At 59.8% G+C, this 115,343-nt stretch carries 100 protein-coding genes and 1 tRNA gene (2 of these 101 only partly in view); 47 read left to right on the top strand and 54 right to left on the bottom strand.

Annotated elements, in window-relative coordinates; translation table 11 throughout:
* The 6 genes from HGP31_RS28830 to HGP31_RS28805 form a co-directional block, all read left to right on the top strand.
* Positions 1-1,481: the 3' portion of a sarcosine oxidase subunit alpha gene (locus HGP31_RS28830; protein WP_168759054.1), read on the top strand. 1,537 nt of this gene lie to the left of the window's left edge; the window shows 1,481 of its 3,018 coding nt (coding positions 1,538-3,018); its start codon lies beyond the left edge, outside the window; it ends in the stop codon at positions 1,479-1,481.
* A 148-nt stretch (positions 1,482-1,629) separates the two neighbouring features.
* The gene (locus tag HGP31_RS28825; RefSeq protein WP_020796059.1) at positions 1,630-2,262 is read left to right on the top strand and encodes a sarcosine oxidase subunit gamma; all 633 of its coding nucleotides are present in this window, start codon (positions 1,630-1,632) and stop codon (positions 2,260-2,262) included.
* A gap of 12 nt (positions 2,263-2,274) precedes the next feature.
* Entirely contained in the window at positions 2,275-2,436 is a 162-nt protein-coding gene (locus tag HGP31_RS28820) for a hypothetical protein (RefSeq protein ID WP_020796058.1), read from the top strand.
* Complete coding sequence (gene purU / locus HGP31_RS28815; protein ID WP_020796057.1) at positions 2,433-3,290, top strand: formyltetrahydrofolate deformylase; 858 nt, start codon at positions 2,433-2,435, stop codon at positions 3,288-3,290. Before HGP31_RS28820 ends, purU begins: the two co-directional genes overlap by 4 nt.
* A gap of 201 nt (positions 3,291-3,491) precedes the next feature.
* Entirely contained in the window at positions 3,492-4,691 is a 1,200-nt protein-coding gene (gene fdhA, locus HGP31_RS28810) for a formaldehyde dehydrogenase, glutathione-independent (protein ID WP_020796056.1), read from the top strand.
* Between the two features lie 262 nt (positions 4,692-4,953).
* Positions 4,954-5,535, top strand: coding sequence for a DUF2780 domain-containing protein (locus HGP31_RS28805; protein WP_168759053.1), 582 nt, complete (start codon positions 4,954-4,956; stop codon positions 5,533-5,535).
* Between the two features lies 1 nt (position 5,536).
* Here HGP31_RS28805 and HGP31_RS28800 read toward each other — a convergent pair whose 3' ends face one another.
* On the bottom strand, positions 5,537-6,424 hold the full coding sequence (locus HGP31_RS28800) for an acyltransferase (protein WP_020796054.1): 888 nt from the start codon (positions 6,422-6,424) through the stop codon (positions 5,537-5,539).
* A gap of 274 nt (positions 6,425-6,698) precedes the next feature.
* Between HGP31_RS28800 and rloA2 the strand changes: the two genes are divergently transcribed.
* A complete protein-coding gene (gene rloA2 / locus HGP31_RS28795) occupies positions 6,699-7,205 on the top strand; it encodes a retropepsin-like aspartic peptidase RloA2 (RefSeq protein ID WP_020796053.1) in 507 nt (168 codons plus the stop codon).
* 29 nt (positions 7,206-7,234) lie between these two features.
* Here rloA2 and HGP31_RS28790 read toward each other — a convergent pair whose 3' ends face one another.
* The 8 genes from HGP31_RS28790 to HGP31_RS28755 all read right to left on the bottom strand — a co-directional run bounded on the left by HGP31_RS28790 (position 7,235) and on the right by HGP31_RS28755 (position 16,450).
* The gene (locus tag HGP31_RS28790; protein ID WP_033045382.1) at positions 7,235-7,864 is read right to left on the bottom strand and encodes a glutathione S-transferase; all 630 of its coding nucleotides are present in this window, start codon (positions 7,862-7,864) and stop codon (positions 7,235-7,237) included.
* A gap of 174 nt (positions 7,865-8,038) precedes the next feature.
* Positions 8,039-8,218, bottom strand: coding sequence for a hypothetical protein (locus tag HGP31_RS28785; protein WP_020796051.1), 180 nt, complete (start codon positions 8,216-8,218; stop codon positions 8,039-8,041).
* Entirely contained in the window at positions 8,215-9,345 is a 1,131-nt protein-coding gene (locus tag HGP31_RS28780; protein WP_168759052.1) for a PepSY-associated TM helix domain-containing protein, read from the bottom strand. Before HGP31_RS28780 ends, HGP31_RS28785 begins: the two co-directional genes overlap by 4 nt.
* Before the next feature lie 72 nt (positions 9,346-9,417).
* Positions 9,418-11,853 (bottom strand): TonB-dependent siderophore receptor, encoded by a 2,436-nt coding sequence (locus HGP31_RS28775; protein ID WP_168759051.1) that lies wholly within the window; start codon positions 11,851-11,853, stop codon positions 9,418-9,420.
* A gap of 247 nt (positions 11,854-12,100) precedes the next feature.
* Positions 12,101-13,075, bottom strand: a complete 975-nt coding sequence (locus tag HGP31_RS28770; RefSeq protein WP_168759050.1) for a FecR domain-containing protein — start codon at positions 13,073-13,075, stop codon at positions 12,101-12,103.
* A complete protein-coding gene (locus tag HGP31_RS28765; RefSeq protein ID WP_033045381.1) occupies positions 13,072-13,590 on the bottom strand; it encodes an RNA polymerase sigma factor in 519 nt (172 codons plus the stop codon). The genes HGP31_RS28770 and HGP31_RS28765 overlap by 4 nt, the downstream gene beginning before the upstream one ends.
* Positions 13,591-13,797: 207 nt before the next feature.
* Positions 13,798-14,505: a 3'-5' exonuclease gene (locus tag HGP31_RS28760; RefSeq protein ID WP_033042590.1), complete on the bottom strand. Its 708-nt coding sequence runs from the start codon at positions 14,503-14,505 to the stop codon at positions 13,798-13,800.
* 10 nt (positions 14,506-14,515) lie between these two features.
* Positions 14,516-16,450 (bottom strand): putative nucleotidyltransferase substrate binding domain-containing protein, encoded by a 1,935-nt coding sequence (locus HGP31_RS28755; protein WP_318646591.1) that lies wholly within the window; start codon positions 16,448-16,450, stop codon positions 14,516-14,518.
* A 259-nt stretch (positions 16,451-16,709) separates the two neighbouring features.
* Between HGP31_RS28755 and HGP31_RS28750 the strand changes: the two genes are divergently transcribed.
* Together HGP31_RS28750 and HGP31_RS28745 are read left to right on the top strand one after the other, a co-directional pair.
* A complete protein-coding gene (locus HGP31_RS28750) occupies positions 16,710-17,168 on the top strand; it encodes a response regulator (protein WP_020796044.1) in 459 nt (152 codons plus the stop codon).
* A 381-nt stretch (positions 17,169-17,549) separates the two neighbouring features.
* Positions 17,550-18,458: an EamA family transporter gene (locus HGP31_RS28745; protein ID WP_083349833.1), complete on the top strand. Its 909-nt coding sequence runs from the start codon at positions 17,550-17,552 to the stop codon at positions 18,456-18,458.
* Positions 18,459-18,521: 63 nt separating this feature from the next.
* On the opposite strand, the gene HGP31_RS28740 is transcribed toward HGP31_RS28745, so the two are convergent.
* Positions 18,522-20,699 (bottom strand): malate synthase G, encoded by a 2,178-nt coding sequence (locus HGP31_RS28740; RefSeq protein ID WP_168759049.1) that lies wholly within the window; start codon positions 20,697-20,699, stop codon positions 18,522-18,524.
* A gap of 535 nt (positions 20,700-21,234) precedes the next feature.
* Between HGP31_RS28740 and HGP31_RS28735 the strand changes: the two genes are divergently transcribed.
* A complete protein-coding gene (locus HGP31_RS28735; RefSeq protein ID WP_020796041.1) occupies positions 21,235-21,753 on the top strand; it encodes a glycine cleavage system transcriptional repressor in 519 nt (172 codons plus the stop codon).
* Between the two features lie 215 nt (positions 21,754-21,968).
* On the opposite strand, the gene rarD is transcribed toward HGP31_RS28735, so the two are convergent.
* From rarD to HGP31_RS28710, 5 genes are all read right to left on the bottom strand, one after another.
* Positions 21,969-22,856 carry an EamA family transporter RarD gene (gene rarD / locus HGP31_RS28730; protein WP_083349832.1) on the bottom strand — a complete coding sequence of 296 codons (888 nt, stop codon included), beginning with the start codon at positions 22,854-22,856 and terminating at the stop codon, positions 21,969-21,971.
* A 159-nt stretch (positions 22,857-23,015) separates the two neighbouring features.
* Positions 23,016-23,990 carry a serine/threonine protein kinase gene (locus tag HGP31_RS28725; RefSeq protein WP_020796039.1) on the bottom strand — a complete coding sequence of 325 codons (975 nt, stop codon included), beginning with the start codon at positions 23,988-23,990 and terminating at the stop codon, positions 23,016-23,018.
* A 186-nt stretch (positions 23,991-24,176) separates the two neighbouring features.
* Positions 24,177-26,078: a PhoX family protein gene (locus HGP31_RS28720; RefSeq protein ID WP_168759048.1), complete on the bottom strand. Its 1,902-nt coding sequence runs from the start codon at positions 26,076-26,078 to the stop codon at positions 24,177-24,179.
* Positions 26,079-26,217: 139 nt separating this feature from the next.
* Entirely contained in the window at positions 26,218-26,982 is a 765-nt protein-coding gene (locus HGP31_RS28715; protein WP_020796037.1) for a TOBE domain-containing protein, read from the bottom strand.
* 62 nt (positions 26,983-27,044) lie between these two features.
* Positions 27,045-27,785: a ComF family protein gene (locus tag HGP31_RS28710; RefSeq protein WP_168759047.1), complete on the bottom strand. Its 741-nt coding sequence runs from the start codon at positions 27,783-27,785 to the stop codon at positions 27,045-27,047.
* 94 nt (positions 27,786-27,879) lie between these two features.
* Here HGP31_RS28710 and bioB point away from each other — a divergent pair, with 94 nt between their 5' ends.
* The 10 genes from bioB to HGP31_RS28660 all read left to right on the top strand — a co-directional run bounded on the left by bioB (position 27,880) and on the right by HGP31_RS28660 (position 40,390).
* The gene (bioB, locus tag HGP31_RS28705) at positions 27,880-28,935 is read left to right on the top strand and encodes a biotin synthase BioB (RefSeq protein WP_020796035.1); all 1,056 of its coding nucleotides are present in this window, start codon (positions 27,880-27,882) and stop codon (positions 28,933-28,935) included.
* Between the two features lie 147 nt (positions 28,936-29,082).
* Positions 29,083-30,261, top strand: coding sequence for an 8-amino-7-oxononanoate synthase (gene bioF, locus HGP31_RS28700; protein WP_168759046.1), 1,179 nt, complete (start codon positions 29,083-29,085; stop codon positions 30,259-30,261).
* Positions 30,254-30,985: an alpha/beta fold hydrolase gene (locus HGP31_RS28695; protein WP_020796032.1), complete on the top strand. Its 732-nt coding sequence runs from the start codon at positions 30,254-30,256 to the stop codon at positions 30,983-30,985. Before bioF ends, HGP31_RS28695 begins: the two co-directional genes overlap by 8 nt.
* Complete coding sequence (gene bioC, locus HGP31_RS28690; protein WP_168759045.1) at positions 30,978-31,790, top strand: malonyl-ACP O-methyltransferase BioC; 813 nt, start codon at positions 30,978-30,980, stop codon at positions 31,788-31,790. Before HGP31_RS28695 ends, bioC begins: the two co-directional genes overlap by 8 nt.
* Complete coding sequence (gene bioD, locus HGP31_RS28685) at positions 31,787-32,467, top strand: dethiobiotin synthase (protein ID WP_020796030.1); 681 nt, start codon at positions 31,787-31,789, stop codon at positions 32,465-32,467. Before bioC ends, bioD begins: the two co-directional genes overlap by 4 nt.
* 107 nt (positions 32,468-32,574) lie before the next feature.
* Positions 32,575-32,871 carry a hypothetical protein gene (locus tag HGP31_RS28680; RefSeq protein ID WP_020796029.1) on the top strand — a complete coding sequence of 99 codons (297 nt, stop codon included), beginning with the start codon at positions 32,575-32,577 and terminating at the stop codon, positions 32,869-32,871.
* 252 nt (positions 32,872-33,123) lie between these two features.
* Positions 33,124-34,929 (top strand): phenylacyl-CoA dehydrogenase, encoded by a 1,806-nt coding sequence (locus tag HGP31_RS28675; protein WP_020796028.1) that lies wholly within the window; start codon positions 33,124-33,126, stop codon positions 34,927-34,929.
* Between the two features lie 240 nt (positions 34,930-35,169).
* The gene (locus HGP31_RS28670; protein WP_168759044.1) at positions 35,170-36,462 is read left to right on the top strand and encodes a GGDEF domain-containing protein; all 1,293 of its coding nucleotides are present in this window, start codon (positions 35,170-35,172) and stop codon (positions 36,460-36,462) included.
* An 87-nt stretch (positions 36,463-36,549) separates the two neighbouring features.
* Positions 36,550-38,346, top strand: coding sequence for an acyl-CoA dehydrogenase C-terminal domain-containing protein (locus HGP31_RS28665; protein ID WP_168759043.1), 1,797 nt, complete (start codon positions 36,550-36,552; stop codon positions 38,344-38,346).
* Positions 38,347-38,611: 265 nt separating this feature from the next.
* The gene (locus tag HGP31_RS28660; RefSeq protein WP_033044806.1) at positions 38,612-40,390 is read left to right on the top strand and encodes an acyl-CoA dehydrogenase C-terminal domain-containing protein; all 1,779 of its coding nucleotides are present in this window, start codon (positions 38,612-38,614) and stop codon (positions 40,388-40,390) included.
* Between the two features lie 227 nt (positions 40,391-40,617).
* Here HGP31_RS28660 and HGP31_RS28655 read toward each other — a convergent pair whose 3' ends face one another.
* A complete protein-coding gene (locus tag HGP31_RS28655) occupies positions 40,618-41,547 on the bottom strand; it encodes a LysR family transcriptional regulator (protein WP_020796023.1) in 930 nt (309 codons plus the stop codon).
* A 169-nt stretch (positions 41,548-41,716) separates the two neighbouring features.
* Between HGP31_RS28655 and HGP31_RS28650 the strand changes: the two genes are divergently transcribed.
* Together HGP31_RS28650 and HGP31_RS28645 are read left to right on the top strand one after the other, a co-directional pair.
* Positions 41,717-43,000, top strand: a complete 1,284-nt coding sequence (locus tag HGP31_RS28650; protein WP_168759042.1) for an aspartate aminotransferase family protein — start codon at positions 41,717-41,719, stop codon at positions 42,998-43,000.
* Between the two features lie 217 nt (positions 43,001-43,217).
* Positions 43,218-43,376, top strand: a complete 159-nt coding sequence (locus tag HGP31_RS28645) for a YqaE/Pmp3 family membrane protein (protein WP_003228885.1) — start codon at positions 43,218-43,220, stop codon at positions 43,374-43,376.
* A gap of 24 nt (positions 43,377-43,400) precedes the next feature.
* Here HGP31_RS28645 and HGP31_RS28640 read toward each other — a convergent pair whose 3' ends face one another.
* The 10 genes from HGP31_RS28640 to HGP31_RS28595 all read right to left on the bottom strand — a co-directional run bounded on the left by HGP31_RS28640 (position 43,401) and on the right by HGP31_RS28595 (position 54,328).
* Positions 43,401-45,227, bottom strand: a complete 1,827-nt coding sequence (locus tag HGP31_RS28640) for a S9 family peptidase (RefSeq protein WP_168759041.1) — start codon at positions 45,225-45,227, stop codon at positions 43,401-43,403.
* A complete protein-coding gene (pqqE, locus tag HGP31_RS28635; protein WP_168759040.1) occupies positions 45,193-46,365 on the bottom strand; it encodes a pyrroloquinoline quinone biosynthesis protein PqqE in 1,173 nt (390 codons plus the stop codon). Before pqqE ends, HGP31_RS28640 begins: the two co-directional genes overlap by 35 nt.
* Positions 46,337-46,612 (bottom strand): pyrroloquinoline quinone biosynthesis peptide chaperone PqqD, encoded by a 276-nt coding sequence (gene pqqD / locus HGP31_RS28630; protein WP_083348688.1) that lies wholly within the window; start codon positions 46,610-46,612, stop codon positions 46,337-46,339. Before pqqD ends, pqqE begins: the two co-directional genes overlap by 29 nt.
* Positions 46,609-47,361: a pyrroloquinoline-quinone synthase PqqC gene (pqqC, locus tag HGP31_RS28625; protein WP_033043061.1), complete on the bottom strand. Its 753-nt coding sequence runs from the start codon at positions 47,359-47,361 to the stop codon at positions 46,609-46,611. The genes pqqD and pqqC overlap by 4 nt, the downstream gene beginning before the upstream one ends.
* 126 nt (positions 47,362-47,487) lie before the next feature.
* Positions 47,488-48,399, bottom strand: coding sequence for a pyrroloquinoline quinone biosynthesis protein PqqB (gene pqqB, locus HGP31_RS28620; RefSeq protein WP_020798846.1), 912 nt, complete (start codon positions 48,397-48,399; stop codon positions 47,488-47,490).
* 83 nt (positions 48,400-48,482) lie between these two features.
* Positions 48,483-48,557: a pyrroloquinoline quinone precursor peptide PqqA gene (pqqA, locus tag HGP31_RS28615; protein WP_003444522.1), complete on the bottom strand. Its 75-nt coding sequence runs from the start codon at positions 48,555-48,557 to the stop codon at positions 48,483-48,485.
* Positions 48,558-48,715: 158 nt separating this feature from the next.
* Positions 48,716-51,145, bottom strand: coding sequence for a pyrroloquinoline quinone biosynthesis protein PqqF (pqqF, locus tag HGP31_RS28610; protein ID WP_168759039.1), 2,430 nt, complete (start codon positions 51,143-51,145; stop codon positions 48,716-48,718).
* Between the two features lie 48 nt (positions 51,146-51,193).
* Positions 51,194-51,988, bottom strand: a complete 795-nt coding sequence (locus tag HGP31_RS28605) for a carbon-nitrogen hydrolase family protein (protein WP_168759038.1) — start codon at positions 51,986-51,988, stop codon at positions 51,194-51,196.
* A 12-nt stretch (positions 51,989-52,000) separates the two neighbouring features.
* Positions 52,001-53,683: a flavin monoamine oxidase family protein gene (locus tag HGP31_RS28600; RefSeq protein ID WP_020798843.1), complete on the bottom strand. Its 1,683-nt coding sequence runs from the start codon at positions 53,681-53,683 to the stop codon at positions 52,001-52,003.
* A 183-nt stretch (positions 53,684-53,866) separates the two neighbouring features.
* The gene (locus tag HGP31_RS28595; RefSeq protein ID WP_008061529.1) at positions 53,867-54,328 is read right to left on the bottom strand and encodes an Lrp/AsnC family transcriptional regulator; all 462 of its coding nucleotides are present in this window, start codon (positions 54,326-54,328) and stop codon (positions 53,867-53,869) included.
* Positions 54,329-54,513: 185 nt separating this feature from the next.
* Between HGP31_RS28595 and HGP31_RS28590 the strand changes: the two genes are divergently transcribed.
* Positions 54,514-56,868, top strand: coding sequence for a glucose/quinate/shikimate family membrane-bound PQQ-dependent dehydrogenase (locus tag HGP31_RS28590; protein WP_168759037.1), 2,355 nt, complete (start codon positions 54,514-54,516; stop codon positions 56,866-56,868).
* Between the two features lie 391 nt (positions 56,869-57,259).
* Positions 57,260-57,937, top strand: a complete 678-nt coding sequence (locus HGP31_RS28585) for a zinc metalloprotease (protein ID WP_042955514.1) — start codon at positions 57,260-57,262, stop codon at positions 57,935-57,937.
* 84 nt (positions 57,938-58,021) lie between these two features.
* On the opposite strand, the gene HGP31_RS28580 is transcribed toward HGP31_RS28585, so the two are convergent.
* The 5 genes from HGP31_RS28580 to rpsU form a co-directional block, all read right to left on the bottom strand.
* Positions 58,022-58,098, bottom strand: a tRNA-Ile gene (locus tag HGP31_RS28580).
* Between the two features lie 13 nt (positions 58,099-58,111).
* Positions 58,112-61,858: a bifunctional diguanylate cyclase/phosphodiesterase gene (locus HGP31_RS28575; protein WP_168759036.1), complete on the bottom strand. Its 3,747-nt coding sequence runs from the start codon at positions 61,856-61,858 to the stop codon at positions 58,112-58,114.
* Between the two features lie 120 nt (positions 61,859-61,978).
* Complete coding sequence (rpoD, locus tag HGP31_RS28570; protein WP_020798824.1) at positions 61,979-63,826, bottom strand: RNA polymerase sigma factor RpoD; 1,848 nt, start codon at positions 63,824-63,826, stop codon at positions 61,979-61,981.
* A 67-nt stretch (positions 63,827-63,893) separates the two neighbouring features.
* Positions 63,894-65,864, bottom strand: coding sequence for a DNA primase (gene dnaG, locus HGP31_RS28565; protein ID WP_168759035.1), 1,971 nt, complete (start codon positions 65,862-65,864; stop codon positions 63,894-63,896).
* A gap of 482 nt (positions 65,865-66,346) precedes the next feature.
* Entirely contained in the window at positions 66,347-66,562 is a 216-nt protein-coding gene (gene rpsU / locus HGP31_RS28560) for a 30S ribosomal protein S21 (RefSeq protein WP_002551877.1), read from the bottom strand.
* Between the two features lie 199 nt (positions 66,563-66,761).
* Between rpsU and tsaD the strand changes: the two genes are divergently transcribed.
* Complete coding sequence (gene tsaD / locus HGP31_RS28555) at positions 66,762-67,787, top strand: tRNA (adenosine(37)-N6)-threonylcarbamoyltransferase complex transferase subunit TsaD (RefSeq protein ID WP_020798822.1); 1,026 nt, start codon at positions 66,762-66,764, stop codon at positions 67,785-67,787.
* 23 nt (positions 67,788-67,810) lie between these two features.
* Here tsaD and plsY read toward each other — a convergent pair whose 3' ends face one another.
* Positions 67,811-68,380, bottom strand: coding sequence for a glycerol-3-phosphate 1-O-acyltransferase PlsY (plsY, locus tag HGP31_RS28550; RefSeq protein ID WP_033043881.1), 570 nt, complete (start codon positions 68,378-68,380; stop codon positions 67,811-67,813).
* 74 nt (positions 68,381-68,454) lie between these two features.
* Here plsY and folB point away from each other — a divergent pair, with 74 nt between their 5' ends.
* Both folB and folK read left to right on the top strand, forming a co-directional pair.
* Entirely contained in the window at positions 68,455-68,811 is a 357-nt protein-coding gene (gene folB, locus HGP31_RS28545; RefSeq protein ID WP_110754828.1) for a dihydroneopterin aldolase, read from the top strand.
* Positions 68,802-69,320, top strand: coding sequence for a 2-amino-4-hydroxy-6-hydroxymethyldihydropteridine diphosphokinase (folK, locus tag HGP31_RS28540; RefSeq protein ID WP_168759034.1), 519 nt, complete (start codon positions 68,802-68,804; stop codon positions 69,318-69,320). The genes folB and folK overlap by 10 nt, the downstream gene beginning before the upstream one ends.
* An 83-nt stretch (positions 69,321-69,403) precedes the next feature.
* Here folK and HGP31_RS28535 read toward each other — a convergent pair whose 3' ends face one another.
* From HGP31_RS28535 to HGP31_RS28485, 11 genes are all read right to left on the bottom strand, one after another.
* Complete coding sequence (locus HGP31_RS28535; protein WP_168759033.1) at positions 69,404-70,630, bottom strand: multifunctional CCA addition/repair protein; 1,227 nt, start codon at positions 70,628-70,630, stop codon at positions 69,404-69,406.
* Positions 70,631-70,693: 63 nt separating this feature from the next.
* Positions 70,694-72,256, bottom strand: coding sequence for a SpoVR family protein (locus tag HGP31_RS28530; protein WP_020798817.1), 1,563 nt, complete (start codon positions 72,254-72,256; stop codon positions 70,694-70,696).
* Positions 72,253-73,524 carry a YeaH/YhbH family protein gene (locus tag HGP31_RS28525; protein WP_020798816.1) on the bottom strand — a complete coding sequence of 424 codons (1,272 nt, stop codon included), beginning with the start codon at positions 73,522-73,524 and terminating at the stop codon, positions 72,253-72,255. The genes HGP31_RS28530 and HGP31_RS28525 overlap by 4 nt, the downstream gene beginning before the upstream one ends.
* A gap of 204 nt (positions 73,525-73,728) precedes the next feature.
* The gene (locus tag HGP31_RS28520) at positions 73,729-75,651 is read right to left on the bottom strand and encodes a PrkA family serine protein kinase (protein ID WP_020798814.1); all 1,923 of its coding nucleotides are present in this window, start codon (positions 75,649-75,651) and stop codon (positions 73,729-73,731) included.
* Between the two features lie 297 nt (positions 75,652-75,948).
* Complete coding sequence (glpE, locus tag HGP31_RS28515) at positions 75,949-76,278, bottom strand: thiosulfate sulfurtransferase GlpE (protein WP_110754832.1); 330 nt, start codon at positions 76,276-76,278, stop codon at positions 75,949-75,951.
* 33 nt (positions 76,279-76,311) lie between these two features.
* A complete protein-coding gene (locus HGP31_RS28510; RefSeq protein WP_168759032.1) occupies positions 76,312-77,196 on the bottom strand; it encodes a symmetrical bis(5'-nucleosyl)-tetraphosphatase in 885 nt (294 codons plus the stop codon).
* Positions 77,196-77,576: a Co2+/Mg2+ efflux protein ApaG gene (gene apaG, locus HGP31_RS28505; RefSeq protein WP_168759031.1), complete on the bottom strand. Its 381-nt coding sequence runs from the start codon at positions 77,574-77,576 to the stop codon at positions 77,196-77,198. The genes HGP31_RS28510 and apaG overlap by 1 nt, the downstream gene beginning before the upstream one ends.
* 121 nt (positions 77,577-77,697) lie before the next feature.
* Entirely contained in the window at positions 77,698-78,516 is an 819-nt protein-coding gene (rsmA, locus tag HGP31_RS28500) for a 16S rRNA (adenine(1518)-N(6)/adenine(1519)-N(6))-dimethyltransferase RsmA (protein ID WP_008061562.1), read from the bottom strand.
* The gene (gene pdxA / locus HGP31_RS28495) at positions 78,513-79,502 is read right to left on the bottom strand and encodes a 4-hydroxythreonine-4-phosphate dehydrogenase PdxA (protein WP_020798809.1); all 990 of its coding nucleotides are present in this window, start codon (positions 79,500-79,502) and stop codon (positions 78,513-78,515) included. Before pdxA ends, rsmA begins: the two co-directional genes overlap by 4 nt.
* The gene (gene surA, locus HGP31_RS28490) at positions 79,499-80,815 is read right to left on the bottom strand and encodes a peptidylprolyl isomerase SurA (RefSeq protein ID WP_020798808.1); all 1,317 of its coding nucleotides are present in this window, start codon (positions 80,813-80,815) and stop codon (positions 79,499-79,501) included. Before surA ends, pdxA begins: the two co-directional genes overlap by 4 nt.
* Positions 80,796-83,594, bottom strand: coding sequence for an LPS-assembly protein LptD (locus HGP31_RS28485; protein ID WP_020798807.1), 2,799 nt, complete (start codon positions 83,592-83,594; stop codon positions 80,796-80,798). Before HGP31_RS28485 ends, surA begins: the two co-directional genes overlap by 20 nt.
* 130 nt (positions 83,595-83,724) lie before the next feature.
* Here HGP31_RS28485 and HGP31_RS28480 point away from each other — a divergent pair, with 130 nt between their 5' ends.
* The 3 genes from HGP31_RS28480 to HGP31_RS28470 are packed head-to-tail and all read left to right on the top strand — an operon-like array spanning position 83,725 to position 86,181.
* Positions 83,725-84,744 (top strand): aminoglycoside phosphotransferase family protein, encoded by a 1,020-nt coding sequence (locus tag HGP31_RS28480; RefSeq protein WP_033045299.1) that lies wholly within the window; start codon positions 83,725-83,727, stop codon positions 84,742-84,744.
* Positions 84,741-85,412 carry an N-acetylmuramate alpha-1-phosphate uridylyltransferase MurU gene (murU, locus tag HGP31_RS28475; protein WP_020798805.1) on the top strand — a complete coding sequence of 224 codons (672 nt, stop codon included), beginning with the start codon at positions 84,741-84,743 and terminating at the stop codon, positions 85,410-85,412. Before HGP31_RS28480 ends, murU begins: the two co-directional genes overlap by 4 nt.
* A gap of 1 nt (position 85,413) precedes the next feature.
* A complete protein-coding gene (locus HGP31_RS28470) occupies positions 85,414-86,181 on the top strand; it encodes a TerB family tellurite resistance protein (protein WP_020798804.1) in 768 nt (255 codons plus the stop codon).
* Positions 86,182-86,225: 44 nt separating this feature from the next.
* Here the strand turns inward: HGP31_RS28470 and HGP31_RS28465 are convergent, their stop codons facing one another.
* Positions 86,226-87,218 (bottom strand): alpha/beta hydrolase family protein, encoded by a 993-nt coding sequence (locus tag HGP31_RS28465; RefSeq protein ID WP_168759030.1) that lies wholly within the window; start codon positions 87,216-87,218, stop codon positions 86,226-86,228.
* Between the two features lie 73 nt (positions 87,219-87,291).
* Between HGP31_RS28465 and HGP31_RS28460 the strand changes: the two genes are divergently transcribed.
* The 10 genes from HGP31_RS28460 (at position 87,292) to trpE (ending at position 99,559) form a co-directional block, all read left to right on the top strand.
* Positions 87,292-89,691 carry a PAS domain-containing sensor histidine kinase gene (locus HGP31_RS28460; RefSeq protein ID WP_168759029.1) on the top strand — a complete coding sequence of 800 codons (2,400 nt, stop codon included), beginning with the start codon at positions 87,292-87,294 and terminating at the stop codon, positions 89,689-89,691.
* The gene (locus HGP31_RS28455) at positions 89,692-90,321 is read left to right on the top strand and encodes a response regulator (protein ID WP_020798801.1); all 630 of its coding nucleotides are present in this window, start codon (positions 89,692-89,694) and stop codon (positions 90,319-90,321) included.
* A gap of 253 nt (positions 90,322-90,574) precedes the next feature.
* Positions 90,575-91,699, top strand: a complete 1,125-nt coding sequence (locus tag HGP31_RS28450) for an ABC transporter ATP-binding protein (protein ID WP_008061578.1) — start codon at positions 90,575-90,577, stop codon at positions 91,697-91,699.
* A 48-nt stretch (positions 91,700-91,747) separates the two neighbouring features.
* A complete protein-coding gene (locus HGP31_RS28445) occupies positions 91,748-92,791 on the top strand; it encodes an ABC transporter substrate-binding protein (RefSeq protein ID WP_020798800.1) in 1,044 nt (347 codons plus the stop codon).
* A gap of 192 nt (positions 92,792-92,983) precedes the next feature.
* Positions 92,984-94,231, top strand: coding sequence for an ABC transporter permease (locus tag HGP31_RS28440; RefSeq protein ID WP_033045294.1), 1,248 nt, complete (start codon positions 92,984-92,986; stop codon positions 94,229-94,231).
* Between the two features lie 12 nt (positions 94,232-94,243).
* Entirely contained in the window at positions 94,244-95,068 is an 825-nt protein-coding gene (locus HGP31_RS28435; protein ID WP_008061581.1) for an ABC transporter permease, read from the top strand.
* Between the two features lie 221 nt (positions 95,069-95,289).
* A complete protein-coding gene (locus tag HGP31_RS28430; RefSeq protein WP_151143548.1) occupies positions 95,290-96,438 on the top strand; it encodes an iron-containing alcohol dehydrogenase in 1,149 nt (382 codons plus the stop codon).
* An 80-nt stretch (positions 96,439-96,518) separates the two neighbouring features.
* A complete protein-coding gene (gene rpe, locus HGP31_RS28425; protein WP_033044299.1) occupies positions 96,519-97,193 on the top strand; it encodes a ribulose-phosphate 3-epimerase in 675 nt (224 codons plus the stop codon).
* Positions 97,190-98,008 (top strand): phosphoglycolate phosphatase, encoded by an 819-nt coding sequence (locus HGP31_RS28420; RefSeq protein WP_033044298.1) that lies wholly within the window; start codon positions 97,190-97,192, stop codon positions 98,006-98,008. Before rpe ends, HGP31_RS28420 begins: the two co-directional genes overlap by 4 nt.
* Before the next feature lie 69 nt (positions 98,009-98,077).
* Positions 98,078-99,559: an anthranilate synthase component I gene (gene trpE, locus HGP31_RS28415; RefSeq protein WP_020798795.1), complete on the top strand. Its 1,482-nt coding sequence runs from the start codon at positions 98,078-98,080 to the stop codon at positions 99,557-99,559.
* A gap of 178 nt (positions 99,560-99,737) precedes the next feature.
* On the opposite strand, the gene estP is transcribed toward trpE, so the two are convergent.
* Positions 99,738-101,645 (bottom strand): esterase EstP, encoded by a 1,908-nt coding sequence (gene estP, locus HGP31_RS28410; protein ID WP_083349808.1) that lies wholly within the window; start codon positions 101,643-101,645, stop codon positions 99,738-99,740.
* A gap of 406 nt (positions 101,646-102,051) precedes the next feature.
* On the opposite strand from estP, the gene HGP31_RS28405 reads away from it, so the two are divergent.
* From HGP31_RS28405 to HGP31_RS28390, 4 genes are all read left to right on the top strand, one after another.
* Positions 102,052-102,645 (top strand): aminodeoxychorismate/anthranilate synthase component II, encoded by a 594-nt coding sequence (locus HGP31_RS28405; protein ID WP_168759028.1) that lies wholly within the window; start codon positions 102,052-102,054, stop codon positions 102,643-102,645.
* A gap of 9 nt (positions 102,646-102,654) precedes the next feature.
* Positions 102,655-103,704 (top strand): anthranilate phosphoribosyltransferase, encoded by a 1,050-nt coding sequence (gene trpD / locus HGP31_RS28400; protein WP_020798792.1) that lies wholly within the window; start codon positions 102,655-102,657, stop codon positions 103,702-103,704.
* Positions 103,701-104,537, top strand: coding sequence for an indole-3-glycerol phosphate synthase TrpC (gene trpC, locus HGP31_RS28395; RefSeq protein ID WP_020798791.1), 837 nt, complete (start codon positions 103,701-103,703; stop codon positions 104,535-104,537). The genes trpD and trpC overlap by 4 nt, the downstream gene beginning before the upstream one ends.
* Positions 104,538-104,661: 124 nt before the next feature.
* On the top strand, positions 104,662-105,363 hold the full coding sequence (locus HGP31_RS28390; protein WP_020798790.1) for a lipoate--protein ligase family protein: 702 nt from the start codon (positions 104,662-104,664) through the stop codon (positions 105,361-105,363).
* A gap of 10 nt (positions 105,364-105,373) precedes the next feature.
* Here HGP31_RS28390 and crp read toward each other — a convergent pair whose 3' ends face one another.
* The gene (gene crp / locus HGP31_RS28385) at positions 105,374-106,018 is read right to left on the bottom strand and encodes a cAMP-activated global transcriptional regulator CRP (RefSeq protein ID WP_020798789.1); all 645 of its coding nucleotides are present in this window, start codon (positions 106,016-106,018) and stop codon (positions 105,374-105,376) included.
* 228 nt (positions 106,019-106,246) lie between these two features.
* On the opposite strand from crp, the gene HGP31_RS28380 reads away from it, so the two are divergent.
* Positions 106,247-106,669 (top strand): OsmC family protein, encoded by a 423-nt coding sequence (locus HGP31_RS28380; RefSeq protein ID WP_008061600.1) that lies wholly within the window; start codon positions 106,247-106,249, stop codon positions 106,667-106,669.
* Positions 106,670-106,731: 62 nt separating this feature from the next.
* On the opposite strand, the gene coq7 is transcribed toward HGP31_RS28380, so the two are convergent.
* The 6 genes from coq7 to hemJ form a co-directional block, all read right to left on the bottom strand.
* Entirely contained in the window at positions 106,732-107,379 is a 648-nt protein-coding gene (coq7, locus tag HGP31_RS28375) for a 2-polyprenyl-3-methyl-6-methoxy-1,4-benzoquinone monooxygenase (RefSeq protein WP_008061601.1), read from the bottom strand.
* Positions 107,380-107,549: 170 nt separating this feature from the next.
* The gene (locus HGP31_RS28370) at positions 107,550-107,888 is read right to left on the bottom strand and encodes a histidine triad nucleotide-binding protein (RefSeq protein WP_007986008.1); all 339 of its coding nucleotides are present in this window, start codon (positions 107,886-107,888) and stop codon (positions 107,550-107,552) included.
* Positions 107,889-107,959: 71 nt separating this feature from the next.
* Positions 107,960-108,748, bottom strand: a complete 789-nt coding sequence (locus HGP31_RS28365; RefSeq protein WP_168759027.1) for an SDR family NAD(P)-dependent oxidoreductase — start codon at positions 108,746-108,748, stop codon at positions 107,960-107,962.
* 61 nt (positions 108,749-108,809) lie between these two features.
* Positions 108,810-109,757 carry a DUF805 domain-containing protein gene (locus HGP31_RS28360; RefSeq protein WP_168759026.1) on the bottom strand — a complete coding sequence of 316 codons (948 nt, stop codon included), beginning with the start codon at positions 109,755-109,757 and terminating at the stop codon, positions 108,810-108,812.
* Positions 109,758-109,819: 62 nt separating this feature from the next.
* The gene (locus tag HGP31_RS28355; RefSeq protein WP_168759025.1) at positions 109,820-110,788 is read right to left on the bottom strand and encodes an NAD(P)H-dependent flavin oxidoreductase; all 969 of its coding nucleotides are present in this window, start codon (positions 110,786-110,788) and stop codon (positions 109,820-109,822) included.
* Between the two features lie 33 nt (positions 110,789-110,821).
* Positions 110,822-111,250: a protoporphyrinogen oxidase HemJ gene (hemJ, locus tag HGP31_RS28350; RefSeq protein WP_033038776.1), complete on the bottom strand. Its 429-nt coding sequence runs from the start codon at positions 111,248-111,250 to the stop codon at positions 110,822-110,824.
* Positions 111,251-111,385: 135 nt separating this feature from the next.
* On the opposite strand from hemJ, the gene argC reads away from it, so the two are divergent.
* On the top strand, positions 111,386-112,420 hold the full coding sequence (argC, locus tag HGP31_RS28345) for an N-acetyl-gamma-glutamyl-phosphate reductase (RefSeq protein WP_020798783.1): 1,035 nt from the start codon (positions 111,386-111,388) through the stop codon (positions 112,418-112,420).
* Between the two features lie 168 nt (positions 112,421-112,588).
* On the top strand, positions 112,589-112,939 hold the full coding sequence (gene erpA / locus HGP31_RS28340) for an iron-sulfur cluster insertion protein ErpA (protein WP_007906865.1): 351 nt from the start codon (positions 112,589-112,591) through the stop codon (positions 112,937-112,939).
* A gap of 71 nt (positions 112,940-113,010) precedes the next feature.
* Here erpA and HGP31_RS28335 read toward each other — a convergent pair whose 3' ends face one another.
* Positions 113,011-114,102, bottom strand: a complete 1,092-nt coding sequence (locus HGP31_RS28335) for an anhydro-N-acetylmuramic acid kinase (RefSeq protein WP_033038772.1) — start codon at positions 114,100-114,102, stop codon at positions 113,011-113,013.
* Between the two features lie 3 nt (positions 114,103-114,105).
* Positions 114,106-115,343, bottom strand: the 3' portion of a protein-coding gene (locus HGP31_RS28330; protein WP_033038769.1) for a peptidoglycan DD-metalloendopeptidase family protein. Its footprint extends 199 nt past the window's final position; the window shows 1,238 of its 1,437 coding nt (coding positions 200-1,437); the start codon falls outside the window, past its right edge; it ends in the stop codon at positions 114,106-114,108.

Below are 115,343 nucleotides of genomic sequence, written 5' to 3'. Positions count from 1 at the left end.
CGCACGAAAAGAACACCGCACGGGCGCCGAAGCAATTCGTCGACCTGCAGAATGACGTCACCGCCGCCGCCATCGAACTGGCGACCCGCGAGGGCTTCGAGTCGGTCGAGCACGTCAAGCGCTATACCGCGCTGGGCTTCGGCACCGATCAGGGCAAGCTCGGCAACGTCAACGGCTTGGCCATTGCTGCCCGTTCGCTGAACGTGACCATCCCGCAGATGGGCACCACCATGTTCCGTCCGAACTACACGCCGGTGACCTTCGGCGCGGTGGCTGGTCGTCACTGTGGGCACATTTTCGAGCCTGTGCGCTACACCGCGCTGCATCAGTGGCACCTGAAAAATGGTGCCGAGTTTGAAGATGTTGGCCAGTGGAAACGTCCATGGTACTTCCCGAAATCCGGTGAAGACATGCACGCGGCAGTCAAGCGCGAATGCAAAGCCGTGCGCGACAGCGTCGGCCTGCTGGATGCTTCGACCCTGGGCAAGATCGACATCCAGGGCCCGGATTCACGCGAGTTCCTCAACCGCATCTACACCAACGCCTGGACCAAGCTCGACGTGGGCAAGGCCCGCTACGGCCTGATGTGCAAAGAAGACGGCATGGTCTTCGACGACGGCGTAACCGCCTGCCTCGCCGACAACCATTTCGTGATGACCACCACCACTGGCGGCGCTGCACGCGTGCTGCAATGGCTGGAGATCTACCACCAGACCGAATGGCCGGACCTGAAGGTGTACTTCACTTCCGTGACCGATCACTGGGCGACCATGACCCTGTCCGGGCCGAACAGCCGCAAGCTGCTCAGCGAAGTCACCGACGCCGACCTGAGCAACGAAGCCTTCCCGTTCATGACCTGGAAAGAAGCCCAGGTCGGTGGCGTGCCGGCGCGGATTTTCCGGATTTCGTTTACCGGTGAGCTGTCGTACGAGGTCAACGTGCAAGCCGACTACGCCATGGGCGTGCTGGAAAAAATCGTCGACGCGGGCAAGAAGTACAACCTGACGCCGTACGGCACCGAAACCATGCACGTGCTGCGGGCCGAGAAGGGCTTCATCATAGTCGGCCAGGACACTGACAGCTCGATGACCCCAGATGACCTGAACATGGGCTGGTGTGTCGGTCGCAACAAACCGTTCTCGTGGATCGGCTGGCGCGGGATGAACCGTGAAGACTGCGTGCGTGATCAGCGCAAGCAGCTGGTCGGCCTCAAGCCGATCGATCCGAACAAGTGGCTGCCGGAAGGTGCGCAGCTGGTGTTCAACACCAAGCAGGCCATCCCGATGACCATGGTCGGTCACGTGACCTCCAGCTACCTGCACAACTCCCTGGGCTATTCGTTTGCCATGGGCGTGGTCAAGGGCGGCCTGAACCGCATGGGCGAACGTGTGTTCGCGCCACTGGCGGATGGCAGCGTGATCGAGGCGGAAATCGTTTCTTCGGTGTTCTTCGATCCGAAAGGCGAACGCCAGAACGTGTAATTGCCCAGGCCCTGTGGTGAGCCTGCCGACGCTTTCGCGAGCAGGCTCGCTCCCACAGAGATTGCGTAACCCTTGTGGGAGCGAGCCTGCTCGCGAAGGCGGCGGAACAGCCTCCACAGGGCCAACAGAATTCAGGAACAGGTGCTTTATGACCGCAGCCAATGTTTACCAACAGCGCCCAACCAACGGGGCCAAGGCCGAGTCGTCGCTGCATCACGCCGACCTCGCCAGCCTCGTGGGCAAGGGTCGCAAGAACGCCGGCGTTACCGTGCGTGAGAAAAAACTCCTTGGTCACCTGACCATCCGTGGTGATGGCCACGACGCTGCATTTGCCGCGGGCGTGCACAAGGCCCTGGGCATCGAATTGCCGGGCGCTCTGACCGTCATCGTCAAAGGCGAGACCAGCCTGCAATGGATGGGGCCGGATGAGTGGCTGCTGATCGTCCCGACCGGCGAAGAATTCGCCGCCGAGCAAAAACTGCGCAAAGCGCTGGGCGACCTGCACATCCAGATCGTCAACGTCAGCGGTGGCCAGCAGATCCTCGAACTGAGCGGCCCGAACGTGCGCCAGGTATTGATGAAGTCCACCAGCTACGACGTGCACCCCAACAACTTCCCGGTGGGCAAGGCTGTTGGCACGGTGTTCGCCAAATCGCAACTGGTGATCCGTCACACCGCTGAAGACACCTGGGAGCTGCTGATCCGTCGCAGCTTCTCGGATTACTGGTGGTTGTGGTTGCAGGATGCGTCTGCCGAATACGGGCTTAGCGTCCAGGCTTGATTAGAGCCAGTCATGGAGGCGATCAACTGTGGGAGCGAGCCTGCTCGCGATGAACTTGAGGGCAACGCGTTGATTCAGGAAATACGCGTTATCGTTAACGTCCATCGCGAGCAGGCTCGCTCCCACAAGATGCAGCTTTCGTTTATCGATGCCTCAGGAGTCACCGCACTATGAGCCGCGCCCCAGACACATGGATCTTGACCGCCGACTGCCCCAGCGTGCTCGGCACCGTGGACGCGGTGACGCGCTTTCTGTTCGAGCAGGGCTGTTACGTCACCGAGCACCACTCCTTCGATGACCGGCTCTCGGGCCGTTTCTTCATTCGGGTGGAGTTCCGCCAGCCGGAGGGTTTCGACGAACAGTCGTTTCGCGCAGGCCTCGCTGAACGCGGTGCATCTTTCGGCATGGTCTTCGAGCTGACGCCGCCGCATTACCGGCCTAAAGTGGTGATCATGGTCTCCAAGGCCGATCACTGCCTCAACGACCTGCTCTACCGCCAACGCATCGGCCAATTGTCGATGGACGTAGTCGCCGTGGTCTCCAACCACCCGGACCTCAAGCCGCTGGCCGACTGGCACCAGATCCCGTACTACCATTTCCCGCTGGACCCGAACGACAAACCATCCCAAGAGCGTCAGGTCTTGCAGGTGATCGAGGAGTCCGGTGCCGAGTTGGTGATCCTTGCCCGCTACATGCAGGTGCTGTCGCCGGAGCTGTGCCGCAAGCTCGACGGCAGGGCGATCAACATCCACCACTCCCTGCTGCCGGGTTTCAAGGGTGCCAAACCCTATCACCAGGCCTACAACAAAGGCGTGAAACTGGTCGGTGCCACGGCGCACTACATCAACAACGACCTGGACGAAGGACCGATCATCGCCCAAGGCGTCGAGGTGGTGGATCACAGTCATTACCCGGAAGACCTGATCGCCAAGGGGCGCGATATCGAAGGGCTGACCCTGGCGCGGGCGGTCGGTTATCACATTGAGAGAAGAGTGTTTTTGAACGCCAATAGAACCGTCGTTCTTTAGACCGCTATCGCGGGCAAGCCCGCTCCCACAGGGTTTTGTGTCGTTCACACATCCGATATTTATCCCGGATCACTGTGGGAGCTGGCTTGCCAGCGAAGAGGCCATAACAGGCAACACAAGAAACAGCATCTGTACCCGAGCAATTAACGCGCTGCCTGCCTGGGCAACGCGGTTCCATAAAAACAACAGCGAGGTGAAAGCATGTCTGGCAATCGTGGTGTGGTGTATCTCGGCGCTGGCAAGGTCGAAGTACAGAAAATCGACTATCCGAAAATGCAGGACCCGCGCGGCAGGAAAATCAACCACGCCGTCATCCTGCGCGTGGTTTCCACCAATATCTGTGGTTCCGACCAGCACATGGTGCGCGGCCGTACCACTGCGCAAACCGGCCTGGTCCTGGGTCACGAGATCACCGGTGAAGTGATCGAGAAGGGCAGCGACGTCGAGAACCTGCAGATCGGCGACCTGGTGTCTGTTCCGTTCAACGTGGCTTGCGGGCGCTGCCGTTCCTGCAAGGAAATGCATACCGGCGTGTGCCTGAGCGTTAACCCGGCGCGTCCCGGTGGTGCTTATGGTTACGTCGACATGGGTGACTGGACCGGTGGCCAGGCTGAATACGCGATGGTGCCTTACGCCGACTTCAACCTGCTGAAACTGCCGGACCGCGATCGCGCGATGGAAAAAATCCGCGACCTGACCTGCCTCTCCGACATCCTGCCGACCGGCTACCACGGCGCAGTGACCGCCGGCGTTGGCCCAGGCAGCACCGTATACATCGCCGGTGCTGGCCCGGTCGGCTTGGCGGCGGCCGCTTCCGCTCGCCTGCTGGGTGCGGCGGTGGTAATCGTCGGTGACGTCAATACCGTGCGCCTGGCCCACGCCAAGGCCCAGGGTTTCGAAATCGCCGACCTGTCCCTTGACACTCCACTGCACGAGCAAATCGCCGCACTGCTGGGCGAGCCAGAAGTGGATTGCGCCATCGACGCCGTAGGCTTCGAAGCCCGCGGTCACGGCCATGACGGCGTGAAACACGAAGCTCCGGCCACCGTGCTCAATTCGCTGATGGGCGTAGTACGCGTAGCCGGCAAGATCGGTATCCCAGGTCTCTACGTCACCGAAGACCCCGGCGCCGTGGACGCCGCCGCGAAAATGGGCAGCCTGAGCATTCGCTTTGGTCTGGGCTGGGCCAAATCCCACAGCTTCCACACCGGCCAGACCCCGGTCATGAAGTACAACCGCCAGCTGATGCAGGCGATCATGTGGGACCGTATCAACATTGCTGAAGTGGTGGGTGTGCAGGTGATTAGCCTGGATCAGGCGCCGGAAGGGTATGGCGAGTTTGATGCGGGCGTGCCGAAGAAATTTGTGATTGATCCGCATAAGTTGTTCAGCGCGGCGTAAACGCTGTATAGGTAAAAAAGGGCGATCTTGGATCGCCCTTTTTTTGTAAGTTGCATTTGCTCAATGCGCGTTTTTAGAGCTGCGTGTGCACATCACTTTTTCGTTTGAAAATCTGATATTGCCGCAGGCTTCAGGGCTCCTTTGTGACGAACGGATGAGAAATGGATGCAGGCCTGAGGAACATGCCCGCGGCTACCCGGTCAAACCGGCAGCTTTGCGCCCGAAAGCCGGGTGTTTTTTCTCGACGCAAGAGGATGTCTGAATGAAGATTTCACGCGGTTTTGTCCTGGCATCGCTCATGACCCTGGTGGTCAGCCCGGCTTTTGCACAATTCAGCCTGAGCGATGCGGCCAGTGCCATTTCCGGCATGAAGGGCAACGCGGCCACGGAGGCTGCGCCGACCTCTGAGACAGCAGACCTGCTGGGCGCGCTCACCCAATTGAACATCACGCCAGAGCAAGCCGTCGGCGGCGCCGGGGCGATGCTTGGGTTGGCGAAGAATCAGCTGAGTTCGACCGATTATTCGGAGCTGGCCAAAAGCGTGCCGGGCATCGACATTCTCTCGGGTGGGGGAGAGTTGGGGGCGCTCGCCGGTTTGCTCGGTTCGAGCGGCAAGGCCGCAGGGCTGGATAACGCCCTGGGCAACGTCAAGGACACCAATGACCTGAACAACGCCTTCAGCGCCCTGGGCATGGACACCGGCATGATCGGGATGTTTACCCCGGTGATCCTGCAGTACCTAGGTCAACAAGGCGTCGGCGGTTCCCTGCTGAGTAGCTTGGGCAGCATCTGGGGCACAGGCACAGGCACAGACACAGGATTCGGCACCAGCACCGGTAGCTGATTCAGCGACTCTCGGCGCGCAAATCGTCGATACGCCGGTCCTTCTCGTTCCAGAGCTGGTTGACCCAGTTCTGGACTTTCTCGCGAAACAGTGGATCGTTTTCGTAGTCGCCCTGCCAAAGCGCCGGGTCGAGTTCGCGGGTCTTGATGTCAATGATGACCCTCGGAACGTTGCCGCTGATCAAGTCCCAGAACCCCGGAATCGCTTGCTGTGGATAGACCACGGTGACGTCGAGAATGGCATCCAGTTGTTCGCCCATCGCTGCCAGCACAAAGGCTACCCCACCGGCCTTGGGCCTGAGCAGGTGAGTGAAGGGTGATTGTTGCTGGGTGCTTTTGGCGCTGGTGTAGCGAGTGCCTTCCAGATAGTTGACCACGGTCACGGGCTGGCGCTTGAACAGTTCGCAGGCCTGTTTGGTGATCTCCAGATCCTTGCCGGCCAGTTCCGGGTTCTTCGCCAGAAAAGCCTTGGTGTAGCGCTTCATGAATGGGTAATCCAGCGCCCACCATGCCAGGCCGAGGAACGGCACCCAGATCAGTTCTTTCTTGAGGAAGAATTTGAAAAACGGTGTGCGTCGGTTCAGCGTCTGGATCAGCGCCGGGATATCGACCCAGGACTGATGATTGCTGATCACCAGATACGAAGTGTCACGACGCAGATCGTCACCGCCGCGGATATCCCATCGGGTGGGAATGCACAGGCGAAAGATCAGCTTGTCGATTTCCGACCAGGTCTCGGCAATCCACATCACCACCCAGGACGCATAATCGCGAAAGCGGCCGGGCAGGACCAGCTTGAGCAGGGCAAACACCATCAAGGGTCCGATCAGGACCAGGGTGTTAAGTAACAGCAGCAATGTGACAAAACAGCCGGTGAGCAGGCGGCGCATAAAGAACTCTTGGAAGCGTTTGGGCGCGCCATGATAAGCAGCTTCGGGCGACAGGCCAAATCACCGGTGACGAATGTTTCACCTTTGACGCGCTAACCTCCTGACACCGATCGTTCCCATGCTCCGCGTGGGAATGCAGCCCGGGACGCGCTGCGTCCCAAATCAGGGGCCGAACGCAGAGCGTACGTTGAGGCAATCCTTTGCGCTGCGTGGGAACGATCTATTCGACAACGGTCTAAAATTGCGCTGCCCATCTCTCAAGGACTCCCCGTACGTGAAATCCCTTCTTGCACTGTTTTCACTCATCGCCCTGCCGGTCATGGCCGCCGAGCCGACCCTGTACGGTCGCTACGAATACATCGCGCTACCGGAAATCGGCGGCGAAGTGCTCAAGGCCAAGATGGACACCGGCGCCCTGACCGCGTCGCTGTCGGCCAAGGACATCGAAACCTTCACCCGCGACGGCGAAGACTGGGTGCGCTTCCGTCTCGCCACCAAGGGCGCGAGCAATAAGGTTTACGAACACAAGGTCGCGCGGATCAGCAAGATCAAGACCCGTTCCGAAGAGGACGAAGATGACAGCGAAGTGATCGCGCCCACCAAGCGACCGGTGGTGGATCTGGAGTTGTGCCTGGGCAATGTCAAACGCACGGTCGAGGTTAACCTCACCGATCGCAGTAGCTTCAATTACCCATTGTTGATCGGCGCCAAGGCCTTGCGCGAGTTTGGCGCGGCGGTGAATCCGGCTCGCAGGTTTACGGCGGACAAGCCGGATTGTTGATCGGTTCACAGGGTGTTGGTGTAGCTTCATCAAACCTTCGGCATCGTCGCCAACATCGAAGGCCTTTGACTCACCTCGAAATACCACGCCGCCAACTGCGGATTGGCCGATCGCCAGTCCAGGTCCGGATGGCGCAAATCCAGATACCCTAACGCACAGGCCACTCCGATCGCGGCGATGTCGAAATGGCTGGCCAGCTCGGCCATCGCATCTTTTTCCAGCAACGCCAGGGCACGGCGGATTTTGTCGCGCTGGCCGTCGAGCCATTGGTCCCAGTGTTTTTCCGGGGCGCGCAGGGCGACTTCGTAGCGCACCAGTACCGCGGCGTCCATGATGCCGTCGGCCAGGGAGGCGAGTGTCAGGCGCCGCCAGCGGGCCGAGCCTTCGCGGGGGATCAGCGGGTTGCCGACGTGCTGGTGATCCAGATAGTCGAGGATCACCCGGCTGTCGTGGATGATGCTGCCATCGGCCAGTCGCAGGGCGGGGATCTTGCTCAAGGGGTTGTCGTCGATCAGGGTCTGGTCCGGATCAACCGGTGTGAGCACGCAATTCTGTAGGGCAACGCGGTCCTGTTGACCGGTTTCGTGCAAGAGCACCATGACTTTGCGGACGAAGGGGGAGAGGGGGTTGTGGTACAGGGTCATGCTCGGGGTGGACATGGCAGTGACTCGGTTGGTGGCGGTGTCACGCAGCATAACGTGTGGAGGCGAGAGCTCAAGATCACATTCAATTGTGGGAGCGAGCCTGCTCGCGAAGAGGCCGTGTCAGTTGACATCAATGCTCTCTGACACACCGCTTTCGCGAGCAGGCTCGCTCCTACAGGGGGATGTCCGTTACCGGCATTGCAGGAGGCCGCGCAGGGCGAGGACGGCAGGGATGCCTAATCCAAGCCAGCTCAGGGCATCCCAAACGCCATCGCCGAGCAACGCGGCAAATAACCCGCCCGCGCTGAACAAGGCGATAACAGTTGGGGTGGCGAACACCTTCCAGAAACTCGACTGGCGGGGCCTCATGCCACGCTCTCCGCTTTCTCCAGTACGGGTTTCACCGCCTTGCGCCGCACCACCCACAGGTAAACGCCACTGCCGAGCACAATGATCGTCAGCACATCCAGGGTGGCCCAGAGGATTTGCATCGGCATGCCGCCGTAGTCACCGAAATGCAAAGGCTGCGACATGCCCATGGCGTCCATGTACCAGGGACGCTCGGCCACGGCGGTGACTTTCAGGGTGCTGGCGTCGATCAGCACCGGTGTCAGCAAGTGCGAGGTCAGGTGCGTGCTGCCTTTCATGAACACAGCGTAATGGTGTTCGCTGGAGAACCGCGTGCCGGGAAAGGCAATGAAGTCCGGTTGCATGCCGGGTGCGACTTCCTTGGCGATATCGAGCAAACGTGTAGCCGACGCCAGTTGCGACAGCGGGGGCGCATCGCGATACGGCGCAACCATCGCGCTCAGGCTGTCGTTGCGCCACGCGGCGATCAACAGGTCGGCGCAGGCACTGATCACGCCGGTTACGCCGACCACCAGGGCCCAGGTCAGGGTCACCACGCCGATCAGGTTGTGCAGGTCGAGCCAGCGCAGGCGGGTGGATTTGTCCTGGCGCACGGTGGCGAATTTCAGGCGACGCATGAACGGCAGGTACAGCACCGTGCCGGAAACGATCGCGACGACGAACAGCAAACCCATGAACGCCAGCAACAACTTGCCCGGCAGCCCGGCGAACATGTCTACATGCAAGCGCAGCATGACCATCATGAAGCCGCCATTGGCCGATGGCATCTCCAGCGCTTCGCCGGTGCGGGCGTCGAGCATGAAGGTGTGGGAAGAGTTCGGCTCGGTGCCGGCGGTGGCCGCCATGATCGCGATTGCGCCGTTGGGCTCATCATCGTCGAAACCGAAATACTGCATGACGTCACCGGGACGATGCTTTTCAGCCGCCTGCACAAGCTGTTGCAGATTCAGTTGCGGTGTGTCTGCCGGCATTTGCTTCAATTCGGCGGCATCGCCCAGCAAATGGTCGATCTCATGGTGAAAGATCAACGGCAGGCCGGTGAGTGCCAGCATCAGCAGGAACACCGTGCAGATCAGGCTGGTCCAGGTGTGGACAAAGGACCAGCGGCGAATTGTTTTACTTTTCATTTCGTAGCCTCCAGAAATACCCAGGCCGTCCTCGAAGGACGGCCTGGGTACCGGGCGTGTCAGATCAAGTCGTTACCACTTGTAGTCAAGGCTGGCCATGACGTTGCGACGGTCGCCGTAGTAGCAGTAGAAACCGTCACAGGTCGAGATGTATTCCTTGTCGAATACGTTGTTGGCGTTGACGCTGACACTGACGCCCTTGAGTGCATTGTCCAGGCGGCCCAGGTCGTAATGAACGGCCGCGTCATAGACGGTATAGGAATCGCTGTGGCCGTCTGACGGATCGCGTACAAAGGCCATGCTGCCGATGGCGATGTTGTCGGTTTCGCCGATATAGCGCACACCAAAGCCGATTCCAAAGCCATCCAGAACACCGGTATGCCAGGTGTAGTCAGCCCATGCCGCGGCCTGGTTTTCCGGGGTCAGTGGCAGCGGGCGATTTTTGTCCAGCGGATCGGTGACTTTGGTCATCTTGCTGTTGGCGTAGGTGTACGAAGCCGTCAGATTCAGGTTTTCGTTGACGTTGCCGGTTGCCTCCAGCTCGAAGCCTCGGACTTTCGCTTCACCCAGCGGGCGAGAAACGCCCAGGGTGTCGCTGAGGACGATGTCCTTGCGGGTCAGGTCATAGGCGGCAGCCGTGAACAGCATGTCGGTGCCCGGTGGTTGGTACTTGAGTCCGATTTCATATTGCTTGCCAGTGCCAGGGCGGAATGCCTCGCCGTTGGCGCCACCTGCTTCTGCCTGGAAGGATTCGGCGTAGGAGATGTAGGGAGTGAAGCCGGAGTCGAACACATAGCTGATGGCCGCGTTGCCGCTGAAGTTGGTGTCGTCGCGGGTGTCCTTGGCATTGTTCATGTTGTAGAACGTCGATTCCGTGTGCAGCCAGTCCTGACGACCGCCCAGGGTCAGGCGCCAGTTGTCGAGGGCCATCTGGTCCTGGACATAGAGGCCTGTGTCATGGGTCTTCTGGTTGTAGTCATTGAACGCGGTGTATTGGACGTTACTGAAGTCCTGCCCGTAGATCGGGTGGGTGATGTTGCTGGTTGGCGCGTTGCCGAACAGCCATTTGTAGTTGGTGTTGACGCGTTGGTGATCCAGCCCCAGCAACAGTGTGTGCCTGATGGCAGCGGTGTCGAAATCGGCCTGGAAATTGTTATCCACGGCAAACTGGCTGAGGTCTTCGTCAACTACGTTGGCACCCCGGGACAGGGTGCCGTCGTCTTCGACCGAACCATAGAAACCGCCCGCGGTAATGCTCTGGAAGGACAGATCGCTCTTGGTATAGCGAAGGTTCTGACGGAACTGCCAAACGTCGTTCATCCGGTGCTCAAAGGCATATCCCAACGCGTAATAGGTCTTGTCGTAGAACTCCCATTCCGGATCACCGAGATTCTTGTGGAACTTCACTTCTCCAGCGGGCGAGGACAGTTTGGTGCCCTGTAGCGGAAGGAACTGGCTGGTGGTGCCGGTATCGTCACGGTTGTACTGGCTGAGGAAAGTCAGCGTGGTATCGGGATCGATGTTCCAGGTCAGGCTGGGAGCGATGTTGTAACGCTTGTCGTCGATGTGCTCGATGGTGGTGTTGCTATCACGCACCACACCGCTGACGCGGTACAAAAAACGCCCTTCGTCATCGACCGGACCGGTACTGTCGAAACTGATCTGCTTACGCTCGTAGCTGCCAACTTGCAATTGCACTTCGTTGCTGGCCAACGCATCAGGGCGTCGGCTGACCATGTCGAGCAAGCCGCCAGGCGGTGTCTGGCCGTAAAGCGAGGAGGCAGGGCCACGCAGCAGTGCTACTCGCTCAAGGTCCCAGGTCTCTATTTTCGGCATGGTGTAAGTGCCCTTTGGCAGCGGCAATCCATCGAGGAACTGAGTGGGCTCAAATCCACGAACTTTCAGCCACTCGGCACGGCTATCGCTGCCGTAGCTGCTGGCAATGACCCCGGGCATGTAGCGTACAGCGTCATCGAGATTCTGTACGGCACGGTCTTGCATCTGCTCGCGGGTGGCAACAGAAATCGAGCGTGGTACTTCTGCCAGTGCCGTGTCGGTCTTGGTGCCGGCAGCGGTGCGCTTGGCCAGGTAACCTTGCACCGGACCCCAGGCGTTTTCAGTCTCTGCTTCTACACCGATGACGCTGGTTGCCGGCAAAGCCATCACACCCTCAGGCACGGCCACCAGGGTGTAGGTGCCGCCGCTTTGCTCCAGTTGCAGCCCGGTGCCACGCAGGGCTTCGCGCAGGGCGCCGGCAGCGTCGAACTGGCCCTGGACCGGGGCCGAACTCTTGCCGGCTGCCAGCGACGGGTTCAACGACAACGCCAGGCCGGCCTGGCTGGCAATCTGGTTCAGGGTGCTGGCCAGTGGTGCGGCCGGCAGGTTGTAGGCACGAACGCTGGACGCCTGTTCAGCGGCGATCAATTGGCTGCTGGCCAAAGGCGTGCAAAGAGCAATGGCAAGCGCCAGCAAACCGGGGCGCAACAAGGCGTCTAACGAACGGGACATACAGCGGCTCCTGAAAGTGAATACTTCTCAATTGCCTAAGTACCGAACGAAAATCAAAAAGTGATAGGGCTGGATGGAAATAATTTCGATTCAGTAAACAAAGTTGGGTTTTGTGGCGGATCTGATGGCCTCACCGCGGGCAAGCCCGCTCCCACAGGTTCTGCACTGACCGGTAATTTTGTGACCGACACGAAACCTGTGGGAGCGTGGCTTGCCCGCGAAGGCGGCTTCACTGACACAGCACCTTTTAGGGCTTGGCCTCGGTCTTCGCCACCACCGTCACCCACCATTGCGTACGATGCTCAATCTGCACCGGCAGCGTTGGCAACAGCGCGCTCAGGGCCAGGTCGGTGTTTTGCAACGGGAAGCTACCGGTGATCCGCAGGTCGGCCACTTCCGGTGCCACACTCAGTAGACCAGGGCGATAGCGACCGATTTCACGCACCAGATCTTCCAGTCGCGCGTTGTCCACTACCAGCATGCCGCGGGTCCAGGCATCGGCGCCGAGGTTGAGCGCGACAATCGGGCCCAGGCCGTCGCTGCGGATCAGCATTTGCTGGCCTTCGCGCAGGACCTGCTCTTCAGGACTCGATTGCGGATGGGCAGCCACCGCCGATTGCAACACGCTCAGGCGCGTACCTTGCTCTTCACGCTTGACCAGGAACCTTGTGCCCAAGGCACGCATGCGGCCTTCGCGGGTTTCAACGATGAACGGCCGTGCGTCGCCGTGGCCGGTCTCGATCAGTATTTCGCCTTCCTGGAGGATGACCCGCCGCTGCTTGTCATCGAAGCGCACGTCCACGGCACTGTGGGTGTTGAGGTTGATCAGGGTGCCGTCGTCCAGGCGAATCGTGCGTTGTTCGCCGGTGGCAGTGCGCTGGTCGGCCAGCCAATAATCGATCGGCAAATAGCGCTCACCGGCAAACAGTGCCAGCCCGAACACCGCAACGATGCTGGCCAGGCCGCTGCCGAGCTTGCGCACCCGGCGGCGAATGCCTTCGCGCGATTGCAGCAGGGCGGCGCGGGCGGGGCCGCTGGCGACGCTGAAACGCTGGTCGAGCATGCCCAATTGACGCCAGGCGCGGGCATGTTCTTCGTGGGCGGCGTGCCATTTGGCGAACTCTTCGCGTTCCACAGGGCTGCCGGAGTCCAGGGACAGTTGCCAGGCGATGGCAGCGTCGAGCACCTGTGCCGACACCGGTTTGGAACTAACCGGGTTCATGTCGGCTCCCCGTACAAGGCGATGTAGCACTGACGGATGCCTTGGGCCAGGTACTGGCGCACTCGCGGCACCGATACACCAAGGCGCTCGGCGATTTGCGCGTGGCCGAGGCCATCGAGTCGATTGTAGAGGAACGCCGCACGGGCCTTGCTCGACAGCTTGCCGAGCAGGCGATCGATGTTTTTCAGGTCTTCGAGGATCATTTGCTGTTCTTCCACCGACGGTTGTTCGGCTTCTGGAATCAGCATCAGTTCGGTGAGATAAGCCTGCTCCAGCGCGGCGCGGCGGAAGTAGTCGAACAGCAGGCCCTTGGCAATCGCCACCAGCAATGCCCGCGGCTCGCGCGGCTCTTTCAGTTCTTCGCGCCCGAGTAAGCGCACGAAAGTGTCCTGGCTCAAGTCCTCGGCCCGTTGCGGGCAGGTGACATTGCGACGTAGCCAAGCCAATAGCCAACCACGGTGGTCGCGATACAACGCACCGACGAGCTCACTTTGGGGGCTTGGAACTGACGACACGCAGCATCACCGATTGGGAAATGTTAACTAACGAGAATTGTTCGCGATTGTGTCAGAGGCGGGGGAGTGAAAGCAATCGGCGTTGGTCGGGCAGGAGATTGTCGTATGACCCTGTAGGAGCTGCCGCAGGCTGCGATCTTTTGATTTTGATTTCCAAGATCAAAAGATCGCAGCCTGCGGCAGCTCCTACACGGGACGGCGTGACCGTTAGAAAGAATGTGTTTGCTGCCGCCGCTTCCACTGGTTCAACCGCTGCTGCAGGTTCAGCGGGCTGTGAATCTGCTGCTGACGTGCACGGCTGAACAGGATCAGCGCCAGTTCGGCGGTTGCCAGGGCGTCGGCGCTGGCGTTATGCCGCTCGAAGACTTCCAGTTTGAACCAATCGATCCACTCGTCCAGGCCGGCCTCGCGGATATTGGCCTGCGGACACAGCAGCGGGGCGATGTCCGCCACATCCATAAAGGGATGTTGCAACTTGTAGCCCAGGTGCTCTTTCAATGCGCGTCCGAGCATGTGCTGGTCGAAAGGCGCATGAAAGGCCAGCACCGGGCTATCGCCGACAAACTCCATGAACTCGAGCAACGCCTCAGCCGGGTCACTGCCGGCGGCGATTGCACTGGGCCCCAAGCCGTGAATCAGCACACTGGGGCCGAGTTTGAGTTCGTCGCACTGCAAGGTGCGCTCGAACTGCCGGCTGAAATCGATCGCGCCATCCTCGATCACCACGGCGCCGATGGACAGTACCCGGTCCTTGTTCATATTCAGCCCGGTGGTTTCCAGGTCGAGCACTACCCAGCGCTGTTCGCGCAGGCTGCATTCACTTAATCCCTGGACCACAGGCAGGCGTTGAAGGCGTTGTTGCAGGTCCGCGGACAAGCTCGGGCCGGCGGGGCGCAACCATGAAAAAAGACTCATAGTTGGTAGCTCATAATTGGTATCGCAGGGACAGGCTGCTTTGCAGGCGTTGGGCCTGGCGCAGGGATTCGCGCAGGATGCGTCGATCCAGATGATTGAGGCTGTCGGGGTCGACCCGGTTGGAGTAGGGCAAATTCTCCCGGGTCTGTAGCTGATGTTGCTGCATGCGGGTTTGCTGGATGAAGTGATAGGCCTCTTCATACGCCGCACCGTCCAGTGGCTCGATGACCTCTTTGGCCACCAGTTGGCGAAAGCGCTCCAGGGTATTGTTCGCTTCGATGCCGTGGGCGAGGGCGAGTAACCGCGCCCCGTCGACAAAGGGGGTCAGGCCCTGGATCTTCAGGTCCAGCGTGGCTTTTTCGCCATTTTTACGCGCCAGCACGAACTCACGGAAACGTCCTACAGGCGGACGATTTCGCAACGCGTTTTCAGCCATCATGCGCTGGAACAGTCGGTTGTCGGCCACCTGGTCGAGAATCGCACGGCGCAGTTGTTCGCAGCCTAGCTCGCTGCCCCAGACCACGCGCAAATCGAAATAGATGCTCGACCCTAACAGGTTCTCCGGCGTGGCTTCGCGAATGAACGCGCTGAAGCGTCGGGCCCATTCGACCCGCGACAGGCACAGTTCTGGATTGCTGGCCATGATGTTGCCTTTGCACAGCGTGAAACCGCAAAGCGCCAGGCTTTGGTTGATCTGATGGGCAATGGGCAGCAATTTCCCACGAATCTCGGCGGCGTGGGCCGCGTCCCGCGCTTCGAACAGAATGCCGTTGTCTTGATCGGTGTGCAGTGTCTGTTCGCGGCGACCTTCGCTGCCGAAACACAGCCAACTGAACGGGATGCCCGGATCGCCTTTCTCAGCCAGGGTCAGCTCGATCACCCGGCACACGGTGTGGTCGTTGAGCAGGGTAATGATGTGGGTGATCTGGGTCGAAGACGCACCGTGGGCCAGCATGCGCTCCACCAGTTGACCAATTTCGCCACGCAGCAGCACCAGGTTTTCCACACGCTGGGCGCTGCGGATGGTGCGCGCCAGGTGAACCAGGTCGACCCGTTGCAGGGAAAACAGATCGCGTTCCGAAACCACACCGCACAGGCGCTGATCCTTGACCAGGCAGACGTGGGCGATATGCCGCTCTGTCATCGCAATCGCGGCATCGAAGGCACTATGGTCTGGAGACAGGTAAAACGGCGACGGGGTCATGTGCCGCTCGATCGCCTCGCTGAAATCGCCGATACCGTTGGCCACGACATGGCGCAAATCGCGCAGGGTGAAAATGCCCAGCGGCGCTTTATGTTCATTGACGATCACGATGCTGCCGACCTGCTGCTCGTGCATTTGGGTCACGGCTTCACGCAAGGGTGTGGTTGGGGCGCATGTCACCGGATGGCGCATGGCCAATTCGCCCAGGCGGGTATTAAGCGAGTATTGGGTGCCGAGGGTTTCCACGGCTTTTTGCTGGACCTGCTGGTTGACCTGGTCCAACAGGCTGCTCACTCCGCGTAGGGCAAAGTCGCGGAAGGTGCCGGAAATGGCGAACAACTTGATGAATGCAAGTTTGTTCAGCTGTAGGCAAAAGGTGTCTTCGGCGGCCAGGTGTTCGGTGCGAGTTGCACGTTCCCCCAGCAGCGCAGCGAGGGGGAAGCACTCGCCCGTGGTGATTTCGAAGGTGGTTTCGGTCCCGCCCTTGGCCGAGTGCGGGCGTTCACCGACAACGCGACCCTGTTTGACGATGTAAAAATGCTCAACCGGGCCGTCGGCGGGTTTGATGATGCTCTCGCCGGGGGCATAAAAACGCAGCTGACATTGCTCGACCAGATACGCCAAGTGGGCATGTTCCATCTGGTTGAAGGGCGGGAAGCGCTGAAGGAATTGCAAAGTGCCCTGGATGTTCTGCAACACCGCGGTTTTCCCTGCCTGGGTGAAGGCGTCCGCTTTACTCATAACCATTACCGCAGTCTTTTTTTGAATTGTTGTTGTCGGATGACTCACCCATGGTCGACCCCTACGGTCGGGGTGCCCATTGGACGTAAGTCTAGGTAGGCGGGAAAAGTGATGCATTGTCGGAAAGAACCTACCTAAATGTGAGAAAAACCTCACCTTTCCCCATTGGAAAATTATCCGACGGAGTGCACATTGATGGTGTGCTTAGCGATGTCTTACCACTGTGCTAGGGAATTGAATTGAACATGTAGAGAATGCCATGTCCGACCACGATATTTTGAGTGATGCCGAGCGCCAGGCGCTCAGTGACGTCATGCTGGAACCCGACCTGCCGCCGCAGCGGGTGCTGATCGTTGACGACGACAAGGATGCCCGGGAACTGTTGTCGGAGATTCTGGCACTGGACGGCATTCGTTGCATGACGGCAGCCAGTGGCGAGACCGCACTCAAGATGCTGGTGGCAGAAGCGGAGATCAAGAAACCTTCAATTGGCCTGCTGATTACCGATTTGCGCATGGGCAATGTGGATGGTCTGGAACTGGTTCGGCAGATTCGTGAAACCGTACGAGCCGCGCTGCCGATTATCATCGTTTCCGGCGATGCCGACGTTAAAGACGCCATTGCCGCGATGCATTTGAGCGTGGTCGACTTTTTGCTCAAACCGATTGATACCGGAAAGTTGTTAGCACTGGTCAAACATGAGTTGGGGATTGAGTAACCAAAGATTTGTAAGTGATAGTTGCCTGAAAGCCAGCGCGCAGAGGTATTCGAGTTAAGTCTGCGTCTATTCGGTGTAATGAAGTTTTTCTGCCGCGGTTGAGAAATATCCATTCATAAATGTCTGTCAGCTGCGGCTGTAGTTTCAGATATCGTCGTGATGATTGAAGTGCGGGTGGCTGTTTATAGTTAGCCTTTGTTTTAATCAAATTCGAAAATATTAATTTATTATTCCACGCTGAAGTTTACGCCCGTGCTTGTGACCTCCTTGAGGAGGACCATTGAACGAACGTTTGTTTCCATGCGCCTGAAAAACTATGGCTTGATCGGGAAAGGCGATTTTCCTGGTTTGCATGCGTGTGAATGATAATCAGGACACAACATGATAAAAATGGATTTGCGCGACCTGCTCCTGATTCTTGTTGTAACGGTTATGTGGGGAAGTAACTACTCGGTCATTGATATCAGTCTCGACGGTATAGACCCGTATATGCTGACGGCCTTGCGTTTAACTTTCTGCGCCTTTCCGTTGGTGTTCTTCGTTCCCAAGCCGAAAAACATCAGTTCCTCAACTATCGCTTTATATGGTTTTTTGTTCGGAGTCGGGATGTGTTGGCTGATGAACTACGGCATGTTTCTCGGGGTCAGTGCCGGTGTGACTTCTCTGCTCCTGCAATTCAGTGCCTTTTTTACAGTCATCTGGGGGGTGATGTTGTTCGGCGAAAAAATGTCGGGGATCCAGGTGGCAGGAATTCTCCTGGCATTGGTGGGGCTTATGTTCATCATCAATGTGACCGAGACGCAAGGCCAGAGCCATGGTCTGTTTCTGATACTGCTGGCAGCTTTGTGCTGGAGTCTTTGCAATGTCGTGATCAAGAAAAGCAAGGTAATCGACATTTTTTCCTTCGTTGTCTGGTCGAGTCTGTATGCAATTGCGCCGTTGTACTTGATGACCTACTGGGCCAGGGGGGCTGCGCCTTTCCAGGCGTTATTGACGGACTTCAAGGCTCCGGTGCTGCTGTCCATTCTGTTCCAGGCCTATGTGGCGACGATTTTCGGTTATTGGGCATGGAACCGCTTGATCAGGAAATATCCGGCGAGCCAGGTTGCCCCATTGTCGATCATCATTCCGATATCCGGTATCGTGACTTCCTGGTATGTGCTCGACGAACCCATTGGGGGCGAGAAACTGTTCGCCCTTGTGCTTACGGTCCTGGGTATTGCCTTGTTCATGTGTGCACCGAAAATCGCTAACTGCATCGCTGAAAGCGCCTTGCGCCACAGGAAATGACCGGTCAGAAACTACAATCCCCCGGTCGTGAGGCCGGGGGATTGTTGTCTGGCAGACTATTTTTTACAGCGCGTTCCTGGCCTTGAACTCGCGACGACGACGGTGCAGGACCGGCTCGGTGTAGCCGTTGGGCTGCTTGGTACCTTCCACCACCAGCTCGACAGCCGCCTGGAAGGCGATGTTGCTGTCGAAGTTCGGTGCCAGCGGACGGTACAGCGCATCACCGGCATTCTGACGGTCCACCACCGGCGCCATGCGCTTAAGGCTGGCCATCACCTGCTCTTCGGTAACGATGCCATGACGCAGCCAGTTGGCGATGTGCTGGCTGGAAATACGTAGCGTCGCACGGTCTTCCATCAGGCCGACGTCATTGATGTCCGGCACCTTCGAGCAACCAACGCCCTGGTCGATCCAGCGCACCACATAACCCAGAATGCCTTGGCTGTTGTTGTCCAGTTCGTTCTGGATCTGTTCTGCGGTCCACTGTGGGTTCACTGCCAGCGGGATGGTCAGGATATCGTCCACCGACGCAGGAGCACGCTTGGCCAGTTCGGCCTGACGGGCGAACACGTCAACCTTGTGGTAGTGCAGCGCGTGCAGCGCGGCAGCGGTCGGCGAAGGCACCCATGCGGTGTTGGCACCCGTCAGTGGGTGAGCGATTTTCTGTTCCAGCATCGCCGCCATCAGGTCGGGCATGGCCCACATGCCTTTACCGATCTGCGCACGGCCTTGCAGGCCGGTGCTCAAGCCGATATCAACGTTGGAGTTCTCGTAGGCGCCAATCCATTTTTCGGCCTTCATGTCGGCCTTGCGCACCATCGGGCCGGCTTCCATGGAGGTGTGGATTTCATCGCCCGTGCGATCGAGGAAGCCGGTGTTGATGAACACCACGCGCTCGCTGGCAGCCTTGATACAGGCCTTGAGGTTGACCGTGGTACGGCGCTCCTCGTCCATGATCCCGACCTTCAGGGTGTTGCGAGGCAGGCCCAGCACGTCTTCGATGCGCCCGAACAGCTCGTTGGTGAACGCAGCTTCTTCAGGACCGTGCATCTTTGGCTTCACGATGTAGACGGAACCGGTGCGGGTATTTTTGCGCGAGGTATTGCCGTTCAGGTTGTGCATCGCCGCCAGAACAGTCACCAGACCGTCGAGGATGCCTTCCGGTACTTCGTTGCCATCTTTATCGAGGATCGCATCGATGGTCATCAGGTGACCGACGTTACGCACGAACAACAACGAACGACCATGCAGGCTCAATTCGCTGCCGTCGACGGCGGTGTAGGTGCGGTCGGCGTTCATGGTGCGAGTAAACGTCTTGCCGCCCTTGGCGACTTCTTCCGCCAGGTCGCCCTTCATCAGGCCGAGCCAGTTGCGGTAGATCACTACCTTGTCATCGGCGTCGACGGCGGCGACGGAGTCTTCGCAGTCCATGATGGTGGTGAGTGCGGCTTCCATCAGGATGTCTTTGACACCGGCAGCGTCGGTCTGGCCGACCGGGGTGCTGGCATCGACCTGGATTTCGAAATGCAGGCCATTGTTTTTCAGCAGGATCGCGGTGGGTGCCGCCGCATCGCCCTGGAAACCGATCAGTTGGGCGTCGTTGCGCAGGCCGCTGTTGCTACCGCCTTTAAGGGCGACGACCAGTTTGCCGTCAACGATTTTGTAGTGTGTCGAATCGACGTGGGAGCCGGCCGCCAATGGCGCCGCTTCGTCGAGGAAGGCCCGGGCGAAGGCGATGACCTTGTCGCCGCGAACCTTGTTGTAGCCTTTGCCTTTTTCCGCGCCGTCAGCCTCGCTGATGGCGTCGGTGCCGTAGAGCGCGTCGTACAGCGAACCCCAGCGGGCGTTCGAAGCGTTAAGCGCGAAGCGGGCATTCATCACCGGCACCACAAGCTGTGGGCCGGCCATGTGGGCGATTTCTTCATCGACGTTTTGCGTCGTTGCCTGGAAATCGGCCGCTTCTGGCAGCAGATAACCGATGTCTTGCAGAAAGGCTTTGTAGGCCACGGCGTCGTGCGCTTGACCTGCGCGTTCCTGGTGCCAGGAATCGATACGAGCCTGGAAATCATCGCGTTTGGCGAGTAGGGCTTTGTTCTTCGGCGCCAGGTCATGGATGACCTTGTCGGCACCGGCCCAGAATTGGTCGGCGGTGAGGCCGGTTCCGGGAATGGCTTCGTTGTTCACGAAGTCGAACAGGACTTTGGCGACCTGCAGGCCACCGACTTGAACGTGTTCAGTCATTGCTTGCCTCACTCTGCTCAGCTATTTCGCTTTTCAGCTCTTCAATTTAACAATGAAGCCTCTGGCCATTTAAACCACAAACCCTGCGAACAGTACATGCCATTTCTGACGGCTGGGTGGGGACCAATCAACGGCTTTAGGGCCTTGCTGACAGGGCTTTCAGGGATGCGTCTGCGCCTGTGGCGGACATCGATCCAACGTTATGTAGTGCGCGCAGCGGCATACTACATGATGAGTTGCGGTTGTGAAAATTAGACTAATTACGTCGTTCTGCGACCCCATGACGCATTGCAGTCACGCTGGGGATGAGGATGTTCTCAAAAAAGCATGAGATTGTTCCAGTTAAATATAAAAAGTTGTACACGATTTATGTTACGCAGGTTCTTGGGCGGGACTCATTCGCGAGCAGGCTCGCTCCCACAAAGCCCTGCGCCGACCTTGTGGGAGCGAGCCTGCTCGCGAAGAGGTAGGACCTGCCAGCGCCGAATCAACCCTTGCCTATACTTCTCTTTCAATAACAAAAGAGGGCTGCGCCATGGACCACCTCGTACTCACTGTTTTTGCACCGGACAAGCCTGGGCAGGTCGAGCGCATAGCCCAATGCATCGCCGAGCATGGTGGCAACTGGCTGGAAAGCCGCATGTCGCGCATGGCCGGGCAATTCGCCGGGATTCTTCGGGTGGGGGTCCCGGCGGAAGCCTACGACTCACTGGTCGACGCCCTGCAAGGATTATCGTCCCACGGCATTCGCGTCTTGATCGCCGAAAGCGGTATCGAACAGTCGTGCACCTGGAAGCCGATCGCCATGGAGCTGGTGGGCAATGACCGGCCGGGGATCGTGCGCGACATCACGCGCTTGCTCAGTGAGCAGGGGGTGAACCTGGAGCGGCTGGTGACGGAGGTGCGTCCGGCCCCCATGAGCAGCGAGCCGCTGTTCCACGCCGAAGCGATACTGGCGGTGCCCCTGACGCTGTCTCTGGACGTGCTGCAATCGCGCCTGGAAACCCTGGCGGACGACCTGATGGTGGAATTGGTGCTGCGCAGTGAACCTTGATCAGGTTATCCAGTTTAAACGTGCACCTGCCTGTGGATAACCTGTAGAGACAGCCCGCCAGGCCACGCCGGCCGTGGCTCTTCAAAGATTGATCAAAAAACCAGCAGTTTCAGTAACTTGCGCACAAACGGCGGGGATCACGCTGTGGATAACCTTGGGAAGGATCTATGCAGGCCACGGATAACGTGGCCTGTAGAGAGTTGTGTATTTTTTGATCAGCTGCGGCGGCGCAGGCTGAACCAGGCATCGACGCTGTAAACCGCCAGGCCTGCCCAGATGAAGATGAACGCAACCAGCGTACTCGACGATAGGTGCTCATCAAACAGCAGGACGGCCTGCAGCAGCACCAGGGTCGGTGCCAGGTATTGCAGGAATCCCAGGGTCGTGTAGGGCAAATGCCGCGCGGCAGCGTTGAAGCAGACCAGCGGCACCAGCGTTACCGGACCGGCAGCCACCAGCCACCAGGCTTCGGAGGTGGTCCAGAATTCAGCCTGGGCGCTGCTGGCGGTTGGATTGAGCAGTAACCAGGCCAGCGCTATCGGCACCAACATCCAGGTTTCGACCACCAATCCCGGGAGCGCCTTGACCGGCGCCTGCTTGCGAATCAACCCGTAGAAACCGAAGGTCAATGCCAGCACCAGCGACACCCAAGGCAGGCTGCCCACTTGCCATACTTGTTGCGCCACGCCAACCGCCGCCAGCCCCACGGCAATCCATTGCATGCGTCGCAGCCGCTCACCGAGGATCAGCATCCCCAGCAGCACGTTCACCAAGGGGTTGATGTAGTAACCGAGGCTGGCCTCCAACATGCGCCCGTTGTTCACCGACCACACATACGTCAGCCAGTTGGCGGCGATCAGCGTACCGCTCAGGGCCAGGATCGCCAGCCGACGTGGGTTCTCCCGTAGCTCGCGCCACCAGCCCGGATGTTTCCAGACCATCAGCAACAAGGCGCCGAACAACGCCGACCACAGCACGCGGTGAATGATGATCTCCACGGCGGGCACGTTGGCAATGGCCTTGAAGTAGAGCGGGAAAAGTCCCCAGATGATGTAGGCACTCAGGCCCAGAATGTACCCGCGACGCAGGTTGGCGGCTTGCATGCAGAATCCTTGCTTAGGCAGCTAACAAAGGAGGGATTGTAGGGCGGTTGTATAGATGTGTCGCTTCTGAAAGCAAAAGATCGCAGCCTGCGGCAGCTCCTACAGGGAATGGTGTACACCCGTAGGAGCTGCCGCAGGCTGCGATCTTTTGATCCCGGATTAAAAAAGCTTCAGTGGTTCTTCATTGAGCGCCGCGAGCTGCTCGCGCAACGCCAACACCTGGTCGCCCCAATAGCGTTCGGTGCCGAACCACGGAAAGCTGCGCGGGAATGCCGGGTCGTCCCAGCGACGGGCGAGCCAGGCGCTGTAGTGCATCAGGCGCAGCGCGCGAAGGGGTTCGATCAGCGCCAGTTCCCGGGGATTGAAATCGTGGAATTCGTTGTAGCCATCCATCAATTCCGACAACTGGCCCAGGCATTCCTGGCGATCGCCGGCCAGCATCATCCAGATGTCCTGTACCGCCGGGCCCATGCGGCAGTCGTCAAGGTCGACGATGTGGAACATCTCATCACGGCACATCATGTTGCCGGGGTGGCAATCGCCGTGCATGCGGATGTTCTGGTGCGGCGTATTGCTGTAGACATCTTCCACACGCTTGAGCAGATCGCGGGCCACGGACTCGTAGGCCGGCAGCAGGCTGCGGGGAATGAAGTTGCCTTCGAGCAAAGTCGTCAGCGAATCATGGCCAAAGTTTTTCACCGCCAGCGCTTCACGGTGCTCAAACGGTTTGGTCGAGCCCACTGCATGCAGTCGGCCGAGCAGTTGACCCAGGCGATACAGCTGATCGAGATTGCCAGGTTCCGGCGCGCGTCCGCCGCGGCGGGGGAACAGGGTGAAACGGAAGCCGTTGTGCTCGTGCAGGGTTTCACCGTTGTGGATCAGCGGCGCGACGACCGGTACCTCGACCTCGGCGAGCTCGAAGGTGAACTGGTGTTCTTCCAGAATCGCTTCGTTGGTCCAGCGCTGCGGGCGATAGAACTTGGCGATCAACGGTTCGGCGTCTTCGATACCAACCTGGTAGACACGGTTTTCGTAGCTGTTGAGCGCCAGAATGCGGGCATCGCTGAGAAAACCGATGCTTTCGACGGCATCGAGCACGAGGTCTGGGGTGAGCGTTTCAAACGGGTGGGCCATGCTGACTCCTGCGCGCAGCAGGCTGCTGCGTCCGGCCAGGCATGGTAGCGCAGACGGACACATAGGTGGTGTCTGTACTGACGCCTTCGCGAGCAGGCTCGCTCCCACAGTTGATCTCCTGTGTGGCACATGTTGCAGGCTCACTGCTTACCCTGTGGGAGCGGGCTTGCTCGCGAAGAGGCACTATCAGGCACCGACGACCCCTCCGTCTTCACGCGAAATGGCAATCACCGAAGACCGCGGCTTTCCATTCGGCAAGTGCTCAGGGAAGGTCGAACCGCCGTTCTCCCCCGGGTGCTGAATGCCGACGAACAAGGTCTTCTGGTCCGGCGAAAAGCTGATCCCCGTTACCTCACAACCAATCGGCCCGACCATGAACCGACGGATCTCGCCGGTCGTCGGGTCGGCGCAGAGCATCTGATTGTTGCCCATGCCGGCGAAGTCACCGGCATTACTCGAATCGCCGTCGGTTTGAATCCACAGCCGCCCAGCGTTATCGAACGCCAAGCCATCCGGACTGTTGAACATGTTCTGCGGGGTGATGTTCGACGAACCGCCCTTCGGCGTACCGGCGTGCACTTGCGGGTTGCCGGCGACCACGAACAGGTCCCAGGCAAAGGTGTTCGAGGCGTGGTCGTCGCGGTCGGTGCGCCAGCGCAGGATCTGCCCGTAGACGTTCTTCTCGCGCGGGTTTGGCCCGCCTACCGGTTGCCCTTCTTCGCCACGCTTGGCGTTGTTGGTCAGGGTGCAGTAAACCTGACTGTCCTTGGGGCTGACGACAATCCATTCCGGGCGGTCCATGCGCGTGGCCTTCACCACGCTGGCTGCCAGGCGCGCGTGAATCAGCACTTGGCCCTGGTCGGCAAAACCGCTGCTGGCGTCGATGCCGTTTTTACCATGGGTCAATTCGATCCATTGCCCTTGGCCCTTGGGGTGATCGGCATTGCCGTCGCCCGCGTCGAAACGTGCCACGTACAAGGTGCCGTGGTCCAGCAGGTCGCGGTTGGCCTTGGGATTCTGGTGATTGATCTTGTCGCGGCTGACGAACTTATAGATGAATTCGCCGCGCTCATCGTCGCCCATGTAAACCACGGCGCGGCCGTCTGTGGTTTCAGCCAGGGCGGCGTTTTCATGTTTGAAGCGGCCCAGTGCAGTGCGCTTGACCGGGGTCGACTGCGGGTCGAACGGGTCGATCTCGACGACCCAGCCATGACGGTTGAGCTCGTTGGGATTGTGCGCCATGTCGAAGCGCGAGTCGTGTTGATGCCAGTTGATGTCTTTGCTGGTTGCCACCACGCCGTAGCGTTTCTGTGCGGCATCGAATTTCTGTTCGGCATCGCTGCTGCCAAAGCAGTCGGTAAAGTTCTCTTCGCAGGTCAGGTAGGTGCCCCATGGCGTCTTGCCGTTGGCGCAGTTCTGGAACGTGCCGAGGACCGTTTTACCTTGTGCATCTGCACGGGTTTTCAACAGTTCGTGACCGGCGGCCGGGCCGCTCAGATGGATCGGCGAGTTACCGTGAATGCGCCGGTTATAGCGCGAGCCCAGCACAAACTGCCAATGACCATTCTCACGCTGTACTTCGATTACCGACACGCCTTCGCAAGCCAGGGCCTTATGCACTTCCTGCGCCGATTGCGGCATGCCCGCGTGGGGGTAGAGGTAGCGGTAATTGGTGTATTCGTTGTTGATCGCCATCAGCGCCCGATTGTTGTCATCCGGGAAGGCAAACAGGCTCATGCCATCGTTGTTGTCGCCGAACTGGACTTCCTGATGCTCGGCGGTGCCGTTGCCACTCATGTCGAACGCCGGGCCGTTTTTCTGCAGGGGCTGACCCCAACTGATCAGTACCGAAGATTTGTAGCCGGGGGGCAAGCTGATCGCGTCGGCAGTCGCGGCGGGAATGCTTTCGAAACCCAGCAACTGGCTGGTGCCGGCGCTGACGCTGGCGGCCAGTACACTGCGGCTCAGCAGGTTGCCGCCGAGGAACATGGCGGCACCGCACAAGGCGCCTGCGCTGATAAAGCCACGACGGCTGAGGCCGACCATCTGTTCGAGGTCGGTGGACTGGTTTTCTTCTAATAGGCTCACATCAGGCTCCCTGCGAATTTTGCAGTCACCTTAATGGTGGGTGATGAAGCTTTTGTTGCAGTAGGAGCTGCCGCAGGCTGCGATCTTTTGATCTTGATCTTGAAAAGCAAAGTCAAAAGATCGCAGCCTGCGGCAGCTCCTACAACGGAGTGCCGAGCAATACATTGGAGGGAGAGAACTGCGCGCGTACCGATGTTCCGCGGGTCAGCTTGCGTGATTGCAAATGCCGGGGTTCGACCAGAGCACAGAGCGTCTGGCCATTAGGCAAACTGATTCGCACTTCGCAGGGGCCGTCTTCGGCGTCGAGGATTTCCTCGATGACACCTTCGAGGCAATTGTGACCGGGTGTTGCCTCGTCGCGGCCGCCCAGCAGATCGAGCCAACCGGCCTTGATCAGGGCGACAACTTCAGTGCCGGTTTGCAGGTCCAGGCGCACGGTACTGTCGTGGGTGATCTGCGCCGCGATACTCAGGCCTTCGGGCAGCTCAAGGCGAACCCGATCGTTATGGCCCTGGGTTTCAATGGCCGCGACTTTTCCATGCAACTGGTTGCGTGCGCTGGTCCTGAGCATCAGGCGACCGAGCAGGTCAAGGTCGCTTGCGTCTTCAGCGGCTTCCAGTACCTGGGCTTGCAGCGCCTGCAGCTTTTGATAGAGGCGCAGCACACGCTCGCCTTCAGCTGACAGTTTGGCGCCACCCCCTCCTTTGCCGCCGACACTGCGTTCCACCAGCGGTTTCTGCGCCAGGTTGTTCAGCTCATCGATAGCATCCCAAGCGGCCTTGTAGCTCAGGCCCGCGCTTTTCGCCGCGCGGGTGATCGATCCCTGCTCGGCGATGTGTTGCAGCAAGGCAATGCGTTGCGGGCGACGGACAATGTGCTGGGACAACAACGTAGGCAAGGACATGGCAAGACGCTTTGGCTATGACGGTGGTGAGGACGTTGGCGGCTCGGGACCCGGGAGTCAAGTCACGGCGACTCGCCAGGTTTGGGGGTGCGCGCCAGGCAATAGACGTCGACCCGTATGGCGCCTGCGTCCAGCAGCAGCAGGGCCAGTGCCTGCGCCGTGGCACCGGTGGTCAGAACGTCGTCCACCAGCGCCAGGTGGCGACCCTTCACTGATGCGTCGCTTGCCATGGCGAAGGCGTGGTGCAGGTTGCGTTTGCGTGCCTCGGCGTTCAGGTCTTGCTGGGCGTTGGTGTCTTGAGGCCTCAATAGCAATCGTTCATCAATAGGCACGTCGAGGCGTTCGCTGAGCCAGCGCGCCAGCATGGCAGCCTGATTGAAGCCGCGTTGGCGCAGGCGCCGGGTAGACATCGGCACGGGTACCAGCACATCGGGACGCGGCAGGTCATCGTTGAAGCGATGTTGCAGTGATTGAGCGAGAAGGTCGCCGAGCAGATGGCCATACGGCCATTTCGCGCTGTGCTTGAAGCGAGTAATCAGGCTGTCGATCGGGAAGTTGTAAGTCCAGGGCGCGACCACTCGCTCGAAGGCCGGTGGCTGCATGAGGCATTGGCCGCACGTCATGCCCGCAGCGGGCAAGGGCACTGCGCAGCGCTGGCAATGATCGCCGAGCCATGGCAACTCGGTTTCGCAAGCCATGCAAACGGGCGTGGTGCCATCGGCTACTTCATCACACAGTAAACAGTAGTGGTTATTTTTTAACCAGATGTAAACCGGCCTATCGTATCGTGGTTGACAGCGCATGACTCTTCCTTAAATATGCCGAAACACCTGTGATGCGCCGGTGGAAATTCCATTTCCCGGTCGCCTGCCAAAGCATAAAACAAAGGAAACGCCCATGAGCGCCAGCACCTCTGCAACTTTGCGTCATGACTGGTCTTTGGCCGAAGTCAAAGCACTCTTCGTTCAGCCATTCAATGACCTGTTGTTCCAGGCGCAGACGGTGCACCGCGCGCATTTCGACGCTAACCGCGTCCAGGTATCGACCTTGCTGTCGATCAAGACCGGTGCTTGCCCGGAAGATTGCAAATATTGTCCGCAGTCGGGTCACTACAACACCGGCCTGGAAAAAGAAAAGCTGATGGAAGTGCAGAAGGTCCTCGAAGAGGCCGCGCGGGCCAAGGCCATCGGGTCGACCCGTTTCTGCATGGGCGCGGCGTGGAAGCACCCGTCGGCCAAAGACATGCCGTATGTGCTGAAGATGGTCGAAGGCGTCAAGGCCCTTGGCCTGGAAACCTGCATGACCCTCGGTCGCCTCGATCAAGACCAGACCGAAGCGCTGGCCAAGGCTGGCCTTGACTACTACAACCACAACCTCGACACCTCGCCTGAGTTCTACGGCAGCATCATCACCACCCGCACTTACAGCGAGCGCCTGCAAACCCTGGCCTACGTCCGTGAATCGGGGATGAAGATCTGCTCCGGTGGCATCCTTGGCATGGGCGAGTCCCTCGATGACCGTGCCAACCTGCTGATCCAGCTGGCCAACCTGCCGGAGCACCCGGAGTCGGTGCCGATCAACATGTTGGTGAAAGTCGCCGGCACGCCCTTGGAGAATGCCGACGACGTCGACCCGTTCGACTTCATCCGCATGCTCGCCGTCGCGCGGATCCTCATGCCCAAATCCCACGTGCGCCTGTCCGCTGGCCGCGAAGCCATGAACGAGCAGATGCAGGCACTGGCGTTCTTTGCCGGTGCCAACTCGATTTTCTACGGCGAAAAACTGCTGACCACCGCCAACCCGCAGGCCGACAAGGACATGCAACTGTTCGGGCGCTTGGGGATTTTGCCGGAAGCCCGCGAAGAACACGCCGACGAAGTGCACCAGGCCGCCATTGAACAGGCGCTGGTGGAGCAAAAGAGCAGCGAGCAGTTCTATAACGCGGCTGTTTGATCCTTCTGAAGGAAGGCAAAACCCTGTGGGAGCGAGCCTGCTCGCGAAAGCTATGTAACAGTCGACACTTATGTTGAATGTGAAGGCCTCTTCGCGAGCAGGCTCGCTCCCACAGTGGAGATGTGTCATTTGATAGTCGAGGCCTGCATGTCTTTCGATCTCGCCGCACGCCTGGCTGCCCGTCGTGCCGAAAACCTCTACCGCCAACGTCCGTTGCTCGAAAGCCCGCAAGGGCCGCAAGTGGTGGTCGACGGTCAGCCATTGCTGGCGTTCTGCAACAACGACTACCTGGGCCTGGCCAGTCACCCCCAAGTGATCGAAGCCTGGCGCGCAGGGGCTGCCAAGTGGGGCGTGGGGGGTGGGGCGTCGCATCTGGTCATCGGCCACAGCGGTCCGCATCATGCCTTGGAAGAAGCCTTGGCCGACCTCACCGGTCGTCCGCGCGCCCTGCTGTTCACCACGGGCTACATGGCCAATCTCGGGGCGGTCACGGCGTTGGTGGGGCAGGGCGATACGGTGCTCGAAGACCGGCTCAATCATGCTTCGTTGCTCGATGCGGGCCTCTTGTCAGGGGCACGTTTCAATCGCTACTTGCACAACGATGCGGCGAGTCTGGCCAATCGTCTTGAGAAAGCCACCGGCAATACGCTGGTCGTGACTGACGGCGTCTTCAGCATGGACGGTGACATCGCCGATCTGCCAGCGCTGGCGCGAGAAGCCAAGGCCAAAGGTGCATGGCTGATGGTCGATGATGCGCACGGTTTCGGCCCGCTGGGCGCCAATGGCGGCGGGAGCGTCGAACATTTCGGCCTGAGCCAGGACGACGTGCCGGTACTGGTCGGCACGCTCGGCAAGGCGTTCGGAACGGCGGGGGCTTTCGTAGCCGGCAGCGAAGAGTTGATCGAGAGCCTGATCCAGTTCGCTCGCCCCTACATTTACACCACCAGCCAACCACCGGCCCTGGCCTGTGCGACCCTCAAAAGCCTGGAACTGCTGCGCAGCGAGCATTGGCGCCGCGAGCATTTGCAGACGCTGATCCGCCAGTTCCGGCAGGGCGCCGAGCAAATCGGCCTGGAGCTGATGGACAGTTTCACGCCGATCCAGCCGATCATGATTGGTGACGCCGGGCGCGCGGTGCGCTTGTCGCAGATGCTGCGCGAACGCGGCTTGATGGTGAGTGCGATCCGTCCGCCAACCGTGCCGACCGGCAGTGCCCGACTGCGCGTAACCCTGACTGCCGCCCATAGCGAGGCGCAAGTGCAGCTATTGTTGGAGGGACTGGCCGATTGTTATCAACGACTGGGAGCGGAGCCTGGCCATGCGTGATCGATTGATTCTGTTGCCCGGTTGGGGCCTCGGAATTTCGCCGCTGCAACCATTGGGCGCTGCCCTGCAGGGCCTGGACGAACACATGCGGGTCGAAATCGAGCCGCTGCCCGAGCTGGATTCGAGCAATCTTGAACATTGGCTCGATGAACTCGACGCCAGCGTGCCGCAGGACGCCTGGCTCGGCGGCTGGTCACTGGGTGGCATGCTCGCGTCCGAGTTGGCGGCGCGCCGTGGCGACCGTTGCTGTGGTCTGCTGACCTTGGCGAGCAATCCTTCTTTTGTCAGCCACGACCAATGGCCAAACGCAATGCCTGGCGAAACGTTCGATGCCTTTCTGGCAGGCTGCGCTGCCGATCCGCGCATGACCTTGAAGCGTTTTTCATTGCTCTGCGCCCAAGGTGCCGAAGACCCGCGCGGCTTGTCTCGCCTGTTGCTCGCAGGGGCGCCGCACTCAACGGCGGCAGTGCTATTGAGTGGCCTGGAATTGCTCGCGCAGATGGACACTCGCCAAGCCCTGCAGACATTCCGCGGTCCGCAATTGCATCTGTTTGCCGGCCTCGACGGGCTGGTGCCGGCCGAAGCCGCCGAGGCCTTGCTGGCGTTGCTACCCGATGTCGAAATCGGTCTGATCGAACAGGCCGGCCACGCGTTTCTCCTGGAAAATCCCCACGGTGTCGCGGGGGCGATCCAGGCCTTTTTGCATGAGTGCGGCGATGACTGATTTATCCTTTCCCAAGTTGCCCGGTGGTTTGCCCGACAAGCGCCAGGTAGCCGCGTCGTTTTCCCGTGCCGCGGCAAGCTACGACAGCGTGGCCGAGTTGCAACGTGATGTCGGTGGCCAGTTGTTGCACCGTTTGCCGCAGGCGTTCGTACCCCGGCGCTGGCTCGATCTCGGGTGCGGCACCGGCTATTTCAGTCGTGCGCTGGGCGAGCGGTTTCCCGACGGCCAGGGCGTGGCGCTGGACATCGCCGAAGGCATGCTCAATCACGCCCGACCGTTGGGCGGCGCCGCGCACTTCATCGCCGGCGACGCCGAGCGGATGCCATTGCGCGATGCGACGTGCGACCTGATTTTCTCCAGCCTGGCCGTGCAGTGGTGCGCGGACTTCGCGTCGGTGCTCAGCGAAGCGCATCGGGTGCTCAAGCCGGGCGGTGTCTTTGCATTTGCTAGTCTCTGTTTAGGCACGTTGTTCGAGTTGCGTGACAGCTGGCGTCAGGTGGATGGCATGGTGCACGTCAACCGCTTCCGCGAGTTCAACGTTTATCAACAGCTGTGTGCGGCCAGCGGCTTGCGCGCAATCAGCCTGGAAAACCAGGCACATGTGCTGCATTACCCGGACGTGCGCAGCCTGACCCATGAGCTCAAGGCCTTGGGGGCGCACAACCTCAACCCTGGGCGTCCGGGCGGCTTGACCGGTCGGGCGCGGATTCTCGGCCTGGTCGAGGCTTACGAGCAGTTTCGTCAGGCCCAAGGCCTGCCGGCGACTTATCAAGTGGTGTACGCCGTTTTGGAGAAACCCTTATGAGCTCCGCGTATTTCATCACCGGTACGGACACCGATGTCGGGAAAACCACGATCGCCGCCGGTCTGTTGTATGCCGCGCGATCAGCCGGGTTAAGCACGGCAGCAGGCAAGCCGGTGGCCTCTGGTTGTTCGGTGACGCCCAAGGGGCTGCGCAATGCTGACGCGCTGGCGTTACTGGCGGAGTGTTCGCTGCCCTTGACCTACACCCAGGTCAATCCGGTGGCGCTGGAGCCGGCGATTGCGCCGCACCTGGCCGCGCGTGAGGCCGGCATCGCGTTAACCGTGCAATCGCTGCTGACTCCGATGCAGCACATACTCGACATGCAGGCCGACTTCACCCTGGTCGAGGGGGCTGGAGGCTGGCGCGTGCCATTGGCCGACCAGGACAACCTGTCGGACCTGGCGATGGCGCTGGGTCTGCCGGTCATCCTGGTGGTCGGCGTACGCTTGGGCTGCATCAACCACGCGTTGCTGACGGCCGAAGCGATTGCCCGGGACGGTTTGCAGCTGGCGGGATGGGTGGCGAACATCATCGATCCGAAGACTTCGCGCCTTGAAGAAAATCTAGCGACCCTCGCTGAACGCTTGCCAGCGCCCTGCCTGGGGCGGGTGCCGAAGCTCAAGGTGGTCACGGCCGAAGCAGTCGCGGAGCACCTGCAACTCGACCTCCTGGACTAGATGTTGGCTATGGTGCGGCACTGTGCCATTAGTGTTTTTGACGGGCGATTTCTCGGTATGTCTGCTTCAATGAACACTGATGACTCTTTGCAAGGACGAGCACTTCCATGGAAATCTCGGGAAATACCGCTTTCTATGCCGGCCTGAGCACTGTTCAGGCGGGGCAAGACCGTATTGATCAAGCCGCCGGAAAAATCGCCAACGCGACGATCGAGCGTTCGGTGAGCAGCCAGTCCTCCGAGGCTCAGGTCGATCGCCTGCGTTCGGTCGACCGTAGTCGGCAGTCGGACCTCGTGAGCCATGAAATCGAAATGGCCGAAGGCCGGTTTCAGGTGGAGTTGGGCGCCAAAGTCGCCAAGGCTTCCGATGAAATGCTCGGCACCTTGATCGACACCTACGCCTGAACTCACGCTGAAAGCGCACCGTCTGGCGGTACGCTTTCAGCGTGAGTTCCTGTACCCATCTTCTTTTCTCGCGCTGCGCGCTGCTCGTGCAATAGCGTCAGGCTCGCGTGCGCGCTGTTTATTGGTTGGATGACGAATGGCAAAAGATCGGTGCTTGACAAGATTTGGGCGTAAACGTATGTTTCAAACAACTGTTTGATCGTTTCGACAACGGTCGCTCATTCCCGGTTACATCAGCAGAGGTTTATCGCTATGCCTGACTACAAGGCCCCCTTGCGTGATATTCGCTTCGTTCGTGACGAACTGCTCGGCTACGAAGCGCACTATCAGAGCCTTCCGGCTTGTGCAGACGCAACTCCGGACATGGTTGACGCCATTCTCGAAGAAGGCGCCAAGTTTTGTGAGCAGGTACTGGCTCCGCTGAACCGCGTGGGCGACACCGAAGGCTGCACCTGGAGCGAGTCCGGCGTTAAAACCCCGACTGGCTTCAAAGAGGCCTACAAGCAATTCGTCGAAGGCGGCTGGCCAAGCCTGGCCCACGACGTTGAGCACGGTGGCCAAGGCCTGCCGGAGTCTCTGGGCCTGGCAGTCAGCGAAATGGTTGGCGAAGCCAACTGGTCGTGGGGCATGTACCCGGGCCTGTCCCACGGCGCGATGAACACCATTTCCGAGCACGGCACGCCTGAGCAACAAGAGGCATACCTGACCAAGCTGGTTTCCGGTGAATGGACCGGCACCATGTGCCTGACCGAACCGCACTGCGGCACCGACCTGGGCATGTTGCGCACCAAGGCTGAACCTCAGGCCGACGGTTCCTACAAAGTCTCCGGCACCAAGATCTTCATCTCGGCCGGTGAACACGACATGGCCGACAACATCGTTCATATCGTGCTGGCCCGCCTGCCCGATGCGCCGGCTGGCACCAAAGGCATTTCGCTGTTCATCGTGCCAAAGTTCCTGCCAAACGCCGATGGTTCGATCGGTGCGCGTAACGCCGTGTCCTGTGGCTCCCTGGAACACAAGATGGGCATCCACGGTAACGCCACCTGCGTGATGAACTTCGACGCGGCCACCGGTTTCCTGATCGGCCCGGCGAACAAAGGCCTGAACTGCATGTTCACCTTCATGAACACCGCACGTCTGGGTACCGCGCTGCAAGGCCTGGCCCACGCCGAAATCGGTTTCCAGGGTGGCCTGAAATACGCTCGTGATCGTCTGCAAATGCGCTCGCTGACTGGCCCGAAAGCGCCGGAAAAAGCCGCTGACCCGATCATCGTGCACCCGGATGTACGTCGCATGCTGTTGACCATGAAGGCATTCGCCGAAGGCAACCGTGCGATGGTCTACTTCACCGCCAAGCAAGTCGACATCGTCAAGTACGGCGTGGACGAGGAAGAGAAGAAGAAGGCCGATGCGCTGCTGGCGTTCATGACTCCGATCGCCAAGGCCTTCATGACCGAAGTCGGTTTCGAATCGGCTAACCACGGCGTGCAAATCTACGGTGGCCATGGCTTCATCGCCGAGTGGGGCATGGAGCAGAACGTTCGCGACAGCCGTATTTCGATGCTGTACGAAGGCACCACCGGCATCCAGGCACTCGACCTGCTGGGCCGTAAAGTGCTGATGACTCAAGGCGAGGCCCTCAAGGGCTTCACCAAGATCGTGCACAAGTTCTGCCAGACCAACGAAGGCAACGAAGCTGTCAAAGAGTTCGTCACACCGCTGGCTGCATTGAACAAGGAGTGGGGCGAGCTGACCATGAAGGTCGGTATGGCTGCCATGAAAGACCGCGAAGAAGTCGGCGCGGCCTCGGTGGACTACCTGATGTACTCGGGTTACGCCTGCCTGGCCTACTTCTGGGCTGACATGGCACGCCTGGCCGCCGAGAAACTGGCTGCCGGCACTTCTGACGAGGCGTTCTACACCGCCAAGCTGCAGACGGCGCGCTTCTACTTCCAGCGTATCCTGCCGCGCACCCGCACTCACGTTGCAACCATGCTGTCGGGCGCCAACAACCTGATGGACATGAAGGAAGAGGACTTCGCGCTGGGCTACTAAGCCTTAACGCGGTACTTCAAGAAAACCGCTGCTCCTTCGGGGGCAGCGGTTTTTTTTTTGCCTGTTGGTTGATGCTCTTTGTAGGAGCGAGCCTGCTCGCGATGCAACGCTGCACCACCCGGCAAGCCGCAGACGCTGTCTTAAAAATTTCTTGGTAATTGACTCAGCAAGTCGAGATCGGTGCCGTTACAGTTGTTGGCACATTGCCATCAATCGAAATGACGGGTCGGAGCTTTACCTTTGCCGCGTTCATCCGCTGTCCGTGTGGGTCATTTTTTGCCGTCGTCAGTGCTGTTACTGGCGGGACTCGCGGCTGCCTACATCAAGGACCTGAACGTGTTCTTCACGTCGTTGTTCCAGGTGCTTCCAACCTTGGTGTTGTTGCTCGGCGGTGCCTACTGTGCGGTTTACCGACGCCAGCGCGAGCTGTTTCTGATGGCCACGGTGTACATCGCCTACTTCCTGCTCGACACCCAGACCGATTACTACCGTGACAATGGCAAGGTGCGGGACGACGCCGCAGTGGTCTTTCATTTGTGTTGCCTGCTGTTGCCATTGCTGTTCGGCGTATTCGCCGCGTGGCAGGAGCGTACGCATCTGTTCCAGGACATGGTCGCCCGTTTCGCCGTTTTACTGGCCGTCGGTAGCGTCGCATTGGCACTGGAACAAAGTTACCCACAGGCCTTGCTGGGGTGGCTGTCGCAGATTCGCTGGCCTGCCTTGCACGGCGCCTGGATGAGCCTGATCCAGCTGTCCTATCCCGTGTTCATCGCATCGTTCGCGCTGCTGGCCTACCAGTACTGGCGTCACCCAAGACCGCTGCATGCGGCACAGCTGGTGGGGTTGCTCGGGCTGTTCTGGATGTTGCCGAAAACCTTCATCCTGCCCTTCACCCTGAACATCATGTGCAGCCAGGTGATGCTGATGATCGCGGCCGCCGTTGCTCATGAGGCCTATCAAATGGCCTTCCGTGACGAACTCACCGGCCTGCCCGGGCGCCGCGCGTTGAATGAGCGCATGCAGCGCCTGGGGCGCAACTATGTGTTGGCCATGAGTGACGTCGACCACTTCAAGAAATTCAATGACACCCACGGCCATGACGTCGGTGACCAGGTGCTGCGACTGGTCGCCAGCAAACTGTCGAAAATCGGCGGAGGCGGTAAGGCCTATCGTTATGGTGGAGAGGAGTTCGCCCTGGTGTTTGCCGGCAAGACCCTCGAGGAGTGCATGCCGCACCTGGAGGTCATTCGCGAATCCATTGCCACCTACAACATTCATCTGCGCAATCAGGACAGCCGTCCACAGGATGACAATCAGGGCCGCCAGCGTCGCGCCGGCGCCAGTGCCTCGAGTGTGTCGGTGACTGTCAGCATCGGCGTTGCCGAACGGGTGGAACAACGCACGCCCGAGAAAGTGCTCAAGTCCGCCGACCAGGCGCTTTACAGCGCCAAGGGCGCCGGACGCAACTGCGTGATGGCGTTCGGTCAGAACCGCCGTGGCGCCGTGCGCATGGACGCTGCTGCGGTTGAGTGATGACGGCGCATTCAGCGTCTGGACTGTCATTGTGAAGGGCGGGGCGGCGGCAGTAGGTTTGAGTCATCTACTGCCGGAGAAACGACCATGCCCGCCTACAAGGCTCCCCTGCGCGACATGCGCTTCCTGATTGACCACGTCTTCGATTTCCACAGCAACTACGCAGCGCTCGGCGCCACCGAGGCCAGTCCGGACATGGTCAGTGCGATCCTCGAAGAGGGTGCCAGGTTTTGTGAAAACGTGCTGTCGCCTCTCAACCGTAGCGGCGACGAAGAGGGCTGCCATTTCGACAACGGTGTGGTCACGACGCCTGCAGGTTTCAAGCAGGCTTTCGCCCAATACGTCGAAGGTGGCTGGCATGGCCTGGCGGCTGATCCGGCGTATGGCGGTCAGGGGCTGCCCGGCTCGCTGGGGCTGGTCATCAGCGAGATGGTGGGTTCGAGCAACACGTCGTGGGGCATGTACCCAGGCCTGACCCACGGCGCCATGTCGGCGATCCACGCCCATGGCACTGAAGAACAGAAACAAACCTACCTGAGCAAACTCACCGCCGGCCAATGGACCGGCACCATGTGCCTGACCGAAGCCCATTGCGGCACCGACCTGGGCATCATCAAGACCCGCGCCGTGCCTGCAGCCGACGGCAGTTATACGATCACCGGCAGCAAGATTTTCATCTCCGCCGGCGAGCACGACATGAGCGCCAACATCATTCATCTGGTACTGGCGAAACTGCCGGATGCGCCGGCCGGGACCAAGGGTATTTCGCTGTTTATCGTGCCCAAGTTCCTGCCCGATACCGAGGGCGAAGCGGGCGAGCGCAATGGGGTTTCCTGCGGCGCCATCGAGCACAAGATGGGGATCAAGGCCTCGGCCACCTGCGTGCTGAATTTCGACGGGGCCAAGGGCTTTTTGATCGGGGAAGCGAACAAGGGCCTCAACTGCATGTTCACCATGATGAACCACGCGCGACTGGGCACGGGCATGCAGGGTTTGTGCCTGGGCGAAGCGAGTTTCCAGGGCGCGATCAAGTACGCCAACGACCGTTTGCAGATGCGCGCATTGACAGGCCCGAAAGCCCCGGATAAAGCTGCCGACCCTATCATCGTGCATCCGGATGTACGTCGGATGTTGCTGACCATGAAAGCCTTCAACGAAGGCAATCGGGCACTGACTTATTTCACTGCACAGTTGCTCGACGTAGCGCACCTGAGCGCGGATGCAACGGCGCGCCAGGATGCCGAAGACCTGCTGGCCTTCCTGACGCCGATCTGCAAAGCCTTCATGACTGAAACCGGGCTGGAAGTGACCAACCATGGCATGCAGGTATTCGGCGGCCACGGATTCATTCGTGAATGGGGTATGGAACAGCTGGTTCGCGACTGCCGGATCGCGCCGATCTATGAGGGCACCAATGGCATCCAGGCGCTGGACCTGCTCGGGCGCAAAGTGCTCGGCAGCCAGGGCAAGCTGTTGCGCGGCTTCACTAAAATCGTCCACAAGTTTTGCGCGGCCAACGTCGCGCATCCACAGTTGGGCAACTATGTGGCGCAGCTCGATGCGCTGAATCAGCAATGGGGCGAGTTGACGACCAAGGTCGGCATGGCGGCGATGAAAAACCCGGATGAAGTCGGCGCCGCATCGGTGGATTACCTGATGTACAGCGGTTACATCATCCTCGGCTACTTGTGGTTGCGCATGGCGTTGGTGGCGCAGGCGCAGCTTGATGCTGGCAGCGGCGACGCGGATTTCTGCCGGGCCAAACTGGCGACCAGTGAGTTTTACTTCAAGCGCCTGTTGCCGCGTACCGACGCTCATCGGGCGGCGATCGAAGCGGGGAGTGATTGCCTGATGCAGTTACCGGCGGAGTTGTTTGCGCTCTGATGGGCTTTTCTGTAGGAGCGAGCATGCTCGCGATGGTCGTTAACGATAACGTTGGAAGCCAGGTGCCCCGAGGCGTCCTCAGGTTTATCGCGAGCAGGCTCGCTTCTACAATTCTTGCGTTTCCCCTCTACATTTCACCGGTGACTAAAAATTACAAAACAGTCATGTGCTGACCCTATGTGTCGCAAAAGTTGTTGGGTTACACTCGGACCCAAAGAAAAGCATCTTTCCTACGAGCCATCTGTTTAGATTTGCGAGGTTTGCCATGGCTGACTACAAAGCGCCCCTGCGCGATATGCGCTTCGTCCTCAATGAGGTGTTCGAGGTCGCCAAACTCTGGGCCGAGCTGCCAGCATTGGCCGATTCCATTGATGCTGAAACGGTCGAAGCCATTCTCGAAGAAGCCGGCAAGGTCACCAGTAAAAGCGTTGCGCCCCTGAGCCGTGCGGCTGACGAGGAAGGTTGTCACTGGGCGGACGGTGCTGTCACCACGCCGGCGGGTTTCCCACAGGCTTACCAAACCTACGCTGAAGGTGGTTGGGTCGGTGTAGGTGGAGATCCGGCCTACGGCGGCATGGGCATGCCCAAGGCCGTTTCGGCCCAGGTCGAGGAAATGGTCAACTCGGCCAGCCTGTCGTTCGGTCTGTACCCGATGCTGACCGCCGGCGCTTGCCTGTCGATCAACGCCCACGCCAGTGAAGAACTGAAGGCCGCCTACCTGCCGAACATGTACGCCGGCGTCTGGGCCGGTTCCATGTGTCTGACCGAACCGCACGCCGGCACCGACCTGGGGATCATCCGCACCAAGGCCGAGCCTCAGGCCGACGGTTCCTACAAGGTCAGCGGCACCAAGATCTTCATCACCGGCGGCGAACACGACCTGACCGAAAACATCATCCACCTGGTGCTGGCCAAATTGCCCGATGCGCCGGCTGGACCTAAAGGGATTTCGCTGTTCCTGGTGCCCAAGTTCATGGTCAATGCCGATGGCAGCCTGGGCGCGCGCAACCCGGCCAACTGCGGCTCGATCGAACACAAGATGGGCATCCAGGCCTCTGCGACCTGCGTGATGAACTTCGATGAAGCCGTGGGTTACCTGGTCGGCGAGCCGAACAAGGGCTTGGCGGCAATGTTCACCATGATGAACTACGAGCGCCTGGGCGTCGGCATCCAGGGCCTGGCCACCGGCGAGCGCTCCTACCAGAACGCTGTCGAGTACGCTCGTGATCGTCTGCAGAGCCGTTCGCCAACCGGCGCGCAGAACAAAGACAAAGTCGCTGACCCGATCATCGTCCACCCGGACGTGCGTCGCATGTTGCTGACCATGAAAGCCGCGAACGAAGGTGGCCGCGCTTTCTCGACCTACGTGGCGATGCAACTGGACACCGCCAAGTTCAGCGAAGACGCCACCACGCGCAAGCGCGCGGAAGACCTGGTGGCCTTGCTGACCCCGGTGGCCAAGGCGTTCCTCACCGATCTGGGCCTGGAAACCACGGTTCACGGCCAGCAGGTATTCGGCGGCCATGGTTACATCCGTGAGTGGGGCCAGGAGCAATTGGTGCGCGACGTGCGCATCACCCAGATCTACGAAGGCACCAACGGTATCCAGGCGCTGGACCTGGTGGGACGCAAGATCGTCGGCAGCGGCGGGGCGTTCTACAATCTGTTTGCCGACGAGATTCGTCACTTCACCGCAACGGCCAGTGCTGACCTGGCGGAGTTCACCAAGCCGCTCAACGATGCGGTGACGACGCTCGACGAGCTGACGGCATGGCTGCTGGACCGGGCGAAAAACAACCCGAATGAAATCGGCGCGGCGTCGGTCGAGTACCTGCAAGTATTTGGCTACGTAGCCTATGCCTACATGTGGGCCTTGATGGCCAAGGCGGCTCTCGGCAAGGAAACGCAGGACGATTTCTACGCCAGCAAGCTGGGCACCGCGCGCTTCTATTTCGCCCGTTTGCTACCGCGTATTCACTCGCTGAACGCGTCGGTGAAGGCCGGTAGCGAATCGCTGTTCCTGTTGGAGGCCGGGCAATTCTGAGTTTGTAACCTGATGTAAGCATTCTCTTACATGACGTGCTGCTGTTCTCCCATAGTCGTAAATTGGATCCACAGCTAATCTACTGCTTATGGACGTAGCGCAGGAAGCGCAAAGCAACAACACGGACACGTAGGATTCTGCCAGGACGGCGGAGTGAAATGGATGTCAGGGAAACAGTCTGCAAAGCCCCGCTTCGGCGGGGTTTTCTTTTGCCTCGAGAAAAGTGTTCAGCTCAGGCCATCCAGTGCCGGCGGGCTGTTCAAGCGTTCATCCGGCCGATTGATCACCTCTTCCAGCAATGTGCGCAGCAAGGCCAGCGATGCCTGTTGCCGTTGCACATCGCGACAGACCAACCCGACTTTCAGCGGCACCCGCGGTTCGCTCAGGGGTTTCCACAACAATTGCTGGTTGCCATGGGTCTTCTGCGAGCGTCCGGGCAGCACCGTCGCCAGTCGCGTGTGCGGCAGGCTGTCGAGTATGCCGGCCATGTTGTTCAGCTCGGCCTGCACTTGCGGACGCCGTCCCAGGCTGGCCATTTGCGCCTGCCAAATCTGCCGTATCTGAAACTCTTCGCCCAGCAGCAACATCGGCAGTTCGGCAGCCTGGCTCATGGAGACTTTCTTGAATTCGCGCAATGGATGGTCTGCCGGGATGACCAGCGTCAGTTCGTCTTCGTACAACAGCACTCCGTGCAGACCCGGCTGACGAGGCGGCAAGTAGCCGATGCCGATGTCCAGCGAACCATTGAGCAGGCGTCGCTCGATTTCCAGTCCCGTCAGTTCATAGATCTGCACCACCAGATGAGGTTGCGCCTTGCGCACCCGCTCGAGCATTTGTGGCACCAGGCTGGTGTGCACGGTTTGCAGTACGCCAATGGCCAGGGTGCGCAGCGCATGCCCCTTGAAGTTGCCCAGTGCTTCACGTGCCCGTTGCAGGCCATCGAGCAAGGGCAGGGCATGGTTGTAGAGCGTATGGGCCGCAAGGGTCGGCAATAGGCGTTTGCTGCTGCGTTCGAACAGGCTCACATCCAGGGTTTGTTCAAGGTGGCGGATCTGTTGAGACAGTGCCGGCTGTGAAATGGACAGGCGCTCGGCAGCCCGGCCCACATGGCCCTCTTCGTAGACCGCGACGAAATAACGCAGTTGCTTGAAATCCATAAGTAATTCTTATCGAAAATGCTGGGAAATCGAAATAGCTCATCGCCTTGGGTGAGCCTAGTCTAACCGTATTCACACGGCTTACAGGGCCCCGGAACGCGATGAACTCCCTTCGCTTCGATGACGTTTGCATAGGTAACGCAAAAAACCTTCTGCGAGGGTTGCACCTATGAATCTGTTCAGCCTGCGCCGACATGCGCCCAGTCTCGACGATTTGCTGGAGGACAGTTCCTCTGCCCCCAACGCAGACAATCTTTGCAGCGAGTACCTGATGCCCAGTGTCGATCGACCCCAACAGGTTTTTGCCCGCGGCCAGGGTTCCTGGTTGTGGGACAGCGATGACCGTGCGTATCTGGATTTCTCCCAGGGCAGCGGTGCCAATAGCCTTGGTCACAGCCCCAAGGCACTGGTCAGCGCCATTACTGCGCAGGCGCAAGCGTTGATCAATCCCGGTTTCGCCCTGCATAACCGCGGCATGCTCAAGCTCGCCGAGCGCCTGTGTGCCATCACCGGCAGCGACCAGGCGTACCTGCTCAACAGCGGCAGCGAGGCCTGTGAGGCGGCGATCAAGCTGGCGCGTAAATGGGGTCAACGGCATCGCGGCGGGGCTTCGCGGATTATCGTGGCCAATCAGGCTTGCCATGGTCGTAGCCTGGGGACGATTTCGGCGTCGGACAGTTCGACCCTGGTCAACCGCTTCGAGCCGCAGCTTCCGGGGTTCAGTCGCGTCCCCTTCAATGATCTTGCGGCGCTGAATGCGGCGGTGGATGAACGGACCGTGGCGATCATGCTCGAGCCGATCCAAAGTGAAGCTGGGGTGATTGCGGCTACCGCACATTACCTCAAGGGGGTCGAGCGCCTGTGTCGCGAGTTGGGCATCCTGCTGATCTTCGACGAGGTGCAAACCGGTGTCGGTCGCTGTGGCAGCCTGCTGGCTGAACAGTCCTTCGATGTGCGGGCCGATATCGTCGTGCTCGGCAAAGGGCTTGGCGGTGGCGTACCGGTGGCGGCGCTGCTGGCGCGGGGCAAGGCCTGCTGCCTGGAAACCGGCGAAATGAGCGGTACCCATCATGGCAACGCACTGCTGACCGCAGCCGGCCTGGCGGTGCTCGATAGCGTGCAGGACAAAGGCTTTCTCGAGCATGTCGGGGAAATGGCGCAGCACCTGCGCGAAGGCCTGCAGCGTTTGTCCCATCGTTACGGACACGGCGAATTACGCGGGCAAGGGTTGCTCTGGGGGTTGACGCTTTCCGACGACTCGGCAGACGCCGTGGTCAAGGCCGCGTTGTACGAAGGGCTGTTGCTGGACGCGCCGCGAGCCGATTGCCTGCGATTTACCCCGGCGCTGACGGTCAGCAAGTCCAATATCGATGAAATGCTGCTGCGCCTGGCCCGTGCCTTCTCCCGCGTACGCACCGCACAGCTGCAATGCCTTAAAGGGATTGCCGTCTGAGCGGACACTTGCTGCACGAATTCCCGAACCGTCTCGCGGTATAACGCACGCCCCACGCCTGATTCTTTTGGCGTGGGGCGTTTTTTTATGGCGGTTGCATCGTTCAGAAACATGGCCTGGGTACATTGGCCTGAACAGTCGGGCTGAACCCTGACCAACGGTACAGGTCGATAGGGTATGGGCTCGCGTGAGCCCACTTCAATCAGGAGCTATGTCCATGGACTTTATCCGCATCATCATCGCCATTCTGTTGCCACCACTGGGTGTATTTCTGCAAGTGGGGTTCGGTGGAGCGTTCTGGCTGAATATTCTGCTGACGCTGTGCGGTTACATTCCCGGGATCGTGCATGCGGTGTACATCATCGCCAAGCGGTGAGGCGTTTCTCCCTGTGTGGCGCTCTCAATTTGTGAGCGCCATCACCCGCCGATAGAACAACCATTCCTGCTCCAGCGCATGCGCCTGGTTGCCGGCTTTGCGGAAGCCGTGACGTTCGTCCGCGTAGTAATGGGCTTCGACCAGGATACCGTTGTTCTGCAGGGCCTCGACCATGTCGCGGGTTTGCTGAGGTACTACCACGGCATCCAGCTCACCTTGAAAGAAGATCACCGGCACGCGAATGTTGCTGGCATGCAATAACGGCGTGCGTGCGGCGTAGCGTTCGGCATCCTGTTGTGGGTCACCGATCAGCCAGTCCAGGTAGTCACCCTCGAATTTGTGCGTCGCCCGGCCCAGCGCCACAGGGTCGCTGACCCCATAAAGACTGGCACCGGCACGAAACATCTGGTGGAACGCCAACGCGCACAGCGCCGTATATCCACCGGCGCTGCCACCGCGAATGAAAGCTCGCTGGCCATCGATCAAGCCACGTTCGGCGAGATGGCTGACCACCGCGCAAGCGTCTTCGACATCGACTTCGCCCCAGCGCAAATGCAGGGCCTGGCGATAGTCCCGGCCGTATCCGCTGCTGCCGCGATAGTTGAGATCGGCCACGGCAAAACCTCGTTGCGCCCAGTACTGGATGCGCGGATCGAGCATCGGGTAGCACGCCGAGGTTGGGCCGCCATGGATGAACACCACCAATGGCGGCTTGGCGTCGCCGTTCATCGCCGGGTAGAAGAACCCGTAGGCTTCACCCGAACCGCTTGGGTAGTGCAGCGTTTGCGGGCGACTGATTTGCTCGGCGGGCAGCGGTGCAATACCGCCGGCGAGGACTTTCACTTGGTGGGTCTGGCGATCGATGGCGATCACCGCCGCTGAGCTGACGGGGGACGCAGCGATGCAGTAGATGAATTGATCATCCACGGCAAGATGGCGAAAGCGGCTGTAATCGCCGGTAAAGTCTTTGCACGAAGTACCGCAAAGCCCCAATCGGCCAAAACCGCCTTCCGTCCAGCTGGCCAGATAAGTACCTTCGCTTAGCGGTAACCAGGTACAACCACCCAGTTGCCAGGGTGCCGGGCCGTGGTCGGCGGCGGTGCTGGGCAATGGTGTCAGGCCATCGGCCGACTCCATCCAGGGCTGCCAGAAACCACCGCGATCGGTCAGGCAGAACAAGCGATTGTCAGCATCGAAACGAGGTTGTTGCAGCGATTCCTGCGCCTGGTCGCCGGCCACGCAGCAAGGGGTAGCGAAGCCGCCATCGGCCTGGCGTCGGGCGACCATCAAACGGGTCGCGGTCCAGGGTTGATCCGGGCGACTCCACTCAATCCAGGCCAGTCGTTGCGCATCGGGACTCAAGGTCGGTGCGGCGTAAAAGTCCGCGCCTTCGGCCAACAAATGCCGCGCGCCATCCACCAGGTCGATCGCCACCAGGCGGTGTACATTGCGGTTTTCCTCTACCGCCAGTACCTGGCCATTGGCGAACTGCAGATCACCATATCGACACACACCTGAGGTCAGCACCTCTGGCGTCTCGCCTTGCAGTGATTGGCGATAAAGCTGCTGATCCGCCTCATTGACGAACACCACGCCGTCGTCGGTCAGGCAAAACGCGCCACCGCCATATTCATACACTCGACTGCGCACACTGAACGGGGGTGGCGTCAGGCAGCTGGCCACACCATCACGCCAGTGCCAGATCCGACACGCGGCATCCTCCGGGCGGTATTCGTTCCAGAACAAACCATGGGCGCCGACCTGCAGCTCGGCAAAATCGATGCCGGCCGCGACGGCGTTGGCGGCGCTGAAGGGTTCAGCTTTTGGCGATGAGGCGTGAGTTTCGTTCATTGCGAAAGGCCAGTTGTTCAATGGTCTGGGTCGCGTGCTCGGCCTCTTCGCGGGCCTTGAGGATCACGCCGTGATGAGGCGACTTGCTGCACACCGGGTCCGCGTTGCGCGCATCCCCCGTGAGCATGAAGGCCTGGCAGCGACAGCCGCCGAAGTCCTTTTCTTTCTCGTCGCAGGAGCGGCATGGCTCCGGCATCCAGTCGTAACCGCGAAAGCGGTTGAAGCCGAACGAGTCGTACCAGATGTGCTGCATGCTGTGCTCGCGCACGTTGGGAAACTGCACCGGCAGCTGTCGGGCGCCATGACAGGGCAGGGCGGTGCCGTCCGGTGTGACCGTCAGGAAGATACTGCCCCAGCCGTTCATGCAGGCTTTCGGGCGTTCTTCGTAGTAGTCCGGGGTGACGAAAATCAACTTGCAGGGATGCCCTTCGGCTTCCAGTTTGGCGCGGTATTCGTTGGTGATGCGCTCCGCACGAACAAGCTGTTCCCGGGTCGGCAGCAGCCCCGCCCGGTTGAGTTGCGCCCAGCCGTAGAACTGGCAGGTGGCGAGTTCGACGAAGTCGGCCTCCAGGGCAATGCACAGCTCGATGATGCGGTCGATCTTGTCGATGTTGTGCCGATGGGTCACGAAGTTCAGCACCATCGGGTAGCCATGGGCTTTCACGGCGCGGGCCATTTCCAGCTTTTGCGCGAAGGCCTTTTTCGAGCCCGCCAGCAGGTTGTTCACCTGCTCGTCGCTGGCCTGGAAACTGATCTGGATGTGATCGAGACCAGCCTTCTTGAAATCGCTGATTTTCTGCTCGGTCAGGCCGATGCCGGAGGTGATCAGGTTGGTGTAGAACCCCAGCTGGCGAGCTTCGCCAATCAGCTCGGCGAGGTCCTGGCGCACCAACGGCTCACCACCGGAAAAGCCCAACTGCGCCGCGCCCATCTCGCGGGCCTCGCGGAACACCTTGATCCACTGCTCGGTACTCAACTCCTGGCCTTGTTCGGCAAAATCCAGCGGATTGGAGCAGTACGGGCATTGCAGCGGGCAGCGATAAGTCAGTTCGGCCAGCAACCAAAGGGGCAGGCCGATCTCGGGCTTGGGCGGCACTTGCCTGGATGAATCAGGCAAGTTCGATCCAGTGCTGCGCACGGGCAACCTCCATGAATTGCTCGATGTCGTCACCGAGCTCAGGCACATCGGGGAACTGCTGGTTGAGTTCCTTGATAATCGCGGCGACATTGCGCTCGCCATCGATCAAGCCGCCAATCAGCGCGGCGCTTTCATTGAGTTTAATCATGCCTTCCGGGTACAGCAGCACGTGGCCTTTCTGTGCCGGTTCGTACTGGAAACGGTAGCCAGGACGCCATGACGGGGTCTTGCTGCGATCGAAACTCATAGGGGGATTCCTTTGTGCCAGACCCGTTCACTCGTCACCGTATGGTAGGGCGGGCGGTTCAACTCATAGGCCATGCTCATGGCATCGAGCATGCTCCAAAGTATGTCCAGTTTGAACTGGAGAATTTCCAGCATGCGCTCCTGGCCTTCCCGGGTCGTGTAGTGCTCGAGGGTGATGGCCAGGCCGTGCTCGACATCGCGCCGCGCCTGGCCCAGGCGGGTGCGGAAATACGCGTAGCCGGTGGGGTCGATCCACGGGTAGTGCTGCGGCCAGCTGTCCAGGCGCGATTGGTGGATCTGCGGGGCGAACAGCTCGGTCAGCGAGCTGCTGGCCGCTTCCTGCCAACGGGCGCGACGGGCGAAGTTGACGTAGGCGTCGACAGCAAAACGCACGCCGGGCAGTACCAGTTCCTGGGAGCGCAATTGGTCCGGGTCGAGACCGACGGCCTGGCCCAGGCGCAGCCAGGCTTCGATACCGCCGTCTTCGCCGGGGGCGCCGTCATGGTCGAGCAGGCGTTGAATCCATTCGCGACGGACCTCGCGGTCCGGGCAATTGGCCAGGATGGCCGCGTCCTTCAGGGGGATGTTCACCTGATAGTAAAAGCGGTTGGCGACCCAGCCCTGGATCTGCTCGCGGGTGGCCCTGCCTTCGTACATCGCCACGTGGTAGGGGTGGTGGATGTGGTAGTAGGCGCCCTTGGCGCGCAGGGCGGCTTCGAATTCGGCGGGGGACATGGGGGTGTCGGTCATTGCGGTTCTCCAACGAACAGCCGTAGAAATGAGGCGTTATTACCGGCCTCTTCGCGAGCAGGCTCGCTCCCACAGTAGATCGCCTTCCCCCTGTGGGAGCGAGCCTGCTCGCGAAGGGGCCCTCCGTTACAGCACAATACTCATGCCGTCATACGCCACTTCAACCTGGCGCCGTTCCAGCTCCGCCCGCTGCGGCGAATCTTCGTCGAGAATCGGGTTTGTGTTGTTGATGTGGATAAGCACCTTGCGCTGTTTGGGCAGTTGCTCCAGCACTTCAAGCATGCCGCCAGGCCCATTCTGCGCCAGGTGGCCCATCTCCCGGCCGGTGCGGGTGCCGACACCACGGCGCTGCATTTCGTCGTCGTCCCACAGCGTGCCGTCCACCAACAGGCAGTCGCTGGCAGCCATGATTTCCAGCAGTGGCGCATCGACCTTGCCCAGCCCCGGCGCATAGAACAGCTTGCCACCGGTATTGAGGTCTTCGACGATGAGGCCGATATTGTCGCCTGGATGCGGGTCGAAGCGATGCGGCGAGTAGGGCGGCGCGGCGCTGCGCAGTGGCAGCGGGGTGAAGCGCAGATTCGGGCAGGCCGGGATGCTGAAGCTCTGGTCGAGTTCGATGCGGTTCCAGCTCAGGCCGCCGTTCCAGTGGGTCAGCATGTTGAATAGCGGGAATCCGGTACTCAAATCCTCATGGACCATGTCGGTGCACCAGACCTGGTGCGGGCAACCTTCGCGCAACATGAGCAGGCCGGTGGTGTGGTCGATCTGGCTGTCCATCAGGATGATCGCGCTGATCCCGGTATCGCGCAGTGCGCGCCCCGGTTGCATGGGCGCGAAGCTCTGGAGCTGGGCACGGATGTCCGGGGAGGTGTTGCACAGCACCCAATTCACGCCGTTATCGGAAATCGCGATGGACGATTGGGTGCGTGCCTTGGCCCGCAGGCTGCCATTGCGAAAACCTGCGCAGTTTTCGCAGTTGCAGTTCCACTGAGGAAAACCGCCGCCGGCGGCGGAACCTAGGATCTGGACGAACATGGATGCTCCATCATTTCAACGCTGAAAATAAAACGCCTCGGGATAAACCGAGGCGTTGAACTACATTTCTGCCAGGGCAGAGATCAGCGGCTGGCGAAGTACATGGTGACTTCAAAGCCGATACGCAGGTCGGTGTAAGCTGGTTTGGTCCAGGCCATCAGTTGAACTCCTTCAGGTAAGGTTGGACAGCGCTATCTATATGTATAGTCCACCTCCGGTTAGAGATGTTCCAAATAGTTAGGCTGCTATGTTACTCAAAATTTCACAGGGATTGCCCATGAAACTTTGAAAAAGCTCCTTACAGTCTAGGCAATGATCATTTTATCGCTTGCCAAGGTGCGCCGGGTGCAGGGGTGTTCGCCAGGCAGCGCCAGCCACCGTCGGCCTGGATCAATCGCTCAACTGCGGCCAGTAGTGCGGCGCGATCGGTCAGGAGAATGGCCTGGGGCAACTGCATCAGATAATCCGACGGGCGGCCCGCCAGTTTGCCCTGCCAGAGCATTTCCGCGGCCTGGATTGTCGTCAGGGCGGCGCTGGAAAACTGATCTGCCAGGGCTTGGCGTTGGGCGATGAAGGCATTCTCGTCGAGTGCCTGCACCAACGCCGGCAATGCGCTGAGGAATTGTTCGATGTGCTGCACGAGCTCTGCAGCGACAACGTTCGGCGATTGCACTCCTAACAGCATCCCGGTCTGCCCGTGGATCTGGCGCAGGGCACTGAACACTGCGTAGCCCAACTGCAACTCTACCCGCAGGCGCTGATAGAAGGGCGTCTGACAGAGATGGGCGAGCAGACGCCAGGCGGCTTCGTCGGCCAGTTCCTGGGTGGCGGTCGGACAGAACAGCAACAGTGCGTGTTCGCTGGAGTCGGTCTCTATAGTGCTCCACAGGTGCTGCGCATGAATTGACGGTGTGGGTGCCTGTTGCGTATCCGCAGTACCCGGCACGCGGCTCAACACCAGCCCCATGGCCGATTGAGTCTGGGTAGAAAAACCGCTCGCCAGGCCTGTCCAGCGAGCACTCGCCCACAGTTGCGCCAGGTTGTCCGATTCGGGCGTAGGCTCAAGGCAGTGATCGGGCAGCACCTTGAGTAGCTGTCGAATCGGCATCAACGCGGGGCGGGCTGGTGATAGCTGTGATAATGCTGCCTCAGGTTGGGTCAGCAGGCCTAACGCGTGTTCGAGGATGCTGGGCATCGGTGCTTGCAGGCCGGTCATTTTCAACAGCCATTGATTGCCCGATGCACCGAAGGAAAAGTCCACGCCGGCCTGACCTGCGTCTTCGCGCAACGCTTGCAGGTTGTCTTCCAGACGCGATTGAAGGCTGGCGCCGGGGGCCGCCTCGAGGCACCAGCGCAGATACACCGCGCCTTGCGCGGTGTTATCCGGCAGCGCTTGGCTGAATTGCATTGGCGAACGTTCGCGGCGGCTGCGTGAGCGGTCTTGGGCAAAGGTACGCAGGCCCCGGTGGGCGCTGGTTTGTCCGCGAATCAAGCCGGCATTGGGTGCTGCTGCTTCGCTTTGCAGGAACGGATTGGGCGCGGGCAGTTGCCACGGGCCGGTGAAGTTATCCACAGCACCGATTATTTCCAGGATCGCCTTGAGGGCGGTCAATCCGACTTCGGATAACCCTGTCTCGCGCTCTTCGCTGTCCTGTCGGGCCAGTTGCAAGGCACTGCTGACACCTTGCTGGCGCTTGCGCAACGCCGCATATTCCTCGCGTAACCCGCGCCAATCCTGTCGGGCGAAAAAGCCCAGCCAGTCCTGCAATTGCTCGCCAATCCCGGTCGCCGGTGCATTGGCAGGCAGCGTGAACTCAATGTGCAACAGGGCTTGTCCAGCGAACTGATACAAGGAGCGTGCCTTGAGATGTTCAGCCCGGCCCTGTTTGCGCAGTTCGGCCAACAGCCCACCAGGTTTCGCGCAATTCAGCCAATGGCACAGAAAGTCCAGTGCTTCGGGCGATGAGTCGGGTAATGCTTCAAGGGCAAACAGCAGGTCCAGCCGGTGCTCGCCGGTCTGTTGATAACGGTTGTCTGCCCCAGCCATCAGCGGTGTAGGCGCTTGTTGCGCAACCTTCTCGCCCTTGGCAATGACGTTGCCGAATGCTTCGGCCAGCAGCCTCAACTCATCAAGGCTCTGGGGGCCGACAAGGCTCAAGGTCATTTGTCCGGTCTGGTAATAACGCTGGTAATAATCCTGCAGGGCCTGCTGGAATTCAGGTTGCGGCACCGCCAGGCTGTCGCGGTTGCCGGCATGAAAACCGCGCAACGGATGCGCGTCGCTAAGCCCGTCCAGCAGGGCCAGTTGCTGTTGCGCCGCGGCATCTTGCGACCAGGCGATGAATTCCGCGTGGAGCACTTCCCGTTCCCGGTGCTGGTCGTCCAGGTCCATCCGGGGATGGGCGAGCATGTCTGCCAGCCGCTCAAGACCCTCGGCAAACGCCTGGGTAGGCAGCTCGAAAAAGTAATCGGTGGTGCGCTCGCAGGTTTGCGCATTCACTTGGCCGCCATGGCGCTGGACGAAAGCCATCAGCCCTCGATCGGCGGCAAAGCGCTCGGTGCCGAGAAACATCAGGTGTTCAAGAAAGTGCGCCAGTCCAGGCCAGGCCAACGGCACATCATGGCTGCCGGCGGCAACTCGCAACGCCCCCGCGCAGCGCTTCAAATCCGGGGCATGACGCAGCGTCACCCGCAAGCCGTTGGCCAGGGTTTCAGTGTGGGGGCGAGGGTGATTCAGCGCAGGCATGAGCACTTCCAGAACAGAGAAGTGCCAATGCTAGCGGATAACGGTGGCTCAGCGCTTGTTCAGCGCGCCGTAAAGCTCGGGGCGGCGATCGATCAGGTAGCGATTGGCGGCGCGCGAGTCGACCATCAACTGACGATCCAGCTCACCGACAATCAGTGCTTCATCGAGACCGGCCTGGGCGATGCGGCTGCCGTCCGGTGCGGCGATGCTGCTTTGGCCGCAGTACTGGATATCGCCTTCGTGCCCGCAATAGTTGGCATAAGCCACGTAGCACTGATTTTCGTAGGCCCGGGCACGTACGGTGACATCAGCGATGAAGTCGAACGGGGTCATGTTGGCGGTCGGTACCAGGATCAGCTCGGCGCCAGCCAGGGCCAGGCGCCGGGTATTTTCCGGAAACTCGAGGTCGTAGCAGATCAGGAACCCGAGCTTCCAGCCGTTGAGTTCCACGATCGGGAAGTCGTCCGTGCCGGCGCTGAACATCGAACGGTCGAGGTCACCGAACAGGTGCGTCTTGCGGTAATTGCACAGACGCTCGCCATTGGCGTCGATCAATTGCACGGCGTTGTAGATCTGTCCGTCCCCGGTGCGTTCGGGATAGCCATACAAGATGGCGATCCCGGTGGCCTTGGCAATGCGCGCAATCTGTTGCGCCGATTCACCGTTGTACACTTCCGCCAACACACTGACGGCATCGACGCCGATGTTGTAGCCGGTCAGGAACATCTCCGGCAATACCAGCAAGTCGGCGCCCTTTGCTTCCAGTGCCAGCTGATGCAGGCGCTGAAGGTTGCCGGCGACATCCAGGGGCAACGGTGGACATTGGTAAAGGGCTACGCGCATTTCGGACTCCTCTTACTCGGGCAGGGCGATCGGACCGATCTCGTTGAACACATCTCCTGGACCCGGATTCTCGGCGTGAGTTGCACCGCCGAAGTGTTTCATGATGCCCCACACTGCATTGAGCGAGGTCTGCACTGCACCTTCAACCCAGGCCGGCGTCCATGAAACGTCGTCGCCGGCGATGAAAATTCCGCGCTGTTCGGCCGGCATGTCGTCCTGCATGAAGTGCGCGTACATGCGCTGGTTGTAGCGATAGTGGCCGGGCAGGGCGCCCTTGAAGGCACCGAGGAAGTGCGGGTCGGCTTCCCAGGACACGGTGATCGGATCGCCGATGATTCGCGCGGCGATGTCCACTTTCGGGTAGATCTTCTTCAGAGCATCCAACGCCAGTTTCACGCGTTTTTCAACCGGGTGCGGGAGCATTTTCAAGGCGTCGCTCATCCACGAATACGACAGGCATATCACCCCGGGCTTGTCGTCGCCGTTATCGAACAGGTAGGTGCCGCGGGTCAGGCGATCGGTGAGGGTCATGCTCATCAGGTCGCGTCCGGTTTCCGGGTCTTTATCCTTCCAGAACGGGCGGTCGACCATCACGAAGGTTTTCGACGACTGCATGTAGCGGGTGCGGTCCAGGGCCATCCACATCTTTTGCGAGAACAGGGTTTCATCGCATTCGATCTGGGTGGTCAAAAGCCAGCTCTGGCAGGTGGTCAGCACCGCCGCGTATTCGCGGGTATCGCCGTTGTTGTCGGTGACCGCAAAGCGGCCGTCCGGCGCGTGGGCGATTTTCTTCACGCCGGAACGTGGCGCACCGCTGTGCAATGACTTGAGGCTGGTACCTTGCGGCCAGTGCACGCAGCGCTCCGGGACATGGCGCCAGATGCCCTGTGGCACTTGTTCCACGCCACCGACCACCAGATGCTGGTGATCGTCGCAGTTGGTCATCACCACGCGGAAGATTTCCAGCATCGAGTTGGGGAAGTCAGAGTCCCAGCCACCGGTACCGAAACCAACCTGGCCGAACACTTCGCGGTGATGGAACGACAGTTTGGCGAAGGCTTTGGAGGTGGCAACGAAATCGTAGAAAGTGCGGTCGTCCCACAGTGGCACGAGGGTGTTCCACAGCTCCTTGAGTCGCGGGACGTCGCGGTCGCGGATGGCCTGCTGGATATCGGAGAACTGCGAGCCCGCTTCCAGGGCGTCGGCCCAGGCGTCGGCGACTTCCTGGAACAGGGCAGGAAGATCCGCCAGTTTCTGTGCGTAATGGGTCTTGCCTTCCAGATCGATGACAGTACTGCCTGAGGCTGGTGTCAGCGGGTTGGGGAAGGGTTTGGTTTCAAGGTTCAGCTTGTCGACGTAGTGATAGAACGCAGTGGATGACACTGGAAAACGCATGCCGCCCAGTTCCGCGACGATGCCGTCGGTGCCATTGAATGCTTGGGAGCGCAGGCGGCCACCCAGCTTCGAGGCCTCATAGACCACCGGCTTGAGGCCGAGCTTCATCAGTTCGTACGCGGCTACCAGTCCGGCGATACCGGCACCGACGATCGCCACTTCGGCACCGTGATGGTGTTCGGGAATGCTGCCCAGGCCAGCCGGGTGTTCGATCCAGTCGTCGAAGGCGAAAGGAAAGTCCGGACCGAAAATGGTGACTGGTTTTTTACCGTCTGCAGGATGGCGATTGTTCTTGTTCATGGCTGACCTTGCTGTCGACCCGACGCGGAGTGCGCATCTGAGTATAGGAAAAGATGCCAGCCATTCTAGAGAGCGTAGAACACGTTAATAAGACGCAAAGTGTCGTCGTTTTGCCAGATTACTGATCAATATGACGATAGCGCTGTGCATACTGTCCACCGCCGCTCCCACATTGGATAGTTTTCAAACCGGCTGCCCCCGATCGATCTTGCTGCTCAAGATGATCGACGTCGTTGTCTTTTCCACCCCATCGACACTGCCAATCTGATCCAGCAGTTGGTCCAGCTGCTCTGGCGAATCGCTGCGCAACCAAGCGACATAATCAAATTCGCCACTTACCGCACACAGCTGCTGCACCTGGCCCATCGCACTCAAGCGCCGCAACACTTCCTTGCCGGAGCGAGGCTGTACGGTAATCCCCACATACGCCTGCAACCCACCATCCACCACGCGCTGGCCAAGCCGTACGCCATAACCGGTAATGACCTTGGCCTTTTCCAGCCGAGCCAGGCGCGAGGTGACGGTGGTCCGGGCGATGCCCAATTGCCGGGCGAGCATGGCCACGCTCTCGCGGGCGTTGATCTGCAGGGCGGCAATCAGCTGACGGTCGATTTCGTCGAGAACGGGCGGGCGAGTGTCAGGCAAGGGCGGTCTCCAGCGGCATGGAATCAATGTCCAGGCATGTTACAGGCACATCCCGCGCAGCGCTCGCGACGGATATCTGGACTAGCCTCAATACCGTTCATGACATTTGTGCCTGCGACAAATTGCCATAAGTAACTAGGTAGTACATTATTCCGCCCTTGTCACAAATGGGGAAAAATTCCGACATGAATAATTCTGGGGCTGCCGGCGGCAGCAAATGGCTGCTGACGGGGCTGGGTGTCCTGATTGCACTGATCGGACTCGGTTTGGCTGGTGGCGGCGGGTATCTGATCACCCTCGGTGGCAGCTGGTATTTCCTGCTGATGGGCCTGGCGATGCTGGTCTCGGGGCTGATGATTGCCCGGCGTAGACCGCTGGGGGCGTGGCTTTATGGTCTGGCGCTGATCCTCACGGCCGTTTGGGCCGTGTGGGATGCCGGTCTCGAATATTGGCCATTGGTCTCGCGCGTGCTGACCTTTGCCGTCATCGGCCTGGTCGTCGCATTGATTTATCCGGCGCTGGTGCGCGCTTCCGGCGCAACCGCAGGTCGAGGCGCCTATGGCCTGGCCGGGCTGCTGGGTGTCGGTGTCGTCGCGACGCTGGCCTACATGTTCGTACCGACCCCGGTGGTCAAGGCCACCACTGAACCGGCCGTCACGCCGGTGGTACCAGGTACCGAACAGAAGGACTGGGCGCACTGGGGCAATACCACCGCCGGCAACCGCTTCGCCGCGCTGGACCAGATCAACAAAGGCAACATCGACAAATTGCAGGTGGCCTGGACCTTCCGCACCGGCGATATCCCGCAAAGCACCGGCGCCGGTGCCGAAGATCAGAACACCCCGTTGCAGATCGGTGACACGGTCTACACCTGCACCGCGTACGGCAAGGTTTTCGCCCTGGACGCCGACACTGGCGCCCAGCGCTGGAAGTTCGACCCGCAAGGCACCGCGCCCAACTGGCAGCGTTGCCGTGGCCTGGGCTACTTCGATGCTGGCGCTGCGCCTGTAGCCGAGCAGCCAAGCGCTTGTACGAAACGTCTGTTCCTGCCGACCGGCGATGCTCGCCTGATCGCCATCAATGCCGAAACCGGCAAGCCGTGCGAAGAGTTCGGCAACCAGGGCACCGTCGACCTGACCACCGACATGGGTGAAGTCAAACCGGGTTACTACCAGCAGACCTCGACCCCGTTGGTCGCAGGGGAGGTGGTGATCGTCGGTGGCCGTGTCGCCGATAATTACTCCACTGGCGAGCCGCCAGGTATGGTCCGTGCCTACGACGTGCGCAGCGGCGAGTTGGTGTGGGCGTGGGATCCGGGAAACCCGAACACCACCAAACGCCCACCGGCCGGCGAGACCTACACCCGGGGTACGCCGAACGTCTGGTCGGCGATGTCCTATGACGCCAAGCTCGGTCTTGTCTACCTGCCAACCGGCAACGCGACACCGGACTTCTTCGGCGGCCAGCGGACCGACATGGACAACAAATGGAACTCGTCCATCGTTGCCCTCGATGTGAAAACCGGTCAGGTGCGCTGGCACTTCCAGACCACCCACAACGATCTGTGGGACTTCGACCTGCCTGCACAGCCGCTGTTGTATGACGTGCCGGACGACAAGGGCGGCACCCAGCCGGCCTTGGCGCAAGTGACCAAGCAGGGGGAGATTTTCCTGCTCAACCGCGAAACCGGCGTGCCAATAGCGCGGGTCGAAGAGCGTCCAGTGCCGCAGGGCAATGTGCCTGGCGAACGCTACTCGCCGACCCAGCCGTTCTCGGTGGACATGCCGTCAATCGGCAACAAGACCCTGACCGAGTCCGACATGTGGGGAGCCACTCCGTTTGACCAGTTGATGTGCCGCATCCAGTTCAAAGGCATGCGTCATGAAGGCGTCTACACCCCGCCAGGCATGGATCGCGCCCTGCAATTCCCGGGCTCGCTGGGCGGGATGAACTGGGGCAGCGTCTCGGTCGACCCGAACACGAACTACATGTTCGTCAACGACATGCGCCTGGGCCTGGCCAACTACATGATCCCGCGCGACAAGATCAAAGCCGGGGCCAGTGGCATCGAAATGGGCGTGGTACCCCAGGAAGGCACACCGTTCGGCGCCATGCGTGAGCGTTTCCTTTCGGCGGTCGGTATTCCGTGCCAGAAACCACCGTTCGGCACCATGTCCGCCATCGACCTCAAGACCCACAAACTGATGTGGCAGGTACCGGTCGGCACCGTACAGGACACCGGCCCACTGGGCATCCGCATGCACCTGCCGATCCCGATCGGCATGCCGACCCTGGGCGCCTCGCTCGCCACCCAGTCGGGCCTGCTGTTCTTCGCCGGCACCCAGGACTTCTACCTGCGCGCCTTCGATACCGGCAACGGCAAGGAAATCTGGAAGGCGCGGTTGCCGGTGGGCAGCCAGTCCGGCCCGATGACCTATGTCTCGCCGAAAACGGGCAAGCAGTACATCCTGCTCACCGTTGGCGGTGCACGTCAGTCGCCGGACCGTGGTGATTATGTGATTGCCTACGCATTGCCATAGATAACGTGTCCATTCTCACAAACCGTAGGAGCGAGGCTTGCCCGCGAAGAACGATAACTCGGCAATTCAGGCAAGCTGACTGAACCCTCCCACGAAAAAGCCGCGCAATGTCGCGGCTTTTTCGTGGGCGCTAATTGGGAGGGAAAAAAGCAACGCCATTTCAGGTCGTGTCTGACATACACGGCGGGGTCCACTTGCCTATCATTGATTTTTCCGTGGCGCTGGATCGCGGAGAGGTTTGTGAAGGTGCCAAGGGGCTGCTGGAGAACATCTGGCGAACGGTGGTTCGATTCGGGTTTTGATGATTGACCCTGGACCCCCATTGGGTCTGTGATGTATGACAAATCGTAAAGGAACGCTCAATTGAGGCCGTGGCGCGAGGGGACAGGTCATGACGAAGAAGTTGCCGCCCGCTGTAAGGGATCACGCCTGGCAGATCGCACATCACGAAATGGGCCACTACGTCGTGGCCCGTGCCTTGGGTTTTGCCACGGGCAGCGTGAACCTGACGGTGACCATGGACTTGCGGCACCAAGGCGGGGCGTCCATCAGCCTGGTGCGGTCCATTCCGTCGATAGACGCCATGAAGCAACATCTGGAGGCCCGGATGATGGTCCTCCTGGCTGGCGCGATGGCGCAGACCCTGCCTTTAAAAAAATCAGCCGGGCAGCGCGTCGACAGGTTGAAAGCGACAGCCATCCTTAAAGGCGAGCAGGGCGCACATCAGGATTACGCAAAGATCCGGGAGTTGCAGCACCTGCTGCGCAATATCCTCTACCCCGAGACCGATCCGGCTTCATCCGAGCGTATAACGGCTGAGCTTAAAATGCTGACGGATCGCGTGTGGCAGCGAACTCAAGACATCGTGGAAGAACTGTCTGGGATCATTGCCGAATTGGCAGCGGTCTTGGTTGACGGCATGGTTATCGTGGAGCAGTGGGGACGGGCGGCGGATACGTATGAGGTTGTGTACACCGGGCCAACGTTGGAGCGGCTGCGGGCAGTGCAAGCCATTCCGTCAATGACAATTGGAGGCCCCGAAAGGTCGGAGCGTGTATTTAATAGATGAGCCGCCGATAGTCCTTGAAGTTCGTCGCCGCTCAATCGGACCCTTCAGAAACGCAAAAGCCGCGCATTGCGCGGCTTTCTTGTTTGGTGGGCCCACACGGACTTGAACCGTGGACCAAAGGATTATGAGTCCTCTGCTCTAACCAACTGAGCTATAGGCCCCATTGGTCGCGGATTATAGCGATGGTTTCGCGGCTGTGCTATCCGAAAAATCCATTACTGCTGTACGAAGAAACGTCGCGGCGAATTCGTCAGGGGGCAGGGGCAGGCTGACGATGTAGCCTTGGATCTGCTCACAGCCTTCGGCAGCCAGGAATTGCTGCTGCGCCTGGGTTTCGACGCCTTCGGCGATGACCGTGAATTGCATGCTTCGACCGAGCGCGATAATGGCGCGCACGATAGCGGCGTCGTGGGGGTCGTCCGGCAAGCCGCGGACGAAGGACTGGTCGATCTTGAGTATGTCCAGCGGCAGGCGCTTGAGGTAACTCAGCGAGGAGTACCCGGTGCCGAAGTCGTCGATCGCCAATTGCACACCCAGATGCTTGAGTTGGTGCAGCACGGCGAGCGCTTCTTCGGCCTGGCTCATGATGAAGTTTTCGGTGATCTCCAGTTGCAGGCAACCGGGATTGAGGCGGTTGTCCTTGAGCAGTTGTTCGATTCGCCCCAAAAGATTCGGTTGGCGCAGCTGGGCACCGGCGAGGTTGACCGACAGTGGGCCGAGGCCTTCGTACATCTGGTTCCATTCGAACATCTGCCGGCAGGCGGTCTCGAGTACCCAGTCGCCTATCTGCAGGATCATGCCGTTTTCTTCGGCAAGTGAGATGAAGTGTTCGGGCGGCACTTCGCCGAAGGTCGGATGACGCCAGCGAATCAGCGCTTCGGCCCCCACCAGGCGATAGTCGTCGAGGCTGATCTTGGGTTGGTAGCACAGGTGCAGTTCATTGCGCTCGATGGCGCGTCGCAGTTCGTGCTCCAGCGCCACACGCTCGCTGGCTTGAGCGGTGAGGTCGCAGGTATAGCTTTCTACGCGGTTACGGCCTTTGGCCTTGGAGCGGTACATCGCTGCGTCGGCGTTTTTGATCAGCGTGGCTACGTCACTGCCATCCTTGGGGTAGAGGCTGGTGCCGATGCTGGAGCTGATGAAAAACTCATGCTCACCCGCCTGGAACGGCGCGGTAAAGCAATTGAGCAGCTTGGTGGCGATGTTGTCGGCGTCGCTGGGTTGCTGCAGGCCCGGGAGCAGGATGATGAATTCGTCGCCGCCCAGGCGCGCGACAGTGTCGATGTCTCGCAACTGCTCCTTGAGACGCACGGCAATCCCCTTGAGCAAAAGATCGCCGACCGGGTGACCGAGGCTGTCATTGATGTGTTTGAAACGGTCCAGATCCAGGAACAGCACTGCGCCCTGACCGCCGTTTTCCTTCTGGTGATTCAGCGCGTTGAGCAGGCGACTTTCGAACAACGTGCGGTTTGGCAGACCGGTCAGCGGGTCGTGGTGAGCCTGGTAGTCCAGTTTGGCCTGGGCGTGCTTGAGGCTGGAGATGTCGGCGAACACAGCCACGAAGTGCGTGATGAAGTTGTTACGATTTCGTACGGCGCTAATGGTCAACCAGCTGGGATAGAGTTCGCCATTTTTGCGTCGGTTGGAAATCTCGCCTTGCCAATGACCTTCGTCGGTCAGTTGATGCCACATGGCCGCGTAGAACGCACTGTCATGCAGGCCCGAGGCAAGCAGGCGCGGGGTGTGCCCCAGTGCTTCGCTTTCGCTGTAGCCGGTGATTTCGGTAAAGGCGCGGTTGACCGCACTGATGTGCTGCTGGGTATCGGTGATCAACACGCCCTCTGCGGTGCTCTCGAATACCGTCGCGGCCTGCTGCAGTTTTTCCTGCATCAGGTGGCGTTCGGTGATGTCCCGGGCGATGGTCAGCATGCAGTCGTCGTCACCGATCGGTAGCGGACGGCTGGAGACTTCGCAGAGGCGGATCTGCCCATCGCTGCGGCGGATATGGCAGCTGAAATCGCGGACGAAACCATCCCGGTGCAACAGGTCGAGCATTTGTTTGCGCTCGTTGAGGTTGACCCAGATCCCCAGGTCAAGGGCCGAGCGATCCACCGACATCGCGCTGTTGAAGCCGGTAATGCGGCTGAACCCCTCGTTGACCTCCAACAGCAGGCCATCGCTCTGGCGCGACAGCAGCAAGCCGTCTGGGGAGGCGTGGAAGGCCTTGGCGAACTTTTCTTCGGAGGTTTGCAGTTGTTGCTGGGTTTCCTTGAGCTGGGTGATGTCTCGCACCACGACGACCAGCGCCGGGGTGGTATCGAGGTCGAAGGGCTCGGCCGAGATCAGGCCGGTGAACACCTGGCCATTGCTGCGACGAAAGGGCATCTCCAGGTTTCGAATGCTGCCGGCCTGCAAGCGCTGCAGCAGCCCGGGCCCGACACCCGGAATACCCCAGATGTTCAAGTCGGTGGCAGTCTGGCCGATCACGTCTTCGGCCTTTAGGCCGATCTGTTCTTCGAACGCATCGTTGACCTCCAGCAGGCAACCGTCACTCAGGCGTGCGATCACCAGGATGTCTGGGCACTGCTGGAACACCGAGGCAAACTTCTGTTCAGACAAGCGCAGTGCTTCTTCGGTGCGTTTGGTCTCGCTGATGTCGATCATCAAGCCGCGCATCACCGGCTCATGACCGTGTTCGATCAGGCTGACGATGTCGCGGACCCAGATGCAACGACCGTCAGCGGTGATGACCCGGTAATCGAGAGTGTGGTCACGCCCGGCCAACACTTCGTGGTCGCAGAAACTCTGCGCGCGGGTGAGGTCGGCGGGGTGGATGATGTTGCGCCAGAAGCCTGGGATCAGCCAATGCGACAAGGGGTAACCGAGCAGGTCTTCGGCATGGGGCGACACGTAGCTGTAGGTGAAGTCGCTCATCCGCGCTTCCCAGGCGATGGCCGAAAGGCTCTCCACCAGCCCGCGGTAGTGGTATTCGCTGCTGCGCAGTTCCTGCTCCAGGTTGACCCTGCGGGCGATTTCCGAACTCAAGCGGCGGTTGACGCGGATCACGGCGGCGAGCACGGCGATCAGTAAAAGTAGCCCAGGCAAGCCGTAGACCAATAGATCAGACCAGAATGTTCGATGATCCAGTACGTTGCCGACCCAATGTTCCTGGATCGAACTGACTTCAGCAGGTGTCATGTCGGCGAGGACTTTATCCAGAATGCCGACCAGCATTTTGTTGTCACGGGGTACACCCATTGCCAACTGGTAGCGGTAGGGAGTTTCGCCGCTGACGTACAGCCCGTCGAGTTTGAGCTGGCGCAGACTCCAGACGCTGGAAGCGAGATCGCCTACCACGGCGTCTACTTCATCGGTAGCCAGCGCCTGTAAAGCGGAGCTGACATTGGGCATCGCCACCAGGTTCAAATCGGGATGGTGGGTGCGCAACAGTTCGTGAGGTGCGTAGTTTTCCACTACGGCGATTTTTAGCCCGTACAGGTCTTTGAGTTTGCGCGGTTGGGCGCCTCCGACGTGCGCCAGGATGACGATCGGGAAGTCCAGGTAGGGACGGGTGAATGACAGGTAGGCCTGGCGTTCCGGGGTCGACATGATGCCCGGCAAAAGGTCCAGCTTGCCTTGCTTGGCCTGGTCCAGTACCACCGTCCAGCTCACGGGCTCAATGGGCGTGAGCTTGATGGCCAGCCGCTGGCGAATACGGTCGATATAGTCTGCAGCAAGGCCCTGGTAACGCCCTTGGTCGTCGCGAAACTCAAAGGGCGGCCAGGATGCATCGACACCCAGGCGCAGGTCCGGATGGGCCGCCAGCCAGCTACGTTCTTCGTCAGTGAGAGTCAGCGCGCCAGCCGTTGCGGTCCAGGTCATCAGCGACAGCAAAAAACACACGGTCGGCAGTCTGGGCATAACGGTCTCGTTATGGCTCGGGGAATGTTTCGAGTGTAGACGGGCAAATCGGCGGGTGGGGTGGAGCGGGGGAATTATCTGCAAAAACAAAACCCCCGGCCTGGGCCGGGGGTTCTGGTATCACTCGTCGAGGAAGGAGCGCAGATGCTCGCTTCTCGTCGGATGGCGCAGCTTGCGCAACGCCTTGGCTTCGATCTGACGAATCCGTTCGCGGGTAACGTCGAACTGCTTACCAACTTCCTCGAGGGTGTGGTCGGTATTCATGTCGATACCGAAGCGCATGCGCAGTACCTTGGCTTCACGGGCAGTAAGGCCGGACAGCACTTCGCGAGTCGCTTCCTTAAGGCTCTCAACGGTTGCAACATCGATTGGCGACTGCATGGTCGAGTCTTCGATGAAGTCACCCAGATGGGAGTCTTCGTCATCACCGATCGGGGTTTCCATGGAGATCGGCTCTTTTGCAATCTTCAATACCTTGCGGATCTTGTCCTCAGGCATTTCCATGCGTTCACCCAGCTCTTCCGGGGTCGGTTCGCGACCCATTTCCTGCAACATCTGGCGGGAAATGCGGTTGAGCTTGTTGATCGTCTCGATCATGTGCACCGGAATACGGATGGTGCGGGCCTGGTCGGCGATCGAGCGAGTGATCGCCTGACGGATCCACCAGGTGGCATAAGTCGAGAATTTGTAGCCGCGGCGGTATTCGAACTTGTCTACCGCTTTCATCAGGCCGATGTTGCCTTCCTGGATCAGGTCGAGGAACTGCAGGCCACGGTTGGTGTACTTCTTGGCGATGGAGATCACCAGACGCAAGTTCGCTTCGACCATCTCTTTCTTCGCGCGGCGGGCCTTGGCCTCACCGATCGACATGCGACGGTTGATGTCCTTGATCTCGGCGATCGTCAAACCGGTTTCGGTTTCCAGCGCGGTCAGCTTCTGCTGGCAACGAATGATATCCGGCTGCACGCGACCGATGGCTTCAGCGTATTTGCTTTTGCCTTTGGCCAGTGCATCGCTCCAGCTTTCGTCGACTTCGTTGCCCGGGAACTGGCGCAGGAAGTCGGCACGCGGCATGCGTGCATCACGAACGCAGAGCTGCATGATTGCACGCTCTTGCTGGCGCAGACGATCCAGGGCACTGCGCACACGCTCGACCAGGCCTTCGAATTGCTTCGGAACCAGTTTGATCGGCATGAACAGGTCGGACAGGGCCAACAGCTCGGCAATCGCCAGCTTGTTGTGGCGACCGTGCTTTTTCAGCGCCTTGCGGGTGATTTCCATCTGATCGGCGACAGCACCAAAGCGCTGGGCGGCGATGATGGGATCCGGACCGCTTTCGGCTTCTTCTTCGTCATCGGAAGCTTCGGCGTCATCGTCGTCGGAATCGTCATCCGCTTTCGCGGTCTTGGTGTCGATCGGCGGCGGAACCTCCGCAGCAGGCGGCGCAATACCGTCGTCCGGGTCGATATAACCGCTCAGGACGTCGGACAGGCGGCCACCTTCGGTGGTAACGCGAGTGTATTCGGAGAGAATATGATCAACCGTGCCAGGGAAGTGCGCGATTGCGCTCATCACTTCACGGATACCCTCTTCAATACGCTTGGCGATTTCAATTTCGCCTTCACGCGTGAGGAGCTCGACCGTACCCATTTCGCGCATGTACATGCGCACTGGGTCAGTGGTGCGACCGATATCGGTCTCCACCGCTGCCAACGCGGCGGCGGCTTCTTCCGCAGCGGCCTCGTCGGTATCGGCGTCGGCCAACATAAGGGCGTCCGCATCCGGAGCACTCTCGTGTACGGGGATCCCCATGTCGTTAATCATGCGGATGATGTCTTCCACCTGCTCTGGATCTGAAATATCCTCGGGCAGGTGGTCGTTGACCTCGGCGTAAGTCAGATACTTCTGCTCACGACCCAGTTTGATCAACTCAATAATACGAGACTGCTGTTGCGCTTTTCCGGACATAACACCCTATCCACTGAAGGTCTTGGCGGGCAAAAAACAAGCCGAGGATTATACCTGAGCTATGACCTCACGCGCCAGTTGAGGTCGGGTTTGATGCGGAAACATTCTGTTTTAAGAGGTCGCGCATCTGTTTAGCTATCTGAATTTGCTCTTCAGCCGACAATCCCGGCTGCCTTGCTTTCTTGATGAGGTCATCGAGGGTCTGCGTGTGCTGGCCCGCGGATAACCTAGTAATGGTGTCTAAAAACTGTTGTTCAAGGTTATCGCCGTCAATTAGCCATTCCTTTTCTGCGAGGGCTCTCAATAGGCGTCCTTGCTCTGTGCCGTGCCAGCGGGCCATCAACTGAATAGAGTTTAGCCCAGGATTTTTCTGCACAGCCTCGATCAGGGCGATTAGTACCTGAGCGTACGTGTTGCTCTCGTTGGCAAAGTGATCGGCACTCTCAACTTTTTTGGCCAGTTGCGGGTGGTGAATCAGTGTGCGCAAAGCGATAAGCGTCGGGGCTTCCACTGCGACTGGCTTGCGTGGGGCGTAAGGCTCGTCGCGATCACCGCGCTTGCCGTTCTTGCTCCAGGGTTTCTTGTCCCATTTCTTGCCGCCGGCCCCGGATTTCTTCGGCGTCCACTCCTGCTGGGGCGTGTAGGCCTCCTGGGGTTGGTGGAAGTCGGAGTAGTCCGGCATGGCATCGTAATCCATGCCAGGGTCATAGGCCGGTGGCGCGTCATGAGGCGCGCTGTGTACCAGTTGGCTCACCGCCTCGCCGCTCAGTCCGGTGATTTCCAGCAGCCGCTGGCGCATCAGGGTGCGCAGGTTGGCGCCGGGGACCTTGTCGATCAGCGGTGCGGCGAGGGTGGCCATGTGGGCCTTGCCTTCGAGCGAGCGAGGGTCGGCCTCTTCGGTCAGTTGTTGGAAGAAGTAATCGGCCAGCGGCTGCGCGTGCTGGTTGATCCGTGCGCGAAAGGCGTCGGTGCCTTCGGAGCGGACCAGGGTGTCCGGGTCTTCACCCTCGGGCAGGAACAGGAATCGCGCGCGGCGACCGTCCTGCAGGCTTGTCAGTGTCGCTTCCAGTGCGCGCCAGGCCGCATTGCGGCCGGCCTGGTCGCCGTCGAAACAGAACAGCACGCTGGGCACGACTCGAAACAGTCGTTTCATGTGCTCTTCGCTGGTGGCGGTGCCCAGGGTCGCGACGGCATTGCGCAAGCCTAGCTGGGCGAGGGCGATGACGTCCATGTAGCCCTCGACGACGATGATTTCGTCGAGGTTGCGATTGTTCTTGCGCGCTTCGTACAGGCCGTAGAGTTCCTGGCCTTTATGGAAGACCGGAGTTTCCGGTGAATTGAGGTACTTGGGTTTGTCGTCGCCCAGCACCCGGCCACCAAACGCGATGATACGCCCGCGACTGTCGCGGATCGGGAACATCACGCGGTCACGAAAGCGGTCGTAGCGTTTGCCGGTTTCGGCGTTCTCGATCAGCAGGCCGGCATCAATCATGGCTTTTTGTTGCAGGGTATCGCTGCTCAAGTGCTTGAACAGGTTGTCCCACCCAGGTGGCGCAAAGCCCAGGCCGAAGTCCCGGGCGATTTCACCGGTCAGCCCGCGACCTTTGAGGTAGTCCACGGCGGCTTTGCGTGCCGGATGACTTTTCAGGGCGGCGCGATAGAAATCGGCGGCGGCTGTGAGCAGTGGGTACAGCGGCGAGTCGGTTGGCTGCCGCGGTTTGTGCGAGCGCCCACTTTCTTCGCGGGGGACTTCCATTCCGGCGGCTTTGGCCAGTTCCTCGACAGCCTGGGGGAAATCCAGGTTGTCGTGGTCCATGATGAAGCCCAGGGCATTGCCGCCAGCGCCGCAGCCGAAGCAGTAATAGAACTGCTTGTCGGGGCTCACGCTGAAAGAGGGGGTTTTCTCTTTGTGGAACGGGCAGCAGGCCGTATGGTTTTTTCCGGCCTTTTTCAATTGCAGGCGCGAGCTGACCACGTCGACGATGTCGGTGCGGTTCAGAAGGTCGTCAATGAAGCTCTGGGGAATTAGCCCGGCCATGGCGTTCTCGTCATCTGCGCTGAAAAGGAACCGAGGCGAAGGGTAGCTGAGCGCGGGTCATTACTTGAGGCGCGCAAAGTGTGCGGCTCGACCGGTATCGCCTGCATGATCGCTGTCGGGAAGTGTATCTGTCGAAAATCCACTGACGTTACTGCTCATCAGTATTCGACTATTTGAAAATGTTACGCTGAATCCGGCTGCGACCAGTCAATGGTCTCGGATAGCTCGTAATTCGGCACGCAAACAGGTGCCTTGGGCTGATCGTCGTGAGAGGAATCAGTGGGTGTGCTCGTCAGTAGCCTTGAAAGGCTCGTCAGAAAAGACGTGCACCGCTGGCAAAAGAGCCAGGTCTGACGCGGTGAAGCAGATTTGTCTCAGTCGCATCTGCGGCTTCGACGGTGAAGCATCAAGCGTTTTACGCAAATGCCATAAGCCCGGCTCAGAGCCGGGCTTGGCAGAAGCTTGCTACGATCGTCTGTGTATTAGTACAGACGAACGGCGCGGCGCTGTTCGCGCTGAACTTTCTTGGCGTGACGCTTAACAGCGGCTGCTGCTTTGCGCTTACGCTCAGAAGTTGGCTTCTCGTAAAATTCGCGGCTACGAACTTCAGCCAGTACACCGGCTTTTTCGCAGGAGCGCTTGAAACGACGCAGAGCTACGTCGAAGGGTTCGTTCTCTTTTACTTTGACGGCTGGCATCCAGAGCTACCTTCATTCATTACCGGGGTCAACATCCTCGCGGCAAAAGAGCACTTGAAGACGTCGGTTTTTAAGGGTTGCGGATGTTAACCCCTCATCGCACGGAATGCAAAGCCTCTGATCGAAAACCGCTGGTCGGGGCATCACGCGACGACTATTATGCGCGCCTTCGAATTCAGCCTAAACAAGGCGCAAACCCATGCTAGTACTGGGATTAGAAACCTCTTGCGACGAAACTGGTGTCGCACTCTACGACAGTGAACGAGGCCTGCTGGCCGACGCGCTGTTCAGCCAGATCGACCTGCACCGTGCGTATGGTGGCGTAGTGCCGGAACTGGCCTCGCGTGATCACGTCAAGCGCATGCTGCCCTTGATTCGTCAGGTCCTGGCCGAAGCCGACTGTGTGCCAACCGAGATCGACGCCATCGCTTATACCGCGGGCCCTGGCCTTGTCGGTGCCTTGCTGGTGGGTGCTTCCTGCGCTCAGGCACTGGCCTTTGCCTGGGGCATTCCGGCGCTCGGCGTGCATCACATGGAAGGTCACTTGCTGGCACCGATGTTGGAGTCGCAACCGCCGGAATTCCCGTTCGTCGCTTTGTTGGTGTCGGGCGGCCATACGCAGTTGGTTCAGGTCGACGGGATCGGCCAATACACGCTTCTGGGTGAGACCCTGGACGATGCCGCGGGCGAAGCGTTCGACAAAACCGCGAAGATGATGGGGCTCCATTATCCGGGTGGGCCGGAAATCGCTCGGCTGGCAGAGCAAGGCGTTGCAGGGCGTTTCGTCTTTCCGCGTCCGATGTGCGACCGCCCTGGCCTGGACTTCAGTTTCAGCGGCTTGAAAACCTTCGCCCTGAACACCTGGCAGCAGTGTGTGAGTGCCGGGGACGACGGTGAGCAAGCCCGTTGCGACATCTCGCTGGCGTTCCAGCAGGCCGTGGTGGAGACTTTGACCATCAAGTGCAAGCGTGCCCTGAAAGCGGCTGGCATGAAGCGCCTGGTGATCGCTGGGGGCGTCAGTGCCAACAAGGCGTTGCGCTCTTCCCTGGAAAAGATGCTAGGCGACATGAAGGGCGATGTTTTTTACGCCCGTGCGCAGTTCTGTACCGATAATGGCGCCATGATTGCGTTTGCGGGCTGCCAACGCCTGAAGGCTGGTCAGCAGGAAAGCCTGGCGATCAGTGTGCAGGCGCGGTGGCCGATGGAGCAGTTGTCGCCCCTGTGATGAAGCGTACTCATGCCGGGCTGCTAAAAATGCCGTTCGCGCCCCGCAAACAGGTCGCGTAGATTGCCCCGGTGGCGCCAGACGATCATGCCGGTCAGGGCGCACATGGGCAGCAGTGCTGCCGGTTCTTGCCAGGCCAGCAGTGGCAGGGTCAAGGGCGTGGCGATCAAGGCGGCCAGCGAGCTGGTGCGGGTCAGGTAGAACGTCAGCAGCCAGGCACAGACCGCCATCAAGGCTGCAGGCGGGTATAACCCCAGCAACATGCCGGCAGCGGTGGCGACACCCTTGCCACCGCGAAAGCGGAAGTACAGCGGGAACAGGTGACCGATGACGGCGCAAACGCCGACCCAGGCCTGATCCTGCAGTGACAGGCCGGCGGCACTGGCGACCAGTACAGGCAGCAGGCCTTTGCAGAAGTCGCCGAGCAGGGTCAGGATGGCGAGTTTCTTGCCGGCCAGGCGCAACATGTTGGTGGCGCCAGCATTGCCCGAACCACTCATTCGCGGATCGGGGTTACCGGTCAGGCGGCTGAGCAAGATGGCGAAGGACAGCGAGCCGAGCAGGTAGGCGAGGATCGCCAGTAACCAAAACATGCTAACTATTCCGGGCGAGGACGCCCTGATTCTAACGGCGCATTGCGCCCTTGTCGTGTAGCGGAGAAAAGTGCTTGGACAGAGTGTTTATCGAGGGCCTGGAAGTCGACACCGTGATCGGTGCCTATGACTGGGAGCGAGGCATCCGACAGTGCTTGCGGCTTGACCTGAGTTTCGCTTGGGACAATCGTCCAGCCGCCGCTGGCGATGACCTGACCCTGGCGCTTGATTATGCGAGCGTTTCGTCGCGTATCCAGGCCTTTGCCGAACAGGCACAGTTTCAACTGGTCGAGACCTTTGCCGAGCGCCTGGTTGAAGCACTGATGAGCGAATTCAAGATTACCTGGATGCGTCTCAAACTGACCAAGCCAGGTGCGGTTCCTGCTGCTACAGGTGGCGTGGGTGTGGAGATCGAGCGCGGATGTCGCTGACTCAGGTGTATCTCGGGCTCGGCAGCAACATCGAGCGCGAAACCCATTTGCAGGCCGGCTTGGACGCCCTGGCGGGCTTTCTCGTGGATATGCGTTGCTCGGCGGTCTTCGAAAGCCAGCCGGTGGGGATCAAGAGCGGGCCGTTTTTCAATTTCGTGGTGTCGGCTTATACCGACTTGCCGCTGATGGAATTGGATCGCCGGCTGAAGTTCATCGAAGCGGATAATGGGCGTTACGCACCAGATCGCCGAGGTTTGCCCCTGGATATCGACGTTTTACTGTTCGGTGATTTGGTGGGCAACTTCGATGGCCTGGTGCTGCCGAGGGCGGAAATTCTTAAAAATGCCTTTGTGTTGTGGCCGCTGTCGCTGATTGCTCCGGATCGCGTGCACCCGGGCGTAGGTAAAAGTTTCGCCGAGTTGTGGGCTGAATCGCAGATTGATCAGGTGTTGGCACCCGTGGCTTTCGAATGGCGCGGTGAGCAACTGACATCTTTGAATTTGTTGTGATTTAACTGACGCCTTCGCGAGCAGGCTCGCTCCCACAGGGTTCAGTGCAACCCTTGTGGGAGCGAGCCTGCTCGCGAAGCTTTTCAGGACGACGCCTCTTTGTAAGCTTTCAATGCCTTGAGCCGCTCTCGCTTGATCGCCTCACCCAATTCAGGCCCTTTAAATCCCTGCTCCAGCAAAGGCTGAACCGCAACGCTGCGCGCTGTCGCCGCCGCCCCGCGCAAATAGTCCGCCTGTGGATAACTTCTCTCCTCCAGTCCCTTGCGTCCGCGTGCATCCATTTCGCACGCGGCAATAAATTCCTCGAACCGCTGCGGTCGACGGTAAACGTCAAAGCTCTGCAGTAGCTCGAGTAAAGTAGATGCCTTCAGCTCCAGCGCGCGATGCCCGTGGGTGTGATATTCGCCCACCAGTAGCGCCAACTCCTGGCAATCCCTTGGCGCCTTGAAGCGTTCGTTGACCGCCTTGATCAGCTTCAGCCCCTTGGACTCATGGGCGATATGGCGAGGCCATTGCTCCTTTGGCGTCAGCCCTTTACCCAGGTCATGCAGCAGGCAGGCCCAGCGTACGGTCAGCGGTTGTTTATGGTGTGCCGCTTGCTGAAGCACGCTCAGGGTGTGGGCGCCGGTGTCGATTTCCGGATGGTGTATCGCGGGCTGCGGTACACCGAACAGCGCGTCGACTTCCGGCATCAGCACTTTGAGCGCACCGCAGGCGCGCAACACCTCGATAAACACCTGTGGCTGATTTTCCATGAGGGCGCGGGAGATTTCTTTCCAGCTGCGCTCCGCCGTCAGCGCCTGGAGTTCGCCAGACTCACTGAGTTGGCGCATCAGTTCGAGGGTTTCGGTGGCGACAGTGAACCCAAGCTCCGCGTAGCGTGCCGCGAAACGGGCAACGCGCAAAACCCTGAGGGGATCTTCGGCGAACGCGGGGGAAACGTGGCGAAGTATTCTAGCCTCGAGATCGCGCTGGCCGTGATAGGGGTCGGTCAGGTTCTGTTCATCGTCTTCGGCCATCGCATTGATCGTCAGGTCGCGGCGAATCAGGTCTTCTTCCAGTGTCACGTCAGGGCTGGCGTGGAACGTGAACCCGCCGTAACCACGCCCGCTTTTGCGTTCGGTCCGGGCAAGGGCATACTCCTCGCCGGTTTTCGGGTGAAGAAACACCGGAAAATCAGCGCCTACCGGGCGAAAACCCTTGGCGAGCATTTCTTCAGTGGTCGCACCGACCACGACGCGGTCGATGTCGGTGACTGCTATGCCGAGCAAGCGATCACGTACGGCACCGCCAACTTTATAAATCCGCATGAAAAACCTCCGTTAGCTCGACAGGATAACCTTTACGTCGAGCGTACGGAGGCACTACCAGGATCACAAATGGATGACGGCCAGGTCCAGTCGTCCGTAATCGCCTTCGCTGTGTTCCCCCTTAGGTGGCACATGGTGGGTTTTCATCACCTGGTCACCTTGCAGGGTTTCCAGATGAATATCGAAACCCCAGAGACGGTGCAGATGCTTGAGCACTTCCTCGGTGGACTCTCCCAGGGGTTTACGGTCGTGTTGTTGGTGGCGCAGGGTCAGGGAGCGATCGCCGCGCCTGTCGATGCTGTAGATCTGCACGTTGGGTTCGCGATTGCCAAGGTTGTACTGTGCCGCCAGGGTTTCACGGATGATGCGATAACCGCCTTCGTCGTGAATGGCTGGCACCAGCAGGTCGTCCTTCTGGTCGTCATCGAGAATGCTGAACAATTTCAAGTCGCGAATCACTTTGGGTGAAAGGTACTGCAGGATGAAGCTCTCATCCTTGAAGCTGCTCATGGCGAACTTGATGGCCGCGAGCCAGTCGGTGCCGGCAATGTCAGGGAACCAGCGGTAATCCTCTTCAGTAGGTTCTTCACACATGCGACGGATATCGCGGTACATGGCAAAGCCCAGGGCGTAAGGGTTGATGCCACTGTAGTAGGGGCTGTCGAAGCCAGGCTGGAAGACCACGCTGGTGTGTGATGTCAGGAACTCCATCATGAAACCGTCGGTCACCAGGCCTTCGTCGTACAGGTCGTTCATCAGGGTGTAGTGCCAGAATGTCGCCCAGCCTTCGTTCATGACCTGGGTCTGGCGCTGTGGATAAAAATACTGGGCGATCTTGCGTACGATCCGCACAATTTCCCGCTGCCACGGCTCCAGCAGCGGTGCATGTTTTTCGATGAAGTACAGGATGTTTTCCTGCGGTTCGGCGGGGAAGCGCGCGTTGTCCTTGTCGCTGTACTTGTCCGCGCCCTTGGGTATGGTGCGCCACAGATCGTTGATCTGCTTCTGCAGATGTTCTTCCCGGTCCTTTTGCCGACGCCGTTCTTCCTCCGCGGAAATAGGATAGGGGCGTTTGTAGCGGTCCACCCCGTAGTTCATCAGCGCGTGGCAGGAGTCGAGCAAGTCTTCAACCGCATCGATGCCATGGCGCTCTTCACACTGCATGATGTACTGCTTGGCGAACACCAGGTAGTCGATGATCGAGCTGGCATCGGTCCAGGTGCGGAACAGGTAATTGCCCTTGAAAAAGCTGTTATGCCCGTAGCACGCATGCGCCACCACCAGCGCCTGCATGCAGATGGTGTTTTCCTCCATGAGGTAGGCAATGCAGGGGTCGGAGTTGATCACGATTTCATAGGCCAGCCCCATCTGGCCGCGGGTATAGGACTTTTCCGTACTGAGGAAGTGTTTGCCATAGGACCAGTGGTGATAGCCCAGCGGCATGCCGACGGAGGCGTAGGCGTCCATCATCTGTTCGGCGGTGATCACTTCGATCTGGTTAGGGTACGTATCGAGCGCGTAGCGAGCTGCAATACGACTTATTTCACGGTCGTACGCCTGGATCAGCTCGAACGTCCACTCCGATCCGGTGGATATGGGTTGGCGCTTCAGCTCTTTGGCGGTCATGTCACTAACCTGCGCTGGAAGAGTTCACGGAAGACCGGATAGATATCCCCGGCCGAGACCAGTTGTTGCTGGGCGAAAGTGTCGGAAAAGGCTTCGGCGATACGCTCGTACTCGAACCACAGGGCCTGGTGTTCCCGTGGAGTGATCTCAACGTAAGTGTAGTACTGCACGAATGGCATGATCTGGTTGATGAGAATGTCGCGGCAAATCGGCGAGTCGTCGTTCCAGTTGTCGCCGTCGGAGGCCTGGGCGGCGTAGATGTTCCATTCGTTGGCCGGATAGCGCTCGGCCATGATCTCCTGCATCAGCTTCAAGGCGCTGGACACAATGGTCCCGCCGGTTTCGCGGGAGTAGAAAAACTCTTCCTCGTCCACTTCGCGAGCGCTGGTGTGGTGGCGAATGAATACCACGTCAATCTTGTCGTAGTTACGCTTGAGAAACAGGTACAGCAGGATGAAGAAGCGCTTGGCGATGTCCTTGGTCGCCTGGGTCATGGAGCCGGAAACGTCCATGAGGCAAAACATCACCGCCTTCGAGCTGGGGTTGGGTTGTTTGATCAGCAAGTTGTACTTGAGGTCGAAGGTGTCGAGAAACGGCACGCGGTGAATGCGGGCGCTGAGTTTTTCGATTTCTGCCTCAAGTTCCTGTATATCGCCGAAATTGTCAGGCTCTTCCTGCTTGAGTCGCAGGAGTTCTTCCTTGGCTTCGCGCAGTTTCGCCCGGCTGCTGCCCGAGAGGGCGATTCGCCGTGCATGGGCTGAGCGCAATGTGCGGATGATGTTGATCCGTGACGGGTTGCCCTCGTTGCTGATCCCCGCGCGCACTGTCTTGAAGGTGTCGGTGCCGGTCAGGTTGCGCTTGACCAGGTTCGGCAGCTCCAAGTCTTCGAACATGAATTCGAGGAATTCTTCCTGGGTGATCTGGAAGACGAATTCGTCCATCCCTTCGCCCGAGTTACCAGCCTTGCCAGGGCCTCTGCCGCCTCCACCCCCTGGTGGGCGGGCAATGTGTTCGCCGCTGGTGAATTCCTTGTTGCCCGGGTGCACGATGGTCTGTTTGCCGCCGCGACCATGGTGAAGCACCGGTTCATCGATGTCGCGCCCCGGGATACTGATTTGTTCGCCGTGTTCCATATCGGTAATGGAGCGCCGGCTGACCGCCTCTTCGACAGCCTTTTTGATGTGATCACGGTAACGCCGCAGAAACCGTTGGCGGTTTACCGTGCTCTTGTTCTTGCCATTGAGACGTCGGTCGATCACATAGCTCATGACTGCTCCTTAGAAGCTGTCCTGAAAGGGGCGAGCGGTGGTGCAGCATCGGACCGAGAGCCAAGGGATATTCAACGCTCCCCCAAGCGCTTTGGATGCTGCCTGAACTCGCTACCGACTTTCGAACACCTTCCAGAGGCCTGTGTATCAGAAAAAGCACGCACAGGTCTCTGGCTGACGACAACCGGTCTGACCGGCAGCGGGTTATTGTGATTTTCTGACCCGCAGGTACCACTCGGACAGCAGCCGTACCTGTTTGTCGGTGTAACCCCGCTCGACCATCCGTGTGACGAAGTCGTTGTGTTTCTGCTGGTCCTCTTTGCTGGCCTTGGCGTTGAAGCTGATAACTGGCAGCAGGTCTTCGGTGTTGGAGAACATTTTCTTCTCGATGACCACCCGCAGTTTTTCGTAGCTGAGCCAGGTCGGGTTCTTGCCGTTGTTGTTGGCACGGGCACGCAGCACGAAGTTGACGATTTCGTTGCGGAAATCCTTCGGATTGCTGATGCCGGCCGGTTTTTCGATTTTCTCCAACTCTTCGTTCAATGCTACGCGGTTGAGGATCTCGCCGGTTTCCGGGTCTCGGTACTCCTGGTCCTGAATCCAGAAATCCGCGTACAGCACATAACGATCGAAGATGTTCTGGCCGTACTCGCTGTAGGACTCGAGGTAGGCGGTCTGGATCTCCTTGCCGATAAATTCGATGTACCGCGGTGCCAGGTACTCCTTGAGGAAGCGCAGGTAGCGTTCGCGGGTTTCGGCCTGGAACTGTTCCTGTTCGATCTGTTGCTCCAGCACGTAGAGCAGGTGCACCGGGTTGGCAGCGATTTCGTGGGGATCGAAGTTGAAGACCTTGGAAAGGATCTTGAACGCGAAGCGGGTGGACAGGCCGTTCATGCCTTCATCGACGCCGGCGTTGTCACGATATTCCTGGATCGACTTGGCCTTCGGATCGGTGTCCTTGAGGTTTTCGCCGTCATACACACGCATCTTGGAGTAGATGTTGGAGTTTTCCGGCTCCTTCAGGCGTGACAACACGGTGAACTGGGCGAGCATTTTCAGGGTGTCGGGCGCGCAATGGGCCTTGGCCAGCGAGCTGTTGAACAGCAACTTGTCGTAAATCTTCACTTCGTCGCTGACCCGCAGGCAGTACGGCACCTTGACGATGTAGATCCGGTCGATGAACGCTTCGTTGTTCTTGTTGTTACGGAAGGTATGCCATTCCGATTCGTTGGAGTGGGCCAGCAGGATCCCGGTAAACGGAATCGCCCCGAGGCCTTCGGTGCTGTTGTAGTTGCCTTCCTGGGTGGCCGTCAGCAAGGGGTGCAGTACCTTGATCGGGGCCTTGAACATTTCGACGAACTCCATCAGGCCCTGGTTGGCCCGGCACAGTGCGCCCGAATAGCTGTAGGCGTCGGCGTCGTTCTGCGGGAATTCTTCCAGTTTGCGGATATCGACCTTGCCCACCAGTGCCGAGATGTCCTGGTTGTTTTCATCTCCCGGCTCGGTCTTGGCCACGGCGATCTGATTCAGGATCGACGGATAGAGCTTGACCACGCGGAACTGGCTGATGTCGCCGCCGAATTCGGCCAGGCGCTTGGTGGCCCATGGCGACATGATGGTGTTGAGGTAGCGCCGTGGGATGCCGAAGTCTTCCTCGAGGATCGCGCCATCTTCAGTGGCGTTGAACAGACCCAGGGGCGATTCGAATACTGGCGAGCCCTTGATCGCGTAGAAGGGCACTTTTTCCATCAGTTGTTTGAGTTTTTCGGCCAGGGACGACTTACCGCCGCCGACGGGGCCGAGCAGGTAAAGGATCTGTTTCTTCTCTTCCAGGCCTTGGGCGGCATGGCGGAAATACGACACGATCTGGTCGATGCATTCTTCCATCCCGTGGAAGTCCTCAAAGGCCGGGTAGCGACGGATTACCTTGTTGGAGAAGATTCGCGACAGCCTCGAGTTGGTCGAGGTGTCGAGCAGCTCCGGTTCACCGATGGCCAGCAACAGACGCTCGGCTGCGGAAACGTAGGCGCTACGGTCCTTTTTGCACAACTCCAGATACTCTTGCAGAGAGAGTTCTTCCTGGCGTGTGGACTCGAAACGTTGTTGGAAGTGGCTAAAGATACTCATGACGTCACCTCGCTCGATACGTGGAGCCGACGCCGGATCACTCAGTCGATGCTGGCAGCAACCGAACAGGCGGTCGCTGTTTACCCCCCAGAACTCTTTCGGAGCTGACTACCCCGAAAGCTACTCCCGATGACCCGTGCGCCGGTGTACCGGCTCTCCCCTGTTTTGGATGGCCTGCGCTTAAGGATAGTTGGGAATTTGGGAGGTAAAGGCGAGATACGTAATTAGTTGTGGCAGACCGTTCGTCTGCCACCGCGCTAGCCCGCGGGGGGCGGGGCCTTGCGCATGACAAAAAAATTATTCGGTGGTGCCTTGCGCTGTTTCTGAAGGATAAGTCGTACGCCATAGCTCGAATCCGCCGTCCATGCTGTAGACGTCGGAAAAACCCTGGCTGACCAGGTAGGCGGCGGCACCCTGGCTGGAGTTGCCGTGATAACAAACCACCACGGTAGGCGCGTCCAGATCAGCACCCTGGATGAAGGCGTGCAGGGAGTGGTTGTCCAGATGCTTCGAGCCGCTGATGTGCAGGGCGGCGAAGGTTGCAGGGTCACGGACGTCGACCACCACTGCGCCCTGTTCGCGCAGGGCCTGGGCCTGTTCCGGGGGGATACGTTTGAATTCGCTCATGGCGGGCTCCTGTGGCTCGGCAGAAAGTGCAGTCTAGCGCGGGGCGCTGGCTGGCGATGGTTCGGAAATCTGTGGGGCGACTGGCGGCTCGGCGGTATGGCCGTGTTCGTCGCATTTGCAGGCCAGGCGTTCACCCGTGTCGACATTCATCAGGGTCAGGGCACCGCCCCAGACACAGCCAGTGTCGAGGGCCGAGATGCCCGGCTCCTGGATCTTGCCTTCCAGTGCTGCCCAGTGGCCGAAGATGATCTTTACGTCCCTGGTCTTGCGTTCCTTGTGCTGGAACCACGGCTTGTAGCCTGCAGGTGCCGTGCCCAGGCCTTCCTTGCTCTTCAGATCGAGTTTGCCCTCGGCCGTACAGAAGCGCATGCGCGTGAAATAGTTGGTAATCACCCGCAGGCGCGTGACGCCCTTGAGGTCACTGTCCCATTTCGCCGGATCGTTACCGTACATGCCATCGAGGTATGGCGGCAGCAGGTTGTCATCGCGCAGGGCCGTCTCGACTTCGGCCGCGCATTTCAGTGCTTTGCGCAGCGACCATTGCGGCGGAATGCCAGCATGTACCATCGCCACGTTGCGCTGCTCGTCGTAGTGCATGAGTTTTTGCTGGCGCAGCCATTCCAGCAACTCGGCGCTATCCGGGGCTTCGATAATCTCGCGCAGGGTGTCGGCTTTCTTCAGGCGCTCGATATTCTTGCCGGCTGCCAGCAGGTGCAGGTCGTGGTTGCCGAGTACGCACACCAGTGAGTGACGGATGCTATAGAGGAAGCGCAGGGTTTCCAGCGACTGCGGGCCGCGGTTGACCAGGTCGCCTACCAGCCACAGACGATCTGTTGCCGGGTCGAAGGCAACCTTCTTGAGCAGGCATTGCAAGGCATCGAGGCAGCCTTGCAGGTCGCCGACGGCATAGGTTGCCATCAGTGCAAGGCTCCGGGGACCGCCAGGCGGAATGGGGCGATGATGGCCTCGAAATGTTTACCGTCGTCGGCGCGCATCTCGTAGGTGCCTTGCATGGTGCCGACCTTGGATGTCATGACAGTGCCGCTGCTGTAGGTATGGCTCTTACCCGGTTCGATCAGCGGTTGCTGGCCAACTACGCCCTCACCGCGAACTTCCTCGACATGCCCATCGCCATCGGTGATGACCCAATGCCGTGACAACAGTTGGGCCGGTAGCAGGCCGTTATTTCGCACGGTGATGGTGTACGCGAAGGCAAAACGCTCTTGCTCGGGTTGCGATTGTTCTGCCAGATAGCGGGTGACGACGCTGACGTCGACCTGATAACGAGGATCGGACATGCAAAGGGCCTTAAAAACGAAGCGGAACGCGGGACGTAGCTGATAAGTCAGTCTAGGCCAGGTATCGGATAGTAAACCAGACATGGGCGCTGGTGTCCTACCCGATAACGCTTCAGTTCTGTCAGGCGTCCGCGGCTTTCTGTAGGACTTGTTCGCTGAGCTTGTCAGCAAGGCGTACGAACGCCGCCAGATCGAGCTGCTCGGGACGCAAGCTGCCATCGACGCCAGCGGCTTCGATTTCGGCGTTGCTCAGCAGTAGCTTGAGGGTGTTGCGCAGGGTCTTGCGGCGCTGGTTGAAAGCCTCGCGCACTACGCGCTCAAGCAGGCGGTGATCCTTGGCCGGGTGCGGCAGTACTGCATGGGGCACCAGGCGCACGATGGCCGAGTCGACTTTTGGTGGCGGGTTGAACGCGCCAGGACCTACGTTAAACAGATGCTCGACCCGGCAGTGGTACTGGACCATGATCGACAGCCGGCCCCAATCACCGCCGCCAGGCCCTGCCGCCAGACGCTCGACCACTTCTTTTTGCAGCATGAAGTGCATGTCGCGAATCAGGTGGGCGTTGTGCAGCAGGTGGAAAATCAGCGGTGTAGAGATGTTATATGGCAGGTTGCCGACTACGCGCAGGCTGCCAGGTGCCGCATTCAAACTGGTGAAATCGAACTTCAGCGCATCACCCTGATGCAGGTTGAAGTTGCTCTTGCCAGCGAACTGCTGGTTGAGGATCGGGATCAGGTCCTTGTCCAGTTCCACCACGTCGAGCTGGGCGCCGCTGCTGAGCAGGCCCTGGGTCAGCGCGCCCTGGCCGGGGCCGATTTCCAGGAGGCGGTCTTCGGCCTTGGCATGGATGGAGCGCAGGATGCGGTCGATAACGCCGGCGTCGTGCAGAAAGTTCTGGCCAAAGCGCTTGCGCGCCTTGTGTTGGTATTGCTCGGTCATAAACGGGTCTCGGCCATCTGGTAGGCGGTTTCCAGGGCGACTTGCAGGCTGCCGGTGTCGATCTTGCCGCTACCGGCCAGGTCCAGGGCGGTGCCGTGGTCGACCGAAGTGCGGATGATCGGCAAGCCGAGAGTCACATTGACTGCTGCGCCAAAGCCTTTGTATTTCAGCACAGGCAGGCCCTGGTCGTGGTACATCGCCAGCACTGCATCGCAGTGCTCCAGATATTTGGGGGTAAACAGAGTGTCGGCGGGCAGCGGGCCGCGTAGGTCCATGCCTTCGCCGCGAAGGCGCTCTAGTGTGGGTTCGATGATATCGATTTCTTCATGGCCCAGGTGTCCGCCTTCACCGGCATGGGGGTTGAGCCCACAGACCAGGATGCGTGGCTGGGCGATGCCGAATTTTTCTTTCAGGTCGGTGTGCAGGATTCGCGTCACCCGCTCCAGACGCTCCGGCGTGATCGCATCGGCAATCTCGCGCAGCGGCAGGTGGGTGGTGACCAGCGCCACGCGCAGACCACGGGTGGCGAGCATCATGACCACTTGCGCGGTATGGGTCAGGTCGGCGAGGAATTCCGTGTGCCCGGAAAAAGCGATACCGGATTCATTGATTACGCCTTTGTGCACCGGAGCGGTGATCATGCCGGCAAAATGCCCGTCCAGGCAGCCCTGGCCAGCGCGGGTGAGGGTTTCCAGGACGAAAGCGGCGTTGGCCTTGTCCAGTTGCCCGGCGACCACCTTGGCATTGAGCGGTGTATCCCACACATACAGGCTGTTGGCGGGAGCGGGAGCATCCGGCCAGTTGTCCGGCGTGACGGGCAGCACATCGACAGCCACGCCCAACTGCGCGGCCCGCTCAAGGAGCAGGTCGCGGCTGGTAATGGCTATCAGGGGGTGTGGCTGGGCGTGCGCGGCGAGCAGCAGGCACAGGTCGGGACCTATGCCGGCCGGTTCGCCGGGTGTCAGCGCGAAACGCTTGGGTTTCACTGTGCTGCCTGGTCGGCGCCAGGGAGTTTGATTTCCACATACGCTTCGTCACGGATCTGACGCAGCCAGGTTTGCAGCTCTTCGTCGTACTTGCGATTACGCAGCACGGTCATTGCTTGCTGTTCGCGAGCCTGGGTCGTGCTGTCGGTGGCGCGACGACCAAGGACTTCCAGCACGTGCCAGCCGTATTGGGTCTGGAATGGCTTGGACAGCTGACCTTGCGGGGTCTTGGCCATCACTTCGCGGAACTCCGGAACCAGTACATTCGGGTCGATCCAGTTCAGGTCGCCGCCATTGAGGGCGGAACCCGGATCTTCCGAGAAGCTTTTCGCCAGTTCGCCGAAATCTTCGCCTGCTTCGATGCGGGCGTAGAGCGACTCGGCCAGGGCCTTGGTCTTTGCTTCGTCACGGATTGGGCTTGGTTTGACCAGGATGTGGCGTACGTGCACTTCGTCACGCACTTGCGCCTCACCGCCACGCTTGTCGGTGATCTTCAGGATGATGAAGCCCCCCGGCGTGCGCATCGGTTGGGTGATGTCGCCCACAGCCATGGTGCTCAGCAGGCGATCGAAGGGTGGCGGCAGTTGAGCGGCTTTACGCCAGCCCATGTCGCCACCTTCCAGTGCGGTTTCGCTGGCGGACTTGGCGATTGCCAGCTGACCGAAGTCAGCGCCTTGCTTGAGCTGCTGGTAAACCGCGTCGGCCTGCTTGGCGGCATTCTGGATGGCGTCGGAGTTGGCGCTTTCCGGCGTAGGAATCAGGATGTTGGCCAGGCGGAATTCTTCGGACAGCTGCATTTTGCCAAGATCCGAGGCCAGGAAGTTTTTCACTTCCTGTTCGGAGACCTGGATGCGTTCGGCAACGCGGCGCTGACGCACACGGCTGATGACCATTTCGCGGCGAATCTGGTCACGTGCGTCGTCGTAGGACAGGCCGTCACGCGTCAGGGCGGCGCGGAACTGCTCGACCGACATGTTGTTGCGCTGGGCAATCGTGCCGACGGCCTGGTTCAGTTCTTCATCGGTAATGCGGATGCCGGAGCGCTCGCCGATCTGCAGTTGCAGGTTCTCGACGATCAGGCGCTCAAGCACCTGTTGCTCCAATACGCTGGCCGGTGGCACGGCGGTGCCGCGCTTGGCGATGGTTTGCTGGACTTCATGGACCCGTTGGTCCAGTTGGCTCTGCATGACCACGTCGTTGTCGACAATGGCCACCACTTTATCGATGGACTGTACCGCGGCGTTGGCCGCGGTACCCAGGAACAGCGCGCCCAGCAACAGCGGGCGCAGACAATCAGAAAGCTTGGTCTTCACGTTCACGATAACCTTGGATGCCTTTGTCGAGGAAACTCTCTACTTTGGAGCCAGTGAGGCCGCCGAGTCCCTTCAGAACAATTTGGAGGAAGACGCCATGGTCGCCTTTTTCGTTTTCCGGGGCGTCTTGACTGGTTTCGTCATAATCGACCCAGTAACGGTTGATCAGGCGCAGTTTCCAGCAGCAGTTGTCGTACTCGAAGCCACCGAAGGCTTCCAGGGTACGGTTGCGGTTGTAGTCGTACTGCCAGCGGCTGATGACGTTCCATTGCGGCACGACAGGCCAGATCACCGAGAAGTCGTGCTGTTCGATCTTGTAGTAGTCCTTCACGTAGCCAGGTTGGCCCGGGGTGCCATAGTCACCGCCGCCGACCTGCCATGTACCGGAGTTCTGGTCGTAACGAACCTGGTCATTGCGATAGCGATAGCCGGCGTTGATGACCTTGTTCGGGTTGTCCTCAGGCTGGTAGTGGAACATCGCGCTGCCCGAACGAGGGCTGCGGCTGTCCGGGTCCCAGTTGTAGTCGGCCGTGGTCCGCCAGTCGCGGTTCCAGCGGTATTCGTACTCCAGCGCATAAGGAGAGACGTCAGAGTGCGCATCTTCGCGGGTTTTTGCATCGATGCCCGGCAGCTGGACTTCGCGGTCCTTGAAGTAGAGGGCCTGGCCGACGCTGATGCGTTGGCGTTCGAAGCCGTTTTCTTCGATCCAGCGACTGGTCACGCCCAGGGACAGTTTGTTCTCGTCGCCGACACGATCGGAGCCAGAGAAACGGTTGTCACGGAACAGCGATGCATAGCTGAAGGTGTATTCGCTGGTGTCGAATACCGGAATGTCTTCCTGGTCCTTCTCGGGTACGTAGAGGTAGAACAGGCGTGGTTCGAGGGTCTGGTTATAGTTCTTGCCAAACCAGTTGGTCTTGCGATCGAAATACAGGCCGCTGTCGATGCTGGCGATTGGCACACCACGGTTCTGGTTGCTGTCGAACGTGCCATTGAGCCGGTCCTGTTCTGCACTCTGCGCGGCAATCTGGCTTTTGCCGATGCTGTCCAGGTCCAGTTGGTACTGCGTGTACTGGTACTTGAGTTTAGGCGTCAGGAAGCCGTAGCTCGCCTCCATCGGGAAGCTGACGGCTGGCGCAAGGTTGAGGCGATCGCCATTGGCACGGGCCAGGCCTTGAACGTTTTGGTCGAGGCGCGGCTCAACATTGCCGTCTTCATCGGTGTAGTCGCCGTTCTTCAAATCCCGATCAAACCGCACAAGCTCAGTGTCATAGGTGAAATTCAGACCACCTGGACGATCCGGTAGCGCACCGTTGAAGGTGATCTGCGGCAAACGGTCGTACGGAGTGATGTTCGACACAGTCGCCAGTTGATAGGCCTGGGCATTCACGCGGGCGGTGTAACTGTCGCCACGGTAGGTAACAACACCCTGCTGGTTGACGTAGTCGGCGCTCTTCACGCCAATCTGGTCGGTCTGCAGATCCTGGAAGTAATAAGGGTCGCTGATCTTGGTGTAATCGACCTGGGTCAGGACACGCGAATCAAGACCACCCTTGTGCTGCCAGTTGTACATGTAGCGGGTTTTATCGTAATCGGTCTGCAGCTTACGATCGTCGTTCTCGTCGTTCAGGTACGCCGCGCCGAACTGACCTTCGCTGGACTTGGTCAGGTAGCGGAATTCGCCTTCCATCAACAGGCCGCGATCGCTCATGTAGCGTGGGTACAACGTGGCATCGTAGTTTGGTGCCAGGTTGAAGTAGTACGGCGTAACCAGCAGGAAACCGGTATCGGTGCCGGTGCCGATGGTCGGCGGCAGGAAGCCGGATTGACGGCGGTCGTCGATCGGGAAGTAGATATACGGCGTGTACAGGACCGGAATGTCCTTGACCCGCAGTGTCACGTTGGTCGCGGTGCCGAAGCCGGTCGCCGGGTTCAAGGTGATGTTGTTACCCTTGAGTTGCCAGGCGTTGCTGTTCGGTTCGCACGTGGTGTACGTGCCATCCTTGAGGCGGATGATCGCGTTCTCGGCACGCTTGGCGTACAGCGCGTTACCGCGGATACGCGATTTGTGCATCACGTATTCGGCGTTGTCGATCTTGGCTTCACCGGTATCGAGTTGCACGTCGGCGTGGTCACCTACGATCAGTGCACCGTTGTCGCGAATGCGCACGTTGCCGCTCAGCTCGCCACGGCTCTCGGCCTGGTAAAGGTTGGCTTCATCGGCTTCGACCTGCATGCTGCCCTGGCGCATGACCACGTCACCGGCCAGGCTGGCGACCTGCTCATCCTGCTTGTAGCGGGAGGCTTTGGCGCCGACAAAGGTGGGAGCGTCACTTTTATTCGTCTTGTCATTCATGCCAGGACGAATCGGTTCGATATAGGAACCAGAGCAATAAGGACCGGTTTCAGCCAATTGTGCTGCAGTGAGCTGCTCGCGCGGAACCCAGTCGAGGTGGCTGTAGTCTGCGCTACGCGACTTCAGGCCACGGCCTTTGGATTCGGTGACCAGTGCAGGTTTGGCCCCCGTGTCTTCGCTGGCGCCCGTTTCGGCGGGTGACTCGCCGGTGGCGGAGACTGCGCTGCCCTCGTGGACTGGACGCGGTGGCAATGCAGCCGCCGGCGATTTTGGCGCACAATTCCATGCACCCGAAGCGGAGACCGAGCAGTCATACTGTTCCGCGGCGACCACGAAAGGGCTGGCCAAGGGTTGCAGAGCCAGCAAACTGCCGGTCATCAACAACGGAAATTTTTTACGAAACGCGGGGGATTTCAATGCCATCTTAATAGTCCGGGCTTCCTGCGTGCCATCTGCCCGCGGTGTGGGCCGCACGCCTCTCGATGGTCTGAAAAAGATGCTGGATAATAAAGCATGACCCGCTTGACGGCTAGCGCCGTCGGAGACCCTTGCAATGCCTGACCAAGATATACGTTTGCAACACCTGAAAGTTTGGCTCGATGAGCAATTGGCAATTCTTTTTGCACAACATGGATGGGGTGCCGTACCCCCGGCCACGTTGACTGCGGCAAGCAGCGACGCGAGTTTTCGGCGCTATTTTCGGTGGGAGGGTGCAGGTCAAAGCTTGATCGTGATGGACGCACCTCCGCCCCAGGAAAACTGCAAGCCTTTCGTGGATATCGCTTTTCTGCTGGCGAAATCCGGGATAAATGTGCCGAAAATCTACGCCGAAGACCTTGAGCGCGGATTTCTTTTGCTCAATGACCTGGGCAACCAGACCTACCTGGACGTGATCGACAGCGAAAACGCCGACAATTTGTTCAACGATGCCCTGCAAGCGCTACTGGCGTTCCAGCAATTGCCGATGGTTGCGCCATTGCCGAGTTACGACGTGGCGCTGTTGCGACGCGAGCTGCAATTGTTTCCCGAGTGGTACGTCAAGCATGAGTTGGGCGTCGAGTTCGATGCGGCGCAGCAAGTGCTCTGGCAGCAGGTCAGCGATCTGTTGATCGACAGTGCCCTGGCCCAGCCGAAGGTCCTGGTTCATCGCGACTACATGCCACGCAACCTGATGCTCAGCGAACCCAACCCGGGCGTGTTGGATTTCCAGGACGCCGTCTATGGTCCTGTCACCTATGACGTAACCTGCCTGTTCAAGGATGCCTTCCTCAGTTGGCCCGAGGAGCGCGTGCGCGGCTGGCTGGAAAATTACTGGCAGCAAGCGGCTGCGCTGGACATTCCGGTGCAGCCAGACTTCGAAGACTTCCTGCGCGCCAGCGACCTGATGGGCGTGCAGCGTCACTTGAAAGTGATCGGTATCTTCGCCCGCATTTGCCACCGCGACGGCAAACCGCGCTACCTGGGCGATGTACCACGCTTCTTTGCCTATATAGATGCAGTGATTGCGCGTCGTCCTGAACTGGCTGGGCTGGATGTATTGCTGGCCAGCCTGCGTGCCGGAGTGACCGCATGAAGGCGATGATTCTGGCGGCAGGCAAGGGCGAGCGCATGCGTCCCTTGACCCTGACCACGCCCAAGCCGCTGGTGCGCGCCGGTGGCGTGCCGCTGATCGAGTATCACCTGCGAGCCCTGGCGGCGGCAGGTTTTACCGAGATCGTGATCAATCATGCCTGGCTGGGCCAGCAGATCGAAGACTATCTGGGCGATGGCTCGCGCTACGGCGTGAGCATTCGCTACTCGGCCGAAGGTGAACCCCTGGAGACCGGTGGCGGAATCTTCCGCGCCTTGCCTTTGTTGGGTGACGAAGCTTTCCTGGTGGTCAACGGTGACATCTGGACCGACTACGACTTCAGCGTGCTGCATCAACCCATTACCGGGCTGGCGCATCTGGTGCTGGCCGACAACCCACCCCATCATCTCGCCGGAGACTTCAGCCTGAGCGACGGCCAGGTCCGGGACGGACAGCCGGACACCGCAACCCTGACCTACAGCGGTATTGCCGTGCTGCATCCACAGTTGTTCGATGGCTGCTCGGCAGGAGCGTTCAAGCTCGCGCCGCTATTGCGCAAGGCTATGGCAGACGGGCTAGTGAGCGGCGAACACCTGAGGGGGCATTGGGTCGATGTCGGCACTCACGAGCGCCTGGCCGAAGCTGAAACCCTGATCGAAGCGAGCCGCTGACATGCTGTGGCCAGGGACGCTGATCGGAACCGGAGTGGGGTTTGCCATCGCCAGCATTCCGGGTGCCATGCTTGGCGCCTTGTTGGGGCAGGTGCTGGATCGGCACCTGCACCTGCAAAGCCTGGCGCATTTGCGCGAAAAGCTCGGAGGGCGATCTGTCCTGCGCAACGACGAGTTGTTGTTTGTGTTGCTGGGACGCCTGGCCAAGTGTGATGGACGGGTCGTGGAGGGGCATATCCAGCAGGCTCGCGCGGAGATGCGTGCCTTGGAAATGTCCGAATCGGCACAGCGCCGGGCGATTGCCGCGTTCAATCGTGGCAAGTCGGGCAGTGACCGGTTGCGTGGCCATTTGCGCAGGCTAAGGTCTCAACCCTATGCGGCAGAAGGGGTCTTGCGCGCTTGTTGGCGGATGGTTTGGGCTGATGGGCATGCGGGCAATCGCGAGCGTGAGCTGCTCTTTCAGTGGGGTAATTGGCTGGGGTGGTCCGAACGGCAGGTCAGGGCGTTGGCGGCCGATTACGAGCCACAGCATCGTCCGTTGGTCAGCAGCGTGACAACCTATCAGGACGCTTTGCGGCTGTTGGGTGTAACTGCCACCAGTGAGCCCGCCCAGATCAAGCGCGCCTATCGACGCCTGCTCAGTCGTCATCACCCGGACAAGATTGCCGGCAGTGGTGCAACGGCGTCGCAGGTTCGAGAGGCCACCGATAAGACGCGCGAGCTGCACAACGCCTATACGTTGATTCGTCAACGGCGGGACTTTCGTTAGCAGCGAAGCGTTGCGTCGCCCCGAAAATGGGGCGACTCAGTCCATCAGTTCGACGCATTCTGCGGATTCAACCAGCCCCGCACCCGGCGTACCAATTGTTCCTGTTGTGCCTTGTTATTACCTGGCAAAGCCTTGAGCGAGACCTGGCTGAAGGCCGAAGTCTTCAGGCGTTTGCTGGCCTGCAGGCGGGCCAGCGCCGCGTTGCGGTCCAGCGGCTTGTCCATATAGAAGAAGTCGACGGTGGGCAGCTTGAGGGTTGGCGCGAGTTCGTCCAGTTCAGGGGCCGCTGTGTTCGGTGTCTGCGCGGCGACCATGACGAAGCGCTCGACCTGCGCCGTCTGCCTCTCGCTCAAATACCGCGCAGCCCAATAGGCGCCCGTACCATGCCCCAGCAGCACCATGCTGCGAGCACTTTGCTGTTCAGCAAAAGCGATGGCTGCGTCGATGCGGGCGAAGATTCGCTCGGCGTCAGCCTTGCTCTGCTCGTCAGGCGTTTCGGCGACGGCCTTGTCCGCCACCTCGGCTTCGCCGCCCGCGGCCTGTTCGATGGGCGCTGCGGTGGTCGAGTCTTTGCTGCCGACGTCTGGCGCTTTGGCTGCTGGAGTGGCTTGCACCCCGCGCGGCGTCATGGCTTCGCTTTGCAAATCAGGCAGGGTGATACTCAGGCTGCTCCATTGGGCATCCGGTAATTGGCGGCGCAGCGGGCCGATTGCTTGCGGCCAGTCAACGGTTTCGCCAGCGCCAGGAATGATAATGACCGCACCTTTGGGGTCGGCGGTATTGGCCGCCTTCCACAGGGCCAGGAACGTATCGGAGCCTGCTTGCAATTGCTGTTGTTCCTGGCGCGGAATTTTTCGCTCCAGTGCAATGGCTTCTTCCTGACTACGCTCAGGCAACGGCTGGCGTTCGAGTGGTTTTGTTTCGGAGGGGGGTTCTGCCGCGGCAGGCGTCGGGTCGGCTGCTTCAACGGAAAAAGCCCATGGCAGGACCAGCGACAGGCACAATGCTGGCAGTGCCAGGCGGTAGACAGGGAGCATTGGATATTCCAGGCCAGAAGTTATTCCGGCAGCCTAATGGGTTGGTCAGTTTTTGTCAGTGTGTGAGAGTTCGATGATGCGTTTTCGCTGCCTGTGGGTTATCGGCTGTTTGTGGTTGCCCTTGATGGGCTGGGCGGCGGCCGCGCCACCGGCGCATGTCGCGCCATTGTCGGTAGGCCAGCAACAGTGGTTGGCGCAGCAGGGCGATTTGCGGGTGGGACTGGTGTTGCAAGCGCCCTACGCCCAGTACGACCGCCGCTTGCAGCGCCTGTCCGGGGTCAATGTCGAGCTGATGAAGTGGCTGGCCAAGTCGCTCAAGGTCGAACTGAGCTGGCGCAACTTTCCCGATCTCGAGCAGTTGGAAACTGCCGCGCGCGCCGGCGAAATCGATCTCGCCCCGGGGCTGACCCAGACTCCTGGCGGCCTGCGCCTCTGGCAGTTTTCCGATCCGTACATGCGGGTGCCACAGCTGGTGGTCAGCGACCAGAAAAGCACTGGGGCGGTTGAGCTGGAAAAACTCGACAGCCAAACCCGCGTCGCCGTGCGCATGCCCAGTGCCACCGCCGACTACCTGCGTGGAAACTATCCGCATTTGAACCTGCAGGGTGTACCGGCCGAACGCCAGGCCTTGCACCTGTTGCTAAGCCAGCAAGCCGCCTACGCGGTGGTCGACGAGGCACAATTGGGGCGCCTGTCCGTTGAACCTGAGTTCTCCGGGCTGGTGGTGGTCGGTGATATCGGCTTGCCACAGCTGCTGCGGGTGGCCACGCGTCGCGACCTGCCGGAGCTGGCCGGCATTGTCGAAAGCGCGCTGCGGGCGATCCCGGCGAAGGACCTGGAGGCGCTGCACAACCAGTGGCTGCAACCCAAGTACCCGCGGCTCACCGAATCCCCGGGATTCTGGCAAAACCTCTGCCTGCTGCTGTTGGTACTGGCGCTCAGCGCCATGGCCATCGTGTTCTGGCAACGACGCCAGCAGCACAGTCTGGAGCAACGACTGGCGGCGGCGCAGGCAGACATTGCCCTGCGTGCCGCCAGTGAAGAGGCCCTGCGGCTCACGCAGTTTTCCATCGACCAGAGTACCGTCGGCATTCTCTGGGTGAATTGGGACAGCCACGTGCGCTACGCCAACCGCGCTGCCGAAACCATGCTGGGCTATCCGCCCGGAGGGATTATCGACCGGCCATTGATCGAGTTCGAACCCGAACTGCACATGGATCGCTGGTTGAACCTGTGGAAGCGCGCCAGGGCCAGCGACGACGCGCCGCAAAGTTTTGAATCCAATTGCCTGCGGGCCGATGGCAGCATCCTGCCGGCCGATGTCTCCCTGAGTTTTTTGCGCTTTCGCGATGGCGAGTACCTGGTGGTCTACCTGACCGATGTCACTGAACGTCGTCGCGCCCTGGCGGCGTTGCAGGAAAGTGAAGCACGCTTGCAAGGGATCGCGGCGAATGTGCCGGGCCTGGTCTTTCGCCTGGAACGGGCGCCGGTGACCGGCCAGATCGACTTTGCCTACATCAGTGAGGGCAGCGAGAGCCTGGTGGGTTACTCGCCAGCGACCCTGGCCCATCGTGACAAAGGCCTGCGCAGCCTGGTGCATCCGGACGACAAGGCCAGCTATCACCAGACCCAGGATCGTGCGCTGGACACTGACAGCGACTGGTCTTGGCAAGGGCGGATCCTTACGCGTCAGGGGGAACAACGCTGGGCGGAAATCAAGGCGATAACCCGTCGACTCGAGGGCGGCGCCTACGTTTGGGATGGCATTGTCTGGGACATCAGCGAGAGCAAGCGCATCGAACTGGAACTGGCGAGCTCGCGTGAGCAACTGCGCGAATTGTCGGCGCACCTTGAAAGCGTGCGCGAAGAGGAGAAGGCGCGCATTGCCCGGGAAGTTCACGACGAATTGGGCCAGATGTTGACGGTGCTCAAGCTGGAAACGTCCATGTGCGAGCTGGCTTATGCGCAACTCGACCCCGGATTGAACGAGCGCTTGAACAGCATGAAGCGTTTGATCGCACAGCTGTTCCAGCTGGTACGCGATGTGGCGACGGCGTTGCGGCCACCGATCCTCGATGCCGGGATAGCCTCGGCCATCGAATGGCAGGCACGCCGGTTTGAGGCGCGTACGCAGATTCCGTGCCTGGTACAGGTGCCGGAAAACTTGCCCGTGCTCAGTGATGCCAAGGCCATCGGCCTGTTTCGTATACTTCAGGAAGCGCTGACCAATGTCATGCGCCACGCCCAGGCGCATACTGTCGAACTGACACTTACTCTTGAAGGCGACGAGTTGTGCCTGACCGTCAGCGATGATGGCGTAGGATTTGTCGCCGAAAGCGGCAGGCCAACATCCTTTGGGTTGGTCGGCATGCGCGAGCGGGTGTTGATCATGGGCGGGCAACTGTCCCTTGAGAGTGAGCCGGGTGAGGGCACGACCCTGACTGTGCGAGTACCCTTGGATAAGGAGACGTAAGTGATCCGTGTACTGGTTGCCGAAGACCACACCATTGTCCGCGAAGGCATCAAGCAATTGATCGGCCTGGCCAAGGACCTGCTGGTGGTGGGGGAGGCGAGCAATGGCGAACAGCTGCTCGAAACCTTGCGGCATGTGCCCTGCGAAGTGGTGCTGCTGGATATCTCCATGCCGGGTGTCAACGGCCTTGAGGCGATCCCGCGGATCCGTGCCTTGAACAATCCGCCGGTGATCCTGGTGTTGTCGATGCATGACGAGGCACAAATGGCGGCACGGGCCTTGAAAGTCGGTGCGGCAGGCTATGCCACCAAAGACAGTGATCCGGCGCTGTTGCTGACGGCCATCCGCCGGGTGGCAGCGGGAGGGCGCTATATCGATCCGGACCTGGCCGACCGAATGGTCTTCGAAGTCGGCCTGACCGATTCGCGGCCGCTGCACTCACTGCTCTCGGAGCGTGAGTTTTCGGTGTTCGAACGCCTGGCCCAGGGCGCCAACGTCAACGACATTGCCCAGCAACTGGCGTTGAGTAGCAAAACCATCAGTACCCACAAGGCGCGGTTGATGCAGAAACTCAATATCACCTCGCTGGCGGAGCTGGTGAAGTACGCGATGGAACACAAGCTCCTCTGAAAAACACCCCCACCCCCTGCGCGCGTCGCCATGTCCATTTGCGACATGCCTGATCAACCGCTATTGCTCGTTCTTGCGGCGTGCAGCTCACCGCTCGCCGCTGCGCTTGCCAAAGCGCGCCATCCTTGTAGGGCAATCCCTACCCCCAGCCTTCCATATGGCTGAGGCGATTCTCTCTTGCCCCCCGATTTGCGCAGGTCCCAGCGTCCACTAGGCTTAGTCCACAGCAGTCATCAACAACAAAGGTGTGGGTATGAGCCAGGTCGATTCAAGCGCAGGGGCCAATGATGTTCTGGTCAGCTTTCGTGGAGTGCAGAAGAGCTACGATGGCGAGAACCTGATCGTCAAGGACCTCAACCTGGACATTCGCAAAGGCGAATTCCTCACCTTGCTCGGCCCCTCAGGCTCCGGCAAAACCACCAGCCTGATGATGCTCGCCGGTTTCGAAACTCCGACAGCAGGTGAGATCCTGCTGGCCGGACGCGCCATCAACAACGTGCCGCCGCACAAGCGTGACATCGGCATGGTCTTCCAGAACTATGCGTTGTTCCCGCACATGACGGTTGCCGAGAACCTGGCGTTCCCTCTGACTGTGCGCGGGCTGAACAAAAGCGACGTCAGCGATAAGGTCAAGAAAGTCCTGAGCATGGTGCAGCTCGATGCCTTTGCCCAGCGTTATCCGGCACAACTGTCCGGTGGCCAGCAGCAGCGCGTGGCGCTGGCCCGCGCACTGGTGTTCGAGCCGCAACTGGTGCTGATGGACGAACCCCTCGGCGCACTGGATAAACAGTTGCGCGAACACATGCAGATGGAAATCAAGCACCTGCACCAGCGTCTGGGTGTGACCGTGGTCTACGTGACCCACGACCAGGGCGAAGCCCTGACCATGTCCGACCGTGTGGCCGTTTTCCATCAGGGCGAGATCCAGCAGATCGCGCCTCCACGTACGTTGTATGAAGAGCCGAAAAACACCTTCGTCGCCAACTTCATTGGCGAAAACAACCGTCTTAACGGCCGTCTGCACAGCCAGACCGGCGACCGTTGCGTGGTCGAACTGGGCCGTGGTGAAAAAGTTGAAGCCCTGGCGGTGAACGTCGGCAAGACCGGTGAACCGGTGACCTTGTCCATTCGCCCGGAACGCGTGAGTCTCAATGGCTCCAGCGAGTCTTGCATCAACCGCTTCTCGGGACGGGTAGCGGAATTCATCTATCTGGGCGACCACGTCCGGGTTCGCCTGGAGGTCTGTGGCAAGACCGACTTCTTCGTGAAACAACCGATTGCCGAGCTCGATCCTGCGCTCGCGGTCGGTGACGTGGTTCCGCTTGGCTGGCAGGTCGAACACGTTCGCGCGCTCGATCCCATTCTAGAGGCGAACTGATCGCCCCGGCTTCAACAACACAAACCCTGCACGTGGAGAGAACAATAAATGTTGAGATCCCTGAAATTCACCGCTCTGGCACTGGGCATGATGGGGGCAGCAAGCGCAATGGCAGCTGGCCCGGACCTGACCGTGGTGTCCTTTGGCGGGGCGAACAAGGCGGCGCAGGTCAAAGCCTTCTACGCACCGTGGGAAGCGGCAGGCAACGGCAAGATCGTGGCGGGCGAATACAACGGTGAGATGGCCAAGGTCAAGGCCATGGTCGACACCAAGAGCGTGTCCTGGGATCTGGTAGAAGTCGAATCACCAGAACTGTCCCGTGGTTGCGACGAAGACATGTTCGAGCAACTCGACCCGGCCCTGTTCGGCAAGACCGAAGACTACGTCAAAGGCGCTATCCAGCCATGCGGCGTAGGTTTCTTCGTGTGGTCGACCGTGTTGGCCTACAACGCCGACAAGCTGAAAACCGCGCCGACCAGCTGGGCGGATTTCTGGGACACCAAGCAATTCCCAGGCAAGCGAGGCCTGCGTAAAGGCGCCAAGTACACCCTGGAGTTCGCACTGATGGCTGACGGCGTTGCGCCAAAAGACGTCTATAAAGTGCTGGCCGGTAAAGATGGACAGGATCGCGCGTTCAAGAAACTCGACGAACTCAAGCCCAACATCCAGTGGTGGGAAGCTGGCGCACAACCGCCGCAATACCTCGCTTCCGGTGACGTGGTCATGAGCTCGGCCTACAACGGCCGCATCGCCGCCGTGCAGAAAGAAAGCAACCTGAAAGTGGTGTGGAACGGCGGAATCTACGACTTCGACGCATGGGCCATTCCAAAAGGTCTGGATGCCAAGCGTGCAGAAGCGGCGAAGAAATTCATCGCCTTCTCGGTACAACCACAGCAGCAGAAGACCTACTCGGAAAACATCGCCTACGGCCCAGCCAATACCCAGGCCGTACCGTTGCTGGCCAAGGATGTCCTGAAGGACATGCCGACCACCCCGGAAAACATCGCCAACCAGGTACAGATCGACGTCAGCTTCTGGGCTGACAACGGCGAGCAACTGGAACAGCGCTTCAATTCCTGGGCTGCGAAGTAAGACCGCAGCGCGGGCTTACGCTGTAGGAGCTGCCGAAGGCTGCGATCTTTTGATCTTCAGCGGTCTCTAAGCCGCCAAAAGATCGCAGGCTGCGCCAGCTCCTACAGGGGCCAGTGAATGGTTCAAGAACATTGATGTAATGCGGCATCGCGCTGTTTGATGCCGCCCATCCAAAGATTTCCGGAGTACGCCATGGCTATCGCCGTTCCCGTGAACGCGGGCACTGACCCCACCTTGAAGCAGCGGCTCAAGCACGCCGAGCGGGTCAACCGCTGGAAGGCCCAGGCGTTGATCGCGCCGCTGGTGCTGTTCCTGTTGCTGGTGTTCCTGGTGCCAATCGTGGCGCTGCTCTACAAAAGCGTGGGTAACCCGGAAGTGGTCGGTGGCATGCCGCGCACCGTGGCGGCCATCGCCAGTTGGGACGGCCGAGGCCTGCCTGCCGAACCGGTCTACAAGGCGGCCAGCGAAGACCTCGCCGAAGCGCGCAAGAATCAGACCCTGGGCGATTTGTCCAAGCGCTTGAACATGGAGTTGGCCGGCTATCGTAGCCTGCTGACCAAAACCGCCCGCGCCTTGCCGTTCGCCGCTGAACCGGCCTCTTATAAAGAAGCGCTGGAAGGTCTCGACGAGCGCTGGGGTGACCCGGCCTACTGGCAAGCCGTACGCCGCAATACCAGCAACATTACGCCGTACTATCTGCTGGCCGCGGTCGATCACCGCATCGACGACCTCGGCGAAATCGCCCCGGCCACCCCGGACCAGGCGATCTACCTCGACATCTTTGCCCGAACTTTCTGGATGGGCCTGATCATCACCGTGATCTGCCTGGTACTCGCGTATCCCCTGGCTTACCTGTTGGCGAACCTGCCATCGCGCCAGAGCAACCTGCTGATGATTCTGGTGCTGCTACCGTTCTGGACCTCGATCCTGGTTCGGGTTGCCGCGTGGATCGTATTGCTGCAATCGGGTGGCTTGATCAACAGCGGCCTGATGGCCATGGGCATCATTGATAAGCCGCTGGAGCTGGTGTTCAACCGCGTCGGTGTCTACATCTCGATGGTGCACATCCTGCTGCCGTTCATGATCCTGCCGATCTACAGCGTGATGAAAGGCATCTCGCCGACCTACATGCGTGCGGCGATTTCCCTGGGGTGCCATCCATTCGCCAGCTTCTGGCGGGTGTACTTCCCGCAAACCTATGCCGGTGTCGGCGCCGGTTGCCTGTTGGTGTTCATCCTCGCCATCGGCTACTACATCACCCCGGCGTTGCTGGGCAGCCCGAACGATCAGATGGTCAGCTACTTCGTCGCCTTCTACACCAACACCAGCATCAACTGGGGCATGGCGACCGCACTCGGTGGCCTGTTGCTCCTGGCGACCGTGGTGCTTTATCTGATTTACAGCTGGCTGGTGGGCGCCAGTCGCCTGCGCCTGAGCTAAGGGGAGAATGAAATGCTGAGTCCTTATATGTCGCCCATCGAGCGGGTGTGGTTCTACAGCTTGCGGATTCTCTGCGGCTTGATTCTGTTGTTCCTGATCCTGCCGGTGCTGGTGATCATCCCGCTGTCGTTCAACTCCGGCAGTTTCCTGGTGTACCCGCTGCAAGGCTTCTCGCTGCAGTGGTATCACGACTTTTTCGCCTCGGCGGAATGGATGCGCGCCCTGAAGAACAGCATCATCGTCGCGCCGGCCGCTACGGTGCTGGCCATGGTGTTCGGTACGCTGGCGGCCATCGGCCTGACCCGTGGCGACTTCCCCGGTAAACCGCTGGTGATGGCGCTGGTCATTTCGCCGATGGTGGTGCCCGTGGTGATCATTGGTGTGGCCAGCTATCTGTTCTTTGCGCCGTTGGGCCTGGGCAACAGCTTCTTTTCGCTGATTGTGGTGCATGCGGTGTTGGGCGTGCCGTTCGTGATCATCACCGTGTCGGCGACTTTGCAAGGGTTTAACCAGAACCTGGTGCGCGCGGCGGCCAGCCTCGGCGCTTCGCCGCTGACGGCGTTCCGTCGGGTGACTTTGCCGTTGATTGCGCCCGGGGTGATTTCCGGTGCTTTGTTTGCCTTCGCCACTTCCTTCGATGAGGTGGTGGTGACGCTGTTCCTCGCCGGCCCCGAGCAAGCGACTTTGCCACGGCAGATGTTCAGCGGCATCCGCGAAAACCTCAGCCCGACCATCGCCGCCGCCGCGACGCTGCTGATCGCCTTCTCGGTGATCCTGCTCCTGACCCTGGAGTGGCTGCGTGGGCGCAGCGAGAAACTGCGTACTGCGCAGGTCTAAAACTTCACACCGATCCACTGTGGGAGCGAGCCTGCTCGCGAAAGCGGAGTGTCAGTCGACTCAAATGTCGAGCACTCAGCCGTCTTCGCGAGCAGGCTCGCTCCCACCGTTGTTTTTGTGCTGATTCGCGAGCATGGTTCATTCACTACCTGAATATCAGCCAACCCTCAAACCCCAGCTACTCTTGTGCCCAGCTCCCACATCCATAAGAGGCTGCGCACATGAGTCTTTCCTCCTTCAAGATCGCCCACAAACTGATCACCGGCGCAGCGGCCATCGAGCAGTTGTCCGTCGAGCTGATGCGCCTGGACATCGACCACCCGCTGATCGTCACCGACGCTGCCTTGGTCAAGTCCGGCACGGTAGAGCTGGCGCTGGCCCAGCTTGGGGGGCGCACTTATGAGATTTTTGACCGGGTGTTGCCGGACCCGGAAATCGCCATCGTCGAAGACTGCATGCGGGTTTATCGCGATGGGGGGCATGACGGCTTGATTGGCCTGGGCGGTGGGAGTGCCATCGACATCGCTAAAAGCGTGGCGGCCTACGCCGGTTACCACGGCGCCCTCGAAGATTTGTTCGGGGTTGACCAGGTGCCACGCAAAGGCCCGCCACTGATCGCCATCCCCACCACGGCCGGCACCGGTTCGGAAGTCACCAACGTGGCGATCCTTTCCGACAAGGTCGCGCAGTTGAAGAAAGGCATCGTCAGCGATTACTTGTTGCCGGACGTGGCATTGGTAAGCCCGCAGATGACGCTGACTTGTCCGCGCGGGGTCACGGCGGCCAGCGGCGTCGATGCGCTGGTGCATGCCATCGAATCCTATCTGTCGGTCAATGCCTCGCCGATTACCGACGCCCTGGCCATCGGCGCCATAAAACTGATCGCCAAGGCGCTGCCCAAGGCCTACGCCAACCCGTCCAACCTGCAGGCCCGTGAAGACATGGCCACCGCGAGCCTGATGGCGGGCATGGCATTCGGTAATGCCGGGGTGGGTGCGGTGCATGCGCTGGCGTATCCCTTGGGAGGGCGCTTCAATATCGCCCATGGCGTGAGCAATGCCTTGCTGCTGTCCCATGTCATGACCTGGAACAAGATGGCCTGCATTGAACGTATGCAGGATATCGCCGAAGCCATGGGGGTGAGGACGGCTCATCTGAGCGCCAATGAAGCGGCCGACAAAGCTGTAGAGGCCATGACCGCGTTGTGCGCGGCGGTGGAAATCCCCCAAGGCCTGCGCAGTGTCGGGGTTCCCGAGGATGCGATTGCGGCGATGGCCGTGGAGGCAGCAGGGATCGAGCGCCTGATGCGCAACAATCCGCGCCGGTTGAGTGCTGTCGATATCGAGAAAATCTACCGGGCGGCCTACTGATCATCGCGCTTTCGGTGCGCGGGCCAAAGCATGAGGTATACAATGCGCGCCATCGTGATTCTGCTCAGAAAAGGTGCGTCATGCAGCCCTTCGTAATTGCTCCGTCGATTCTTTCCGCCGACTTCGCCCGCCTGGGCGAAGAAGTGGACAACGTCCTGGCCGCCGGCGCCGACTTCGTGCACTTCGATGTCATGGACAACCACTACGTGCCGAACCTGACCATCGGCCCGATGGTCTGCTCGGCGCTGCGCAAGTACGGCGTGACCGCGCCGATCGACGCGCACCTGATGGTCAGCCCGGTGGACCGCATTGTCGGTGACTTCATCGAAGCCGGCGCGACCTACATCACCTTCCACCCGGAGGCTACCCAGCACATCGACCGCTCCCTGCAACTGATCCGTGAAGGCGGTTGCAAGTCGGGCCTGGTGTTCAACCCGGCAACGCCGCTGGACGTGCTCAAGTACGTGATGGACAAGGTCGACATGATCCTGCTGATGAGCGTCAACCCGGGCTTCGGCGGGCAAAAGTTCATCCCTGGCACCCTCGACAAGCTGCGTGAGGCGCGGGCGCTGATCGACGCGTCGGGTCGTGACATTCGCCTGGAAATCGACGGTGGCGTCAACGTGAACAACATTCGTGAAATCGCTGCGGCGGGTGCTGACACCTTTGTTGCCGGTTCGGCGATCTTCAATGCACCGAACTACCAGGAAGTGATTGAAAAAATGCGTTCCGAACTGGCGCTGGCCCGCCCATGAGTGGCTTTGAGCAGCTGTTTCCCGGAACCCTGCCTCGACTGGTGATGTTCGACCTGGATGGCACCTTGGTCGACTCGGTCCCGGACCTGGCGGTGGCGGTGGACAAGATGCTGCTCAAGCTCGGTCGAGCACCGGCCGGTATCGAAGCGGTGCGTGAATGGGTGGGTAATGGCGCGCCGGTGCTGGTGCGCCGTGCCCTGGCCGGCGGTATCGACCACTCGAAGGTCGATGACGCCGAGGCCGACAGCGCGCTGGAGATTTTCATGCAGGCGTATGCCGATAGCCATGGGTTGACCGTGGTCTACCCCGGTGTGCGCGATACGCTTAAATGGCTGCAAAAGCAGGGCGTCGAGATGGCGCTGATTACCAACAAGCCGGAGCGCTTCGTCGCGCCGCTGCTGGATCAGATGAAAATCGGCCGATATTTCAAGTGGATCATTGGCGGCGACACCCTGCCACAGAAAAAACCCGACCCGGCTGCGCTGTTTTTCGTAATGAAGATGGCCAATATCCCGGCCTCGCAATCCTTGTTCGTCGGCGACTCGCGCAGTGATGTACAGGCGGCGAAAGCGGCGGGGGTCAAGTGCGTGGCCTTGAGCTACGGCTACAACCACGGCCGGCCGATTGCCGAAGAGTCACCGGCACTGGTGATCGACGACCTGCGCAAGCTAATTCGCGGTTGCCTGGACCCGGCCGCTGAGATAACGTTGGCCGACGCTGTCCAACCCCCTTCTGGAAACGCCATCGTGGTGGTCACTCGCAAACTCTGGATGAAAGTCATCAAGGCCCTGGCCCGCTGGCGTTGGCGCGCCTGACTGATCCTTGCCGGTTGTCCGGCGCGTTTGCATACCTGACTGTTTGACCCTCAAGCCACGAGGCACCTCATGATCCGCGAAGAATTCCTGCGTTTGGCCGCTGCCGGCTATAACCGCATCCCGCTTGCTTGCGAAACCCTGGCCGACTTCGATACGCCGCTATCGATCTACCTGAAACTGGCCGACGAGCCCAACTCCTATTTGCTGGAGTCCGTGCAGGGTGGCGAGAAGTGGGGTCGTTACTCGATCATCGGCCTGCCGTGCCGCACTGTGCTGCGGGTGCACGACCATCACGTCAGCGTGACCATCGACGGTGTCGAGACTGAAAGCCACGATGTAGAAGACCCACTGGCCTTCGTCGAAACCTTCAAGGCCCGTTACAACGTGCCGACGATTGCCGGTCTGCCGCGCTTCAACGGCGGCCTGGTGGGCTACTTCGGTTATGACTGCGTGCGTTATGTGGAAAAGCGTCTGGGCAAATGCCCGAACCCGGACCCGTTGGGCGTGCCGGACATTCTGCTGATGGTGTCCGACGCGGTGGTGGTGTTCGATAACCTCGCCGGCAAGATGCATGCAATCGTCCTGGCCGATCCGGCCCAGGAAGACGCCTTCGAGCAAGGCCGCACGCGCCTGGAAGAGTTGCTGGAAAAACTCCGCCAGCCAATTACCCCGCGCCGTGGCCTGGACTTCAGCAAGCAGCAGTCAGCCGATCCGGTGTTCCGTTCCAGTTTCACCCAGAACGATTACGAAAAAGCCGTCGACACCATCAAGGAATACATCCTGGCCGGTGACTGCATGCAGGTCGTGCCGTCCCAGCGCATGTCGATCGACTTCAAGGCAGCCCCCATCGATCTTTACCGAGCGCTGCGCTGCTTCAACCCGACGCCTTACATGTACTTCTTCAACTTCGGCGACTTCCACGTTGTCGGCAGTTCGCCAGAAGTGCTGGTGCGGGTCGAAGACAATCTGATCACCGTGCGCCCGATCGCCGGCACCCGTCCACGCGGGGCCAACGAAGAGGCCGATGTGGCACTGGAAAAGGACCTGCTGTCGGACGACAAGGAAATTGCCGAGCACCTGATGCTGATCGACCTCGGTCGTAACGACACGGGTCGCGTATCGGAAATCGGGTCGGTGAAACTCACCGAGAAAATGGTCATTGAGCGTTACTCCAACGTGATGCACATCGTGTCCAACGTCACCGGCCAATTGAAGGCCGGCCTGACGGCCATGGACGCACTGCGGGCGATTCTGCCGGCGGGCACCTTGTCTGGCGCACCGAAGATTCGTGCGATGGAAATCATCGACGAATTGGAACCGGTCAAGCGCGGTGTCTACGGCGGCGCCGTCGGCTACTTCGCCTGGAACGGCAACATGGACACCGCCATTGCGATCCGTACGGCGGTGATCAAGAACGGCGAGCTGCATGTGCAGGCCGGTGGCGGCATCGTTGCCGACTCGGTGCCAGCGTTGGAATGGGAAGAAACCCTGAACAAACGACGCGCGATGTTCCGTGCAGTGGCCCTGGCGGAACAAACCCCGGACGCCTGAATTCGCCACTAACAATGTGGGAGCGAGCCTGCTCGCGAAGGAGCCGGCACAGCCAACTTTGATTTAGCCTGATCCACCGCTATCGCGAGCAGGCTCGCTCCCACAATGGCTTCACCAGCATAAAAAAAACGCGGCGCCCGTAAAGGCGCCGCGTTTTTTATGTTGGCTGTTTGCTTGATCAGAAGTCCAGCGCAACCCCAACGGAAATCCCTTGCTGGGTAAAGTCATCATCCTTGCGCAACGTATACCCGCCACGCAGCGCAAGATCGGCCGTCAACTTGTGGCTGATCCCCAGGCTCACGCGGTTCAAGTGGCTCTGCGGTGTATAGCCAGCAAGCGTGAAATCGAGTGACGGCAAGCTATTGAGGGCGATGTTCACCTTCTGTACGTCATCTTCATACTCACGCTCGTAGGCATATTCGCCAAACACCTGGGTCTGCGAGGTGATCTGATACTTACCCTGAAGCCCGGCACCGAGACGTTTCGAATCGCGTTTCTGATCATCAAAGGTCAGCGCCGTGGAGCGACTGGTATTTTCCGAATAACCGTCGACTTCCACTTTGGCGTAATCGGCACTGATGAACGGCGACAGGTGCCATTCACTGCCCGGCTGCGCAATGTCATAGCCCAGGCGTGTGCTGAATGCCCAGAGATAGCCATCGGTGTCGCCTTTCTCCGCACCCTCACCCGCGCCTAGATCAAATTTGCGTTTGAGATTGTCGTAATCCAGCTTGCCGCCGGTCAATGCGGCATCGGCCCACCACCGGTTCTGCTGGAATTGGGCGAATGCCGTGGCCAGGTAGCTGTTGAGCTTGTAGTCCGAATCGTTATTGCCTGCCTCCAGATTCTGACGATAGAAGCCTGCCGCCACACCTACTCGCCAGGCTTCATTGAGGCGATAGCTGCCGCCAATGTTCAAGCTGTAGCCGTTGCCATCGGCATCGGCGCCGCTGCTTTGATGGTCCACATCGAGGTGCTGGCCGCCCCCGGCCACAATGGCCCGCCATTGGCCGACCGCCTGCCAGCTTTCCCAGTCGGATTGCCATTGGCTGCGCAGTTCATCCTGATGCGCGCGTAGCGTGGCGTGGGCCATTTCCGGCAGCAGCGTCAGTTCCCAGGGTGCAGCGAGTAAGGAATAGGCGTAGTCGGACACCAGCTTTTGCCCGGCTTCGGTCGGATGAACCCCGTCGTTATAAACCAGCTTGCTGGGGTCGGGGGTGGCGCTGTTGATGCCAAAGGCGGCGTTTTCGGTGCAGCCGTCGCCGCTGAAGCAAGTCGCGGTCAGGTTCTGCCCGGTGGCAAAACCGAATCGCGCGGGATCGGCGAAGGTTTCCTGCAGCAACAGTGGAATGTTCAGCGGGATGATTTCGGCATCGATGCCCGCCAGTCGAGTGACCAGTTGCCGGTTGAAGGCCGCGCTCAGTTGCGAGGTCGGTCCCTGCAGAGGGCTGCCATTGATGGCAGGGGTCAAGCCCAGGTCAGGCAACAGCCAGACCATGATGTAGCGGGCGCCGGCTGTTTGCAGAACCTGAACGCTGTTGGCCAGTCGGTCCGCCGCGGCATTCGCCTGGGCGCCACTTTGCACACGTCCCTGAAGAAAGTCGTTACCGCCGCCGGAGAGGTAATACAGCGCGTTCGGATCGGCGCGGAAGTTGTTGGTCGGCAAATAGCCCGCTCGTGCACGTTCGCCGGTGGCGGATAACGTGGTGATTGAATCGAGGATCTGGTCGGTGCGGTAGCCGCCGACGGCCCAGTTGTTACCGTCTGGCAGGCCCTGGACGGCGCGTGCGGCTGAAGTCGAAGCGGCAGTCTGGTCCGCTGAGAAGCCAAGCCTGCCCCCGAGCAACTGGGTTGAGTTGGCGGAATAGACTTCGCCACTGCCGTCCTGATAAGTCGGCCCTACCCGGTTGGTGAAGCGCAGAGTCGAACCGGGAGGGCCGCCCGCGTCGGTAAACTGCCCCGCATCGTTGAGGCTGTCACCGAAGACGATGAAGTTGGAGTAAGGATTGGGCGCCGCAATCGCCTGAGCGTAAGCCAAGGCGAGCAAGCAACCGGCAAGCGGTGCAAACAGCGTCTGTCTGATCATGAGCAAGTCCGTTTGTTTCTTGTTTTAGTGGGGTAAACGACAGTGCCAAAAAACTATAGAGCCTCATGCCATTCGGCGCGAACTTGCCGAATGTTTCACTTGCTTCGATCGCCCCATATTGCACGCTCTGCCCAGCTAAGTTACTGTGCCAAGACGTATAAATGAGACCTTCCCCGTGTTGATCGTCAGCAAACTCCTGGATCAAGTCATCAAGGCACACGCCCGCTGGCGTTGGCGCGCCTGAATCCTTCTGCCGGCCCGACCGGATCTTTACCGCTTTGCCTTCTTTACCCGTCAGACACACCGCTTTGCTGCGCGAATCCAGCGTCCGCCAAAGTGCAGGACGCTGCGGGTAAATCATTCGAAGGCTGAATCAAGTCAGTGAATTCAAGAGGTTCTTAACGCCATGTTGCTGATGATCGATAACTACGACTCTTTTACCTACAACGTTGTGCAATACCTTGGTGAGCTGGGCTCCCAGGTCAAAGTCGTGCGCAACGATGAACTTACCGTCGCCGAAATCGAAGCCCTCAATCCTGAGCGCATCGTCGTTTCTCCCGGTCCTTGCACTCCAACTGAAGCCGGCGTCTCGATTGATGTGATCAAGCATTTCGCCGGCAAACTGCCGATCCTCGGTGTCTGCCTGGGCCATCAGTCCATCGGCCAGGCCTTTGGTGGCGATGTGGTTCGCGCGCGCCAGGTCATGCACGGCAAGACCAGCCCGGTGTTCCATGAAGACAAAGGTGTCTTCGAAGGCCTGAGCATGCCGCTGACGGTTACCCGCTATCATTCATTGATCGTCAAGCGCGAAACCCTGCCTGATTGCCTCGAGCTGACCGCCTGGACCCAACTGGAAGATGGTTCGGTCGACGAGATCATGGGCCTGCGCCACAAGACCCTGAACATCGAAGGCGTGCAGTTCCACCCTGAGTCGATTCTTACCGAACAGGGACACGAGTTGTTCGCTAACTTCCTCAAACAAACCGGCGGCACGCGCTAAGGACCTTTCATGAACATCAAGACAGCCCTGGGCCGTATCGTCGAACAGCTCGACCTCAGCACCGATGAAATGCGCGACGTGATGCGCGAAATCATGACCGGGCAATGCACGGACGCGCAGATCGGCGCGTTCATGATGGCCATGCGCATGAAGAGCGAAAGCATCGACGAAATCGTCGGCGCGGTGTCGGTCATGCGTGAACTGGCAGACACGGTCGAACTCAAGACCCTCGACGGCGTGGTCGATGTGGTCGGTACTGGCGGTGACGGTGCCAACATCTTCAACGTGTCGACTGCGTCATCCTTTGTGGTCGCGGCGGCCGGTTGCACGGTGGCCAAGCACGGCAACCGCGCGGTCTCGGGTAAAAGCGGCAGTGCCGATTTGCTGGAGGCAGCCGGCATCTACCTGAACCTGACCCCGGTCCAGGTGGCGCGCTGCATCGATAACGTCGGCATCGGCTTCATGTTTGCCCAGACTCATCACAGTGCCATGAAATATGCCGCCGGCCCGCGCAAGGAGCTTGGCTTGCGCACTCTGTTCAACATGCTTGGCCCGCTTACGAATCCGGCCGGTGTGAAACATCAGGTAGTGGGTGTATTCACCCAGGCGTTGTGCCGGCCGCTTGCTGAAGTGTTGCAGCGTTTGGGCAGCAAACACGTGCTGGTGGTGCATTCGAAGGATGGTCTGGACGAATTCAGCCTGGCAGCACCGACCTTTGTCGCGGAACTGAAAAACGATCAGATCACTGAATATTGGGTCGAACCGGAAGACCTGGGCATGAAAAGCCAGAGCCTGCATGGCCTGGCGGTGGAAAGCCCGGCGGCCTCCCTGGAGCTGATTCGCGACGCCCTGGGCAAGCGAAAGACCGAAAACGGTCAGAAAGCTGCCGAGATGATCATGCTCAATGCTGGTGCCGCGCTGTACGCGGCTGACCATGCCAGCAGCCTGAAAGAAGGCGTTGCCTTGGCGCACGATGCGCTGCACACCGGCCTTGCTCGGGAAAAACTCGAGGAACTGGGTGCGTTTACCGCGGTATTCAAAGTGGAGAATGAGGGATGAGTGTACCGACGGTTTTGGAAAACATTCTGGCGCGCAAAGCCGAGGAAGTTGTCGAGCGTAGCGCTCGCGTCAGCCTCGCCGAGCTGGAAAGTCTGGCCAAGGCGGCCGATGCACCCCGTGGTTTTGCCAAGGCTTTGCTGGCTCAGGCCAAGCTGAAAGAGCCTGCAGTCATTGCTGAAATCAAGAAGGCTTCGCCGAGCAAAGGCGTGATCCGCGAGAACTTCGTTCCTGCCGATATTGCCAAGAGCTACGAGAAGGGCGGCGCGACCTGTCTGTCGGTGCTTACCGATATTGATTATTTCCAGGGCGCTGACCTGTACCTGCAGCAGGCCCGCGCGGCGTGCACACTGCCGGTCATTCGCAAGGACTTCATGATCGATCCGTACCAGATCGTCGAAGCTCGTGCCCTTGGCGCCGACTGCGTGCTGTTGATCGTCTCCGCGCTGGACGACGTGAAAATGGCCGAGCTGGCGGCCGTGGCCAAAAGCGTCAACCTTGATGTGCTGGTGGAAGTCCACGATGGCGATGAGCTGGAGCGGGCCTTGAAAACCCTCGACACGCCGCTGGTCGGCATCAACAACCGCAACCTGCACACCTTCGAGGTTAGCCTGGAAACTACCCTCGACCTGTTGCCGCGTATCCCGCGAGATCGTCTGGTGATCACTGAAAGCGGCATCCTCAATCGCGCCGATGTCGAGTTGATGGAAATCAGCGATGTCTACGCGTTCCTGGTTGGCGAGGCGTTCATGCGCGCCGAAAATCCGGGCACTGAACTGCAACGACTGTTCTTCCCTGAGCGCGGCATTCCTGTCAGCGGTTCGACTCTCGACTGAAAAGCATCGCGAGCAAGCTTGCTCCTACAGGGTTTGAGGGTAACCACAATCAACTGTGGGAGCGAGCCTGCTCGCGATAGCGGCATAAGAAACACCACAGACTTTTTGTCTTACGGAGTACCTTGTGACCTCACCTGTTTCTCTGACCATCGAAGGCGGCCTTCAGGCCGAGCAGGATCTGCTGGCCTCGGTCTGTGCTGGCGACGCGGAATTTGGGCTGCTGTTCTGGCAGCCCAGCGACCAGGCATTGGTAATGCCGCGCCGCTTGAATCGCTTGCCAGGTTTCGAACACGCCTGCGAAGTCTCCGCCGCTGCAGGCTGGCCGGTGCTGTTGCGCGATACCGGTGGTGAACCCGTTCCGCAATCAGCGACAACCCTCAACATCGCTCTGGTTTACGCGCCACCGCGTAGCGAAGGGGATCTGAACCGTATCGAGACCGGCTACCGGCGTCTATGTGATCCGATCTGCCAGTTGCTGGATGAGCTGGGGGGCACTTCGTCCCTGGGCGAAATCGACGGTGCCTTCTGTGATGGCCGCTTCAACGTCAATCTGGATGGGCGCAAGATGGTTGGTACTGCCCAGCGCTGGCGCCAGAGCCAAGGTGGTCAGCGTCCAGTAGGGCTGGTTCATGGTGCGATGTTGCTGGATAACGAGCGCGAATCGATGGTCGCGGCGGTCAATCGCTTTAATGAGGCCTGCGGTCTGGAGCAACGGGTGCGGGCAGAAAGCCACATCGCCTTGCATGAGAAGTTCACCGCGCCGGATGCGCTGGAACGTCTTGATGAACTCTACCGTCGAATGCTTGGGCACATGTTCAACGGCTAGATTTACGTGCTCAGCGCGTACCGAAGACCACCATGGTCTTGCCTTTGACATCCACCAGGTTGCGCTCCTCCAGATCCTTGAGCACACGTCCGACCATCTCCCGGGAGCAGCCAACGATCCGTCCGATTTCCTGACGGGTCACCTTGATCTGCATGCCATCGGGATGGGTCATGGCATCTGGCTGCTTGCACAGTTCAAGCAGGCAGCGGGCGACGCGACCGGTGACGTCGAAAAACGCCAGGTCACCGACCTTGCGGGTGGTGTTGCGCAGGCGTTGTGCGATCTGTCCGCTTAGTACGTAAAGAATGTCCGGATCCTGCTGAGACAATTCGCGGAATTTCGCGTAGCTGATTTCTGCCACTTCGCATTCGACCTTGGCCCGCACCCAGGCACTGCGTTCCTGTTCGTGGCCGGCCTGCTCAAACAGACCCAACTCACCGAAAAAATCCCCGGCGTTCAGGTAGGCGATGATCATTTCCCGACCGTCGTCGTCTTCGATCAGGATGGTGACCGAACCCTTGATGATGAAGAACAGCGTCTCCGAGCGGTCACCGGCGCAAATGATGTTGCTCTTGGCCTGATAGCGACGGCGCTGGCAATGCATCAACAGCTTGTCGAGGTTTTTCATCTTGAGGGTGGGGGCAATAGCAACCATGGTTGTATCCCGAAAAGACTGCACGGTGTGTTGGGTTTTTATGAATTGCGGACATTGCGGCTCAGCTGGCCAAGCGCCAGCGAATTGGCGCCAGCTTACCAGACACTTCTTGCAATATTCGAGATTTTACCTACAGCGCTGATGGTTATGTCCTAGGACGCCAATCACTGTCAACCAAGGGGCCTGTGCTAAGCTGGCGACCCTTTTTTAGACAGTGGAGTCTTGGCGATGAAGGCACGCATCCAATGGGCTGGCGAAGCCATGTTCCTCGGCGAATCCGGCAGCGGTCATGTCGTGGTCATGGACGGTCCGCCCGATGCCGGCGGCCGTAACCTGGGTGTCCGGCCGATGGAAATGCTCCTGCTGGGTGTCGGCGGTTGCAGCAATTTCGATGTGGTTAGCATCCTCAAGAAGTCCCGTCAGGCGGTCGAGAGCTGCGAGGCGTTCCTTGAAGCTGAGCGTGCGACTGAAGATCCGAAGGTTTTCACCAAGATCCACATGCATTTTGTGGTCAAGGGGCGTGGCCTGAAGGAAGCGCAGGTCAAGCGCGCTATCGAACTGTCCGCTGAAAAATATTGCTCGGCTTCGATCATGCTCGGTGCGGCAGGTGTAGAGATCACCCACGACTACGAGATCATCGAGCTGGGTTGAATCGAGATCAAAAAAGGCGACTGCCTCAGGGCCGTCGCCTTTTTTGTTTCCGGTGCAGCCGGTCAGATCCGATAAGTACTCTTGGTCATGACCTTGGCCATCAAGCTCATCCCGAACTTTACCGGTGCCGGAAAGCGAAAGCCGCCAGCCTCCAGTGCGCTTTCGGCATGCTGTTCTTCATCGATGCGCATCTGCTCGAGAATCGCCCGGGATTTTTCATCCTCGGCCGGCAGTTGCTCCAGGTGTTCATTCAAGTGCTTGCACACCTGATCTTCTGTCGCTGCGACAAAACCCAGGCTGACTTTGTCGCTGATCAGGCCTGCAACAGCGCCTATCCCGAACGACATGCCATAAAACAGCGGATTGAGAATGCTGGTGTGGCTACCCAATTGATGGATGCGTTGCTCACACCACGCCAGATGGTCGACTTCTTCTTCGGCGGCGTGCTCCATCGCGATGCGCACTTGCGGCAGCTTGGCAGTCAGGGCCTGCCCTTGGTACAGCGCCTGGGCGCAGACTTCACCGGTATGGTTGATGCGCATCAGCCCGGCAACGTGGCGAGTGTCTTCATCGCTCAATTTCGCATCGGGCTGTACAATGGCCGGCGACGGACGGTAGGGCTGGCCGCTGAAGGGCAGCAGGGTCCGCATCGCGGCATCGGCTTGCAGCAGAAGGCGATCAATTGGCGAGTAGTGACGTTGGGTAGTCATGCTGACCTCCGGAGGAATCTCGGCGGCCAGTTTAACCCAATCGGCCGGGGAAGGTTTGCGTTGGGTCATTTCGACGCAGGCTCGCCTTGTAGGACCCAGGCTTGCCGGCGATGGCGATCTCAATGACGTCATCGCCGGCAAGCCTGGCTCCTACGGGAGTGTGTATTGAATCAGCCCGGCGGCCAGTGCATCTGACGCTGTCCCAGTACATGCATATGAATGTGATAGACAGTCTGCCCACCTTCTTCATTGCAGTTCATGACAACTCGGAAACCTTTTTCGCAACCCAGTTCCAGGGCCAGGCGCTGGGCGGTGAACAGGATGTGTCCAGCCAGGGCCTTGTCGTCCTCGGTCAGGTCGTTCAGGGTACGTACCGGCTTCTTCGGGACCACCAGGAAGTGCACCGGTGCCTGCGGGGCGATATCGTGGAAGGCCAGTACCTGGTCGTCCTCGTAAATGATCTTCGCCGGGATTTCCCGGTTGATGATCTTGGTGAACAGAGTATCCACAGCTGTTTTCTCCGTTGTTTGGGCTGGCCCGAGTGTACCCATGCCGGGTGTACCCGCCCAGTGTTTTACCTTCAGCGCGGGCAGTGAGCCTTGATGACCATGCCGGTGATCGTCCTGATCAGCCAGCGCGAGCCGAACCGGGGCAGGGTGGCGAACCAGCGGTTGCGTCGCCCCGGAATAATGATTGCGCGATTTTTCTCCAGGGCTCGCACGGTATAGAGCGCGACTTCCTCCGGACTCATCAGCATTTTACTGTTGGACAGTTTGTCGTCGTTCAGTTGCGCGGTGCGGAAAAACGCCGTGCGAGTCGGGCCGGGGCAGAGCACCGAGACCTGGACCGCGCATTTTTTCAGCTCGACGCGCAGGGCTTCGGAAAAGTGCAGTACATAGGCCTTGCTCGCGTAGTAAGTGCTCATCCACGGCCCGGGCTGGAACGCCGCGACCGAAGCGACGTTCAGAATTTGACCGCCACCCTGTAACGCCATGCTGTTACCGATGGCATGGCACAGGCGAGTGAGTGCCAGAATGTTCACTTCAATCAAATCCTGTTCGGTCATCCAGTCTTGAGCCAGGAACGGGCCGCAAGTGCCAATGCCGGCGCAGTTGACCAGCAGGTCGATTTGCCGGTCACCTTCCTCCAGTTCCAGCAGGAAGCCCGACAGGCGCAGTGGCTCGCCCAGATCGCAGGCACGGAACAACACTTCCACGCCAAAACGTTGGGTCAGTTCAATCGCAATGCTTTCCAGCTGATCACGCTGTCGAGCCACCAGAATCAGGCTGCGGCCGCGCCGGGCCAGCGCTTCAGCCATCGCCAGGCCGATGCCGCTGGAAGCGCCAGTGATCAGAGCGTAACGGGTCATGCCATTCTCCATCGCAACAGCTCCGCGCCGCGACGCAGGTGTCACGGGCGGGGAGCGCTGTTCATTCTTTCGCAGAGTCTACAGGGGGCGGGGCTTCTTCGGCTGCCTCGGCTGGCGAATTTGCTTGCGGTTCGACTTCGACATCGATTTCGTCAGTGGTCATCGAGCCGCTTTGGTAGCTGCTTTCGAGGGTGTCTTCATACTCTTGCTGGATTGCCGAGATTCCACCCACCATTGCACCGACGGTAAATAACCCGATAAACACAATCCACAACGCGCACAAAACCTTGACCGCCGTGCTGTTGGGCGGGGGAGGCGGGCCATAGCGGTTCGCGCCGATGTTGCCTGGCATGACCATGATCACCAGCGGGAAGAAACTGCCTACGAACGGAACCAGGTTCAGGAGCCAGAGCCAGCCCGACCAGCCTATATCGTGCAAACGCTGAATGGTGAACAGAACACTGATCACCACGAACGCCAAGAACAGGAAGAAGGCGAAGATGCCGCCGATGATCAGTCCGGTGGTGGAGTCGCCACTGACCAGGCCCAGGCCGATTAGCGCAAACACGCCGACAACGGGAAGGGTCACCAGGCTCAGCACCATCGTCCACGCCAGAAAACGCAGGCGCCCGATGCGACCTTCGACGCCGAAGGGTTTGAGTACGGCGAACTCCGGCAGTCTTTCGCCGAGGCTTGCCTGGGGTGGCGAATACGGGGACTGGGGCGGCGCTGCAGAGACAGGATCGTGAACATCGGCCAAGTCTGGCTCGATCGTAGGTTGCGCCTCGATCCGGGCATCGACACCGGTGTTCCTCAGGGCTTGAAGATAGGCCTGTGCATCAGCTTGTGACAGGTTGCTCTTTAATGCTATCGGTCGACCATTGAACAGGCGCTCGATAGAGCTGACGTCGCTCTTGTACAGCGCAGCGAGATTGAGTTTAGCCGTGTTGATATCAACCCCCGGCAACAAAGTGCCGTCAAACACGATCTTGTAATGGTTTTCGTTCATTGCCCAGGCGTCCTTGTCGCAAGTCATCGATACGAATGGCCAGCCGCTGCTTGAGTGGTTGCTCAGCGCGGCCAGTGTTGGCGCAGTTGCTCTGCTTGCTCCTGTGCCTTGCGGTACTCGGCGTCGAGACGTGCGATCAATTGTTCGACGCTTGGCAAGTCATCGATTTCACCGACGCCCTGGCCCGCGGACCACACAGTTTTCCAGGCTTTGGCTTCATCGCTGATGGGTTTGAGTTTGGAGCCGAAATTGACCTCTCCCTTGTTTTGCAGCGCTGCCGTGTCGAATCCGGCGGCCTCCAGGCTTTGGCGCATGAAGCTTGCCGGTACCCCCGACACTGCTGGAGTATGGATGATATCGGCGGCTCTGGACGTCAGCAGCATCTCTTTGTAGGCGTCAGGCGCGTGACTTTCAGTGGTACCGATAAATCGTGTGCCGAAGTAGGCCAGGTCCGCACCGAGCAATTGTGCTGCGAGAATTTCGTGGCCGTGGTTCAGGCACCCGGCCAGCAGTAGCGTCTTGTCGAAAAACTCGCGGATTTCGGCGATCAGCGAGAACGGGCTCCAGGTGCCAGCATGTCCGCCGGCACCCGCTGCGACGGCAATCAGCCCGTCCACACCCGCCTCGGCGGCTTTCTCGGCATGACGACGGGTCGTCACATCATGGAAAACCAGGCCGCCATAGCCGTGGACCGCATCGACTACTTCCTTAACGGCGCCCAGGCTGGTGATCACGATCGGCACTTCGTGTTCGATGCAGATATCCAGGTCCGCCTGCAAGCGCGGATTGCTGTTGTGCACAATCAGGTTCACCGCGTAGGGCGCAGGGTTTTCCAGAGTCGCCAGCTGCGCCTCGATTTCCTCCAGCCAAGCCTTGAAACCACTGCTCTCGCGTTGATTCAGCGCTGGAAAACTGCCCACTACGCCGTTGCGACAGCAGGCAAGCACCAGTTGCGGGTTGGAAATCAGGAACATCGGCGCGGCCACTACGGGCAAGCGCAAGCGTTGTTCAAGCAGAGCGGGCAGCGACATTTGAAGTACCCCGGTGAGTGATAACTATTGGATTTAGAACGGCCGAACGACGACCAGAATTACGATCGCCAGCAATATCAGAACCGGCACTTCATTGAACCAGCGATAAAAGACATGGCTGCGGGTATTTTCGCCACGGGCAAAGCGCTTTACCTGCGCGCCGCACATATGGTGGTAGCCGATCAGCAACACGACCAAGGTCAGTTTGGCGTGTATCCAGCCACCCTGGCTGAAGATGCCTGGATTGAGGTAGATGAGCCAGCCACCGAAGATCAGCGTGGCGATCATCGCCGGTCCCATTATGCCCCGGTACAGCTTGCGCTCCATGATGCTGAAGCGCTCCTTGCTGACGGTGTCTTCGCTTTGGGCGTGGTAGACGAACAGGCGCGGCAGGTAGAACAGGCCGGCAAACCAGCAGACGACACTGATGATGTGGAAAGCTTTGAGCCACAGATAAAGCATTTTTGGTTATTCCCAGGTTCACGGTAGTCCGGATAGTAGAGGCTTGCGGTCCCGCACGTCACCTTGCCGGTTGTCGCAGGACGATACGGGCCCTATTATCGACGGCTTTCCAGTGGGTTCGTTGAGGGCAGGTTTATGGTCAAGGTCGGTATCGTCGGCGGCACGGGTTACACCGGTGTCGAACTGTTGCGTCTGTTGGCACAACATCCGCAAGCTGAAGTGGTGGTGATCACTTCCCGATCCGAGGCCGGCCTGGCCGTGGCCGACATGTACCCGAACCTGCGAGGCCACTACGACGGTTTGGCGTTCAGTGTCCCGGACATCAAGACCCTGGGCGCTTGCGACGTGGTGTTCTTTGCCACCCCTCACGGCGTAGCGCATGCCCTGGCGGGTGAATTGCTGGCAGCCGGCACCAAGGTCATCGACCTGTCTGCGGACTTCCGTCTGCAAGACGCTGATGAGTGGGCGAAATGGTACGGCCAGCCACACGGTGCTCCTGAACTGTTGGATGAAGCGGTCTATGGCCTGCCGGAAGTCAATCGCGAGCAGATCAAGAAGGCGCGCCTGATCGCTGTGCCGGGTTGCTACCCGACCGCTACGCAGTTGGGTTTCCTGCCATTGCTCGAAGCGGGCCTGGCCGATGCTTCGCGCCTGATCGCCGACTGCAAGTCCGGCGTCAGCGGTGCCGGTCGTGGTGCTGCTGTGGGTTCGCTGTACTCCGAGACATCGGAAAGCATGAAGGCTTACGCAGTCAAAGGGCATCGCCACCTGCCGGAAATTCGCCAGGGTTTGCGTCGTGCGGCGGGCAAGGACGTTGGCCTGACCTTCGTGCCGCACCTGACCCCGATGATCCGTGGCATCCACTCCACGCTCTACGCGACCGTCGTGGATCGCTCGGTGGACCTGCAGGCGCTGTTTGAAAAACGTTATGCGAACGAGCCGTTCGTCGATGTCATGCCTGCCGGCAGCCATCCGGAAACCCGCAGCGTGCGAGGCGCCAACGTGTGCCGTATTGCCGTGCACCGCCCTCAGGACGGCGATCTGGTGGTCGTGCTGTCGGTGATCGACAACCTGGTCAAAGGCGCGTCGGGTCAGGCCGTGCAGAACATGAACATCCTGTTCGGGCTGGACGAACGTCTGGGCTTGTCCCACGCGGGCATGTTGCCGTAAGGCTATATTGCACTCAGCAAAAGGCCCGTTGAACGGGCCTTTTTGCATTTCCGGCCGAGCGACTGGGTTGCTTGATATACCATAACAATAGTTGACCGCTTTTCTAGGAGAAGCGGATAATGCGCGTCATCACGCAATATGACGGCTTAACGCCGGGAGATAGTCAGCATGAGCGTCGAATCCTTCACCCCCACGGCTTTGCAATTCACCCACGGTGCCGCGCACAAGGTGAAGAGCCTGGTCGATGAAGAGGGGAATGATCGCTTGAAGCTGCGCGTATTCGTTACGGGCGGCGGTTGTTCAGGTTTTCAGTACGGCTTCACTTTTGATGAGGAAGTGGCCGATGACGACACCATCGTTGAGCGCGAAGGTGTGAGTCTGGTTGTCGATCCGATGAGCTTCCAGTACCTGGCAGGAGCCGAGGTGGATTATCAGGAAGGTCTGGAAGGCTCGCGTTTCGTCATCAAGAACCCGAACGCTACCACCACCTGTGGCTGTGGCTCTTCGTTCTCGATCTGATCAGCGCATCTGAATCATCAAAACGCCGCATGGCCTCAGGGCCCTGCGGCGTTTTGCTGTCCGGCATTTAACTATGCAGGGTAGATGGCGCCAAGTACGCGCAGCCCACGGGCACCGGTGACGCTCGGGCGATTGGCCGCGATACCTTCCAGGCAGCAGTGAGCCAACCAGGCGAAAGCCATGGCTTCGACCCAGTCAGGGTCTACGCCGTGAGTGGCGGTGCTGCTGACGGTCGCATCTGGTAGCAGGCTGGCCAGGCGCTTCATGAGTGCAGCATTGTGCGCGCCCCCACCGCAGACCAGCAGCTCCTGAGTATCGGCCTGGGCACTGCGCAGCGATTCGACGATGGTCAATGCCGTCAGTTCCAGCAGCGTTGCCTGGACGTCCTCGGCCGCGAAGGCTGGCAGCGCTGCCAGATGCCGGGTCAGCCATGGCAGGTTGAAGACTTCGCGGCCGGTACTCTTCGGACCCTTTGTTACAAAGAAGGGGTCGCTGAGCAGTGCCTTCAACAGTACTGGTTCGACTTTGCCGCTGGCAGCCCATTGGCCATCACGGTCAAAGTTGTCCCCGCGCCGTTGCTGAATCCAGGCGTCCAGCAACACGTTTCCCGGGCCGCAGTCGAAACCTGCGACAGGCTTGCCGGGTTCAATCAGGCTGAGGTTGCTGAAACCACCCACGTTCAGCACGGCGCGGTTGCCAGGCTGCTCTTCAAAAAGTGCTTCGTGAAAGGCTGGAACCAGCGGTGCGCCTTGCCCGCCAGCGGCAACGTCGCGGCTGCGGAAATCACTGACCACCGTGATGCCGGTCAGCTCGGTCAGCAGGGCCGGATTACCGATTTGCACCGTGAAGCCGCGTGCGGGTTCATGGCGAATGGTCTGGCCGTGACTGCCAATCGCGCGAATGTCGTCAGGCTTGAGGTGCTGCTGGGCAAGGAGGGCGTTAACACCCTGCGCTGCCAGTTTCACCCAGTTCTGTTGGGCAATGGCGGAGCGGGCGATCTCGTCCGGACCGCTGGCGCACAAGCCAAGCAGCTCGGCGCGCAGTGAGTCGGGCATCGGGATGTAGTGGGTGGCAATCAGCCTGATCGCCGGGGCTTGCTCGATCAGCGCTATGTCCAGGCCATCAAGGCTGGTCCCGGACATCACACCTATATAGAGCGCCATGGCCTAGCGCTTGGCCGAAGCTAGCTGGGTGGCTCTTTCCTGGTCCATGCGGGCCATCAGTGGTTGGCTCTGCGCCAGGAAGCGTGCGCGTTCAGCTTTGGAAATCGGGTCGGCCATCGCTACTTTCTGGCCCAGCGGATCGACGTGTACGCCATTGACCTGGAATTCGTAATGCAAATGCGGGCCAGTGGAAAGGCCGGTAGTACCGATGTAGCCGATGACCTGGCCTTGCTTGACTGTTCCTCCGGTCTTGACGCCTTTGGCGAAGCCTTGCATGTGGCCGTACAGCGTGCGGTAGGTATTGCCGTGCTGCAGAATGACCGTGTTGCCGTAACCGCCGCGGCGACCTGCCAGCAGTACTTTACCATCACCAGCCGCCTTGATTGGCGTACCACGCGGTGCCGCGTAGTCCACGCCTTTGTGGGCGCGGATCTTATTCAGGATCGGGTGTTTGCGGCCCATGGAGAATTTCGAGCTGATGCGGGCGAAATCCACCGGGGTGCGGATGAATGCCTTGCGCATGCTGTTGCCATCAGCCGTGTAATAGCTGCTGTTGCCTTGCTTGTCGGTATAGCGCACGGCGGTGTAGGTCTTGCCGCGGTTGGTGAAGCGTGCGGACAGGATCGGACCGTTGCCGACCGCTTTGCCGTTGACCACTTTCTGTTCATAGATCACGTCGAACTGGTCGCCCTGGCGAATATCCTGGGCAAAGTCGACGTCGTAGCCAAACACGCTGGCCATGTCCATGGTCAGGCTATGCGACAGGCCTGCACGCGCAGCGGACTGTGACAACGAGCTGTTGATCACGCCATGTACGTAGGCGGAACGCACGGTGGGCTTGGCGGTCGTGCGGTTGAAGCTGTAACCCTTGTCGTTCTTGGTCAGGGTGATGGTTTCGAGGTCGCTGACCTTGCTATGCAGGCTGGTCAGCTGGCCGTCCGGACCCAGTTCGAATTCGAGTTTCTGCCCATGCTTGAGCTGACTGAACTGCTTGGCCTGTTTGTCGCTGGCCAGCAAGTCATGCACTGAAGTGGCTGGAAGGCCGACTTTTGCGAACAGCGTGGAGAGCGTATCGCCTTTGCTGACGATCACTTCCCTGTGACTTGGCGCCTTCTTTTCTTCTGCAACCGGTGCAGGTACCGCTGCAGGAGCGGGAGCCGCTTGAGCAGTTTCCTGCGGCTCCTGGGGGCTGTCTTCGATCTGTGCAAAAGGAGACTCGACCGGCTCATTTGTGGCTTGGA

It is taken from the genome of Pseudomonas umsongensis, from assembly GCF_012647205.1.
Taxonomy (GTDB): domain Bacteria; phylum Pseudomonadota; class Gammaproteobacteria; order Pseudomonadales; family Pseudomonadaceae; genus Aquipseudomonas; species Aquipseudomonas umsongensis.
Note: the sequence above shows the minus strand (reverse complement) of the source record. Positions and strands in the feature narration are given on the sequence as shown.

What these genes read in the sequence shown, in the direction of transcription:
- HGP31_RS28710 (WP_168759047.1), bottom strand. Translation starts at nt 27,785, where the DNA reads ATGCGCTGTCAACCACGATACGATAGGCCGGTTTACATCTGGTTAAAA.
- rarD (WP_083349832.1), bottom strand. Translation starts at nt 22,856, where the DNA reads ATGCAAGCCGCCAACCTGCGTCGCGGGTACATTCTGGGCCTGAGTGCC.
- HGP31_RS28380 (WP_008061600.1), top strand. Translation starts at nt 106,247, where the DNA reads ATGAAGGCACGCATCCAATGGGCTGGCGAAGCCATGTTCCTCGGCGAA.
- HGP31_RS28755 (WP_318646591.1), bottom strand. Translation starts at nt 16,450, where the DNA reads ATGAGTAAAGCGGACGCCTTCACCCAGGCAGGGAAAACCGCGGTGTTG.
- HGP31_RS28470 (WP_020798804.1), top strand. Translation starts at nt 85,414, where the DNA reads ATGCTGTGGCCAGGGACGCTGATCGGAACCGGAGTGGGGTTTGCCATC.
- fdhA (WP_020796056.1), top strand. Translation starts at nt 3,492, where the DNA reads ATGTCTGGCAATCGTGGTGTGGTGTATCTCGGCGCTGGCAAGGTCGAA.
- HGP31_RS28590 (WP_168759037.1), top strand. Translation starts at nt 54,514, where the DNA reads ATGAATAATTCTGGGGCTGCCGGCGGCAGCAAATGGCTGCTGACGGGG.
- HGP31_RS28530 (WP_020798817.1), bottom strand. Translation starts at nt 72,256, where the DNA reads ATGACCGCCAAAGAGCTGAAGCGCCAACCCATATCCACCGGATCGGAG.
- rsmA (WP_008061562.1), bottom strand. Translation starts at nt 78,516, where the DNA reads ATGACCGAGCAATACCAACACAAGGCGCGCAAGCGCTTTGGCCAGAAC.
- HGP31_RS28715 (WP_020796037.1), bottom strand. Translation starts at nt 26,982, where the DNA reads ATGTCCTTGCCTACGTTGTTGTCCCAGCACATTGTCCGTCGCCCGCAA.
- rpoD (WP_020798824.1), bottom strand. Translation starts at nt 63,826, where the DNA reads ATGTCCGGAAAAGCGCAACAGCAGTCTCGTATTATTGAGTTGATCAAA.
- HGP31_RS28780 (WP_168759052.1), bottom strand. Translation starts at nt 9,345, where the DNA reads ATGAAAAGTAAAACAATTCGCCGCTGGTCCTTTGTCCACACCTGGACC.
- HGP31_RS28575 (WP_168759036.1), bottom strand. Translation starts at nt 61,858, where the DNA reads ATGCCCAGACTGCCGACCGTGTGTTTTTTGCTGTCGCTGATGACCTGG.
- HGP31_RS28450 (WP_008061578.1), top strand. Translation starts at nt 90,575, where the DNA reads ATGAGCCAGGTCGATTCAAGCGCAGGGGCCAATGATGTTCTGGTCAGC.
- bioF (WP_168759046.1), top strand. Translation starts at nt 29,083, where the DNA reads ATGTCTTTCGATCTCGCCGCACGCCTGGCTGCCCGTCGTGCCGAAAAC.
- HGP31_RS28650 (WP_168759042.1), top strand. Translation starts at nt 41,717, where the DNA reads ATGAATCTGTTCAGCCTGCGCCGACATGCGCCCAGTCTCGACGATTTG.
- crp (WP_020798789.1), bottom strand. Translation starts at nt 106,018, where the DNA reads ATGGTTGCTATTGCCCCCACCCTCAAGATGAAAAACCTCGACAAGCTG.
- purU (WP_020796057.1), top strand. Translation starts at nt 2,433, where the DNA reads ATGAGCCGCGCCCCAGACACATGGATCTTGACCGCCGACTGCCCCAGC.
- tsaD (WP_020798822.1), top strand. Translation starts at nt 66,762, where the DNA reads ATGCTAGTACTGGGATTAGAAACCTCTTGCGACGAAACTGGTGTCGCA.
- trpE (WP_020798795.1), top strand. Translation starts at nt 98,078, where the DNA reads ATGATCCGCGAAGAATTCCTGCGTTTGGCCGCTGCCGGCTATAACCGC.
- pqqB (WP_020798846.1), bottom strand. Translation starts at nt 48,399, where the DNA reads ATGTTCGTCCAGATCCTAGGTTCCGCCGCCGGCGGCGGTTTTCCTCAG.
- HGP31_RS28825 (WP_020796059.1), top strand. Translation starts at nt 1,630, where the DNA reads ATGACCGCAGCCAATGTTTACCAACAGCGCCCAACCAACGGGGCCAAG.
- HGP31_RS28680 (WP_020796029.1), top strand. Translation starts at nt 32,575, where the DNA reads ATGGAAATCTCGGGAAATACCGCTTTCTATGCCGGCCTGAGCACTGTT.
- HGP31_RS28485 (WP_020798807.1), bottom strand. Translation starts at nt 83,594, where the DNA reads ATGGCATTGAAATCCCCCGCGTTTCGTAAAAAATTTCCGTTGTTGATG.
- HGP31_RS28525 (WP_020798816.1), bottom strand. Translation starts at nt 73,524, where the DNA reads ATGAGCTATGTGATCGACCGACGTCTCAATGGCAAGAACAAGAGCACG.
- HGP31_RS28585 (WP_042955514.1), top strand. Translation starts at nt 57,260, where the DNA reads ATGACGAAGAAGTTGCCGCCCGCTGTAAGGGATCACGCCTGGCAGATC.
- HGP31_RS28665 (WP_168759043.1), top strand. Translation starts at nt 36,550, where the DNA reads ATGCCCGCCTACAAGGCTCCCCTGCGCGACATGCGCTTCCTGATTGAC.
- HGP31_RS28655 (WP_020796023.1), bottom strand. Translation starts at nt 41,547, where the DNA reads ATGGATTTCAAGCAACTGCGTTATTTCGTCGCGGTCTACGAAGAGGGC.
- plsY (WP_033043881.1), bottom strand. Translation starts at nt 68,380, where the DNA reads ATGTTTTGGTTACTGGCGATCCTCGCCTACCTGCTCGGCTCGCTGTCC.
- pqqD (WP_083348688.1), bottom strand. Translation starts at nt 46,612, where the DNA reads ATGAGTTTCGATCGCAGCAAGACCCCGTCATGGCGTCCTGGCTACCGT.
- HGP31_RS28420 (WP_033044298.1), top strand. Translation starts at nt 97,190, where the DNA reads ATGAGTGGCTTTGAGCAGCTGTTTCCCGGAACCCTGCCTCGACTGGTG.
- HGP31_RS28465 (WP_168759030.1), bottom strand. Translation starts at nt 87,218, where the DNA reads ATGCTCCCTGTCTACCGCCTGGCACTGCCAGCATTGTGCCTGTCGCTG.
- pqqF (WP_168759039.1), bottom strand. Translation starts at nt 51,145, where the DNA reads ATGCCTGCGCTGAATCACCCTCGCCCCCACACTGAAACCCTGGCCAAC.
- HGP31_RS28360 (WP_168759026.1), bottom strand. Translation starts at nt 109,757, where the DNA reads ATGAACGAAAACCATTACAAGATCGTGTTTGACGGCACTTTGTTGCCG.
- HGP31_RS28820 (WP_020796058.1), top strand. Translation starts at nt 2,275, where the DNA reads ATGGAGGCGATCAACTGTGGGAGCGAGCCTGCTCGCGATGAACTTGAG.
- HGP31_RS28675 (WP_020796028.1), top strand. Translation starts at nt 33,124, where the DNA reads ATGCCTGACTACAAGGCCCCCTTGCGTGATATTCGCTTCGTTCGTGAC.
- HGP31_RS28805 (WP_168759053.1), top strand. Translation starts at nt 4,954, where the DNA reads ATGAAGATTTCACGCGGTTTTGTCCTGGCATCGCTCATGACCCTGGTG.
- HGP31_RS28460 (WP_168759029.1), top strand. Translation starts at nt 87,292, where the DNA reads ATGATGCGTTTTCGCTGCCTGTGGGTTATCGGCTGTTTGTGGTTGCCC.
- pqqC (WP_033043061.1), bottom strand. Translation starts at nt 47,361, where the DNA reads ATGACCGACACCCCCATGTCCCCCGCCGAATTCGAAGCCGCCCTGCGC.
- argC (WP_020798783.1), top strand. Translation starts at nt 111,386, where the DNA reads ATGGTCAAGGTCGGTATCGTCGGCGGCACGGGTTACACCGGTGTCGAA.
- hemJ (WP_033038776.1), bottom strand. Translation starts at nt 111,250, where the DNA reads ATGCTTTATCTGTGGCTCAAAGCTTTCCACATCATCAGTGTCGTCTGC.
- HGP31_RS28445 (WP_020798800.1), top strand. Translation starts at nt 91,748, where the DNA reads ATGTTGAGATCCCTGAAATTCACCGCTCTGGCACTGGGCATGATGGGG.
- HGP31_RS28725 (WP_020796039.1), bottom strand. Translation starts at nt 23,990, where the DNA reads ATGGCCCACCCGTTTGAAACGCTCACCCCAGACCTCGTGCTCGATGCC.
- apaG (WP_168759031.1), bottom strand. Translation starts at nt 77,576, where the DNA reads ATGTCCGATCCTCGTTATCAGGTCGACGTCAGCGTCGTCACCCGCTAT.
- HGP31_RS28355 (WP_168759025.1), bottom strand. Translation starts at nt 110,788, where the DNA reads ATGTCGCTGCCCGCTCTGCTTGAACAACGCTTGCGCTTGCCCGTAGTG.
- bioB (WP_020796035.1), top strand. Translation starts at nt 27,880, where the DNA reads ATGAGCGCCAGCACCTCTGCAACTTTGCGTCATGACTGGTCTTTGGCC.
- HGP31_RS28760 (WP_033042590.1), bottom strand. Translation starts at nt 14,505, where the DNA reads ATGAGTCTTTTTTCATGGTTGCGCCCCGCCGGCCCGAGCTTGTCCGCG.
- coq7 (WP_008061601.1), bottom strand. Translation starts at nt 107,379, where the DNA reads ATGACTACCCAACGTCACTACTCGCCAATTGATCGCCTTCTGCTGCAA.
- erpA (WP_007906865.1), top strand. Translation starts at nt 112,589, where the DNA reads ATGAGCGTCGAATCCTTCACCCCCACGGCTTTGCAATTCACCCACGGT.
- HGP31_RS28640 (WP_168759041.1), bottom strand. Translation starts at nt 45,227, where the DNA reads ATGAACGAAACTCACGCCTCATCGCCAAAAGCTGAACCCTTCAGCGCC.
- HGP31_RS28740 (WP_168759049.1), bottom strand. Translation starts at nt 20,699, where the DNA reads ATGACTGAACACGTTCAAGTCGGTGGCCTGCAGGTCGCCAAAGTCCTG.
- trpC (WP_020798791.1), top strand. Translation starts at nt 103,701, where the DNA reads ATGAGTGTACCGACGGTTTTGGAAAACATTCTGGCGCGCAAAGCCGAG.
- HGP31_RS28535 (WP_168759033.1), bottom strand. Translation starts at nt 70,630, where the DNA reads ATGCGGATTTATAAAGTTGGCGGTGCCGTACGTGATCGCTTGCTCGGC.
- HGP31_RS28660 (WP_033044806.1), top strand. Translation starts at nt 38,612, where the DNA reads ATGGCTGACTACAAAGCGCCCCTGCGCGATATGCGCTTCGTCCTCAAT.
- HGP31_RS28695 (WP_020796032.1), top strand. Translation starts at nt 30,254, where the DNA reads ATGCGTGATCGATTGATTCTGTTGCCCGGTTGGGGCCTCGGAATTTCG.
- HGP31_RS28735 (WP_020796041.1), top strand. Translation starts at nt 21,235, where the DNA reads ATGGACCACCTCGTACTCACTGTTTTTGCACCGGACAAGCCTGGGCAG.
- HGP31_RS28520 (WP_020798814.1), bottom strand. Translation starts at nt 75,651, where the DNA reads ATGAGTATCTTTAGCCACTTCCAACAACGTTTCGAGTCCACACGCCAG.
- dnaG (WP_168759035.1), bottom strand. Translation starts at nt 65,864, where the DNA reads ATGGCCGGGCTAATTCCCCAGAGCTTCATTGACGACCTTCTGAACCGC.
- HGP31_RS28510 (WP_168759032.1), bottom strand. Translation starts at nt 77,196, where the DNA reads ATGGCAACCTATGCCGTCGGCGACCTGCAAGGCTGCCTCGATGCCTTG.
- HGP31_RS28405 (WP_168759028.1), top strand. Translation starts at nt 102,052, where the DNA reads ATGTTGCTGATGATCGATAACTACGACTCTTTTACCTACAACGTTGTG.
- HGP31_RS28785 (WP_020796051.1), bottom strand. Translation starts at nt 8,218, where the DNA reads ATGAGGCCCCGCCAGTCGAGTTTCTGGAAGGTGTTCGCCACCCCAACT.
- bioD (WP_020796030.1), top strand. Translation starts at nt 31,787, where the DNA reads ATGAGCTCCGCGTATTTCATCACCGGTACGGACACCGATGTCGGGAAA.
- HGP31_RS28600 (WP_020798843.1), bottom strand. Translation starts at nt 53,683, where the DNA reads ATGAACAAGAACAATCGCCATCCTGCAGACGGTAAAAAACCAGTCACC.
- estP (WP_083349808.1), bottom strand. Translation starts at nt 101,645, where the DNA reads ATGATCAGACAGACGCTGTTTGCACCGCTTGCCGGTTGCTTGCTCGCC.
- HGP31_RS28605 (WP_168759038.1), bottom strand. Translation starts at nt 51,988, where the DNA reads ATGCGCGTAGCCCTTTACCAATGTCCACCGTTGCCCCTGGATGTCGCC.
- HGP31_RS28435 (WP_008061581.1), top strand. Translation starts at nt 94,244, where the DNA reads ATGCTGAGTCCTTATATGTCGCCCATCGAGCGGGTGTGGTTCTACAGC.
- folK (WP_168759034.1), top strand. Translation starts at nt 68,802, where the DNA reads ATGTCGCTGACTCAGGTGTATCTCGGGCTCGGCAGCAACATCGAGCGC.
- HGP31_RS28770 (WP_168759050.1), bottom strand. Translation starts at nt 13,075, where the DNA reads ATGAACCCGGTTAGTTCCAAACCGGTGTCGGCACAGGTGCTCGACGCT.
- HGP31_RS28750 (WP_020796044.1), top strand. Translation starts at nt 16,710, where the DNA reads ATGTCCGACCACGATATTTTGAGTGATGCCGAGCGCCAGGCGCTCAGT.
- trpD (WP_020798792.1), top strand. Translation starts at nt 102,655, where the DNA reads ATGAACATCAAGACAGCCCTGGGCCGTATCGTCGAACAGCTCGACCTC.
- HGP31_RS28800 (WP_020796054.1), bottom strand. Translation starts at nt 6,424, where the DNA reads ATGCGCCGCCTGCTCACCGGCTGTTTTGTCACATTGCTGCTGTTACTT.
- HGP31_RS28365 (WP_168759027.1), bottom strand. Translation starts at nt 108,748, where the DNA reads ATGACCCGTTACGCTCTGATCACTGGCGCTTCCAGCGGCATCGGCCTG.
- murU (WP_020798805.1), top strand. Translation starts at nt 84,741, where the DNA reads ATGAAGGCGATGATTCTGGCGGCAGGCAAGGGCGAGCGCATGCGTCCC.
- HGP31_RS28335 (WP_033038772.1), bottom strand. Translation starts at nt 114,102, where the DNA reads ATGGCGCTCTATATAGGTGTGATGTCCGGGACCAGCCTTGATGGCCTG.
- HGP31_RS28790 (WP_033045382.1), bottom strand. Translation starts at nt 7,864, where the DNA reads ATGTCCACCCCGAGCATGACCCTGTACCACAACCCCCTCTCCCCCTTC.
- bioC (WP_168759045.1), top strand. Translation starts at nt 30,978, where the DNA reads ATGACTGATTTATCCTTTCCCAAGTTGCCCGGTGGTTTGCCCGACAAG.
- HGP31_RS28745 (WP_083349833.1), top strand. Translation starts at nt 17,550, where the DNA reads ATGATAAAAATGGATTTGCGCGACCTGCTCCTGATTCTTGTTGTAACG.
- rpsU (WP_002551877.1), bottom strand. Translation starts at nt 66,562, where the DNA reads ATGCCAGCCGTCAAAGTAAAAGAGAACGAACCCTTCGACGTAGCTCTG.
- glpE (WP_110754832.1), bottom strand. Translation starts at nt 76,278, where the DNA reads ATGAGCGAATTCAAACGTATCCCCCCGGAACAGGCCCAGGCCCTGCGC.
- HGP31_RS28480 (WP_033045299.1), top strand. Translation starts at nt 83,725, where the DNA reads ATGCCTGACCAAGATATACGTTTGCAACACCTGAAAGTTTGGCTCGAT.
- HGP31_RS28440 (WP_033045294.1), top strand. Translation starts at nt 92,984, where the DNA reads ATGGCTATCGCCGTTCCCGTGAACGCGGGCACTGACCCCACCTTGAAG.
- rpe (WP_033044299.1), top strand. Translation starts at nt 96,519, where the DNA reads ATGCAGCCCTTCGTAATTGCTCCGTCGATTCTTTCCGCCGACTTCGCC.
- HGP31_RS28645 (WP_003228885.1), top strand. Translation starts at nt 43,218, where the DNA reads ATGGACTTTATCCGCATCATCATCGCCATTCTGTTGCCACCACTGGGT.
- HGP31_RS28430 (WP_151143548.1), top strand. Translation starts at nt 95,290, where the DNA reads ATGAGTCTTTCCTCCTTCAAGATCGCCCACAAACTGATCACCGGCGCA.
- HGP31_RS28775 (WP_168759051.1), bottom strand. Translation starts at nt 11,853, where the DNA reads ATGTCCCGTTCGTTAGACGCCTTGTTGCGCCCCGGTTTGCTGGCGCTT.